This is a genomic window from Streptomyces sp. NPDC058000, assembly GCF_042886435.1.
Lineage (GTDB): Bacteria > Actinomycetota > Actinomycetes > Streptomycetales > Streptomycetaceae > Streptomyces.
This window is the reverse complement of sequence record NZ_JBHVQS010000004.1, coordinates 1-110,216: the sequence shown is the minus strand read 5'-3', so window position 1 is coordinate 110,216 and position 110,216 is coordinate 1. Positions and strand designations below refer to the sequence as shown.

Sequence of the window (110,216 nt, the reverse complement as noted above, 5' to 3'; positions counted from 1 at the left end):
CCGCATGACGCTCCCCACGGAGACTGCTCACCCTGAGCTTGAGGGACTGGGTAAGTACGAATATGGCTGGGCCGACTCCGACGTCGCCGGTGCCGCCGCCAAGCGCGGCCTGTCCGAGGCCGTCGTCCGCGACATCTCGGCGAAGAAGGACGAGCCGGAGTGGATGCTCAAGCTGCGGCTCAAGGGGCTGAAGCTGTTCGACAAGAAGCCCATGCCGACCTGGGGTTCCGACCTCTCGGGCATCGACTTCGACAACATCAAGTACTTCGTCCGCTCCACCGAGCAGCAGGCCGCCTCCTGGGAGGAGCTGCCCGAGGACATCAAGAACACCTACGACAAGCTGGGCATCCCCGAGGCGGAGAAGCAGCGCCTGGTCGCCGGTGTCGCCGCGCAGTACGAGTCCGAGGTCGTCTACCACCAGATCCGTGAGGACCTGGAGGAGCAGGGCGTCATCTTCCTGGACACCGACACCGCGCTCAAGGAGCACCCGGAGCTCTTCCAGGAGTACTTCGGCACGGTCATCCCGGTCGGTGACAACAAGTTCGCGTCGCTGAACACCGCGGTCTGGTCCGGTGGCTCGTTCATCTACGTGCCCAAGGGCGTCCGCGTGGACATCCCGCTCCAGGCCTACTTCCGGATCAACACCGAGAACATGGGCCAGTTCGAGCGGACGCTGATCATCGTCGACGAGGACGCCTACGTCCACTACGTCGAGGGCTGCACCGCGCCGATCTACAAGTCGGACTCGCTGCACTCCGCGGTCGTCGAGATCATCGTCAAGAAGGGCGGCCGCTGCCGCTACACGACCATCCAGAACTGGTCGAACAACGTCTACAACCTGGTCACCAAGCGCGCCGTCGCCTACGAGGGCGCGACCATGGAGTGGGTCGACGGCAACCTCGGCTCCAAGGTCACCATGAAGTACCCGGCGGTCTACCTCATGGGTGAGCACGCCAAGGGCGAGACCCTCTCGATCGCCTTCGCCGGCGAGGGCCAGCACCAGGACGCCGGTTCCAAGATGGTCCACATGGCGCCGAACACCTCCTCCAACATCGTCTCCAAGTCGGTGGCGCGCGGCGGCGGTCGGACCTCCTACCGCGGTCTGGTCGAGATCGGCGAGGGCGCCGCGGGCTCCAAGTCCAACGTGCTGTGCGACGCGCTGCTGGTGGACACCATCTCCCGCTCGGACACCTACCCCTACGTGGACGTCCGTGAGGACGACGTGTCCATGGGCCACGAGGCGACGGTCTCCAAGGTCAGCGAGGACCAGCTCTTCTACCTGATGGCCCGCGGCCTGACGGAGTTCGAGGCCATGGCGATGATCGTGCGCGGCTTCGTCGAGCCGATCGCCCGTGAGCTGCCGATGGAGTACGCGCTGGAGCTCAACCGGCTGATCGAGCTGCAGATGGAAGGCGCGGTCGGCTGACCCCGGCCCCACGCAGCGACTGACTCCCGCAAGAACGCAGAAAGCGAGCTAGACGACAGCCATGGCTGAGGCTCAGAACATCCCGTTGGGTTCCACGACCGCCGGTTCCGTCGCGGTGGCCGCGGAGTCCACCGTCGCCACCCGGATGAGCGCCCCGCCGTCCTACGACGTGGCGGACTTCCCGGTGCCGCACGGCCGCGAGGAGGAGTGGCGGTTCACGCCGCTCGCGCGGCTGCGCGGTCTGCACGACGGCAGCGCCGCGGCCGGCGGTCCCGACCTGAAGGTCGACATCACCGCGCCCGAGGGCGTCACCCACGAGCTCGTCGACCGCGCCGACCCGCGGGTCGGCAAGGCCGGCAAGCCGGTGGACCGGGTCGCCGCGCAGGCGTACAGCGTGTTCGAGAAGGCGTCGGTGGTCACCGTCCCCAAGGAGACGGTCCTCACCGAGCCGATCCGGATCCGGGTGCACGGTGAGGGCGGCACCGCCTTCGGTCACCAGGTCATCGAGCTGGGCGCGTTCGCCGAGGCGGTCGTGGTCATCGACCACACCGGTGACGGCGTGCTCGCCGCCAACGTCGACTACCTCCTCGGCGACGGCGCCAAGCTGACCGTGGTCTCCGTCCAGGACTGGGACGACACCGCCGTCCACTGCGGCCAGCACAACGCCCTGGTCGGCCGGGACGCCACCTTCAAGTCCGTGGTCGTCACCTTCGGCGGCGACCTCGTCCGCCTCCACCCGCGGATCACCTACGCGGCGCCGGGCGGCGAGGCCGAGCTCTACGGCCTGTACTTCACCGAGCAGGGCCAGCACCAGGAGCACCGCCTCTTCGTCGACCACGACGTGGCCAACTGCCGCTCCCAGGTGACCTACAAGGGCGCGTTGCAGGGTCAGGACGCGCACGCGGTCTGGATCGGCGACGTCCTCATCCAGGCGGCCGCCACCGGCACCGACACCTACGAGCTGAACCGCAACCTCGTCCTCACCGACGGCGCGCGGGTCGACTCGGTGCCCAACCTGGAGATCGAGACCGGCGAGATCGTCGGCGCCGGCCACGCCTCGGCGACCGGCCGGTTCGACGACGAGCAGCTCTTCTACCTGATGGCCCGCGGCATCCCCGCCGACGAGGCGCGCCGGTTGGTCGTCCGCGGCTTCTTCGCCGAACTGGTCCAGCAGATCGGACTCCCGGACGTCGAAGAGCGACTGATGAGCAAGATCGAGGCCGAGCTGGAAGCGTCGGCGGCATGACCTACGTACGCGCGGCCGCGCTGAGCGAGCTGGAGGAGGACACCCCCAAGAGGGTGGAGATCGACGGCACGCCGATCTCGCTGGTGCGCACCGAGGGCGAGGTGTTCGCGATCAACGACATCTGCTCGCACGCCAACGTCTCCCTCTCCGAAGGCGAGATCGAGGACTGCTCGATCGAGTGCTGGCTGCACGGCTCCAGCTTCGACCTGCGGACCGGCAAGCCGTCCGGCCTTCCCGCGACGCGCCCCGTCCCCGTATATCCCGTAAAGATCGAAGGGGACGACGTGCTCGTCTCCGTCACCCAGGAGTCCTGAGTTCCCCATGGCAACGCTTGAGATCCACGACCTGCGCGTCTCCGTCGAGGCCGAGAACGGCCAGCGCGAGATCCTGAAGGGCGTCGACCTGACCGTGAAGCAGGGCGAGACGCACGCCATCATGGGCCCCAACGGCTCCGGCAAGTCGACCCTCGCCTACTCCCTCGCAGGTCACCCCAAGTACACGATCACCGGTGGCACCGTCACCCTCGACGGCGAGGACGTCCTTGAGATGTCCGTCGACGAGCGCGCCCGGGCCGGCGTCTTCCTCGCCATGCAGTACCCGGTCGAGGTCCCCGGTGTCTCGGTCTCCAACTTCCTGCGCACCTCCGCCACCGCGATCCGCGGCGAGGCCCCCAAGCTCCGCACGTGGGTCAAGGAGGTCAAGGAGGCCATGGCGCGTCTCCAGATGGACCCGGCGTTCGCCGAGCGCAACGTGAACGAGGGCTTCTCCGGCGGTGAGAAGAAGCGCCACGAGATCCTCCAGCTGGAGCTGCTCAAGCCGGCCATCGCGATCCTCGACGAGACCGACTCCGGCCTCGACGTCGACGCGCTGCGGATCGTCTCCGAGGGCGTCAACCGCATCCGTGAGACCGGCCAGGTGGGCACCCTGCTCATCACCCACTACACGCGGATTCTCCGCTACATCAAGCCCGACCACGTCCACGTCTTCGCCAACGGGCGGATCGCCGAGTCCGGCGGCCCCGAGCTGGCGGACAAGCTGGAGGCCGAGGGCTACGAGGCATACGTGAAGGGTGGTACGACCGCGTGACACAGCTGCCGGGCCTCCTCGACACAGAGGCGATCCGTAAGGACTTCCCCCTCCTGGACCGCCTGGTCCACGACGGGAAGAAGATCGTGTACCTGGACAACGCGGCGACTTCGCAGAAGCCGCGCCAGGTCCTCGACGCCCTGAGTGCCTACTACGAACGTCACAACGCCAACGTCCACCGCGGCGTGCATGTGCTCGCCGAGGAGGCCACGGCGCTGTACGAAGGTGCCCGCGACAAGGTCGCCACCTTCATCAACGCGCCGAGCCGCAACGAGGTGATCTTCACCAAGAACGCCTCGGAGTCGCTCAACCTCGTGGCGAACATGCTCGGCTGGGCCGACGAGCCCTACCGCGTGGACCACGAGACCGAGATCGTCATCACGGAGATGGAGCACCACTCCAACATCGTCCCGTGGCAGCTGCTCTCGCAGCGCACCGGCGCGAAGCTGAAGTGGTTCGGCATCACCGACGACGGCCGCCTCGACCTGTCCAACATCGACGAGGTCATCACGGAGCAGACGAAGATCGTCTCCTTCACGCTGGTCTCCAACATCATGGGCACCGTCAACCCGGTCGAGACGATCGTCCGGCGCGCGCAGGAGGTCGGTGCGCTGGTGTGCATCGACGCCTCGCAGGCCGCGCCGCACATGGTCCTGGACGTCCAGGCGCTCCAGGCCGACTTCGTGGCCTTCACCGGCCACAAGATGTGCGGTCCGACCGGTATCGGCGTCCTGTGGGGCCGCCAGGAGCTGCTGGAGGACCTCCCGCCGTTCCTCGGTGGCGGCGAGATGATCGAGACGGTGTCCATGCACTCCTCGACCTACGCGCCCGCGCCGCACAAGTTCGAGGCCGGTACGCCCCCGATCGCGCAGGCCGTCGGCCTCGGCGCGGCCGTGGACTACCTCACCGCGATCGGCATGGACAAGATCGCCGCGCATGAGCACGCGATCACCGAGTACGCCGTCAAGCGGCTGCTGGAGGTCCCCGACCTGCGCATCATCGGCCCGAGCACGGCCGAGGACCGCGGGGCGACGATCTCCTTCACGCTCGGCGACATCCACCCGCACGACGTGGGTCAGGTTCTGGACGAGCAGGGCATCGCGGTCCGCGTGGGGCACCACTGCGCGCGCCCGGTCTGCCTGCGCTACGGAATTCCTGCGACCACGCGAGCGTCGTTCTATCTGTACTCCACCCCGGGTGAGGTCGACGCCTTGGTCGAGGGCCTGGAGCACGTCCGCAACTTCTTCGGTTAATGATCACCGCGGTTAATGAGCACGGCGGATGAGGACGAGGACTGACTGAGTCGTGAAGCTGGATTCCATGTACCAGGACGTCATCCTGGACCACTACAAGCACCCCCATGGGCGCGGTCTTCGGGACGGCGACGCCGAGGTGCACCACGTCAACCCCACGTGCGGCGACGAGATCACGCTCCGTGTGCGGCTCGACGGCACGACCATCGAGGACGTGTCGTACGAGGGGCAGGGCTGCTCCATCAGCCAGGCCAGTGCGTCGGTGCTCAACGACCTCCTGGTCGGCAAGGAGCTCGGTGAGGCGCAGCGGATCCAGGAGACCTTCCTGGAGCTGATGCAGTCCAAGGGCCAGGTGGAGCCGGATGACGCCATGGAGGAGGTGCTGGAGGACGCGGTGGCGTTCGCCGGTGTCTCCAAGTACCCGGCGCGTGTGAAGTGCGCCCTGCTCAGCTGGATGGCCTGGAAGGACGCCACGGCCAAGGCCCTTTCCCAGGAGGCGAAGACCGCATGACCGACACCCCGACCACCACCAAGCCGGCCTCGGAGGAAGAGGTCCGCGAGGCGCTGTACGACGTCGTCGACCCCGAGCTGGGCATCGACGTCGTCAACCTCGGGCTGATCTACGGCATCCACGTCGACGACGCCAACATCGCCACCATCGACATGACGCTGACCTCGGCGGCCTGCCCGCTGACCGACGTCATCGAGGACCAGGCGAGGTCCGCCACGGACGGCATCGTCAGCGAGTTGAAGATCAACTGGGTCTGGATGCCGCCGTGGGGCCCGGACAAGATCACCGACGATGGCCGCGAGCAGCTGCGTGCGCTGGGGTTCAACGTCTGAGTGCCGCTCCGCGGCACCACCGCACGGTCAAGCGGCCGTGCCCACCGGTTCCTCCGGTGGGCACGGCCGCTTTCGTCGTTCCGGGCGCCGAGCGCTGCGGTCGTCCCGCCCCCCCGTTGTGTACGGCCGTACGCAACGCTGTGTACGCTCGTACGCATGGCCTATCTGACGCTCGCCGGCGCGATCCTCTCCGAGGTCCTCGCGACGACCTCGATGAAGTACAGCCACGGCTTCAGCAGGCTGTGGCCCTCGCTCGGCACCGTCCTCGGGTACGTGCTCGCCTTCGCGCTGCTCGCCCAGACGCTCAAGTCGATGAGCGTCGGGACCGCGTACGCGATCTGGGCCGGGGCCGGTACCGCGGTGATCGCCGCGATCGGGATGGTGTTCCTGGGCGAGAGCGCCAGCGCGTTCAAGATCTTCGGGGTGCTGCTGGTGATCGCCGGGGTAGTGGTGCTCAACCTCGACGGGGCGCACTGATGGCCCGGCGGTATGACCCGGAGCGGCGGCAGCGGATCATCGACGCGGCGATCGCGGTGGTCGGGGAGCGGGGCATCGCCGGGCTCAGCCACCGCGCGGTGGCGGCCGCGGCGGACGTCCCGCTGGGCTCCACGACGTACCACTTCGCGACCCTCGACGACCTGCTGGTCGCCGCGCTGCGGCAGGCCAACGGCTGGTGGCTGGCGGACTTCGCGCGCTGGGTGGAGGGGATCGACCCGGCCGTGCCGCTCGCCGACGAGGTGGCCCGGCTGGTCGCGCAGACGCTCGCCGCGGACCGGGCGCGGGTGGAGCTGGAGTACGAGCTGTACCTGGCCGCGCTGCGGCACGAGGCGGTGCGGCCGATCGCGGCCGAGTGCCTGGACGAGATGGTGGCGCTGCTCGCCCGGCGGATCGGCGACCGGGCCACCGCCCGGGCGGTGGTGGCCTTCACCGACGGGCTGCTGCTCCAGCACCTGCTCACCGGTCAGCCGTTCCAGCCGGCCCTGGTACGCGAGGGGTTGGCCGGGGTGCTGGGAGCCGCCCGGTGACCGGCGGCCCGCGGGCCGGCGGCTGGTGCGACCCTACGAGCCGGACGGTGCGGGCGGGCGGTCCGGATCGTGTGACCGTACGGCCCGGGACCGATCGCTGAGACCGGTTCGCCTCCGCGGGCGGGCTCCGGTTAGGTTTCCCACATGACCGATGCTGCAACTTCCCGCACGACCGGCGCCGTCGCCGCCGGGCTCGCCACCGTCGCCTCCGACGGCACCGTTCTCGACACCTGGTTCCCCGCGCCCGAGCTGGTCGACGCCCCCGGCCCGGCCGGCACCGAGCAGCTGGCGGACGACCGCGCCGCCGAGCTGCTGGGCGCCGCCGTCCTCAAGGCCATCGGGCCCGACCCGGTCCGCGGCGTGGAGGTCGTGGCCGTTCGCACGGTCATCGCCTCCCTGGACGACAAGCCGCTGGACGCGCACGACGCCTACCTGCGCCTGCACCTGCTCAGCCACCGCCTGGTCAAGCCGCACGGCCAGAGCCTGGAGGGCGTCTTCGGCCTGCTGGCCAACGTCGCCTGGACCTCGCTCGGCCCGGTGCCGGTCGACCAGCTGGAGACGGCCCGGCTGAACGCCCGCGCCGAGGGCCTGCACCTCCAGGTCACCAGCGTCGACAAGTTCCCGCGGATGACCGACTACGTGGCGCCCGCCGGCGTCCGGATCGCCGACGCCGACCGGGTGCGACTGGGCGCCCACCTCGCGGCCGGCACCACCGTCATGCACGAGGGCTTCGTCAACTTCAACGCCGGCACGCTGGGCACCTCGATGATCGAGGGCCGGATCAGCGCCGGTGTGGTGATCGGCGACGGCACCGACATCGGCGGCGGCGCCTCCACCATGGGCACCCTCTCCGGCGGCGGCAAGCAGATCATCTCGATCGGCGAGCGCTGCCTGCTCGGCGCCGAGTCGGGCATCGGCATCGCGCTGGGCGACGAGTGCGTGGTCGAGGCCGGTCTGTACGTGACCGCGGGCACCCGCATCACGCTGCCCGACGGCCAGATCGTCAAGGCGCTGGAGCTGTCCGGCGCCGACAACATCCTCTTCCGCCGCAACTCCACCACCGGCACCGTCGAGGCCCGCCCGAACAAGGCGGTCTGGGGCGGCCTGAACGAGATCCTGCACAGCCACAACTGACCGGGCACCGTCCCGCAGTCCTCGCCCCGGGCCCGGCGGTCACACCGCCGGGCCCGGGGCGTGTGCGGGTCCGGACCCGGTCCCGCGCAGCGTTGTCCCGGACCGGTCAACTGCCCCGCCGCGCCGATAGGGTGGCCCCATGCGTGATCTTGTGGCGGGGGTGCGGTATCTGGGCCGGGGCGTGCGCTGGGTCGCCGGGCACGGCCGGTGGTGGGGGTTCGGGCTGATCCCCGCACTGGTGGCGCTGGTGCTGTACGCGGGGCTGCTCACCGTGCTGGCCCTGTGGTCCGGCGACCTCGCCGCCTGGGCGACGCCGTTCGCCGACGGCTGGGGTTCGCCGTGGCAGGGGCTGCTGCGCGGGCTGTTCGTGGCGCTGCTGCTGGCCGGCGGGCTGATGCTGTCGGTGCTGACGTTCACCGCCGTCACCCTGCTGATCGGCGACCCCTTCTACGAGTCGCTGTCGGAGCAGGTCGAGGAGAGCGAGGGCGGCTGCCCGCCCGGCTCGGGTCGCCCGCTGTGGCGGGAGATCGGCATCGCGCTGCGGGACATGGTCCATGTACTGCTGCGGGCCGCCGGGTTCGGGGTGCTGCTCTTCCTCCTGGGTTTCCTGCCGTTCGTGGGGCAGACCGTGGTTCCGGCCCTCGGGTTCTGCGTCTCCGGTTTCTTCCTCGCCGTCGAGCTGACCACGGTGGCGATGCAGCGCCGGGACATTCCGGTCCGCGAGCGGCTGCGGCTGCTGCGCGGTCGCAAGGCCCTGGCGGTGGGCTTCGGGACGCCGCTGGTGCTGCTGTTCCTGATTCCGTTCGTGGCGGTGCTGCTGATGCCGGGCGCGGTGGCCGGGGCCACCCTGCTGGTGCGGGAGCTGGCGCCCGTCGGGCCGGATGCCGGGCCGGCGGTGGCGGACGGGCCGGAGCCGGAGGAACGGGCGGTGCCCGCCGCCTGGTGACCGCGCCCGGGGACGCCCGGAACGACGGAGCGACCGCCGCACCCTGTGGTGCGGCGGCCGCTCGGGCGTACTGCCCTACCCGCGTCAGTCAGCCTTGCGCGACCGCGGCTTCAGGTCCTGGGTGCGCTCGGCGGCGGACTCCTCCGACTGCGGCCGGTGCTGCTCGGAGCGCCGCTCGGCGGCTCGGTCCTGCTTGCCCGACTTACGGTTCTGCGACTTCGGCATCATGACTCCCTTTGTCTCGCCGAAACGGTGTTTGCCCTCCCAGTACCGCACCCCGGGGCGCAGTCGGCCCCCGGAGGTGGGCCGATGGAGTGACGAGACGGTCACCCCGGGTGAGGCGAGGGGCAGGGATGTCGGGCGTCAGGGCTTGATCCGCAGCACCTGCGGGTCGTGGTCGCTGGTCTGGTCCGCGTACTCGGCGTTGATGTGCACCACGTCGTAGTCGGTGCGGGTCAGCGCCTTGCTGGTGAGCAGGTGGTCCAGCACCTGGGAGTTGCCCTGGTAGACGTAGCTGTAGCGCTCGGCGACCGGCAGCTTGGTGACCTGGTCGGTGAGTACGCCGCCGCTGGTGAGGGTCTTCAGCGCGGGCGAGAACTGGTAGTCGTTGAGGTCACCGGCCACCACCACGTCGGCCTTGGGGTCCTTGGCCAGCAGCTCCTTGACGAAGGTGTTGACCAGCTTCGCCTGTGCGGTGCGCTGGGTCTCCGAGGTCCGGGCCGGCGGCTGGAAGCGGCTGTCCAGGCCCTGGTCGCCGCCCTTGGAGTTGAAGTGGTTGGCGATCACGAAGACCCGGCGATCGGGCTTGCCGCGCAGCGCGAACTCGCCGGCCAGCGGCTTGCGGCTGGCCTTCCACGCCGCTTCGGTCGGCGCGATCCGGCCCGGCGACGCGGACAGTCCGGCCCGGCCGTGGTCGTCGACGACCTTGACCGGCGTGGTCGCATCGCCGCCCTTGACGTCCGTGAACGCCACCCGCTGCGGGTTGAAGAGGAACGCCACCCGGATGTTGCCGCCGGGCTGGCCGCCGTCCTGGTCGTTCTGCGGGTCGATCGCCCGCCACTCGTACGCCGGGCCGCCGGCCGCCTTGATGGCGTCGGTGAGCTTCTTGAGGGTGGTCCCCGCGGTGACCGTCCCGTCGTCCGTGGCGCCGCTGTCGTCCTGGACCTCCTCCAGGGCGACGACATCGGGGGCGGCGAGGTTGTGCACCAGGCCCTTGGCCAGCCGGTCGAACTTGGTCTGCGGGTTGTCCGGGGCGAGGTTCTCGACGTTGTAGGTGGCCACCGCGAGTTCGCCGGCCGTCTGCTTGCGGGTGACCTCGGGCGCCGGGGTGTGGGCGGCGAGTGTGCCCAGTTCGGTGGCCTGGAGGGTGTAGCCGCCGAAGTTGTCGTAGTCCAGCGGGCCGGCGGTGGTGCCGTTCAGCCGGTCGCCGACGTTGGCGACGGGGAACGGCCGCTGCGAGAAGGGGATGAGGGACTGGACCTTGACGCGGCCGCCGTTGGGGTCGGCGTACGACTCGTAGAGCGTGCCGCCGCGGGCGGTGCGGTGGTGGCCGGGGGTGGCGGTCACCCACAGCTCGTTGTGGGTGTTGGTGGGGCCGACGACCGGGGCGTCGACGACCGAGACCCGCATGCCCTCCAGCGACTCCAGGCGGTCGAGGGCGTACTTCGTGGGCTGGAGGGTGCGCGACTCGATGCTCCGGCCGCCCGCGTCGGGTGCGTAAGTCGCGGGAATCGAGGCGGCGTTGAGCTTGACCGGGGCCGGCAGCGGCTGGTTGCTCGCGGTGACCTTCCAGGTGGCACCGGTGATCTCGGTGACGGACTGGCCGCCGGCGTCCTTGCCGCCCGGGTAGTACTCGCTGACCGTGCCGCTGAAGGTGAGCGCGTCGCCGACCGCGACCTTCGGCGTTTCCTTGCCGGTGAAGACGAAGACCGCCTCGCTGGTCGCCGGGTCGTCGTCCGGGTGCGGGTCCTGCACCCAGAAGCCGCGGGACGAGCCGAACGCCCGGATCGCGGTCACGGTGCCGGGAACGTCGCCGACCTGCTTGCCGGCCAGCGGGGATATTCGGGTCCTGCCTTGGATGTCGTGGATCCGGGTGCCGGCCGCCGAGGCGGACTGCACGCTGAGCAGTCCGCCGGCGAGGGCGGCACAGGCGGCCACCGCACTGAGGGCGACCGGTCTGCGGAGCGTACGACGGGATGGCATCAATGCCTCCGGAGAAGGGGGGGTAGGAGATGTGGCGGAGCGGGACCGGCGCTCGCTACGCGCGTCAATCTCTTGTGTGCGCAAGGGAGTTGTCAAGGTTCTCCCGGTGGACGGGAGCGTACGAGCGGGTGAACCGCCCGAGATGGGGAGGATTCCGTCTACGCTTGGGCGGCGCACGAGCCGATGTCCGTCCGAGGAGCTGAGCCCAGATGTCCGCAGACCGCCCCACCATGCCGCCGGTGCGGCTGCATTCCGAAGCGGAACTGGCCCGCGCCGCACTGAGCGCCCCGCTGCTGGCCCGGGCCGCCCAGCTCGCCCGCTGGGCCGAGTCCGGCGTCCCGGTCAGCGTCGGCGGTGAGCTGGTCGAGAAGTCGCTGGTCGCGGCCACCGAGCACCTGGGCCTGGCCGACGACGAGGACGGCCCGGCCTACACCACCGAGGCGTGGCAGCTGGCGGTGGACACCGGGCTGGTCGAGATCACCGAGCACGAGGAGGGCGACGGGGCCGACGGGGTCGACGCCGCGAACCTCCCGGACGACGCCGCGGTCGGCACCGCCACCCCCGGCGAGGAGCTGGGCCTGCTCACCTCCGGCAGCCCGCAGGACGTCCTGGACATCTGGCTCGGCGGCATGGAGACCGTGCTCGCCGACGCGGTAGCCCCGGACCTCTCCGACATCGCCGAGCAGCTCGCCGAGGGCGACGAACTCGACCTGGACGCCCTGGACTGGAACCCGGAGGAGGAGGCCGAGCTGCTGGACGGCATCCTCGGCAACCTCTACCTCCTCAGCGCCCTGGGCGAGCTCCCCGACCAGGACGTCCCGCTGCCCGCGCTGGCCGCCTCCATGATCATCCCGGATGACATGGACGAGCCCACCGACGAGGTCCTCGAAGAGGTCTCCGACGCGATGATGCGGCTCGACGACCAGTTCCGGGTGCTGGAGCCGATCGGCCTGGTCGCCTACCGGCCGGTCGACGAGGCGCTGATCGAGGAGCTCGACGAGGACGGCGAGACGGTGAGTGCGGCCGAGCCGCTCGCGGACGAGGACGTCGCCCGCTACGGCCTGGTCCGGCTCACCCCGCTCGGCGTCTGGGCGGTCCGCGCCCGGATGCTGGACGCAGGGGTGGACGCCCCCGCCGTCGGCGACCTCGCCGACCAGGGCGCCGAGGTCCTGCTGACGGCGCTGCCCGACTACCCCGAGGCGATGGCCCAGGCGGAGTCCGAGCAGTGGCTCGCCGCCCGCACCCCGCTGGACGCCGCCCGGGAGCTGCTCGCGGCCGCCCGCGGCGACGACGAGCGCGGCCCGCTGCGCCGGCTCGCCGCCCAGCAGACCCTCTCCCTGATCGCCCCCGAGGCCGAGCCGGCGCTGCGCGAGGTGCTCGACGACCGGCACCTGGGCGGGCTGGCCCGGGTCTGGCTCGCCGAGCGCGGACTGCCCGACATCCCCGAGCCGTCCCAGGACCTGGTCTTCTGGCTGACGGTGGACACCATCGCGGCCCAGCTCGGCGACACCGACGACGAGGCGACCGCCGAACTGACGGAGCTGGTACGGGGGTTGAGCGTCCAGCACAGCGGGTTCTTCGACGCGGTCTGGCGGGTGGACCACCCGGCCACCGCCGACGTCCTGGAGGCCATGGGACGGCTCCACCCGGACAAGAAGGCCGCCAAGGAGGCGCGCAAGGCCGCCTTCAAGGCGCGGTCGCGACAGGCCGGCTGAGCCGGCCCGCACCGGGGGCCCCGGCTCAGCCGGCCGGGGCCGCCGCCGTGATCAGGTAGTAGTCCAGCAGTCCCGTCTGGTAGGCGGTCAGGTACTGGCGCGGCCACTTGTCGCGCAGCTCCGGCCGCTCCGCCATATAGCGGTCGTACGACTCCCAGACGCCGTCGCCGATCGGCGTCACCGCGACGTCGACCAGCCCGGCCCCGTCGAACGTGGCGGCCACGTCGTCCACCAGGTGCGCCACGTCCAGCCCGTTGGCGTACGGGGGCAGCAGCTCGGGCAGCACCCGGACCGCCTCCGGGACCCGGGCGAAGAACGTGGTCAGCGCGAACTGGCCGGCCGGCCGCAGCACCCGCACCGCCTCCCGGGCGAAGCCGGCCAGGTCGCGGAAGTGCTGGGCGGCCTCGACGGAGTAGACGAAGTCGGTGCAGGCGTCCGGCAACGGCATCCGCTGGGCCGGGCCGAGCACGAACTCCAGGCGGCGGGGGCCGGTGTCCTCGCGGAGCAGGCCGGCGTTGGCCTCCAGGGCGCGGGCGATCTGGTCCGGATGGGCGTCCAGGCCGATCACCGACCCGAAGTCGAACTCCCGCAGGGCCAGCGCACAGCCCAGGCCGCGGCCGCAGCCGACCTCCAGGGCGGTGCGGCCGCGCGGCCGGTCGAAGGTGTCCAGCACCAGCCGGTAGAGGTCCTGCTCGCTGCGGAGCCGGTCGTCCTCGGTCAGCGGCCGGTCCGCGGGCTCGGGCAGCCAGGCCCAGTAGCCGAAGTTGATGAAGCCGCCGGTGAACGCGGGGACGGTGCTGAGGTCCTCCTCGCCGTAGGTGGCGGCGACCTGCTCGGGGAGGTCCGGGCGGGCTGCGCCGTCCGGGTGGTCCGGGTGCGCGGACCGGCCGGATCCGCCGGTCGGGGGCGGCTGCTCGGTCATCGGACGCTCCTCGTCGTAAGCCGTGGGGGGAGGGGGCCGAGGGGGCGCGGGGACGGAATCCTGGGCGCGTGCGGATGTCGAAGGGGAGGTGAGCTCGACGATGCGGATGACACAATTCTCAATCCTGGACCGCTCCCGCACCAGGGAGGGACACCCGTCCGCGGCGGCGTTGCGGGACACCGCGGAGCCGGCTCGGCAGGCGTGGGGGCCCCATGGCGCGCTCGCCTCGCTCTTCCCGGACCGGATCGGCAGGGGGCTGGGCCGCTCGGTCGGCTTCACCGGCGGGATCCGTCGGGTGCCGGGCACGGAGAAGGACGCCGCCGAGGACTTCGAGGCGCAGCCCGTCGAACTGCTGGGCTACTTCACGGGTACCCGGACCGCCCATCCGCAGGTCCACGCCCGAGGGGCTGACGGTGCCGGCGTTCGTGCTGGCCACCGGGGCGGGGCGCGGGTGGCGGCACGGGCCGGGCCGGCCCTGGTGATCGGCGACTTCCGGGCCCCGGCGAAGCTGTCGGAGGCGATCGAGGAGTACCGCGCCACGTTCCGCCCGTCGGGGCTCTGGGCGCGGCCGTACGCGGTGATCTACGGGACGGTGGCGGTGGCCGGGACGGCGGAGGCTGCCCGGCGGCTGCTCGTACCGGAGGCGCGGGCGCTGGCGTACTCGCGGACGCACGGGGTGTTCCCGCCGTTGCGGCCGGCGGCCGCCGGGGAGGGAATGTCGGAGCGGGAGCGGGGCTTCTGCGCGGACGCGCTGCGGGGGCATGTGCACGGCACGGAGGAGCAGGTCGCACAGGAGCTCGGGACGCTGATCGAGCGGAGCGCGGCGGACGAGGTGCTGGTGACCACCAGCGGTTACGACCGGGCGGCGCTGCCGGAGTCCTTCGAGCGACCGGCGGGGCTGGCCGGCCGGGGCTGGCCGGCGCGGTGCCGGCCCCGGTGGACGCGGGCGCCGGCACCGCGTCCACCGGGGGGAACGGGCTACAGCGCGGCGGCCGCGGGCTTGACCATGCCGCGCACCGTGCGGGCGTCGGCGAACGAGCCCAGCGCGGTCATCTCCCACTCGCCGGAGAACTGCCGGATCAGCTTGGCCATGATCACGCCGGTCCGCGGTTCGGCGCCGGCCAGGTCGAAGCGGACCAGTTCCTCCCCGCTCTGCGCGTCGGTCAGTCGGCAGTACGCCTTGGCGACGTCGGAGAACTTCTGGCCGGAGAAGGAGTTGACGACGAAGACCAGGCCGGAGACCTCCGGGGGGATCCCGCCGAGGTGGACGGTGATCACCTCGTCGTCGCCGGCGCCGTCGCCGGTGAGGTTGTCGCCGGAGTGCTGGATCGCCGAGTCGAGGATCCGGAGCTTGCCGAAGTAGCAGCTGTCGATCTTGCTGCGGTCCGGGCCGTAGGCGATCACCGAGGCGTCCAGGTCGATGCTGCGGCCGCGGCGGGCGGGCTCCCAGCCCAGGCCCATCCGGACCGAGCTGAGCAGCGGCCGGCCGCCCTTGACCAGCGAGACGGTCTGGTTCTTCTGGAGGCTGACCCGGCCCTTGTCGAGGTTGACCTTGCCGGCGGCCGGCGGGGCCACCGGGGCGGGGGCCTGCGCCGGCGGGGCGATCGGGGCCGGGGCGCCGGCCGGCGGTGCCCACTGCTCCGGGGGGACGGGCGCCGGGGGTGCCTGCGGGGCAGGGGGCGCCGGCGGGGACTGCGGGACGGGCGGGGCGGGCGGAACGGTCGGGGCGGCCGGGGCGGGCGCCTGGGGTGCCGGCGCTGCGGCCGGCTCCTCCACGCTCACCCCGAAGTCGGTGGCGATGCCGGCGAGCCCGTTCGCGTACCCCTGGCCGACCGCGCGGACCTTCCAGCCGCCGCCGCGGCGGTAGATCTCCATGACCACCAGCGCCGTCTCCGGGCCGAGCTGCGGCGGGGTGAAGGTGGCCAGGACCCCGCCGCCGTCCGCGTCGCGGACCGTGCCGGTCGGCTCGGTGCCGGCGAAGGTCGCGCCGGGCGCGTCCGGGCTCGCGGTGATCACGACCTTGTCGATGTCCGCGGGCACCGCGGCGGTGTCCACCGTGATGGTGTCGCCGCCGGGCGTCGTACCGTGGCTCACCCCCGGCCCCGCGGGCTGGTTGTAGAACACGAAGTCGTCGTCGGAGCGCACCTTGCCGCCGGCGGTGAGCAGCAGACCCGACACGTCCAGCCGCACGGGGGCGGTGACGGTCACCGCCACCCGCGCGGCGGTGAGCGGGAGGTTCGAGCCAGGAGTCATTGCGGTCATGACAGCCCTAACGGTCCGGGGGTGTACGCGGTTCCCTGCGGGCGCCGCCCCGGGGTGGCCGGGGTGGGCGTCCGTGCTGGTCAGCGTCGGGCGCGGGAGTTGCCGAAGAGCAGCCGGTAGGCGATCAGCAGGACCAGGGCACCGGCCACCGCGGAGATCCACATGGCCGGGTCGTAGAAGTCCTTGGGGATCGGGCGGTGCAGGATGCGGGTGGAGAGCCAGCCGCCGATGAAGGAGCCGGCGATGCCGATCAGGGTGGTGCCGACGAGGCCGCCCGGGTCCCGTCCCGGCAGCAGGACCTTGGCGATGACGCCTGCGATCAGGCCCAGGAGGAGCCAGCTGACGATGCCCATGGTGTGTTACCTCGTTCTCGCGTCGTGTGCTCGCGCCCGCCGGCACCTGGTTGCGGTGCCGGCGGGCGTTGTGCCCTCAAGGACGCAGGGGGGCGGGGACGAGGTTCCGTACGAGGGCGGATCGCCCGGGAATCGCGGTCAATGCCGCCAAAGGGGCGGGTTCGTGCAGAAGGTTCCGCCGAGGTGGGTGTGTTCGGGGTTCTCGGGGTCGAGTTCTCCTTGGGCGGCGAGGAGTTGGGCGGCGTACGGCTCGGAGTCGTCCTGCGGGTCGTAGCCGAGGGCGTGGGCGGTGGACAGGTCCCACCACAGGCGGGTGTTGGCGGAGGAGGCGTAGGCGACGGTGTGGCCGACGTGGTCGGCGGTGAGCGCGGCGTGCAGCAGTCGGGCGCAGTCCGCCGGGCTCAGCCAGAGGGAGAGCATCCGCACCGTGGTCGGCTGCGGGAAGCACGAGCCGATGCGCAGGGAGACGGTCTCGATGCCGTGCCGGTCCCAGTAGAGGGCGGCGAGGTCCTCGCCGAAGCCCTTGGAGAGGCCGTAGAAGGTGTCCGGGCGGTGCGGGGTGTCGACCGGGATGGCGGCGGAGCCGTCCGGCGGGCGCGGGGTGAAGCCGACGGCGTGGTTGGAGGAGGCGAAGACCACCCGCCGCACGCCGGCCTCGCGGGCCGCCTCGTAGAGCCGGTAGGTGCCCTCGATGTTGGCCCGCAGGATCTCCTCGAACGACGACTCCAGGGAGATGCCGGCGAGGTGGACGATGGCGTCGACCCCGCGGACCGCCGCGCGCAGCGCCTCGGTGTCGGCCAACTCCGCGGTGACGGCGTCCGGTTCGCCGTCGATCGGGCGCTGGTCGAACAGGCGCAGCCGGTATCCGTAGGGCGGCAGCAGTGCACGCATCAGGGTGCCGACGCCGCCGGCGGCGCCGGTGAGCAGGACGGTGCGGGGTGCGGTCATGGGCGGTACTCCTCCGGCTGGGCGGCGTGGTCGTGTGCACGGACCAGATTCATATGGGTGGACGCGCCAGATGGAGGGACACGCTAGGGAGGTCGATCCTGGCCGGTCAAGACTCTTGACGGGACGGTCAAATCGGCTTGTACGGCACGGGTTTGGGACCCTTGACCCGCCCTGTCCGGCTGCAATACCGTGATGCCGTTCAGGGATATGGACATCGATCATAAACGTATACGAGATCGCGTCTGCGTACGTCAGGGAGAGCCCGTGACCGCACACCCTCGCCCCGCCGCCGGGAGGTCCCCCCACCTCGCCGACCGCCTCGACGGCCTGCTGTTCTTCCCCGTGACCGCGTACGCACCCGATGGCGCACTGGACCTGGACGCCTTCCGCGCGCACCTGCGCAGCGGCGTCGACGCCGGCGCGGGCGCCGTCTTCGCCTGCTGCGGCACCGGCGAGTTCCACGCCCTCACCCCCGACGAGTACGCCGCCTGCGTCGCCGCGGCCGTCGAGGAGACCGCCGGCCGGGTCCCGGTGCTGGCCGGCACCGGCTACGGCACCGCGCTCGCCAGCCACTTCGCCCGCCTCGCGCACACCGCCGGCGCCGACGGACTGCTCGCCATGCCGCCCTACCTCGTCCACGCCGACCAGCCCGGCCTGCTCCGCCACTACGCCGCGCTCGCCGCCGCCACCCCGCTCCCGGTCATCGTCTACCAGCGCGACAACGCCGTCTTCGCACCGGACACCGTCGCCGCCCTCGCCCGCACCCCCGGCATCATCGGCCTCAAGGACGGCCTGGGCGACCTGGACCTGCTCCAGCGCATCATCAGCGCGGTCCGCACCGACGCCCCCGGCCGCCCCTTCCGTTACTTCAACGGCCTGCCCACCGCCGAACTCACCGGCCCCGCCTACCGGGGCCTGGGCGTCCACCTCTACTCCTCCGCCGTCTTCGCCTTCGCCCCCGAGATCGCGCTCGCCTTCCACCGGGCGTTGAACGGCGGCGACGAGTCCACCGTCACCCGCCTGCTGGACGGCTTCTACCGGCCGCTGGTGGAACTCCGCAACGAGGGCAGCGGATACGCCGTTTCGCTGGTCAAGGCGGGCGTGGGACTGCGCGGCTGGCCGGCCGTCGGCGGGGTGCGGCCACCGCTGTCCGACCCCGGGCCCGAACACGTCGAGCGCCTCGCCCGGCTCCTCGACCACGGCCTGGCGCTGGCCGCGACCGTCCCCGGGGCCGGCGCCTGATGCGCGCCGCCGCCTTCCTCTACCCCTGGGACGTGGTCGGCGACCCGCGCGCCCCCGCCCACCTCGCCGAACTCGGCCTCCACCAGGTCACCCTGGCCGCCGCCTACCACTCCACCCGCGCCCTCACCCAACGCCACCCCCGCCACCGCATCGTCACCGCCCGGCACTCCGCCGTCCTCTACCCGCCCGACCCGGACCGCTGGGCGGGCCGCGCGCTGCGCCCGTACGCCCAGGACTGGGTCGCCGACCCGGACCCCTTCGACACCGCCGCGCGGGCGCTGACCGCCGCCGGCCTGGAGGTGCACAGCTGGGTCGTCCTCGCCCACAACTCCCGCCTGGGCGCCGACCATCCGACCTTGGTCGTCCGCAACGCCTACGGCGACCGCTACCCGTGGGCGCCCTGCATCGCCCGCCCCGAAGTGCGCGACTACCTCGTCCGCCTCGCCGCCGAGGCCGCCGTCCGGCCCGGTGCCCGGGGCGTGGAGCTGGAGTCCTGCGGCTGGTACGGGCTGGCCCACCTGCACGGCCACGACAAGCTCGCGGGGGTCGGGCTGGGCGGCGCCGCGGAGTACCTGATGTCCCTGTGCTGCTGCCCGGTGTGCCTTGCCGGATACGCCGAACTCGGCCTGGCCGAAGGTGAGGTGCCGGCGGCCGTGCGGCGCGCCCTGGAGCCGGTGTGGGCCGGCGCCGTGCCACCGGACGGCGGCGGCCGGGCGGGGGAGTGGGCCGCCGTCGAGGAACTGCTGGGTCCGGAGACGGCCGGTGCGGTGCGCGCCTGGCGGGACCGGGCGGCGGGCGCACTGCAACGCGCGGTGGTGCACGCCGTGCGGGACGCCGCGGCCCGGGCCGCGGTGGACGGCTTCCGGGTGCTGCTGCACGCCGACCCCGCCCCGCACCGGTGCGGGGCCAACGCCGGGGTGGACCCGGCGGCGGTCCTGGCGTGCGCGGACGGGGTGGTGGTGCCCTGCACCGGGGGCGCCGCGGCCCGGGCCGCCGCGCTCGGGCCGTTCGCACCACGCCCGGCGGGCACGACGGTGGCCGCCAACCTCACCGTGGTCGCGGGGATGGGCGGCAGCCCCGGCACGTTGGCCGCCGACGCCGCCCACGCCGCCGCGCTCGGCGCGAACGAACTGCGGCTCTACCACGCAGGGTTGGCCGGCGCGGCGGACCTGGCGGCGGTACGGGGAGCGCTGCGGGCGCTGAACCGGTCCGCCGGCGGCCGGGCCCAGGGCAGCGGCGCGGAGTCCGCTCCGCCGACCTGACTTCCCGTCAGATGGGCGAAGACCACGACATTGCCCAGGTACTCCTGCCGGGACCGACTGAAACCGCCGCCGCAGGTGATCAGGCGGAGTTCGGCGCGGCGCGCCTCGCCGTAGACCCTCTCGTCCGGGAAGTGCCGGCCGTCGTACACCTCCACCGCGTCGACGGTGAACACCGCGGTCCGCCCGTCCGCCCGCAGGATCCGCACGGTGTGCCCCCTCTTCAGGGAGCCCAGGCGGTAGAAGACCGCGGGGCCCGCGCGGGTGTCCACATGGCCGGCGATCAGGGCGGTGCCGGTGGCGCCCGGCGGGGTGCCCTCCGCGTACCAGCCGGCCAGGTTCCGGTTGCCCTCCGGCGGCGGTGCCAGGCTGCCGTCCGCGGCCAGCCCCAGCCGGGTCAACGGTGCGTCGATGCGCAGCGACGGCACCGCCACCCGGAGCGGCTCCGCGGCCGGCAGCGGCGGCACGGCCGGGCGCCCGGTCGCCGCCCCCGCGCCCGGTGGCCGGGCGGTGAACCCCTGCGCGCCGGACGGCTGGGGCGGCGCGGTGTCCCGGGTGCCGTTGACGATCAACCAGCCACCGGCACCGCACGCGGCGGCGGTGACGGCCACCGCCAGCGCACCGGACAGCCGCGCCCGGAGCCTGCCCCTGCGTCCACGGCCCGCCGGCCACGCTTCCCGTTCCCGGCCCACCCGCGTTTCCCGGCCCGCCCGGGCCTTTCGTTCCCGGCCCGCCCGGGCTTTTTGTTCCCGACCCACCCGCCCTGGGGCCCCGCCGTCACCGGGCGGTGGCTGCGGGGAACCGGGCCGTGGGGAGCCGTCGGACGGCATGGGCGGCCGGGAGCGGGGGCCGGGTCAGTACCGGCCGCCGGGCCGGCGCCGGCGGACCAGCCAGACCCCGGTGGCGGCCGCCACCAGCACCACACCGGCGCCCGCGGCGATCTCGGTGGTGCTGACACCGTCCTCGCTGGTGGAGCCCTCACCGGTCTTCATCTTGCCCTTGGGCGGCATGGTGGGGCCGGCGCCGCCCGGCGCGGGCATCGCGGAGTGCTCCTTGGCGGGCATGCTCGGCTTGGCGCTGCCGTGCCCCATCCCGGGGCTCATGCTCGGGCTCATACTCATCCCGGGGCTCATGCTCGGCCCGGCGGACGCGTCCTGCGTGCCGACCCGGACCGTACCGGTGAGCTCCTTGCCGTCGGCACACTTGCCGCCGATCCCGTAATTGCCGGGCTTGGTACCGGACTTGACCATCACCTTCCCCACCAGGGAGCCCTTGGCGGAGCCCGGGGCGAAGGTGACCGTGCCGCCGCCGAGGGCGGCGGCATCCACGCTCGCCGAGCGGCTGCTCCCACACCCCATGGTGGAGAGGGAGACCGTGGAGCCGGCCTCGGCCATGCCCGGCGAGACCTCGATGGTGCCGAAGTCGCCGGCGTACGCCGCGGTGGCGGCCAGACCCAGCGTGGCGGCGGACAGCACGGCACCGGTGAGCAGTCGGGTGGAACGCATGGGAACAACCTCCGCGAAGCGCGGTCGCGACACAGGTGTGCCACTGGGGAAGTCGGTGGAGTTCCGCGCCTCCTCCCACGAGATAAGCCCCCGCGGGCCCCGCGGTCCTGCTGGCCTACGGTGAACGGGTGAGCGGGCCCGCCCGACTGCGCCGTCCGGGGCCCGCGGTCACCCCGGCCGGACGAACCCGCACTCGTACGCGGCGATCACCGCCTGCGTCCGGTCCCGCACCCCGAGCTTGGCCGGCACCCCGGCGACATGCGTCTTCACGGTGGCCGGGCCGACGCCCAGCCGCTCGGCGATCTCGGCGTTGGTCAGCCCGGCGGTCATCAGCCGCAGCACCGCACCCTCCCGCTCCGACAGCCGGTCCCGCAGTGCCCGCGCCGCATCAGGGGACGCGGCGTCGGCGTGCCGGGCGGCCAGTGCCCGCACCGCGGCCGGGAACAGCAGCGAATCGCTGTGCGCCACCAGCCGCACCGCCTGGACCAGCTCGTCGGCGCGGGCCCGCTTGAGCAGGAACCCGCTGGCGCCGGCCCGCAGCGCGTCGTAGACGTAGGCGTCGTTCTCGAAGGTCCAACGTCAACTCCCCCTCTTCCACCCGAAGTCGCACGGTCACCGGAACCGGTCCGGCGTGCCGCAGGGCATTGCTCAGCCCCTCCTGGACGATCCGGTATGCCTCCCGCGAGACCATCGGCGGCACCCCCGCGCGGTCCCCGGACAGCTCCGCCGTGACCTGGACGCCCGCCGCGCGGGTCCGGTCGAGCAGCGTCTCCAGGGCGTCCAGGGTGGGCGCGGGCGCGGTCGGACCGACCGGAACGGTGTCGTCCTCGGCCCGCAACAGGCCCAGCACGGTGTCGAGTTCGGCGACCGCCTCGCGGGTGGTGTCCTCGATGGCGGCCAGCGCCTGCCGGGCGAACTCCGGGTCGGTGTCCAGCACCCGGCGGGCCGCCCCCGCCTGGAGGGTGACCGCGCTCAGCGCGTGGCCCACCGCGTCGTGCAGTTCGCGCGCCAGCCGGTTGCGGGCCGCGAGTTCGGCCGCCCGGCGTTCGGCGGCGGCCAGCCGGTCGGCGGTGGTGGGGCCCAACAGCGCCGGCGCGCAGCGGGCCAGCAGCGCCCCCGCGCCCCAGGCGGTGCCCAACAGCAGCGCCAACAGCGCCAGACCGGCCGGCGGCGCGGCCCACCCGTCGGCGTACCGCGGCCACCCCGGCCGCGGTACGTCGACGCCGAACGGCGCGGCCAGCAGCACCACCGCGGCCGGCGGCGCGGCCAGCGTCATGCCGCTGACGATCCCGCCGGCCAGCAGGTGCGCCGTGAACCACAGCGCGCTGCGCCGCCGGGCGGCCCAGGACCCGGCCGGTCCGTCGGCCAGTCGCTCCGCCGGCACCGCGCACAGCGCCCGGACGGCGGCCACCTCCAACGGCCGCAGCAGCGGGAAGAGCAGGGCGGCCAGCGCGGCCAGCGGCAGCGCACCGGCGAACGCGGCGAACTGCCAGCCGAGGTGGCGCAGCGGGTCCGCGCCGGCCACGAGGAGCGGCAGCGCCACCGACGCCAGCAGATAGAACGGCATCAACAGCGCCCCGCCCAGCACCAGATGGACCCAGCGCCGCGCCACCCGGCCCGCGGTCAGTCGCACCGGACGGCTCCGGGGGCGCGTCCGGCGGTGGCCGCGCCCGTCATGCCGCCGGTGGCGCCCGCGACCCGGTCCGTGCCGTCCGCCGCGCTTCCGCTGTCGGCCCCCCGGCGCCTCGGTCCCGCTGACGATCCGCCTCCGCCGTGTGGCGGAGCCGGGGGCCGCCTCCGGTACCAGGCGTCCCGGCCCTCAGAGCCGGCGGGTGGCCAGCGTCAGCCGGTCCCGGGCGTCGAACAGCGCATCCTTGATCGTCTGCTCGTGGCCGGAGGTCAACCGGGCCACCGGTACCGAGCAGCTGATCGCGTCCCGGGCCGGGGTGCGGTAGGGGATCGCCACGCCGAAGCAGCGCAGACCGAGGGTGTTCTCCTCGCGGTCCACCGCGAAGCCCTGTTCGCGGACCGTGTGCAGCTCCTCGATCAGCTGCTCGCGGTCGGTGAGGGTGTGTTCGGTCAGCGCGGCCAGAGTGGGCGGCAGCATCGCCCGCACCTGGTCGTCGGTGTGGGTGGCGAGCAGCGCCTTGCCCAGCGACGTGGAGTGCGCGGGCAGCCGGCGGCCGACCCGGGTGAACGGGCGCAGGTAGTGCTGCGACTGGCGGGTGGCGAGGTAGACGACGTTGACGCCGTCGAGCCGGGCGAGGTGGATGGTCTCGGCGGTGTCGTCGGAGAGCCGGTCCAGCGTCGGCCGGGCGGCGGCCACCACCTCGTCGCCGTCGATGTACGACGTGCCGACCAGCAGGGCGCGGACGCCGATGCCGTAACGGGTGCCGGTGGCGTCGGTCTCCACCCAGCCGAGGTCGACCAGGGTGCGCAGCAGCATGTAGAGGCTGGACTTGGGGTATCCGACGGCTTCCTGGACGGAGGCGAGGCTGTGCATACCGGGGCTGCCCGCGAAGTATTCGAGCAACTCCACCGTCCGCACCGCGGACTTGACCTGTGCTCCACCGGCCTCGGCAGCTGACATCGCCCTTGACCCCTCTGTTCGGACAGCCATAGAGTCCCAAGGATTCACCATCTGGGACAGCGTTCAGCATATAGAACGCTGTCAACGCTGTCCCGTGTGCGGCAAGGGTTCACGCGGCAACGACTTGGCCCGGGAGGGACGCACGGTGACAGCAGCGGGAGCAGCGCCGGTGGCAGCACCAGTCTGGAGCGTCGACCCCCGAACCGGGAAGCGTCGGGAGCGGGTTGCGGTGGAGGCCACAGCCCACGCGGTGGACACCGCGGTCCGCGCCGCCCACGCCGCCCGCGGCCCGCTCGCCGACCGCGGCCGACGGGCCGCCCTGCTGCGCCGCGCCGCCGCCCTCCTCGAAGCCGACGCCGACCGGGTCATCGCCGCCGCGGACGCCGAAACCGCCCTCGGTGTCGCCCGCCTGACCGGCGAACTCGCCCGCACCGCCTATCAGTTGCGGTCCTTCGCGGACCTGGTCGACGAGGGCGCCTTCCTCGACGTCCGGATCGACCACCCCGACCCCGGGCTTGCCCCGCCCCGCCCCGACCTGCGCCGCTACAGGATCCCGCTGGGCGTGGTCGCGGTCTACGCCGCCAGCAACTTCCCGCTCGCCTTCTCCGTGCCCGGCGGCGACACCGCCAGCGCCCTCGCGGCCGGCTGCCCGGTCGTCGTCAAGGCCCACCCCGACCACCCGGCCACCTCCGAGCGGTGCGCCGCCCTGCTGCGCCGCGCCGCCGCCGAGACCGGGCTGCCCGCCGACACCGTGGTCCTGGTGCACGGCTTCCAGGCCGGCCTCGACCTGGTCCGCCACCCGCTCATCGCCGCGGCCGGCTTCACCGGCTCGGTCCGCGGCGGCCGCGCGCTGTACGACGCCGCCGCGGCCCGCCCGCACCCCATCCCCTTCCACGGTGAACTGGGCAGCCTCAACCCCGTGGTGGTCACCGAGGCCGCGGCCGCCGAACGCGCCGAGGAGATCGGCACCGGCCTGGCCGGCTCGACGACCCTCGGCACCGGGCAGTTCTGCGTCAAGCCGGGACTGGTCCTGGTGCCCGACGGCGCGGCCGGCGACCGACTGCTGGCCGCGCTCACCACGGCCGCCGGCGCCACCGGGCCGGGCACCATGCTCGACCGCCGGATGCGCGACGCCTTCCTTGCCGGCGTCCACGAAAGGGCCCAACTCCCGGACGTCCAGGCCCCGTTGACCCCAGCCGCCGAGGATGGCGGACACACCGTCACCGCCGCCGTGCTCACCGTCCCCGCCGCCCGCCTCGTCACCAGTGGCCCGCACGACCTCCTGCTGGAGGAGTGCTTCGGCCCGGTCACCGTCCTCGCCCGCTGCACCGGCGACGACGAGGCCACCGCGGTCCTCGCCCGGATCCCCGGCACCCTCTCCGCCACCCTCCAGCTCTCCACTGCCGAGGGCACCGGCACCGACCCCGCGGGCCGCGGCGCCCGACTGCTCGCCGCGGTCACCCCGCTCGCCGGCCGGGTCGTGGTCAACGGCTGGCCCACCGGCGTCGCGGTCGCCCCCGCCCAGCACCACGGCGGCCCCTACCCGGCCACCACCTCCACCGCCACCTCCGTCGGCGCTACCGCCGTCGAGCGCTGGCTCCGCCCCGTCGCCTACCAGGACACCCCGCCGGCCCTCCTCCCGCCCGAGCTGCGCGACGCCAACCCGCTGGGGCTGCCGCGCCGCGTCGACGGCCGGGCCGAGGGGGCGTAGGTCGACGCATGACCCCCGCCGCCCCGCCGCACCCCGCCCCGCAGGTCCGCCCCGCCACCACCGCCGACCTGGAGCCGATCGCCGCCCTGCACACCGCCGCCCGCGCCGCCTACCTCCGCGGCCGGATACCGGACGCGCCCTTCGACGCCCCCGCCGAACACGCCCGCTGGCGGGACGCCTGGGACCGGGTGCTTCACCACGACGGGACCCCGACCCTCTGCGCCGTGCGCCACGGCACGGTCGTCGGCGCCGCCTCCTACCTCCCCCACGCCCCAACGGCGCGGGAGGACACCCGTCGCACCGCCCCCGCAGGCACCGTCACGCTCCACCAACTGCACGTCGACCCGACCCACTGGGGCACCGGCGTGGGCCGTGCCCTGCACGCCGCCTGTCTGCACGCCTGGCGCGCCGCCGGCTGCTCCCGGGCCGTCCTCGACGTGCTCTGGCACAACCACCGCGCCCGCACCTTCTACCACCGCCTCGGCTGGCGTCCCGATCCGGACCGCCGCCCGGCCCCCGACGCCACCCACCTCGCGCTCACCCTGCGCCTGACCCCTCCGGAGGGGCCGCCGGCTCCCGCCGCGCCATGATCTGAAGCCGCTCGGCGGTCCGGCCGTCCAGCGTCGGCACCGTCGCCCGGCACTCCCGCAGCCCCGTGAAGCCCGCCGCCCGCAGCAGCCCCCGCAGCCACTCCGGCGCGTGGTGCCGGAACACCCCGCCGTCCTCCGTCTCGAACACCCCGTACGTCCCGTACCGGGCCGCGAACCGCCCGTACCGCTCGCGGTTGAACGGGTCGTCCTGCAACGGCACGTCGCTCATGTACAGCATCCCGCCCGGCCGCACCAGCCGCGCCAGCTCCCCGACGATCGCCCGCTGTCCGGCGTCGTCCGGTACGCAGGTCAGCACCGCGAACAACAAGGCCGCGTCGAAACTCCGGTCCGCGAACGGCAGCGGGAACCCCGCCCACCGCAGCAGTGCCAGCCCCGGATGCTCGCGCCGCCCCCGTGCGATCAGCGCCGCCGACCGGTCCACCCCGCGCACCGCCCCGTACCCCAGCCCCGTCAGCTCGGCGGTGAGCCGCCCGTACCCGCATCCGTAGTCGAGCACCCGCGCGGACCGTGGCACGAACTCCGCCAGCAGCCCGGGATCGATCGGGTGGGTGAAGGTCTTGGCGGCCCCGGTCGTCTCCCAGAACCCGTCGGTCGCGTGCGGTGATGGCATGCCCATATCGGGACGGTACCGTCCGTAACCCCGCAAGATCCGGCATGTCGCCCGCCCCGGAATAACCCCCGCCCCCGCGCCGTTGGACCCCTCCGTACACCTGACCGGTCGCCGGCCGGTCCCCCCGAGGAAAGTCATCCCCATGCGCGTCGAAATCTGGTCGGACATCGCCTGCCCCTGGTGCTACATCGGCAAGGCCCGGTTCGAGGCCGGTCTGGCGGCCTTCGCCCACCGGGCGGACGTCGAGGTCGTCCACCGTTCCTTCGAACTGGACCGGGACGCCCCGCCCGCCACCGACCTGCCGATCCTCGACATGCTCGCGTCGAAGTACGGCGTCAGCCGGGCCCAGGCCGAGGAGATGGAGGCCCGGGTTGCCGAGGCGGCGGCCGGGGAGGGCCTGGGCTACCGCTCCGACCGCATCCACGGCAACACCTTCGACCTGCACCGCCTGCTCCACCTGGCCAAGACCCACGGGGTGCAGGACGCGCTGCTCACCGCCCTCTACCACGCCAACTTCGCCGAGGCCCGGCAGCTCGGCGACCCCGCCGTGCTGACCGGGATCGCGGTCGAGGCCGGCCTGCCCGCCGACGAGGCCGCCCGGGTCCTGGCCGACCCGGACGCCTACGCCGCCGACGTCCGCGCCGACGAGCACGCCGCCGCCGAACTGGGCGCCACCGGCGTCCCCTTCTTCGTCATCGACCGCCGCTACGGCATCTCCGGCGCCCAGCCGGTGGACGTCTTCCACCAGGCGCTCCAGCGGGCGCACGCCGACTCTGCCGTCCAGGTGCTGGCCGCCGGCGACGCGGACACCTGCGGAGACGGGGGCTGCGCCGTCCCGGAGGCGTGAGCCGACCGGTACCGGTCCGGCGTCCCGGGCGATGCCGTGGACGCCGGACCGGTTACCGACCAGAGTGGGGGCCATGCAGCGACACACGGCACTGGGCGGGGACGAGTTCGCGCCCGAGACGGTCTACCTGAACTCGGCGGCCAGCGGGCTGCTGCCCGCGCGGACCGCCGCCGCGCTACGGGACGCGCTGACGGAGTCGGCGTCGTACGGGACGATGGGGCGCGACTACCTCGGCACGGCGGAGCGGGCGCGCGGGGCGTTCGCGCGGCTGATGGGGGTGCCCGCGGAGCGGGTCGCGGTGGGCAGTTCGGTCGCGGTGCAGTCGGCGTTCGTCGCGGCCTCGCTACCGGCCGGCAGCGAAGTGCTGGTCGCCGAGGGGGACTTCAGCTCGTTGGTCAATCCGCTGGTGGCGCACGGCGGTTGCACGGTGCGGGCGGTGCCGCGGGAGACGCTCGCCGATGCGGTGCGGCCCGGGACGGCGCTGGTCGCGGTGAGCGCGGTGCACGCCATGGACGGCCGGATCGCCGACCTGGCCGCCATCCGGGACGCCGCCCGGGCGCACGGGGCGCTGACGTACATCGATGTCACGCAGGCCGCCGGGTGGCTGCCGGTGCCGGTCGCCGACTTCGACTACGTGGTGTGCGGGGCGTACAAGTGGCTGCTGTGCCCGAAGGGGACGACGTTCATGGTCTTCGGCGGGGAGCGGGCGGCACGCGGCGACGTGGGCGGCCCGGGGTGGCCGGTGCCGGTGCACGCGGGATGGGTCGCCGGCCAGGACCCGGGGGAGTCGAACTACGGCCCGATCGACCGGCCGGCGGCGACCACCCGCCGCTACGACGAGCCGCACGCCCACTTCTCCTACGTGGGCGCCGCACAGTCCCTCGGGCTGCTGGCGGAGATCGGCGTGGCGAGAGTCCACGCCCACAACGTGGCGCTGGCCGAGGAGTACCGGGCCGGGCTGGTGGCGGCCGGGTTCGCCCCGCGGCCCGCGCCCGGGTCCGCGATCGTCTCCACCCCGGGGCTGGCGGACGCCGAACCGCGGCTGGCCGGGGCCGGGGTGCGGGTGTCGGTCCGCGGCGGGCTGCTCCGGGCGGCGTTCCACCTCTACAACTCCTCCCGGGACGTGGCACGGGCGCTGGCGCTGCTGGTCCCGTGACGGCGCGATTGCCGTGCGTTGCCGCGGTGTTTCCGCAGGCCAGGGGGGATGCGGGGCGGGGCGTGATGGCTGATGTAATGGCCAAGGATTCAGCTCGACAGGCGAGTTGATGACCCGTGACCCACAGCTGAGAGGCCGTCAGTGACCACTGCCTTCGACCCCATAGACCTCGCCGGTGTCCCGCTCGCCAACCGCATCGTCATGGCGCCGATGACCCGCAACCGCGCCACCGAAGAGGGGGTGCCCACCCCGTCCATGGTCCGCTACTACACCCAGCGGGCCTCGGCCGGCCTCATCGTCACCGAGGCCACCCAGACCGAGGTGGTCGGCCGCGGGTACCCGCTCACGCCGGGCCTGCACACCGCCGAGCAGGTCGCCGGCTGGCGCCGGGTCACCGACTCCGTCCACGCGGCCGGCGGCCGGATCTTCGCCCAGCTGTGGCACGGCGGCCGGATCGGCCACCCGGTGCTGCTGCCCGACGGGCTGGAGCCGGTCGGCCCGTCCGCGGTGAAGGCGGCCGGCCAGGGCTTCACCCAGAACGGTCCGACGGACTTCGTGACCCCGCGCGAGCTGACCGACGAGGAGATCCGCGCGACCGTCGACGGGTTCGCGACCGCGGCCCGCAACGCCATCGAGGCCGGCTTCGACGGCGTCGAGATCCACGGCGCCAACGGCTACCTCGTCCACCAGTTCCTGGCCCCCAACGCCAACCTGCGCACCGACGAGTGGGGCGGCTCCGACGCGGCCCGCGCCCGGTTCGCGATCGAGGTGGTCACGGCGGTCGCCGGCGCGATCGGCGCGCACCGCACCGGTCTGCGGCTCTCGCCCGGCAACCCGTTCAACGACATCGCCGAGCCCGCACCGGAGGCCACCTACACCGCGCTGGTCGAGGCCATCGCCCCGCTGGGCCTGGCCTACCTGCACACCTGCGACGTCCGCGACCTGGAGCTGCTGGCCCGGCTGCGGAAGCGGTTCGGCGGCCCGTTCCTGCTCAACCCGGCGACCGACGGCCGGCCCACCGGCCCCGAGGAACTCCCGCTCGTCGAGCAGGGCGAGGCCGATCTGCTCGCGTACGGCGCGCTGTTCATCGCCAACCCCGACCTGCCCCGCCGGCTGGCGGCCGGTGGCCCGTTCAACACCCCGGACCGGGCCGGCTTCTACGGCGGCGACGACCACGGATACCTGGACTACCCTGCCCTGGAAGGTAACTGACGGTACGTCAGTCAGCGGAGCGCGGCGGCCGCCGCACAGCGCCACGGGGGTGCTGTGCGGCGGCCGTCTGTCATCCGGGCGCCCGCCGCCGCGCGGGCGCGCCGCGGATCCCTACCTGACCGGCACGAACGGGGCCCGTGCCCCGATGTACTCCGGGCGCCGGACCGGGGCCGCGAACGGCTCCACCGCGGTGTTCTCCATGCTGTTGAAGACGATGAAGACGTTGCTGCGCGGGTACGGCGTGATGTTGTCGCCGGAGCCGTGCATGGCGTTGCAGTCGAACCACGTCGCCGAGCCGGCCCTGCCGGTGAACAGGCGGATGCCGTGCCGGTCCGCCATGGTCGTCAGCGCCTCGTCCGACGGCGTGCCCGCATCCTGCATCTGGAGCGACTTCTTGTAGTTGTCCTTCGGGGTGGCGCCCTCGCACCCGACGAAGTGCCGGTGCGACCCGGGCATGATCATCAGGCCGCCGTTGGTGTCGAAGTTCTCGGTGAGCGCGATCGACACCGACACCGTGCGCATGCTCGGCAGCCCGTCCTCGGCGTGCCAGGTCTCGAAGTCCGAGTGCCAGTAGAAGCCGGAGGCACCGAACCCCGGCTTGACGTTGATCCGCGACTGGTGGACGTAGACGTCCGAGCCGAGGATCTGGCGGGCCCGGCCGACCACGCGCGGATCGGTGACCAGCTTCGCGAACACCTCGCTGATCCGGTGCACTTCGAAGACCGAGCGGACGTCCTGCGTCGTCGGTTCGACGATCGAGCGCGGGTCGCTGCGTGTCGCCGGGTCGTGGACCAACCGGTCCAACTCGGCGCGGTACACCGCGACCTCGTCCGCGGTGAGCAGCTCCGGGAGGGCGCAGAAGCCGTCCCGTTCGAAGTCGCCCAGCTCGGACGCGGCGAAGGGGCCCGCCGCTCCGGGCTGCGACCACACCACCGGGTCCTGCCGCGGGGTGATGACCTCGGAGGTCCCACGGGTCGGGTACAGGTCGGCGGTGCGCTCGGGTGCGGTGGTCATGGTGGTGCCTTCCTCTCCTCTCGTACGGAATCTCACTGCGTCACGGTGACGCCGGACGGTGGACGGTCCGGTGTCCGCGCTCAGCTCGCCCCGGGCTCGGGCTCGGTGAGCAGCGGGTAGACGCCGTTCTCATCGTGGTCCTCGCGGCCGGTGACCGGCGGGTTGAAGACGCACAGGCAGCGGAAGTCCTCTTTGATCCGCATGGTGTGCTTCTCGTGCCCGTCGAGCAGGTACATCACGCCGGGCGTGATGAGGTGCTTCTCACCGGTCTCGTCGTTGGTCAGCTCGGCCACGCCCTCGACGCAGACCACGGCCTCGATGTGGTTGGCGTACCACATCGACGTCTCGGTGCCTGCGTAGAGGACGGTCTCGTGGAGCGAGAAGCCGACCCGCTCCTTGGCGAGCACGATGCGCTTGCTCTCCCATGTGCCGGACTGGGCCTTGACGTGGCGGTCGGTGCCTTCGATGTCCTTGAACGAGCGGACGATCATGGTGCGTCGGGTGCCTTTCTGTTGAACGGTGAGGGGCGTCGTACGACGGGGAGCGGTCAGGCGCAGTCGCGCACCGCGCGGGCGAGGATCCGCAGGCCCTCGTCCAGCTCCTCGGGGGTGGTCGTCAGCGCGGGCAGCAGCTTGACGACCTCGCTCTGCGGGCCGGAGGTCTCGATGAGCAGCCCCAGCTCGAAGGCGCGCTTGGCGATCTTGTTGGCGAGCTCCTTGTCGGTGCACTCCAGGCCCCACACCAGACCGCGGCCGCGGTACTCGGCGAAGGTGCCCGGGTGCTCGGCGATGATGGCCTTCAGATGTCCCTCGACGATCTCGCCGCGGGCCAGCGTCTGCTTCTCCATCTGACCGTCGGCCCAGTACGTGTCCAGGGCGGCGGCCGCGGTGACGAAGGCCGGGTTGTTGCCGCGGAAGGTGCCGTTGTGCTCGCCGGGCTCCCAGATGTCCAGCTCCGGCTTGAACATCGTCAGGGCCAGCGGGAGTCCGTAGCCGCTGATCGACTTGGAGACGGTGACGATGTCCGGCACGATGCCCGCCTCCTCGAAGGAGAAGAAGGCACCGGTACGGCCGCAGCCCATCTGGATGTCGTCGACGATCAGCAGCATGTCCTGGCGCTTGCACAGCGCGGCCAGGGCGCGCAGCCACTCGGCGCGGGCGACGTTGATCCCGCCCTCGCCCTGCACGGTCTCGACGATCACCGCCGCGGGCTTGTTCAGGCCCGAACCCTGGTCCTCCAACAGCCGCTCGAACCACAGGAAGTCCGGCGTCTGCCCGTCCAGGTAGTTGTCGAACGGCATCGGGGTGCCGTGCACCAGCGGGATGCCGGCGCCGGCCCGCTTCATCGAGTTGCCGGTGACCGCCAGCGCACCCAGCGACATGCCGTGGAAGGCGTTGGTGAAGGAGACGATCGACTCCCGGCCCTTGACCTTCCGGGCCAGTTTGAGCGCGGCCTCGACCGCGTTGGCGCCCGTCGGGCCCGGGAACATGACCTTGTAGGGCAGGTCACGCGGCCGCAGGATGATGTTCTGCAACGACTCCAGGAACGCCCGCTTGGCCGTGGTGGACATGTCCAGGCCGTGGGTGATGCCGTCCCGCTCGATGTAGTCGATCAGGGCGCGTTTGAGGACCGGGTTGTTGTGCCCGTAGTTGAGCGACCCGGCGCCGGCGAAGAAGTCCAGGTAGGTGTGGCCGTCCTCGTCGGTCAGGCGGCTGCCCTGCGCGCGGTCGAAGACGGTCGGCCAGCCACGGCAGTAGCTGCGCACCTCCGACTCGACGGTTTCGAAGACGCTCAGATCGGGCTGGGTGATGGTCACAGCATGCTCCTGGGAGATGAGTGCGGGGGGAGAGAAGTCTGGGGGCGGCGCCGTGCGCGCGGCCCGGGTCAGCGGTTGCTGCCGGGCGGCGCTTCGAACGGGCCGATGAGGTGTCGGACTTCCGGCTCGTGGCCCTGCTCGGGGAAGAGCGCGGCGTCGAAGAGCACCTCTTGCGTGACCGGCACCGAGTGCCGCTCGGCGAACGACGCGAACAGTCGGTTGGACGCGTCGTTGTCGGGCGTGATGGTGGTCTCGACACGACGTATGCCCAGTTCGTCGATGGCGCGGGTGGTCAGCCCGTCCAGGAGGGCGGCGGCCAGGCCCCGTCCGCGGTGCGCCTCGTCGACGGCGATCTGCCAGACGACGAGGGTGTCCGGGCGGTCGGGGCGCACGTAGCCGGTGACGAACGCGGCCGGCTCGCCCGCCGCGTCGCGGGCGACGGCGGAGGTGGCGGCGAAGTCGCGGCACCACAGGAGGTAGCTGTAGGAGGAGTTGAGGTCCAGCGTCTTCGAGTCGCAGGCGATGCGCCAGATCGCTGCCCCGTCCTCAACCTGTGGGGTGTCGAGCTTGAAGCCCTCCGGGAATTCCTTGAAATCGCTTCGGGCACCGGCATGGTCTGCTTGTGCGGCGGTCATGCAATTGAATTTACCCAGGGGAAAAGTAAATTGCATCGCGGGTCCGGGTTACGTGGGAGACGTTTTTATGTTATCACGCGGGGGCGTGCGAGCGCGCGATCCGGCGGCAAGTTGTCATGGTTCGTCATGGAAGTTCGGGACGAAATGGACACTCTGTGTAGTCGGTCACAGCTCAGTAACGCTCGTGTGAAGTGCCTGAATAATGAGACTTGATGCTAGCGAAATCTTGGCGTTTGAGGTTCGGAAAAGCGGGCATACGAATACGGGAAGCTGGCTTCTGGGGAAGTGGGAATTCGCCGCCAGAAGGCGCCGCGGACGGTTCACCAAAATGTCCGCGAGAAGCTACCGGAGCGCGACTCCGACAAGATGCGGGAAGTGTCGCAAGGTGATAGAGCGCATAACCGCGGCGCGATTTCGGATATCCACGCGCGGGATGTGCGGTGCGGGCCGCGGGCGCACCGTGGTCGCCGGCCGCGGCCCCCGCATACAGTGCGTGCATGACGTCCATGAGTGAAGGTGCAGTGCTGCACCTCAAGGGGAGGGTGCTCGTCGGACCGGACGAGGTCCGCGACGAGCTGTGGGTCATCGACGGCCGGGTGACGTTCGAGCGACCGGCCATGGCACGGGATGCCAGGACCGTCGCCGGCTGGGTACTGCCCGGCCTGGTCGACGCCCACTGTCACGTCGGACTGGACGCGCACGGGCCGGTGGACGCCGCCACCAGCGAGAAGCAGGCGCTCACCGACCGTGACGCCGGCACCCTCCTGATCCGGGACGCCGGCTCGCCCTCGGACACCCGCTGGATCGACGACCGCCCCGACCTGCCGCGGATCATCCGCGCCGGCCGGCACATCGCCCGCACCAAGCGCTACATCCGCAACTACGCGCACGAGATCGAGCCGGCGGACCTGGTCGCCTACGTGGCCCAGGAGGCCCGGCGCGGCGACGGCTGGGTCAAGCTCGTCGGCGACTGGATCGACCGCTCCACCGGCGACCTGGCGGCCTGCTGGCCCGCCGGTGCCGTCGAGGCCGCCATCGCCGAGGCGCACCGGCTCGGCGCCCGGGTCACCGCCCACTGCTTCGCCGAGGAGTCCCTCGCCCCGCTGGTCGAGGCCGGGATCGACTGCATCGAACACGCCACCGGTCTGACCGAGGACACCATCCCGCTCTTCGCCGAGCGCCAGGTCGCCATCGTCCCCACCCTGGTCAACATCGCGACCTTCCCGCAGCTCGCGCTCGCCGGCGGGGCGAAGTTCCCCCGCTGGGCGGACCATATGCGCCGGCTGCACGACCGGCGCTACGACACCGTACGGGCCGCCTACGACGCCGGCGTGCCGATCTTCGCCGGTACCGACGCCGGCGGCTCGCTGCCGCACGGCCTGGTCGCCGACGAGGTCGCCGAACTGATGAAGGCCGGGCTGCCCGTCGAGGCCGCCCTCTCGGCGACGACCTGGGGCGCCCGGGAGTGGCTGGGCCGCCCCGGCCTGACCGAGGGCGCCCCGGCGGACCTGGTCGTCTTCGAGACCGACCCGCGGGCCGACGTCCGGGTGCTGGCGGCGCCGCGTCTGGTGGTGCTGCGCGGCCGGGTCGTCGGCTGAGCGCCCTCAGGTAGCGGCAGGACGGTCCTGGGGCCGAGCATCGTGCGGTGGTGCGTCCGCCGCCGTGCTCCGCTCCGCCGCGTCGGCCCGCAGCAGCGCCTCCACCAGGCCGGGGAAGCGCGCTTCGAGGTCGGCGCGGCGCAGTGAAACGTAGCGCTCGCGGCCGGCCCGGCGGGTGTGGGTCCAGCCCGCCGTCCGCAGGATCCGGAAGTGGTAGGAGCCGGTGGCCCGGCTGACCGGCAGTTCGATCTCCCCGCAGCCCACCTCGCCTTCCGTGGCGAGTCGATGCACGACCCGCCGCCGCAGCGGGTCGCTGAACGCCTGGAGCAGGTCGCCGAGCCGGATCCGCGCGGTCTCCGGCTGGTCGGGGTCGGCCGGTGCGGAGGTGGCGTCGGGGGTCCCGCCCACCCCCTGAGGGCTCGGGGGAGGGGCCGCGCCCGGGTCCGTACGAGACATTGTTCGAGAACTCTCTAAACGAGTGATACGGTCGGTGATCGTCAATGCATTGACGATCCTCTAATTATTCACCGACGGTGCCCGCGCCCGACGCCACCGGCGTCCCGCCCGCGCCCTCGGCACCGACCGCTCCCGCGAGGCTCCGCGATGACCACCGCCGACCCGGCACCCGCACCCGCACCCGTTCCCCCGGCCGCACCCGCCGGGGGTCCGACCTCCGGCGGGCCACTGCGCACGCTCTTCTGCATCGGAGTGACCCAGGACTTCTTCGCCGCCGACGACGCGCTGCGCGCCACCGTGGCCGCCGCGATCCCGCCCGCCTTCGACCGACTGGGTGAGCGCTTCGGCGTCACGGTGCTCGGCACCCTCGACGACGACCAGCTGATGGTCGGCGCCGCCCCCGCCTGGCCGTGGACCTCGTACCTCCTCGCCGACGTCCCCGACCTGGACACCGTCGCCATGGTGTGCGGCATCGTCCGCGACACCCCGGTCGGCGACGGGCGGCTGTGGCGCTATCTGCGCATCGAGGCCCGGGTCGGGCGTCCGCTCTTCTTCGGAACGGCCTGAAGGGGGCCCGCTGTGCTCGACACCGGACTCGACGGCCGGACCGTCCTGATCACCGGCAGCGCCCAGGGGCTCGGCGCCGCCCTGGTCCGCGCCTGTCACGCCGAGGGCGCCCACGTCGCCGCGCTGGACATCGACGAGGCGGCCAACCGCGCCCTCGTCGAGCGGCTCGACCCCGCCGGGGAACGGATCCGGCCGGTCCGGGTCGACCTGGGCGACCCGGACGCGCTCGCCGCCGCCTACGACGGGGTCCGCGCCTGGCGCCCGGTCGACGTGCTGATCAACAACGCCGCCCGGCCGCTCGCCCGGACGCTGTGGGAGATCACCGCCGAGGAGTGGGACGAGGTCTTCGCGGTCAACCTGCGCGCGGTCTTCCTGCTGACCCGCGCGGTCGCCGCCGACATGCGCGACCGCGGCTACGGGCGGATCGTCAACATGGCCTCCCTCGCCGGCCAGACACCCCGCCCCACCGGCGCCGCGTACGGCACCAGCAAGGCCGGCCTGATCGCCCTCACCCGGGTCTTCGCGGCCGAACTGGCCCCGTACGGCGTCACGGTGAACGCGGTCGCCCCGGCCATGATCGACACCCCGATGGTCCGCTCGATCGGCCCGGAGGCGCTCGCCGAGCTCACCGACCAGGTGCCGATGGGCCGGATCGCCACCCCGGAGGAGGTCGCCCGGGTCGCCCTCTTCCTCGCCTCCCAGGAGTCGTTCGTCACCGGCGCCACCTACGACGTCAACGGCGGCGCCCTGATGCGCTGACCACGCGGGCGTGCCGCCGGCCGTACCAGGCCACCGTGGCCCGGTACGGCTGTGGTGTGGGGTGTCCGCCGGGGCGGACGAGCCGGAAGGAATCGAATAAGGGCACGGAAACCACCCTTTGGGGTGAACTCACCTCGCGTGGCTGCCCGTTCACCCTCGGTGCGTACACGATGTGCGGGTCGAAGCCGTCGGCCCGCGTGATGTCCCCCATTGGCGCGGGCGGCGGCTCCATCTCTCCTGTGGGGGTTCCACACACGTGTCCACCAGTTCCGCCGGCACCACCGGCACGACCGGACGGATCGGCGCCGCCCTGGCCGCCGCCGTCCTGACGGCCGGTCCCGCCGTCGCCCTCGCCGCCGCCGCGCCCGCTGCCCACGCCAGTGACAACGACGGCCGCACCCACGGCACTTCGGGGGCGGTGGTGCTGCGCACCGCCCTGGACGTCGGCCTGCTCGACAAGACCCTGAACATCCCCGTCCGGGCCGTCCTCAACGACGTCCACGCCCCGGCCTCGGCCGACAAGACCGCGCTCACCGTCCGCCTCGACGGCATCGACGGGGGCCGGCCGGTCAGCCTGCTGCGCGCCGACGTCGCCACCGCCCGCGCCACCGCCGACGGGCGGACCGCCGAGGGCTACGCCAACCTCGTCCGGGCCAAGGTCCAACTGCCCGGCCTGCCGGCGCTGCCGCTGGCCCAGGTCCAGCAGGTCACCGCCCGCGCCGTCTGCCAGGCGGGACAGCGGCCGCGGGCCGAGGCCCAGGTGCTGGGCGACGTCGTGGTGTTGGGCAAGCGGGTCGCGCTCCGCGCCGGCGGGACCACCGAGGTCACGGTCCCCGGGGTCGGCGACGTCCGGCTCGACCTGTCACAGAAGAACACCACCTCGGCGAGCGCCGCCGCCACCGCACTCCGCCTCCGGGTCTCCGTCAACCCGCTCAAGCTCAACGTGGCGGAGGTGCACGGCGACGTCACCCTGGCCCAGGCCACCTGCACCACCCCGCACGGCACCCCCGGTGAGCCCGGCACCCCGCCGTCCCCCGGCCAGCCCCACGGCCCCGGCACCGGTACGCACCCCGGCGGCGGCACCCAGGTGAACTCCGGCAGCGGCGGCGTGCGCCCGGCCACCGCACAGCACCTCGCCGAGACCGGCGGCAGCTCCGCCACCCCGTATCTCGCCGGCGGCGCGGCCCTGTTGGTCGTCGGCGGCGCCGGGGCGCTGGGCTACACCCGCCGCCGCCGGAACGCCGCGTCGGACGGGCGCGGCTGACGAGTCCGTATCCGCACCGGTGCCGTGGGGGCGCCGGCGCGGATACGACCGGGTGCGTCGCGCGGGCCCGCGCGGCGCACCCACCCCTCGCCGGGGCCGCCGGGGCGTGGCCCGGTGGACCATCCCGGCGAGGGGACCACCCCCAGGGCGACCGCCCGCGCCCTCGTTACTGCGGCGGTCCGCCGAGCGTGTCCGCCAGCGCGGCCACGAACCGGTCGGTGGTCGCCCGGTCCCGGACGGCCAAGCGGAGCCACTCCGGGCCCAGGCCCGGGAAGGTGTCCCCGCGCCGCACCGCGAAACCGCGGGCCCGCAGCCCGGCGCGGACCGCCGCCGCACCGGGCAGCCGGACCAGCACGAACGGCCCCGCCGCCGGACCGGCCACCGCCACCGCGGGGAACTCGCCCAGCCGGGCCAGCAGATGGGCCCGGTCCACGGCGATCCGCTCGGCCGCCGCGGCCGCCTCCGCCAACGCCGCCGGCGCACAGCACGCCTCCGCGGCGGCCAGCGCCGGGCTGGAGACCGGCCACAGCGGCTGCGCCCGCTCCAACGCCGCCACCGTCCCCTCGTCCGCCAGCACGTAGCCGATCCGCAGCCCCGCCAGCCCCCACGTCTTGGTCAGACTGCGCAGCACCACCAGCCCCGGCAGGTCACCCACCCGCCCGGCCAGCGACTCCCGCTCCCCGGGCACCGCGTCCATGAACGCCTCGTCCACCACCAGGGTGCGGCCCGGCCGCGCCAACGAGGCCAGCACGGCCGCCGGATGCAGCACCGAGGTGGGGTTGGTGGGATTGCCGACCACCACCAGATCCGCATCGTCCGGCACCGCCGCCGGATCCAGCCGGAACCCGTCCCGCTCGGTCAGCAGCACCCGCCCGACCTCGTACCCGGCGTCCCGCAGCGCCGCCTCCGGCTCGGTGAACTGCGGATGCACCACCACCGGCCGACGGGCCCGCACCGCCCGCGCCAGCAGCACGAACGCCTCGGCGGCACCGGCCGTCAACAGCACCCGGTCCGCCGCCAGCCCGTGCCGCACGGCGACCGCCCGGCGGGCCGCCCGGCCGTCCGGGTACGCCGCCAACCCGTCCAGCGACGCGGCGATCCGGGCCTTCAGCCAAGCCGGGGGAGTGCCCGCCCGGACATTGACCGCCAGGTCCGTCAGATCCGCGCCGCGCACCTCCGCGTCACCGTGGTGCCGCAGGTCCACCTCCCCGGAGTCGGACCCGGTGCGCGCCGCGGACAGTGCCGGCCCGGTCACGCAGGGCCCCCGGCGGCCGTGGCGCTCATGGCGGTCCCCGGCAGCGCGCCGCCCGCCGGCCGGGCGTCCTCCGCCGCCGCCCGGCCGTCGAACGCCGCATCGTCCGCGACCGCCGCCCGGTAGCGCTCCATGACCACCTCGGCCAACTCCGGTGCCACACCGATCGGCTCCGCGCCCAGCACCTCGGCGCCCGGGTGCGCCGCCGCCCAGCCCTCGGTCTGCATCCGCAGCCGCTCCAGCAGGTCACCGGCGAAGAAGAAGTACGGCAGGACCACGGTCCGGCGCCGCCCCTGCGACGGCCACGGCCCCGGCGCCGCCGCGGCCAGCACCCGGCACCGGTCCAGCCCGGCCGGCACGTCCGGCGCCGCCAGCGTCACGAACGCGCTCTCCACGCCCGCGAAGCCCCGGCCCTCCCACAACAGCCGGGCAGCCCGGACCACTTCGGCATTGGCGTGCGGATCGGCCGCACCCCGCCCCACCAGCAGCACCGTCGTACGGGCCCGGTCCTCGGGCCGGCGCGCACCGCCGCCCAGCGCCTCGTCCAACCGCCGCTCCAGGGCCCCCAGCAGTCGGGGATCCGGCCCCAGTTCGGGACCGCAGACCGCGCGGACACCGGGGTGCGCGGCGACCGCCCGCGCCACCGCGTCCGGCAGGGTCTCCCGTAGGGCCCCGGTGGGCGCCATCAGCAGCGGTACCGCGACCAACCGGGTCGCGCCCCGCGCGACCAGCTCGTCGACCGCGCCGGACAGCGGCAGCGGCGACGCCGCGGCGCCGAAGAAACCCCCGGCGACCGGTACGTCGGGATGCCGTTGGGCGAGCGCGCGCACCAGCGCGCGCAGGGCGTCGGCCGCCCCTTCGTGACGGGTGCCGTGACCGGCGATGAGCAGTGCGGGACGGGTGGTCAAAACGTCTCCTTGGTGCCGGGAAGTTCCTGTTCGGGGTGGCAGCCGCCGACCTCCGCCGCCCGCCGGTCCGCGCCGGTCGTGGAGCGCGGCGTCAGCCGCTCCGGTGGAGCCGGTGCGTGCACCCGTGGGTTGGGGGAGGGGATGACGATAGCGGCAGCAGCCGGGGGAGTGTCGGCCGCGCCCGTCGTACCGGAGGTAATGGCCGGAGTGTCCCAAGTGTCCGGGGCGGCGGGGGCGGCCAGGGCGCAGGTCGCCGCCGCCGGCCGCCCTTCCGGCGCCGACACCCGCTTGCCGAGCACCAGATGGGCACCCGGCCCCGCGGCCAACAGCGCGGCCGCCTCGGCGACGCTCGGCGTACCGACCGCGGCCCGGGCCGCGGCGGACGGCGCCGGCACCCGCACCGCCGCCAGATCCGCCGCCGGGAACGACCACAAGGGAACCCCGAGCCGCCGCGCCGCACCCAGCACACCGGGCTCGGCCGCCTTGGCCTCGACGGTGGCCAACCCGACCAGCGCGGCCGGCGACCGACCGACCACCGCCAACGCGGCGCCGACCAGCTCCACCACTTCCTCCGCCGCCACTCCCCGACGGGCCCCCACCCCCGCGACGAGGACCGCGCCCGCCCGCTCCGGGACCGCGGCCGCCCGTGCGTCGCTCACGGGGCGACGGCTCCCCGCCCGAACGACACCGGGCCGTGCCGCCCCGCCAGGACGGCGGTCAGCTGCACCGGCCCCGTGGCGATCGGCGTACCCGGCCATCGGACGCCCAGCGCCGCCCACTCGGCCCGCGCCGCCGCCGGATCCGGGTGCGTCGCGGCCAGCGAGACCAACGGCACCACCGGGAGCCCGGCGCCCGACGGATGCGGGCTGCCGCCCCAGTCCAGCAGGAACGGCGTGAGCCCACCGCCCGCCCCCGGCGGCGTCAACTGCCAGGCCAGCTCGGTGCCGTCCGGCGTCCGACGGGACATCGCCACCGGGTCCCCCGGGTCGTAACCGGCCGCCCGGGCCCGCGCCACCCGCCCGGCGATCCCGGTGACCCGCACCGCCCACGCCACCAGCCGCGGCCCGTCCAGCGCGTCGATGCCGAACCACCGCGACCGCCCGGGCGCCGGCTGCGCCGGATCCGGCCCGATGATCTCGAAGTACCCGCCGCCGCCCAGCCCCAGCAGGTGGTTGAGGGTGCCGCGCCCGGGGTGGCTGCCGCCCCGCACCGGCCATACGCCGGTCAGCTCGGCGACCTCGGCGACGGTCCGGTCCAGGTCGGGCGTGGCGTAGACGAGGTGGTCGAGGACCGGCCCGGTGCCCGGATCGGCCGCGCCGTCCACGGCATTCACGGCATTCACGGCATTCACCGGGCGCCGGCGGCCGGCACCGCGCCCCGTGCCGCCCCCGCCACCAGCCGCCCGGCCAGCGCCGGTTCCGCCGCCCAGTGCACATGCAGGTACGAGGCGTGTACCCCGCCCGCCACGAAGCCCTCCACCGCGCGCCGGGGATGCGTCACGCCCCACGCCGGGGACGCGCCCGCGCCCGGCTCCAGCACCGTCCGGTGGAACTCGTGGCCCCGCACCCGGGTCCCGGCCACCGCCAGCGCGTTGTCGGTCAGCGCCACCGCCTCCCGGTAGCCGAGGGTCAGCCGCTCGGTCATCCGGCCGTCGGCGGGCAGCACCCCGCACATCGGCTTCCCGTCGAGCGACCGGGAGAGGTAGAGCAGCCCGGCGCACTCGGCGGAGACCGGCGCGCCGGACGCGGCCAGCTCCGCCACCGCCGCCCGCAGCGGCGCGTTCGCCGACAGTTCCGGCGCGTACACCTCCGGGAAGCCGCCACCGATCACCAACCCCCGGGTACCGGCCGGCAGATGCTCGTCCCGCAGCGGATCGAACGGCACCACCTCGGCGCCCGCCGCGGTCAGCAACTCGGCGTGTTCCGCGTACGAGAAGGTGAACGCGGGCCCGCCGGCCACCGCGACCACCGGCCGCCCGGCCCCCGCGGCCGGCTCCGCCACCGCCTCCGCCGGGTCCCACGGCCGGTCCGGCAGCTCCGGCACGTTGCGCGCCAGCGCCAGCAGCGCCTCCAGGTCGCAGCCCTCGCGCACCCGCGCGGCCAGCGCCCGTACCGAGTCCAACGCCTCGGCCCGCCGCTCGGCGACCGGCACCAGACCCAGGTGCCGGGACGGCGTGCGCGCCTGCTCGGTACGGTGCAGCGCCCCGAGCACCGGCACCCCCGAGGAACCCATGGCGTCCCGCAGCAACTCCTCGTGCCGGTCCGAACCGACCTTGTTGAGGATCACCCCGGCCAGCCGCACCTCCGGGTCCCACGACGCGAAGCCGTGCACCAGCGCCGCCACCGACCGGGACTGCGACGAGGCGTCCACCACCAGCACGACCGGCGCCCGCAGCACCTTCGCCACCTGCGCGGTCGAGGACAGCTCACCCATCCCGGACGCCCCGTCGAACAGGCCCATCACGCCCTCGACCAGCGCCAGGTCCGCGCCCGCCGCCCCGTGCAGGAACAGCGGCGCGATCCGCTCCGGGCCGCACAGATAGGCGTCCAGATTGCGGCCGGGCCGGCCGGTGGCCAGCGAGTGGTAGCCCGGATCGATGTAGTCGGGCCCCACCTTGTGCGGCGACACCACAAGACCCGCCTCGGCGAACGCCGCCATCAGACCGGTGGCCACCGTCGTCTTCCCGGCGCCCGACGACGGCGCGGCGATCACCAGCCGGGGGACGGCGCCGCCGCTCATGACGTGCTCACCATTCGATGCCCCGCTGGCCCTTCTGCCCCGCGTCCATCGGGTGCTTGACCTTCGTCATGTCCGTCACCAGGTCCGCGAAGTCCCGCAGCGCCTCGGGCGCGTCCCGCCCGGTGATGACGACGTGCTGCGTCCCGGGACGGTCCCGCAGCACCGCCACCACCTCCTCGACGTCCACCCACCCCCACTTCAGCGGGTAGGCGAACTCGTCCAGCACCAGCAGCTTGTAGGTCTCCGCGGCCAGGTCCCGCTTGATCTGCTCCCAGCCCTCCCGGGCCGCCTCCTCGTTGCTGAACTGGGAGTCGCGCTGCACCCAGGACCAGCCCTCGCCCATCTTGTGCCAGGCGACGGTGCCGCCCTCCCCGGTGGCGCCCAGCACCGTGAGCGCCCGCTCCTCGCCGACCTTCCACTTCGCCGACTTCACGAACTGGAACACCCCGACCGGCCAGCCCTGGTTCCAGGCCCGCAGCGCCAGCCCGAAGGCGGCGGTGGACTTGCCCTTGCCCTGGCCCGTGTGGACCAGGACCAGCGGGCGGTTGCGGCGCTGGCGGGTGGTGAGCCCGTCCTCCGGTACGACGGAGGGCTGTCCCTGTGGCATTACGCGACCTTCTCCCTGTTGACGTGATCGTGATCCCGGTCCGGGCCGGCACCGCCGCCGCCGCGACCGGGCCTGCCCTGCACGGTCCGTACGAGCGCGGAGACGCTGTCCGCGCGCAGTTCGTCGAGGGTGACGGCGGTACCGCCCAACTCCCGGGCCAGCTCCCCGGCCAGCCCCAGCCGGACCGGACCCGCCTCGCAGTCCACCACCACCGACGCGGTGCCCCCGGCGGCCAGCAACCGCGCCGCCCGGTGCGCCCGCCCCACCGGCTGCGAGCCGCCCGTGGCCCGGCCGTCGGTGACCACCACCAGCAGCGGCCGACGGGACGGGTCCCGCATCCGCTCCACCCGCAGCACCTCGTGGGCCCGCAGCAGCCCCTCCGCCAGCGGCGTCCGGCCACCCGTCGGCAGCTGCGCCAACCGCGCCGCGCCCGCCTCGACGGAGGACGTCGGCGGCAGCGCCAACTCGGCGCCGGAACCCCGGAAGGTGATCATCCCGATCTTGTCCCGCCGCTGGTACGCGTCGAGCAGCAGCGACAGCACCGCCCCCTTGACGGCGCCCATCCGCTTCCGGGCCGCCATCGACCCGGACGCGTCCACCACGAACAGCACGAGGTTGCCCTCGCGCCCCTCGCGCACCGCCTCCCGCAGGTCGTCCCGGCGCACCACCAGGCCCGGCCCGCACCGCCCGCGGGCCCACTGGTGCGGCGCCGCCGCCTGCACGGTCGCCGCCAGGTGCAGCTTGCCCAGGGCCCCTCGGGGGCGCCGCGCCCCGGTCGTCCGGCCGTGCGCGGTACGCGCCCGGGACCGGCGGCCGTCCGCGCCCTCGCCCAGCCCCGGCACGTCCAGCCGCCGCGTCCGGAACGGCTCGGTGGCGCCCACCGCGGCCTGCTCCCGGCCCGGCCCGGACGCCGCCGGCTCGCCCTCCGGCGCCCGCTCCGGGCTCTCGGACGGCGCCGGCCGCTCCGGCTCCTGCTGCCGCGGCACGTCCGGGTGCGGGGCGTCCGCCGGCTGCTCCCGGTCCCCGCCGTCCTGCGGCGGCAGCCCGCCGGGCCCCCCGTCCGGACCCCCGCCAGGGCCGTCCGGACCCCCGTCCGGCCCCTCCGGCTCCGGGTCGTCGTCGCCGTCCGTGCCGGCGGACTCCTCCAGCACCTGGTCGAGCTTGTCCTCGTCGAGCCCCGGCGCGTCGAACGGATTGCGCCGCCGCCGGTGCGGCAGCGCCAGCAGCGCCGCCTGCCGGACGTCCTCCGGCTGCACCTCGGTCCGCCCCGCCCACGCCGCCAGCGCGGTCGCCGTGCGGGCCATCACGATGTCCGCCCGCATCCCGTCCACCTCGAACGCCGCGCAGGTCGCCGCGATCTGCCGCAGCGCCGCGTCGCCGAGCCGCACCGACGGCAGCAACTCCCGCGCCAGCCCGATCCGTTCCCGCAGCTGCCGCTCCTCGTCCCCCCAGCGCGCCGCGAAGCCCGCCGGATCGTCGTCGTACGCCAGCCGGCGCCGGACCACCTCGACCCGCTGCTCCGGATCCCGGGACGCCGCGACCTCCACGGTCAGCCCGAACCGGTCCAGCAACTGCGGCCGCAGCTCGCCCTCTTCGGGGTTCATCGTCCCGACGAGCAGGAAACGGGCGGCGTGGCGCACGGAGACGCCCTCGCGCTCCACGTAGGAGGCGCCCATGGCGGCGGCGTCCAACAGGAGGTCCACCAGGTGGTCATGGAGCAGATTGACCTCGTCCACGTACAGGACGCCCCGGTGCGCATCGGCCAGCAGGCCCGGTTCGAACGCCTTCACGCCCTCGGACAGGGCCCGTTCGATGTCCAGCGCGCCGACCAGCCGGTCCTCGGACGCCCCCACCGGCAGTTCGACCATCCGCGTCGGCCGCTGCCCGGCGTCCACCGTGCCGTGCGGCCCGTCGGGACAGCCGGGGTCGGGCGCGGCCGGTGCACAGGAGAACCGGCAGCCGTCGACGACGTCCACGACCGGCATCAACTCCGCCAGTCCGCGCACCATCGTCGACTTCGCGGTGCCCTTCTCACCCCGGACGAGCACCCCGCCGATGGCGGGCGAGATCGCGTTCAGCAGGAGTCCCAGCCGCATGTCGGCCATGCCGACGACCGCCGTGAACGGGTACTGCCGGGTCGGGTTCTGAGTCGTTGTCATGCCCTGTCGTCCTTCACGTCGCCGGCCGGCTCCTGTCGTGTCCCCTGCATCCGCCCTCATGGCGCCCCCGGAGGAATGAACGGCAACCCCTCCGGCACCCCTTCCTCGATCAGTCGCAGCAGCGCCTTGGTGTCCGCGTGCTCCTCGATCAGATCGCCCAGCCGGTCCAACTGCTCCTCGCGCAGCGCCCCGAAGCGGGTGTCCGGCGCCGGTACGAAACGGCGACCGGCCGCCCGGGCCACCTCCCGCAGGAACGCCCGCCGGAAACCGTCGCTCTCCAGGGAGCCGTGCCAGTGCGTGCCCCACACGGCGCCGACCCGGCAGCCGTCCAGGCCGTTGCCCCGGTCATCGGAGAAGAACGTCTCGCCGCCGGCCACTTGGGCCACGCCGTGGTGGATCTCGTACCCCTCCACCGGCTCGCCCAGCGCCCGACCGGACGGCCGGGTGAGGGTCTTCTCCACCGCGAACCGGACCCGGACCGGCAGCAGTCCCAGCCCCTCGACCGCGCCCGCCCGCGACTCGACCTCGTCCTCGATGTGCTCGCCGAGCATCTGGAAGCCACCGCAGATGCCCAGCACCGGGCGGCCCTCCGCGGCCCGCCGGACCACCGCGTCCGCCAGTCCGCGCTCGCGCAGCCACGCCAGCGCGCGGACCGTGCCGCGGGTCCCCGGCAGCACCACCAGGTCCGCGTCGGCCAGCTCTTCGGGCCGGTCCACGAACCGCACCACCACGCCCGGTTCGGCCGCCAGCGCGTCCACGTCGGTGAAGTTGGACATCAGCGGCACCGCGCACACCGCGACCCGCAGCACGTCCTCGCCGGCCGGCGGCGCCACCACCGACTCGCGGACCGCCCCGCGCAGCGACACACTCAGCCCGTCCTCCTCGTCGATGCCCAGCCCGTGCGCGTACGGCAGGACACCGTAGGTGCGCCGCCCGGTGATCCCGCGCAGCATCTCCAACCCCGGCTCCAGCAGCGTCACATCGCCGCGGAACTTGTTGACGAGGTAGCCGGCGACCAGCGACTGGTCCTCCTCGGACAGCAGCGCGGTGGTCCCGAAGAACGAGGCGAAGACGCCGCCGCGGTCGATGTCGCCGACCACCACGACCGGGATCCGCGCGGCCCGGGCGATGCCCATGTTGACGATGTCGGTCCGCCGCAGGTTGATCTCGGCCGGGCTGCCGGCGCCCTCGCAGATCACCGCGTCGTGGGTGCGCCGCAGCTCCGCCAGGCAGTCGGTCACCGTGCCCAGCAACTGCTCCTGCCGGCCCGCGTGGTAGCCACGGGCACTCAGCTCGCCCACCGGCTTCCCCAGCAGCACCACCTGGCTGCTGCGGTCGCTGCCGGGCTTGAGCAGCACCGGGTTCATCAGCGCGGTCGGCTCCACCCGGGCCGCGGCCGCCTGCATCGCCTGCGCCCGGCCGATCTCCGCGCCCTCCCGGGTCACGAACGAATTCAGCGACATGTTCTGCGCCTTGAACGGCGCCACCGAGACGCCCTGCCGCACCAGCCAGCGACAGATGCCGGCGGTCACCACGCTCTTGCCCGCATCGGACGTCGTCCCGGCCACCAGCAGCCCGCCGCCCACGGCCCCGCCGGCCGTCTTCCTCCGCCCGTTCACCGGGTCACCCTTCCCTTGATGCGGCGCCGTACCGCGCCCGCCGCGAACCGACCCGCCACCGTGACGCCCAGCGCCAGCAGGCTCACCCGCCGGGACAGCCGTGCCGCCCGCTCGATGTCGGGCACCTCGGGCGGCCGCCCGCCGCCGTTGAGTACGGGCCGGTGTTCCACCCGCCCGCCGTACGCCAGGGTGCCGCCCAGGCGGATGCCCAGGGCACCCGCGAACGACGCCTCCACCGGGCCCGCGTTGGGGCTCGGGTGTGCCCCGCCGTCCGCTCGCCAGGCCCGCAGCGCGCCGCGCCGGTCCGGGCCCGCCAGTACGGTCAGTGCCGCGGTCAGTCGGGAGCCGGGCCAGCCGGCGACGTCGTCGAGGCGGGCCGCGGCCCAGCCGAACCGCCGGTAGCGCGGCGACTTGTGACCGACCATCGCGTCCAGGGTGTTCACCGCCCGGAACGCCACCAGACCGGGCACTCCGCCGACGGCGCCCCACACCAGGGCGCCGACCACCGCGTCCGAGGTGTTCTCGGCGACCGACTCGACCACCGCCCGGGCCATCTGCGGCCCGTCCAGCGCCTGCGGATCGCGCCCGCACAGGTGCGGCAGCCGCGCCCGGGCCGCGTCCAGGTCGCCCGCCGCCAGCGCACCGCCGACGGCCCGTGCCTCCCGGCCGAGCGACGTGCCGCCCAGCACCGCCCACACCGTCGCCGCGGTCAACGCGGCCCGGGCGCCCGGGTGGTGCCGTACGGCGCGCTCCAGCAGTGCGGCACCGGCGGCCGCACCGCCGGCGCACAGCACGGTGTGGGCCGCCCCGTGGCCGCGGTGGTCGCGCCACAGTCGGCGTTCGACGGCGGCTGCGGCCCGGCCGAACGCGGCCACCGGATGGCCGCGCCGTGGATCCGCCGCGATCAGGTCACCGAGGAAGCCGAGGGCCGCGCCGCACGCATATCCCGCGTGTTCGCCGCGCATCGGATCAGGCCGCCGTGCACCCTCGAAGGGGCCCTGCGGCAGCGGGCAGTGGAGCTCTCGACGGGCAGCCAGGCATGGTGGTTTGTCCTCACTCAGGGTCCTCGCCCTGGCTCGACGTGACGGCGACCAGAGTCTCCTGGCTCCCGGATCGGTGCCTCCCCCGGCCTTCCCGCCCGTACGGAGTGCGTACGGGCCGTGGCCCTCGCTGGAGGAGCACTCCCCGGTGACAGTGGCGGGACCGCGCCGGATTCGCACCGGACTTCCTCTGCTGTCGCCGATTGGCCCCGGCAGTCCACCACGCCCGCGAGGGTCCGTCAACTCGCCCTTGACCTGCGATGCAGCCCCGCCGCCGACCCTGTGGCCAACACCACAGGGCGCCCCGGCGCACGGACGCGAGGCCCCGAGAACGCGGACGGGGCGCCCGGGGGCCGCGGCTGCTGCCGCGCCCGCCGGACGCCCCACCCGTTGCCGGCCGGGCCGGCGTCGGTCTCAGGCGGCGACGATCAGGTAGATCCCGTACGCCACCGCGGCCGCGCAGAGTGCGAAGGCCGCCAGTGCCCCGGCGCGCGCCCCCGCGCCCGGTGCCGTCGTGGCCCCCGCGTCGCCGTCCACGGCCGGCTTGCGGGAGGTCCCCGCGATCCCGACGGTGAACAGGCCCACGATCCCCACCGTCACCACGAGGCTGACGCCGAAGACCTGGCCGAGAGCTGCCCAGTCGATGTGCATTGCGTAGTCCTTAGGTCAGGGCGGTCGGCGTCAGGAGGTGGCTGACGCGGGTTGGGCGGGGGCAACGGCTGGGATGGGTTGGGTGGGAACGACAGGTGCGTTGGGCTGGTTGGGAGCCGCCGCGGCGTCCGGCGCTTCGGTGGTTGCCGGGGCGGGGGTCGCCGGGGCGATCGGGCCCGCCGGGGGAGGGGAGACGGTCTTCAGCGCCGCGGTGACGACACCGGCCGGCTCCGCCGCCGGACCCTCGTTGACGTTGGTGTGGTCGATCGGCTTGCGCCGGGAGGCGGCCCAGATGCCGCCGCAGACGGCCAGTGCGAGGACGGCGACCGCGGTCACGCCCCAGGTGCCCTGGTCGGCGAGGAACGCGGCGCCCGCGGAGACCAGACCGGCGGCCGGCAGGGTGAGCCCCCAGGCCACGACCATCCGCCCGGCCGTGGACCAGCGCACCACGCCGCCCTTGCGGCCCAGTCCGGAGCCCATCACGGAGCCGGAGCAGACCTGGGTGGTGGAGAGCGCGAAGCCGAGGTGGGAGGAGGCCAGGATGGTGGCCGCGGCGCCGGTCTGGGCGGCGAAGCCCTGCGGCGGCCGGATGTCGGTGATGCCCTTGCCCATGGTGCGGATGATCCGCCAGCCGCCCAGGTAGGTGCCGAGCGCGATGGCCAGGCCCGCGGAGGCGATCACCCACATCGGCGGGTCGGAGTGCGGGGCGATGACCCCGCCGGTGATCAGCGCGAGGGTGATCACGCCCATCGTCTTCTGTGCGTCGTTGGTGCCGTGGGCCAGTGAGACCAGTGCCGCCGAGGCGATCTGCCCGGCGCGGTAGCCCTTGGCGGTGTCGGCCTCGGCGCGGCCGCGGGTCAGCCGGTAGGTGAGCCGGGTCGCCGCCATCGCGGCGAGCCCCGCGACGAACGGCGCGGCCACCGCCGGGATCAGGACCTTCATCACAACGGCCTGGCCGTGCACGCCGCCGGTGCCGACGGACACCAGCGTCGCGCCGATCAGACCACCGAAGAGGGCGTGCGAGGAGCTGGAGGGAAGGCCGGCGAGCCAGGTCAGGAGGTTCCAGATGATGGCGCCGACCAGACCGGCGAAGATCACTTCAGGTCTGATGCCGGCACTCTCGTCGATGATGCCGCCGGAGATGGTCTTGGCCACCTCGACGGAGAGGAACGCCCCGACGAGATTGAGTCCCGCCGACATCGCCACCGCGGCCTTGGGTCGCAGGGCGCCGGTGGAGATGGTGGTGGCCATTGCGTTGGCCGTGTCGTGGAAGCCGTTCGTAAAGTCGAACACCAAGGCCGTGACGATCACGATCCCGATGAGAAGCGTGATGTGTTCCATTCACCCAGGCAATCCGCTCGATGGTCAGTGTCGTGGGGACCGTACGGACGACGGGTGAACGGAAAGTGAACTCGGCCGGGCGCCGCGGTGACACCCCCGCAGTGTTCACGCGGAGGCGCCCCTGCTGTCACTTCCTCCTCATCCGTCGGCAAATTTCCTGAGCTGGGCCAGGGTCCCGTTCCAGCGGTCCTGATCTCCGGGCAGCGGCCCGTGCGAGGCGTACTGCCGAATGGTCGGGTACGACCAGCCGCCGGGCAGCCGCGCCGCGCCCGAGTAGTCCGCCAGCCATAGCGGATGGGTCGCGCCGAAGGCCCGGCTGCCGCCCGTGCAGCGGTCCCACCAGCGGGCGGTGGTGTAGATCACCGGCCGCCGGCCGGTACTGCGCCGCACCTCGTCGCTGAACGCCCGTATCCAATGGACCAGCGCCGTCCGATCCAGCCCGAAGCACGGCTGCCGGGCGTCGTACGGGCTGTGCTCGATGTCGAGGGCGGGCGGCAGCGTCCAGCCGTCCGCCTTCCAGTGGCCGCCGTGCCGGAGGAAGTACCGGGCCTGCCGGGTGCCCGACGACGCGCTGGGCACGGCGAAGTGGTAGGCGCCGTGCAGCAGTCCGGCCGCCCGGGAGCCGTTGTACTGCGCGGAGAAGTACGGATTGCGGTAGCTGTCCGACTGGGTGGCCTTGACGTAGACGAATCGCGCGCCCTTCGCGCGGGCCGCCCGCCAGTCGATCTGCTTCTGGTACGAGGAGACGTCGTGCCCGAGGGGTCGGCTGTCCGCGACGGCCCGGGAAGGGTGTTCGGCGAGTGCGGTGCCGGCCAGTGACGCCACCGCTATCGCGGTCGCCAGCCTGGTCCGGGGGGTGGAGCGGTCACAGGTCATGGGTCCCCCTGGGTGATGACATGTGAGGGGTGTAGTTCACTCGACGTTAATGGATGATCGGCGCAAGATGGTCGATCCCCGGCCAATCGCCCTGAGGCTGCCAGTTACCCCCATATGGCGGATACCGGACAGTTGGTATCAGGGCGTACAGTGCCCCGGCCTGCTCGTACGGTGTCGTGCAGCGCCCTCGTGTGTTTCCGCACGTCCCGCAGCGTCGCACCGGAGGACAGCATGAAGGACCACCCCGACCACCTCGCCGACGCCTGGAGTGAGCTCGTCGCCACCGCCCGCCGGACCGCCGCCGACGGCCTCGTCGTCGGCACCTCCGGCAACGTCTCGGTCCGCGTCAAGGACCTGATCCTCGTCACGCCCAGCGGCGTCCCCTACGACCGGCTCGGCCCCTCCGACCTCACCGGCGTCGACCTCGACGGCCGCGCGATCATCGGCAGACTCCGCCCGACCAGCGAACTCCCGCTCCACCTGGCCGTCTACCGCAACACCACCGCCACCGCGGTCGTGCACACCCACGCCCCGCACGCCACCGCGGTCTCCACCCTCGTCACCGAACTCCCGCCCATCCACTACATGGCCGCCGCGCTCGGCGGCCCCGTCAGGGTCGCCCCCTACGCCCTCTACGGCAGCGACGAACTCGCCGCCCACATGCTCCACGCGCTCCGCGACCGCACCGCCGCACTCCTCCAGAACCACGGCACCATCGCCTACGGCGCCGACCTCGCCCAGGCACTGGACCGCACCGCCCAACTGGAATGGATGTGCCGGGTCTGGCTCACCGCCGTCACCGTGCCCGGCCACACCCCCAGCCTGCTGTCGCCCGCCCAGCTCGACGCCGCGGGCAAGCGGTTGCGCGGCTACGGCCAGTCCGCCGACGACCCCGCGTAACCCTCGGCGGGACCCCCCACCGCACCCCGCACGGCCCTCTGCACCGCACAACACCGCTGGTCCGGCCGCCGGCACCGGGCGCCCGGTGGCCGGGACCGGCGGCGCTGCGCACACTGGAGAGGTGCGACTGGGGACCGTGGCGGCGGTGACCGCCACCAGCGTGACCGGTGCCGTGGTGGCCGCCGTGGCGGCCGGGCGGTACGCCGGCGATGTTGCCCTGAAACCGTCGCCCGGCCATCCCTTCCCCGGTGACTCCCGGCTTACCGTCCACTCCGCGGCCGGCGAGCACATCGCCCTCACCCGCAGCCTGGTCTCCCTCAGGCCCGGCACCTACGGTCTCTCCGGCGCCGGCTGCCACGCGGTGGTCGGACCCGTCGTCCACGGCACCCCGCACCCCGCCGACGCCGTGGTGCGCCGGCTGGAGCGGGTCACCCACGGCACCCTGCGGCCCGGCGCCCGGATGCGGCTGACCCCGCAGGTGCACGTCGGCAACCCCTACGACACCCTCGGCATCCCCTGCGCCGACGTCGACATCCCCGGCGAACTCGGCGCCCTGCCCGCGTGGTTCGTGCCCGGCGCCCGCGACACCTGGGTCATCACCGTCCACGGCATCGGCACCACCCGCGAACACCCCATGGTGGTACTGCCGTTCCTGCAACGCCACCACTTCCCCGTCCTCTCCCTCGCCTACCGCAACGACGCCGGCGCCCCGCGCACCACCGACGGCATCCACCACCTCGGCGACACCGAATGGCGCGACCTGGACGCCGCCATCCGCTACGCCGTCAGCTACGGTGCCCGCGCGGTCGTCCTCCACGGCTGGTCCACCGGCGCCACCATGGCGCTGCGCGCCGCCGTCAACTCCGGGCTGCGCCACCGCGTCTCCGGCCTCGTCCTGGACTCCCCGGTCCTCGACCGGCACGCCACCGTCCGCGCCCTGGCCACCGCTCGCCACATCCCGCGCGCCCTGCTGCCGCTGGCCGTCCGCGCTGCCGAAGGCCACACCGGGCTGCCCGTCGACCGTCCCGCCGACGCCGTCGACCCCGACGAACTCGACGCGCCCGTCCTCGTCTTCCACGGCCCCGAGGACACCCTCGCCCCCTGGGACGCCTCCCGCCGCTTCGCCGCCCGCCGTCCGGAACTGATCACCCTTCAGCCCGTCCCGCACGCCCCGCACGCCGCGATGTGGAACGCCGCCCCGGACCGCTACGAGGAGACCCTGCGCCGCTTCCTCACCCCGCTCATGTGACACCGCCGACCGACGGCCGGCACCGCCCCCGAAGGACTCAGGCCAGGCCCGGAGGTGTACGGGGGGACAACGGCCCCCCTCAGGAGTGGGGCGGCGCGGTGACGCGGGCCCGAAGAGCCGCAAACCGGGTTCCGATTGGGCTTTCGGGCCGTCAGCGGCAAGACTGCTCCTGTGACGTCCCGTACTCCGCGCGACTCCCGGCTCCGACTCGTCCCCCGACAACCGATTGCGGCCGCCCGCCGGGCGGTGAGCACCCGGGCCACCCGCCCGGCGCCCAGGCCCCCCGAGGGCACCCCGCCGCCCGCGGAACTGGCCCGTCAGGCGCGCGTCGTACTGGCCGGCGCGGCCCGGCTCGCACGCTGGGCCGACCGCGCGGGCAGCCTCCGCGCCGGCCCCGACGGATCGCTCCCGGAGACCGCGGTCGTCGACGCCGCCGACGCCCTGGGCCTGCCCGCCCGGCACGTCCGCGCCGACTGGGACCGGGCCCGGCTCGCCGGACTGGTCGAGCTCCACGACGGCCTCGCCCGCCCCGGCTGGCGACTGCGCGCCTGGGACCGCGACGACACCGCCGCGCTGCGCGGCTGGGTCGCGCTCTTCGACGCCTGGTCGCTGGCCCTGCCCACCCCGGCCGAGGCGGGCCCCGCCGCCGTGGCCGAGGTCGTCGAAGCCGTCCCGCAGTTGCTGTCCCTGCTGCACCTGTCCGCCGGGCCGGTACGGCTGCCGGTACTGCTCGACATGCTCGGCCAGCGCGTCGCCGAACTGCGCACCGAACGCTGCGAGGTCCCCTACGAGGCGGACCCGGCCGCGGACGGCACCGACGCCGGGGGGACGGTGAGCGACGCCGCGGGGGCGCCGCTCACCGACCTCCTGCGCTGGGCGCTGGACGCGCTGCTCGCGGTCGGCGCGCTGATGCCGCCGGACGGCGCCCCCGAAAACGCCGACCAGGGCGCAGACGAGGGCCGCCACTACGGCCAGGAGGCGCAGCTGACACCGCTCGGCAACTGGTCGGTGTGGGTCAAACTGGAGCAGATCTGCGTCGCCGCGCAGAGCCCGGCCGGCAACATCGAGCAGTCCGCGGAGGCGATGCTGCGCGGCTGCGCCCGGCTGACCCCGGGCCCGGCCCGCGCCGAATACCGCGCCTGGCTCGCCGCCCGCTCCGTCGGCGCGGCCGTCGAGGAACTCCTGGCCGCCGCCCGCGGTGAGGACGCGCTGCTGCGCGGGCTGGCCTTCGAGGCGCTGCGCGCGGTCGGCCCCCCCGCCGAACCCGCCGTGCGCGCCGTCGCCGAGGAACCGGTACTGCGGCCCTACGCCCTGCTGTGGCTCTTCGAGCACGAGGGCGGCGACCCGGAGACCGCGCCCGACGTCCTCACCCGCGAGGAGTCGACCTGGCTGTGGGTGGACACCGCGGCGGCCGTCGCCGACCACGGCGAGACCCAACTGCTGGTCCGGCACCTGGACTCGGCCGTCCAGGGCTCAGTGCCGCGGCTGCTGGAGGAGGTCCGCGCGATCGGCCATCCGCGCACCGTCCAGGTGTTGGTGGCGCTGGCCGCCGCCCATCCCGACCCGGCGCTCGCCAAGGCCGTCCGCCGGGCGGCCTTCCAGGTGCACACCGGCGGCGCCTGACCGCCCGGTCACCCCGGCCGGGCGCCGGCGGGTCATGGCCCCGTCCCGCCCGGCCGGTAGGTGCCCAAGCGCCGAACGGCGTCCTCGACGTCCCCCACCGCCCCGTCGAACGGGCCGCCGTGGCCCTTCGGACCGAGCATCATCTTCCCCTCCCCGTAGGCGAGTTCGGCGTGCGGTACCGCTCCGTCGGCACCGTCGTACCGCGCGGCGACGGTGCATCCGAACGCCTCCGTCAGCCGCCGGAGGGCGCCCGGGGCGGCCCCGAACGGCAGCGTCGGGAACACCGCCGGCCTGCCCGCCATGTTGATCACCGCCCCCCTCGCGTCACCGGACGGCCGTCCGCCGCCCGGACTCCTGTGTCCTGGCTCACAGTCTCGCAGTGGGGTCTGACATCGCCGGATAACGACTTGCACCGGCCCGTTAGACTGCCTCTATGGCAGTTCTCCTTTGGGTTCATTAGACGGCGTAGACCGCTCTCGGACCGTCCGTCCAACCCGCCGTCTTCCTGCCCTGGAGTTTTCCCGTGATCACCGCTTCCGGCCTTGAGCTGCGCGCCGGCGCCCGCGTCCTCATCGAATCCGCTTCCTTCCGCATCGCCAGGGGTGACCGCATCGGCCTGGTCGGCCGCAACGGCGCCGGCAAGACCACCCTCACCAAGGTCCTGGCCGGCCAGGGCATGCCGGCCAGCGGGTCGGTCACCCGCTCCGGCGAGGTCGGCTACCTCCCGCAGGACCCGCGCACCGGCGACCTGGACGTCCTGGCCCGCGACCGCATCCTCTCCGCCCGTGGCCTGGACGCCGTCCTGCGCAAGATGCGGGAGAACGAGGACCGGATGGCGAACGGCCAGGGCGCCACCCGCGAGAAGGCCATGAAGAAGTACGAGCGGCTGGAGACCGAGTTCCTCACCAAGGGCGGGTACGCCGCCGAGGCCGAGGCCGCGACCATCGCCGCCAGCCTGGGGCTGCCCGACCGCATCCTCGGCCAGCCCCTGCACACCCTCTCCGGCGGTCAGCGGCGCCGCGTCGAGCTGGCCCGGATCCTCTTCTCGGACTCCGACATCCTGCTGCTCGACGAGCCCACCAACCACCTCGACGCCGACTCCATCGTGTGGCTGCGCGACTACCTCAAGACCTACCGCGGCGGCTTCATCGTCATCTCGCACGACGTCGACCTGGTCGAGACCGTCGTGAACAAGGTGTTCTACCTGGACGCGAACCGCTCCCAGATCGACGTCTACAACATGGGCTGGAAGCTCTACCAGCAGCAGCGCGAGGCCGACGAGAAGCGCCGCAAGCGCGAGCGCGCCAACGCCGAGAAGAAGGCCGCGGCGCTCAACTCCCAGGCCGACAAGATGCGGGCCAAGGCCACCAAGACCGTCGCCGCCCAGAACATGGCCAAGCGCGCCGACAAGCTGCTGGCCGGCCTGGAGGCGGTGCGGGTCTCCGACAAGGTCGCCAAGCTGCGCTTCCCGGACCCCGCGCCGTGCGGCAAGACCCCGCTCACCGCCGAGGGCCTCTCCAAGTCCTACGGCTCCCTGGAGATCTTCACCGACGTCGACCTGGCCATCGACAAGGGCTCCCGGGTCGTCATCCTGGGCCTCAACGGCGCCGGCAAGACCACCCTGCTGCGGCTGCTGGCCGGCGTCGAGACGCCGGACACCGGTGCGGTCCTCCCCGGCCACGGCCTCAAGCTCGGCTACTACGCCCAGGAGCACGAGACCCTGGACGCGGACCGCACGGTCCTGGAGAACATGCGCTCCGCCGCGCCCGACATGGACCTCGTCGAGGTCCGCAAGGTGCTCGGCTCCTTCCTGTTCTCCGGCGACGACGCCAACAAGCCCGCCGGCGTGCTCTCCGGTGGTGAGAAGACCCGCCTCGCCCTGGCGACCCTGGTCGTTTCCTCCGCCAACGTCCTCCTCCTCGACGAGCCCACCAACAACCTCGACCCGGCCAGCCGCGAGGAGATCCTCGGCGCGCTGCGCACCTTCAGCGGCGCGGTCGTCCTGGTGACGCACGACGAGGGCGCGGTGGACGCGCTGGCACCGGAGCGGATCATCCTGCTGCCGGACGGTGTCGAGGACCTGTGGGGCCAGGACTACGCGGACCTGGTCGCACTGGCCTGATCACCGCCGTACCGGTGCCGCCGGATGGATCACGCCTGCTGGATCATTCGGCCCATGGGTGATCCATCATCTGAGTGAGAACGGCTCGTACACCGGCGAGCCTGCGGCGACCGGCCGGGCCTCTCGGGCCCGGCCGTTGCCTTTTCTGCGGCACACCACCTGACCTGGCACTTCCCGCATATCGGGGTGCGCGCGAGGGCCGCGGTGCGCACGGAAGCGGGAATTCCGAGCGCACCGGGCGCCGGCGGGACGGCAAAGGATGTCCCACAGACCTTGCGGAATGGGTGGCCAGGAAGCCGGGGAGGGGTGATCATGAGAGTCCAGAGCGCACTTCCCACGAGGAGGCACGGGTGGCCGAGACTCTGAAGAAGGGCAGCCGGGTGACCGGCGCCGCGCGCGAGAAGCTCGCGGCAGACCTGAAGAAGAAGTACGACTCCGGAGCGAGCATCCGGGCGCTGGCCGAGGAAACCGGCCGCTCCTATGGATTCGTGCACCGGATGCTCACGGAATCCGGCGTGGTCCTGCGCGGCCGCGGCGGAGCCACGCGAGGCAAGAAGGCCGTCTCAGTCTGAGTACCGCGGCTCCGGGTGCAGGCGGTGCCCCCCGGCCGGCCGATGGTTCGGCCGGGAGGTTACCGTTCAGTCACTTACGCACGCAGGTGCGGTGGCTGACTCGGAGGCGCCCTCATGACTCTGCTCGACAAGCACGGTGTGCGGCTCACCGTGGACGACGCGATCGCCACGGTGACCCTCGCCAACGCGGCCAAGCGCAATGCCCAGAGCCCCGCCATGTGGCGGGCACTGGTCGAGGCGGGTTCGCTGCTGCCGGGAAACGTACGGATCGTGGTGCTGCGCGGTGAGGGCAAGTCCTTCTCCGCGGGGCTGGACCGGCAGGCGTTCACGCCCGAAGGGTTCGACGGCGAGCCGTCGTTCCTCGACTTGGCGCGCGGTACGGATGACGCGCTGGACGCCACGATCGCCGAGTACCAGGACGCGTTCACCTGGTGGCGGCGGAACGACCTGGTGTCCATCGCCGCCGTCCAGGGCCACGCCATCGGCGCGGGCTTCCAGCTGGCTCTCGCCTGCGACCTGCGGGTCGTCGCCGAGGACGCGCAGTTCGCCATGCGCGAGACCAGCCTGGGCCTGGTCCCGGACCTGACCGGTACCCACCCCCTGGTCGGCCTGGTCGGCTACGCCCGGGCGCTGGAGATCTGCGCCACCGGACGCTTCGTGCACGCCGAAGAGGCCGGGCGGATCGGCCTCGCCAATCTCGTCGTGCCCGGTGACGAACTCGACGCCGCGGTGGCCGACCTGGCCGCCGCGCTCACCGCCGCGCCCCGGGACGCCGTCATCGAGACCAAGGCCCTGCTGGCCGGCGCCGCGGAGCGCACCTACGAGGAGCAGCGCCGGGCCGAGCGCGCCGCCCAGGCGCGGCGGCTGCGGGACCTGGCCGGGGTCGGCGACTGACCGCCCACCCCGCGCGCACCGGTCGTCAGGCGCCGGCCACCGCCGTGACCAGCACCGCGGCCGACGTCGGCGCCGGCGGCCGACCGGTGACCGCCCGGCGGACGGCGCGGGCCACGTCCAACGGGCGATGACCGGCGGCGGTCGCCAACTGGATCAGTACGTGGTCCCCGTCGCCGCTGCGGGCCACCGGGCGGGAGCGTCCCGCCAGCGCCGGGGCGAGCCCGGCCACCCCGGGGACGGCGAGCACCCGGGCGGCGAGGTCTTCCGGGTCCTCGGCGCCCGGGCCCGCGCCGGCCCGGTGAGCGTCCTCCGCCGCGTCCGGCGTCGCAGCCGTCGGCTCCGCCGCCTCGTCCAGCAGGTCGCCGATCCGGAGGTCCACCGCGCTCACCCGCAGGCCCAGGCCCTCCTCGGCCGCGGTCAGCAGGGCCGTCCGGAGCTGTTCGGTGAGCGCCGGCAGGGGGCGGCCGGGCGGTGCGGCGAAGTCCGCCGCGATGCGCAGCGGGCCCGGCGGCAGGGCGCTGGGCGGCGCCGGCACGGTCGGTGCCGGGGCGTCGTCGGGGGCGGCGAGGGAGAGTCGCAGGTCGCCCAGTCGGATGCCGGGCGGGGCGCCGGGGGCCCGCAGGAGCGCCGCGCGGGCCGCGCGTTCGGTGATCCATGCGCCGTCCGCCGGGCCGCCGAGCGGCAGGACCCGGCCGAGGCCGAGCTGTTCCCGCACGGCGCGTGCCACCGCGTTCGCGGCCACCGCGTCACCCCTTTCCCGGACCACCTCCCAGCCTGCCGCAGTCCGCCCGCCCCGGCTGCCCACGGCACTCCGCTGCCGCGTCCCCGGAGCGCACCCGCTCGCCCGCCCCTACTGTGGGGAACAGGGTGAATGGCGCGAACGATGTGAATTGGATCAATGGCGTGAAAGGCGCGAGTCGTTCGATGTGCGCCAGGTCCGTCACCACGGCAGGCCCGTGATCCGTCATGCGGCGGGTCCGTGATGCGGCGCAGAAGGGACGCACGGCGATGACCGAGAGCCAGCAGAGCGCGGACACCACGAAGCCGCCGGTGAAACGGGGCGGGGGCGACCCCGCCACCCGCGGCCGGACCACCATCGCCGACGGCGTCGTGGAGAAGATCGCCGGGCTCGCCGCCCGCGACGTGGTGGGCGTCCACACGATGGGCAGCGGCTTCGCCCGCACGCTGGGCGCGGTGCGCGACCGGGTGCCCGGCGGCGGACGGTCGGCCACCGCGACGCGCGGGGTGAAGGCCGAGGTCGGTGAGGTGCAGACCGCGCTGGACCTGGAGATCGTCGTCGACTACGGGGTCGCCATCGCGGAGGTGGCCCGGGCCGTCCGGGAGAACGTGATCTCCGCCGTGGAGCGGATGACCGGCCTGGAGGTCGTCGAGGTCAACATCGCGGTGAGCGACGTGAAGCTGCCCGACGAGGATGACGAGGAAGGCGACGAAGGCGGGGTCGAGGGAGCGGAGCCGCGGCTCCAGTGACCGGGCCCGGCCGGAGCGGTAGCGAAGGAGCGCACGATGAGCATGGCCGTGATCGGTCTCGTGGCGGGGATGGCGCTGGGCTTCGCCGGGTACTTCGGCGGGTTCGGGGCCTTCGTCCTGGTGGCGGCGCTGGGCGCCGTCGGGTTCGTGGCCGGCAGGTTCCTGGAGGGCGACCTGGAGGCCGGGGAGTTCTTCCGCACCCGGACCGGCGACCGCGACGACCGGCGGCGGTGAACCCGGATGGCGACGGTGTCCCCGTCGGCCGCTGCCGCCGACGTACCGGCCGGTGAGCGCGGCGCGACCAGGATCGCCGACCGGGTGGTCGCCAAGATCGCCGCGCGAGCGGCCCGGGAGGCGCTGCGCGAGGCGTCCCCCGGCGGCCCCACCGATGCCCACGCCACGGTGACGGTGACCCGCCGCGATGTCCACCCGCCGTTCGGCGAAGCCCGACTGCGGATCGCCGTGGAGCTGCCCTACCCCGTCCCCATCGGCGCGCGGTGCGGACTGGTGCGGCGTCAGGTGGCGGACCACGTACGGACGTTGGCGGGCATGACGGTCACCGAGGTGGCGGTGCAGGTCGAACGGCTGAACTCGCCGCTGTTGGTCGACCGGGAGCGGTTGCGATGACGGGGCCCGGGAGCGCAGGGGGAGCGGAGGCCCGCGAAGGGGCCGACGGGCGGTCCGGTGAACGGTCCGGTGAACGGCCGGGTGCCGCGGGCGGGTTGCCGGCGGCGGCACCGGACGCCACGGTCCCCGGACCGGTCGACGGCGGGCCGGCCGGGCGTTTCTGGTCGGCCCGCCGGGTGCCGGCGGCGCTGGTCGCGCTGGTGCTGCTGGGCGCCACGGGTCTGCTGCTCTACGACGTGGCCGCGGTGCGGGCCGGCCGCACCGCCATGGCCTGGCGCCGGCGGCTCGCGCACGAACTGGCCGTCCGGCACCTCGACGACCCCTGGGTCATGGGCGGCGCGGCGGCCGCGATGGCCCTCGGGGTCTGGCTGCTCGTGCTGGCCGCCACCCCGGGCCTGCGGGCGGTGCTGCCGATGCGGCGCACCGCCCCCGACATCCGGGCCGGACTGGACCGGCCGGCCGCCGCGCTGGTGCTGCGCGACCGGGCCATGGAGGTCTCCGGTGTGCAGTCGGTACGGATAACCGTCGGCCGGCGCCGGGCGCGGGCGCGGGCCGTGGTGCACTTCCGGGAACTGGACGAGGTCCGCGGCGACCTCGGCACGGTGCTCGACGACGGGCTGCGGCAACTGGACCTGACGCACCGGCTGCGCCTGAGCGTCGACGTCCAACGCCCCAAGGGGAGGTGAGCGGGCGATGCGCACCGCCCGCGCGACCGTCAACCGGGTGCTGCTCGGGTTGGTCGGCCTGCTGCTGCTCGGCACCGGCGGGCTGGCCCTCCTGGGCGGCCTGGACCTGCCCGCCCGGTGGCACCTCGACCTGCCCGCCGGCTGGCCCTGGGCCGGCCCGGACGACGTCCTGCTCCCCGCGGAGCAGCGCACCCGGTTCACGGACCGCGGCTGGTGGTGGCCGGTGGTCATCGCCGGGCTGGCCGCGCTGTTGTTGTTGCTGCTGTGGTGGCTGCTCGCCCAGCTCCGGCGGCGCCGGCTCGGCGCGGTGCTGGTCGACAGCGGCGACGGGGCGGGCGCGGTGGTGCGCGGGCGGGCGTTGGAGGCCGTTCTGGCGGCCGAGACGGTGGCGGTGGACGGCGTCGACCGGGCGGCCGTCGCACTGACCGGCCGCCGCACGGCCCCCCGGGTGCGTGCCTTCCTGGTCCTCGCCCCGCACGCCGACCCCGGGACCGTGGTGCGGCGGCTGTCCGACGGGGCGGTGGCGCACGCCCGCACGTCGGCGGGCCTGGATCGACTACCGACGGAGGTCCGCCTGCGGGCGCTGCGCCACCGGGCGGAACGGGTCAGCTAGGGCCTGTCCGGTGGATCAGGGTCGGACGGGCCCTGGGTCTCGGCGTCCAGGCCCTGTCGTCACACGTCCGTCGTCACACGTCCGTCGTCACAGGTTCGTCGTCCGCTCGGAGGGCGGGCCGGGGCCCGGCGGCTGTCCTGCCGGGCCCCGGAAGTCGCCCCCGGTCCTCAGAAGCCCCGTCGGGCCCCGCCGTCCACCGGGACCATCACGCCCGTCAGGTAGGACGCGGCGGGGGACAGGAGGAAGGCGGCGGTGCGGCCGAATTCCGCGGGATCGCCGTAGCGGCGCAGCGGGATGGTGGCGGAGTTGCGGGCGCGGGAGCCCTCGGGGTCGCCGGAGAGCGCGTCGAGTTGGGTCATCCGGTCGGTGGCGATCCGGCCGGGGAGGACGCCGACGACGCGGATGCCGCGCGGCCCCAACTCGTCGGCGAGGGACTTGGCGAAGCCGGCGAGGCCCGGGCGGAGGCCGTTCGAGATGGTGAGCCCGGCGATCGGCTCGTAGACGGAGCCGGAGAGGACGAAGCCGATGGCGCCGCCCTCGCCCAGTTCGGCGGCGGCGGTGCGGGCGAACCGCACCGCGCCCAGGAAGACCGTCTCGAAGGCCGTCTGCCACTGGTCGTCGGTGTTGTCGGCGGCGGTGCCGGGGGCCGGGCCGCCCACGCTGATGAGGATGCCGTCGAAGCGGCCGAAGCGCTCCCGGGCGGCCGCCACCAGGCGGGCCGGGGCCTCCGGGTCGGAATTGTCGGCCGCGACGCCCAGCGCCCGCTCGCCCAGGGCGGCGGCCGCCTTGGTCGCGGCCTCCTCCGAGCGCCCGGTGATCACCACATTGGCGCCGTCGGCGACCAGTTCGCGGGCGGTGGCGAAGCCCAGGCCCCGGGTGGCGCCGGTGACGAGGTACGTCCGGTCGGTGAGTCCAAGATCCATGGCCCTAGTCTGCCCCCCGGCCGTGGTGCAATGCGAAGGCGGTCCCCACCAGGCCGATGTGGCTGAACGCCTGCGGGAAGTTCCCCAACTGGCGCCCGGTGACCGGGTCGTACTCCTCGGAGAGCAGCCCCACGTCGTTCCGTAGCGCCAACAGCCGCTCGAACAGCTTCCGGGACTCCGCCCGGCGCCCGGTCAGCAGCAGCGCGTCCGCCAGCCAGAACGAGCAGACCAGGAACGCGCCCTCGCCGCCCGGCAGCCCGTCCACCGTCCGTCCCTCGGTGCTGTAACGGCGTACCAGACCGATGGGGGCACCCCCCGTGCCCTTGAGGCCATGGGGGAGAGACAGTTCGCGGCGCACGGTGTCGACGGTGGAGACCACCCGCGGGTCGTTCCCCGGGAGGAAGCCGACCCGCGGGATGAGCAGCGTCGCGGCGTCCAGTTCCGTCGAGCCGTAGGACTGGGTGAAGGTGCCCCGCTCGGCGTCGTAGCCGCGTGCGCAGACCTCCCGGTGCACCTCGTCGCGCATCGCCCGCCAACGGTCCACGTCCCCGCCGAGCTTCGGGTACCGCTCCAGCAACTGCACCGCGCGGTCGGCCGCGACCCAGGCCATGACCTTGGAGTGCACGAAGTGTCGGCGCGGGCCGCGGATCTCCCAGATGCCGTCGTCGGGGTCGCGCCAGGTCGACTCCAGGTAGTCCACCAGCGCCCGTTGGATGCCCCAGGCGTGCGCTTCGGCCGGCAGTCCCGCGGTGCGTGCGACGTGGAACGAGTCGATCACCTCGCCGTAGACGTCGAGCTGGTGCTGTGTGACGGCGGCGTTGCCGATCCGCACCGGTACCGATCCCTCGTACCCGGACAGCCAGGGCACCTCGGCCTCCGGCAGCCGCCGTTCCCCGGCCAGCCCGTACATGATCTGGAGGTCGTCGGGGACGCCGGCCACCGCGCGCAGCAGCCAGTCCCGCCAGGCCCCGGCCTCGTCCAGATACCCGGCGGAGATCAGGGAGTTCAGGGTCAGGCTGGCGTCGCGCAGCCAGCAGTAGCGGTAGTCCCAGTTGCGGACCCCGCCCGGCTCCTCGGGCAGCGAGGTGGTGGGGGCCGCCACGATCCCGCCGGTGGGCGCGTAGGTGAGGGCCTTGAGGGTGATCAGGGAGCGGATCACCGCGGCGCGGTACGGGCCCTCGTAGCGGCACCGGGCGGACCAGGCGTGCCAGTCGTCGGTGGTGTCCGCCAGCGCCTGGAACGGGTCGATCTGGACGGGCCGGGGCTCGTGCGAGGGGTGCCAGGTGAGTACGAACGAGGTGCGTTCGCCGGCCGCGACGGTGAAGTCCGAGCGGGTGCTGAAGTCCTTGCCGTAGGTGGTGCCCTGGGACGGGGTGCGCAGCCATACGGAGTCCGGGCCGGCGACCGCCACCCGGCAGCCCTCGGCGGCGCGCACCCAGGGCACCACCCGCCCGTAGTCGAACCGCAGCCGCAGCACGCTGTGCATCTCGACGCGGCCGCGCAGCCCCGTGACGACCCGGACGACGTCGGGCATGCGGTCGCGCTGGGGCATGAAGTCGGTGACCCGGACGCTGCCCTCGGGGGTCTCCCAGACGGTGTCGAGGATCAGCGAGTCCCCGCGGTACGCGCGTTCGGCGCGGGCTTCACCGGACTGCGGGGCCAGGGTCCAGTGGCCGTTGTCCCGGCCGCCGATGAGGGCCGCGAAGCAGGCGGGGGAGTCGAAGCGGGGCAGGCACAGCCAGTCGATGGAGCCGTCCCGGCCGACGAGCGCGGCGGTCTGGAGATCGCCGATGAGTGCGTAGTCCTCGATGCGTGGGTGCACTCCGCGGCCATTCCCGCGCGGCGGCCGCGTTACTCGGGGGCGACGGCCGTCCGGGCTACGGGCTCCCCGTCCGCGGCCTCGGCGCCGACGGGCTCGGTGCCGACGGGCTCGGTGCCGACGGGCCCGGCACCGGAGGGTTCGGGGGTGTCCCCGGTCGCCCCGGCGTCGGCGGCCTCGGCCGCGGCGGTCAGTCGGTCGCGGCGCTCCCGACGCACCAGGACGACCCAGCCGACCGGCACCGCCGCCGCGAACAGCCACCACTGGATCGCGTACGCCATGTGCGGGCCGATGGAGTCGTGGTCCGGTTCCGGCACCTGCTCGGGGGTGTCGCTCTTGGGCCCGGTCTGCTCGATGTAACCGCCGAGCGTCGGGCGGCCCACCCGCTTCGCCTGCTGCTTGCTGTTGATCAGCATGACCTGGCGGGGCGGCAGGCCCTTGGTGTCCTTGATCCCGCTCTCCGCGGTGGTCTCGTCGGCCATGATCCGACCGGTGACCGTGACCGTCCCCTTGGGGGCGGCCGGGATGTGCGGGAACTTGGTGAGGTCGTCGCCGGCCGGGATCCAGCCACGGTTGACCACGACGACGTCGCCGTTGCCGAGGACCAGCGGCGTCAGGACGTAGTAGCCGATGGTCTGCTCGTCGGCGGCGGTGCGCTGGCGGACGACGACCTCGTGCGCGGTGTCGTAGCTTCCGGTGGCGGTGACCCGGCGCCACATGTCGCCGTGCGGCAGCCCCCGGCCGACCGCGGCCAGCTCGGTCACCGGGACGGGGGTGGCGGCCAGGTTGTGCGCGATCTGCGCGTTCTGCGCCACCTTGTGCTGATGGCGGTGGAACTGCCAGAACCCCAGCTTGATCATGACGGGGATCAGGACGAGGCCCACGAGGGTGAGGATCACCCACTGCCGGGTCAACAGGAAGCGGTACACGGCTGCGACGGTACCCCGCGTCCCTGGACGCCCGGCCCGGGGGTCCCCCCGGAGGCGCCGGGAGGGGCCGCCGGGCACCGCTGTGGGCCGCGGCCTCGACCGGCGTCAGACCCGGTCGACGATGCCCACCCGCCCCGCCGAGCGGGCGCAGTGCGCACCGCAGTACCACTGCCCCTCGGCCTCCACGCCCTGCCCGATGATCTGCACCCGGCAGTGCTCGCAGATCGGCGCCATCCGATGGATCGCGCAGGCGAAGCAGTCGAAGACGTGTACCGCGCCCTGCGCGTGCACCTCGAACGTCATGCCGTAGTCGTTTCCGCAAACCTCACAACGTGCCATGCGCCACAGAGTGCGGGTGGGGCCGCTACCGGGCGAGGCGCAGGTGGGTGTGTTGGCCGGGCTTCACCCGGACGCCGGTGTCCCCGGTGCCGACGCCGCGGGCGCCACGTCGCGCAGCAGCTGCATGAACGCCGCCTCGTCGATGACGGCCGTGCCGAACGTGGCGGCCTTGACCGTCTTGGACGTCCGGCCGTCCGGGTCGTTGGTCACCAGCAGGCTGGTCAGCCGGGACACGCTCGTCGCCACGTGCAGCCCGGCCTCGATCGCCCGGTCCTCCAGCAGCTCGCGATCGACGGAGGTGTCACCCGAGAAGGCGACCCGCATCCCCTGGACGAGCCGGCCGCCGGGCTCGTAGCGCCCCGGGTTGGGGTACGGGCAGGCGGGGCGCTTGCGGGCCGGCCGCCAGGAGACGGGGCGGTACGACGAGACGCTGCTGTGCGAGCGGGGCGCGGGGGCGTCGGACCACTCCGTCAGCGGCTGGCAGGTCAGCAGCGGCAGCCGGACGTTCGCTTGCGCGGCCCGGCGCAGGCTGGGGCGGAACGTCTCGGCCAGCACCCGGGCGTCGTCCAGGGCGTGGTGGGCGCGTTCCTGTATGACGCCGAAGTGCGCGGCGAGGGATTCCAGCTTGTGGTTGGGCAGCGGCAGGCCCAGCTCCTTGGAGAGCGCGATGGTGCACAGCCGCTGGCGCACCGGGGCGACCGCCGCGGCGCGGGCGTACTCCCGGGCCAGCATCGACCAGTCGAACATGGCGTTGTGCGCGACCAGCACCCGGTCCGTCAGGCGCGCCGACAGCTCCGGCACGATCTCCGGGAAGAGCGGGGCGTCCGCCAGCACCTCGCTCGTCAGCCCGTGGATCCAGACCGGTCCGGGATCGCGCTGCGGGTTGACGAGGGTGTACCAGGAGTCCTGGAACTCGCCGTGGGCGTCGAGTTGGTACACGGCGGCGGAGATGATCCGGTCGTCGCGGGCCAGGCCGGTGGTCTCCACGTCGACCACCGCGTACCCCTGGGGATACCCGGCCGGCCAGTCAGCCGGCGTCTGCGGGCCCGGCTGCCGGCCGATCTTCGGCGCGATCGAGGGGGCGGCTGCGCTGCGGTCTTCGAGCATGGTCACTGAGGATACGGGCCGCCACCGACAGCCACCGCATCGCCGGGGGCGCATCCGGCCGGGACACCGCGCGCCGCCACGGCCGGGCGCCGGCCGGGCGGGCCCGCGCGGACGCCGGTACGGACGCGGCTCGGACGCGGTACGGACCCGGCTCGGACGCCGTACGGCCCCCCGCACCGCGGCCGCCCGCCGGCCCCCACGCCCGCCCCACACCCCACGCCCGCCCCGCGCCCTCAGGCGCGCTGCCGGTCCGGCCCGAGGAGTGCGGCCACCAGTGCCTCCAGGGACACCAGGAAGAGCCGTTCGGCGTCGGCCGGTGCGGCGAGCGCGCGGGCCAGCGCCGGATCCCGTCCGGCGGCGGGGGAGTCCCACAGCTCGCGTTCGCTGGGGTGCTGCGCGGGCGAGCGTGCGCGGTTGCGTTCCACCAGGACCGAGCCGACGACCAGGAACTGCACGGCGCGCACCGCCTCGGCGGCGAGTTCCCCGCGCAGCCCGGCCGCGTGCACCTCGTGGACCAGCGCCTGTTGAGCGGGCAGGAACATCCGCTCGGTCAGCCCGCGTTCGTGCACCATCGCGATCAGGTGCGGGCGTTCGCCCAACGCGGTGCGCAGCGCGCGGGCCACCGAGAGGACGCGCGCCCGGGGCGTACCGCCGGTCGGCCGGATCTCGCCCATCTCCTGGAGGGTGCGGGCCACCAGCGCGTCCAGCAGGGACTCGCGGTTGCCGACGTGCCAGTAGATGGAGGTGACGGCGGTGCCGAGTTCGGTGGCGAGCCGGCGCATGGTCAGGGCCGCCGGGCCGTGCGCCCGGACCAGCCGGGCGGCCGCCGCCAGGACCTCCTCACCGGTCAGTGCAGTACGTGTCATAGCACCCCACTATCACCCAACTCCCTTCGCCGCACGGCTCTTTACCCTTCATCGGAGGCGGTGTAACTGTGTTACAGACGCCTCGCACGACCCCCGCGCGTTACGGACGACGAAGGGTGGTACGCCATGGCACGCATACGCTACGGAGCCCGCACCGAGGCGGAGATCGCCGCGACCCGGGCCGCCGGCGCCCGGCTCCCCGACATCTGGTCCACCGGCGTGGTGGCCCTGTGGGAGACCGACCCGGAGGCCGTCGCGGCCGTCCTGCCGCCCCCGCTCACCCCCACCGGCCGCCCGCTGGTCCGGGCCACCGTCAGCACCGTCGACCTGCCCGGCTATCCGCTGGGCGCCGGTTCGGTCGCGGTCGCGGCGGCCCACGACGGCACCGAGGGCTGGTACCCGCTGGTCATGCCGATGACCCACGAACGGGCGCTGACCGGCGGCCGCGAGGTCTTCGGCGAACCCAAGAAGTTGGGCGAGGTCACCGTGGACCGCGACGGTCTGACCGTCCGCGCCGCCCTCACCCGGCACGGCATCGCCTTCGTGGAGGTGCGCGGCGCGGTCAGCGGCCCGCTGCCGCTGCCCGCACCGGACGTACGGACCGACTTCTACTTCAAGTTCCTGCCCGCCGTGGACGGTTCGGGCTTCGACGGCGACCCGGTCCTGGTGCACTGCCGGCGCACCGAGAGGGTCCGCAAGCTGGAACGGATCACCGGCGACGTGGTGCTGCGCGAGTCGATGTACGACCCGGTCGCCGACCTCCCGGTACACGCCCTCGTCGGGATCACCCTCGGCGAGAAGACCTCCGACCAGAGCGGCAAGGTCGTCGGGCGGGTCCGCGCCGAGGCCCTGCTGCCCTACATCCACCAGCGCTACGACGACCCGCGGCAGGTCCTCGACGCCCCGCCGGAAGGGAGCGTGTGATGGAGCTGCGGGCCGGTCAGGTCGCGGTGGTCACCGGTGCGGCGAGCGGTATCGGACGGGCGATGGCCCGCCGCTTCGCCGCCGAGGGCCTGAGGGTCGTCCTCGCCGACGTCGAGGAGGCCCCGCTGCGGGCCGCCGCCGACGAACTGATCGCGGACGGCGCCGAACTGCTGGTCCGTACCGTGGACGTCGGCGTGCGGGCCGAGGTCGAGGCGCTGGCCGGCGCCGCCTACGAGACCTTCGGCGCCGTCCACGTGCTGTGCAACAACGCCGGGGTGGGCTCCGGCGCCGAGGGCCGGATGTGGGAGCACGACCCCAACGACTGGCGGTGGGCGTTCGAGGTCAACGTCTGGGGCGTCTTCCACGGCGTCCAGTGCTTCCTGCCCCGGATGCTGGCCTCCGGGGAGCCCGGCCACGTCGTCAACACCTCGTCCACGGACGGCGGGATCGCGCCGCTGCCCACCGCCTCCGTCTACGCCGTCACCAAGGCCGCCGTGGTGACGCTGACCGAGTCGCTGTACGCGCACCTGACGGCCGAGGGCGCGCCCATCGGGGCGTCGGTGCTCTTCCCCGGCCCGCACATGCTCCGTACCGGCCTGTGGGAGTCGCACCGCAACCGGCCCGCGCGGCACGCCAAGTCCCGTCCCCGCCGGACGCCTTACCGCAGCCTCGCGGAGTGGGAGGCGGCCATGGCGGAGGGCGGGCGGGAGGTGGCGTTCACGCCCGTCGAGGACGTCGCCGAGCAGGTCGTCGACGGCATCCGGGCCGGCCGCTTCTGGATGCTGCCGCCCAGTGAGCACACCGACGCACAGATCCGGGCGCGGGCGCGGTCCCAACTCGACCGCACCGCACCCACGTACCTGGAGCACTTCATCCTCGACCACGAGTGAGGGACCGCCATGAGCGACCCGTACCAGGACACCACCGCAGCGCACCCCGCACCGCCGCACCCCGCACCGCACGACGGCCCACCGCCGGACCCCGGCCCCCAGGACCCGTACCTGGTCATCTCCTCCGACTGCCACGCCGGACTGCCCACCGAGGAGTACCGCCCCTATCTGGAGCGCCGCTTCCACCGCGCCTTCGACGACTTCCTGGCCGGCCGGGACGCCCGCCGCGCGGCCATGACCCGGCTCGGCGTCCGCAACGAGACCTTCGCCGCCCAGTGGTTCGAGGACCACGAGGAAGGGCTGCGCGGCGGCTGGGACCCGGCGCAGCGGGCGAAGGAACTCGACGGCGACGGGGTGGCCGCCGAGGTCGTCTTCCCGGACGCGGACGCCGTGGACAGCTCGACCGCCGCGCCCTTCGGCGTCGGCCTCGGCCTGACCGGCGACCAGGACCCGGAGTTGGGCATGGCCGGGGCCCGGGCCCACAACCGCTGGCTCGCGGAGTTCTGCGCCACCGACCCCGAACGCCACTGCGGCGTCGCCCTGTTACCCGTCACCGCCGACCCCGACACCGTCGTCGCCGAGATCCACCGCGCCCGCGCCGACGGCCTGGGCGCCCTGATGATCCCCGCCATGTGGGGCACCAACGCCCCCTACCACGACCGGTGTTACGACCAGGTGTGGTCCGCCGCGGCCGAGGCCGGGATGCCGGTCGTCACCCACTCCGGCACCGCACCGCGCGAGGAGTACGGCGACCACCTCGGCATCTTCGTCAGCGAGGTGACCTGGTGGCCGGCCCGCCCGCTGTGGTTCCTGCTCTGGTCCGGGGTCTTCGAACGCCACCCCGGCCTGCGGTTCGGCGTCGCCGAGTCCGGCTGCTGGTGGCTGCCGAACCTCCTGTGGTTCATGGACCGCCTCTACCTGGGCGCGCACGGCGGCAAGAAGCTCTCCCCGTTCGCCGGACTGCGGCGCCCGCCGCACGAGTACCTCGACCGCAACGTCTTCGTCTGCGCCACCAACACCAAACGCCGCGAACTGGCCCAGCGCTACGAGATCGGCGTCGACAACATCCTCTGGGGCAGCGACTTCCCGCACCCGGAGGGCACCTGGCCGCGCACCCGGGAGTGGCTGACGAACACCTTCCACGACATCCCGGTCGCCGAGACCCGCCGCATCCTCGGCACGTCCGCCGCCGAGGTCTTCGGCTTCGACCCGGCCCGGCTCGCCCCGCACGCCCGCCGCGTCGGCCCCACCCCGGCGGAACTGGGCCAGCCCGCCGACCAGAGCGCGGTCGAGGAGTCCTGGCGCCGCGCCCGCGAGACCGGCCGCCACTGGCTGACCGGACACGACTTCCCGTACGTGGGGGTGACCCGTGCCTGAGCCCACCGCCGTGCCGGGCGCGACCACCGACGCGCCCCGCTACACCGTCATCTCCGCCGACTGCCACGCCGGCGCCGACCTCCTCGACTACCGGCCCTACCTCCCCTCCCGGTACCACGAGGAGTTCGACGCCTGGGCCGCCACCTACGTCAACCCGCACGAGGACCTGCTCGCCGACACCGCCGACCGCAACTGGAACTCCGACCGGCGGCTGGCCGAACAGGAAGCCGACGGCATCGTCGCCGAGGTCGTCTTCCCCAACACCATCCCGCCGTTCTTCCCCAGCGCGTCCCTGATGGCACCGGCACCCACCGGCACCGATTTCGAGCTGCGCTGGGCCGGCCTGCGCGCCCACAACCGGTGGCTCGCGGACTTCTGCGCCGAGGCCCCCGGGCGCCGCGCGGGCGTCGCCCAGATCCTCCTCAACGACGTCGACGAGGCGGTCCGCGAGGTCCGCCGGGCCAAGGACGCCGGCCTCACCGGCGGCATCATGCTCCCCGGCACCCCACCCGGCTCCGGCCTCCCGGAACTCCACTCCCCGTTCTACGACCCCCTCTGGGCGGTCTGCGCAGACCTCGGCGTCCCGGTCAACCACCACGGCGGCTCGGCCTCCCCGCCGCTCGGCGACGAACCCGCCGCCCGGGCCGTCTTCATGGTGGAGACCACCTGGTTCTCCCACCGCGCCCTGTGGCACCTCATCTTCGGAGGCGTCTTCACCCGCCACCCGGAGCTGACCCTCGTCCTCACCGAACAGGGCTCCGGCTGGATCCCCGGCGTCCTGGACATGCTGGACTACTACCACGGCCGCCTGGTCGCCGCCGGGGCTCGCGCCAACACCGCGGAATCCCGCTTCGGCGCCGGCCTGGCGGCCTCCCTGGACCGCACCCCCACCGAGATCTGGCACGCCAACTGCTACGTCGGCGCCAGCTTCATGCGCCCCCACGAGGTCCCGCTGCGCGACCGGATCGGCCTCGACAAGATCATGTGGGGCAGCGACTACCCCCACGACGAGGGCACCCACCCCTACTCCCGGCACGCCCTGCGCGCCGCCTACGCCGGCCTCCCGCCCGCCGAGATCGCGGCCATGACCGGCGGCAACGCCGCCCGCGTCTACGGCTTCGACCTCACCGCCCTGGCCCCCGTGGCCGCCCGGGTCGGCCCCACCACCACCGAAATCACCGAACCCCTCACCACACCACCTCCCGACGCCACCAGCCCGGCCTTCGCGACGGGGGCTTCGGTGCGGGTGTGGTGAACACTCCACCGCCGGTGGACGTCCTCGGTCCGGGCGCCGGTACCCACCGCCGCCCGGACCCGGGGCTACCGTCGGTACGCCCGCGCCCCGAAGCTGACGCCGCGTCTTACATACTTCTGAGTAACAACCTCTAGCGGGACGCCCGTCGGCGCATTTATGGTGCGGGGCATGCCGCACCTGCCCGATGTCGTGTTGTGGTCCGTACCCGCCTTCGTCCTGCTCACCGTCGTGGAGATGGTGAGCTACCGCCTGCACCCCGACGACGACGCCGAGGGGTACGAGGCGAAGGACGCGGCCACCAGCGTCACCATGGGGCTGGGCAGCCTGGTCTTCGACGCGCTGTGGAAGATCCCGATCGTGGCGATCTACGCCGCGATCTACGAGCTGACCCCGCTGCGCATCCCCATCCTGTGGTGGACGCTGCCCCTGATGCTGCTCGCCCAGGACTTCTTCTACTACTGGTCGCACCGCGGCCACCACGTCATCCGGGTCCTGTGGGCCTGCCACGTGGTCCACCACTCCAGCAAGAAGTTCAACCTCACCACCGCACTGCGGCAGCCCTGGACGACCTGGACGGTCTGGCCGTTCTACGTGCCGATGATCGCGCTGGGCGTGCACCCGGCCGTGATCGCCTTCACCTCCGGTGCCAACCTCGTCTACCAGTTCTGGGTCCACACCGAGCGGATCGGCAAACTGCCCCGCCCCGTCGAGTTCGTGTTCAACACCCCCTCCCACCACCGCGTCCACCACGCCTCCCAGGGCGGCTACCTGGACCGCAACTTCGGCGGGATCCTGATCGTCTGGGACCGGATGTTCGGCTCGTTCGTCCCCGAGACCGAACGGCCCGTCTACGGCCTCACCAAGAACGTCGGCTCCTTCAACCCGCTGCGGGTCGCCACCCACGAGTACGCCGCCATCGCCCGCGACATCCGGGCCGCGGACGGCTGGGGCGAGCGCGCCGGACGGGTGTTCCGCGGCCCGGGCTGGCAGCCGGCCCGGGTCCGTGCCGCCGCCGCCGAGGCCGCCGCAGCCGACGCCGCCACGGCGGAGAAGGCCGGTGCGCCGGCCGGCAGCCGTTCGGCCACGGACCGGACCGGGGCCGCCGGGCCCGCCGTGGGGGAGTCCGCCGCGTGAGACCGCTCGCGCCCCGGCCCCGCGCCGCACGGGCCCTGCTCCTGGTCTTCGCCGTCCTGGCCGTCGGCCACCTCGCCGCCCTCGTGGCGCACGCCGGCGCCGCGCCCGGCAGCGGCCCCGCGTCCCTGGCGGACACCGCCGTCCGCCTCACCAAACCGGTACTGATGCCGCTGCTCGCCGCTCACGTCCTGCTCCGCGGCGGGCCGCCGCTCCTGGTCGTGGCGCTGCTGTTCGGCTGCGGCGGCGACACCTTCCTCCAGATCGGCGGCGGCACCGCGTTCCTCGTCGGCATGGGGTCGTTCGCCGCCGGACACGTCTGCTACCTGGTGCTGTTCGCCCGGCACGGCCGAAGGAGGCGCGGCCTCAGCCGCTCCAGCGGGGCCGGTGCTCGCACCGGAGAGCGCCGCTCGCGCACCGTCGGAGCCGCCGGACTGTACGCGGCCGCCCTGGTCGCCACCGTGCTGCTGCTGTGGCCCGACCTCCCCGCCGACCTGCGGATCCCCGTCGCCGGATACAGCCTGCTGCTCACCGTGATGGCGTTCGGCGCGCTCTGGACCGCCCCCTGGGCCGCGGTCGGCGGGCTGCTCTTCCTGCTCTCCGACTCCCTGATCGCCGGCGGCATCGCCCGGTGGCCGCAGCTCCCCGCCCCACAGTTCTGGATCATGCTCACCTACACATCGGCCCAATGGGCCCTCGCCATCGGGGTGTTGGCGGCCGCGACCGGCCCGGACGACCCGGCGTCCCCGGCGTCCGCGGTGCCCCGCCCGGCGGTCGCGTACCGTGCCCCTTGAGTCTCCCCCCGTGGGAGACCCGAAGGTGGGGGCATGTACGAGGACGGCACGGGACTGCTGTCGATCGGCGCGCTGTCGCGCCTGACCGGCGTCTCCGTCAAGACGATCCGGAACTGGTCGGACCAGGACCTGTTGCCGCCCGCCGCCCGCACCCCCGCGGGCTACCGCCGCTACGGACCGGACGCACCGGCCCGCCTGGAGATCGTGCGCAGCCTGCGCGACCTGGGCGTCGGTACCGCCGCGATCCGCGCCGTCCTGCACCGCGAGCGCACCCTCGCCGACACGGCGGAGCGCTCGGCGGACGCCCTGGACGCACAGATCGCCGCGCTGCGCTCGCAGCGCGCGGTCCTCCGCGCGGTGGCCGCACGGGGCAGCGCAGCAGAGGAACTGCCGCAGATGACCCGACTCGCCCGCCTGTCGACCGAGGAACGCCGCCGGATCGTCGCCGACTTCATCGACGACGCCCTGGACGGCGTGCCCGCCCCCGCCTACCGCAACGGCCTGCTGGCCGCCACCCCCGACCTCCCCGACGACCCCACCCCCGAACAACTCCACGCCTGGATCGAGCTGGCCGCCCTGGTCCGCGACCCCGAACTCCGCGCCGCCCTGCGCCGCCTGGCCGCCTACAGCGCCCGAACGGCTCCCCCTGCCGACCACACCGGCCACACAGACCACCCCGACCACGCGGGCCACGCCGCGACACCCGCCCTCGGCGCCACCGCGTCCGACACCGCGTCCGACACCGCGTCCGACACCGCGTCCGACACCGCGTCCGCGTCCGGCCTCGCAGCCGACGCCCGGCGCGTCGCCACCCTGATGCACACCCGCGCCGAGGCCGCCGTCGCCGACGGCATCGCACCGGACTCACCGGCCGCCGCCCCACTCGTCGCCGAACTGGTGGCCGCCTGGCTCCCCACCCAGTCGGGCACCCCCGATCCGCCCACCGAGGACGGCCCGGCCGCCCGGACCCGCCTGCTGGAACAGCTCCAGGCCGCCACCGAACCCCTCGTCGAGCACTACTGGCGGCTGCTGTGCACCGCCACCGGCCGCCCCGCACCGCCCCGTTGGGGCACCGCCGGCACCTGGACCGCCGCCGCCCTGCGCGCCCACCTGACCCCCCTCCAGGTGGACCGCACCGCGTTCGGCGCCACCGACCCGGAGCGGGTGCTGTACGCCTACGAGCGGGTCGGCCGGGCCGTCGGCGCGCTGGTCGCGGACCTGCGGCCGACGGACCTCGCCCGGCCCACACCGTGCGCCGGATGGACCGTACGGGAACTGCTCGACCACCTCGTGTGGGAGAGCCTGATGGTCACCTCGATCGCGAAGGGGGCACCGCGCACCGACCACGCCGCCGACCACCTGGGCCACGACCCCCGCACCGCCTTCGAGGACGCCACCCGCACCGCGCTCGCCACCTTCCGGAGCAGCGGCATGCTGACGCGCGCCTTCGGCCCCTACGAGGCACCCGGCGCATTGCTCGTCCAACAGGTGGTGGTCGAACTCCTCGCGCACGGCTGGGACTTGGCGCGTGCGCTCGGTGCCCAGACCGCCCTGGCCCCGGAGGTCGCCGAGGAGACCCTGGCGGCGGCGCACCGGATCTACGGGGCCGCGCCGCGCACCGAAGGCGGCTCGTTCGCCCCGGAGCGCCCCGCCCCACCCGGCGTCACGGCGGCGGACCGGCTCGCCGCCTACCTGGGGCGCACGGTGTGACCCGCGGGGCGGTGTGACGGACGCGGCGGCGTACCGCGCCGGGCGGGGCCACCGGCGGATGATCGACCATCCGCCCGCGCCCCGCCCGGCCCGCCGCGCCGCCGGCTACTTCACCGCGCTCAGCGCATCGACGATCCCGTAGCCGAAGTGGCTGTTGACGCGCGGGGTGCCGGTGCAGGTGGCGTCACCCGCCGGGCACCCGGGATTGTCGGCCTGCTCCTTGAGCAGCCACTGGATCTCCTGCGGGCTCGCCTTCGGGTGCGCGCTCTTCAGGAGCGCCGCCACGCCCGCGACGTGCGGGGAGGCCATGGACGTACCGGCGTAGAAGGCCCAGTCGCCTCCGGGGATCGTGGAGAGGATGTTGCCGTTCTTGGCCGGCAGTTCGGGCACCTGCTTGGAGTCGCCGCCCGGCGCGGCCACGTCGATCTGCCCCAGGCCGTAGTTGGAGTAGCCGGACTTCAGGCGGTGCGAACCGGTCGCCGCGACCGTCACCGTCCCGGGCAGTTGGGTCGGCACGTCCCAGCAGGTCTTGGGGCTGAGGGTGCGGCTGACCGGCGTGGAGTCGTTGGGGCTGCCGGTGTCGGTGAGCTTGTCGGCCGCGAGGTCGGCGTCGGCGTTGCCCGCCGCCGCGACGTTGACCACGCCCTTGTCCTGCGCGTACTTCGCCGCCCGGCCGACCGCGTCAACGATGGCCGCCTGGTCGGCGTCGTCCTTGCAGTTGAACATCCACGGGTCCACGAAATAGCTGTTGTTGGTGACCTGGACCCCGTGGTCGGCCGCGAAGACGAAGGCGCACACCACGCTCTCCGCGTAGAACAGGCTGGTCTTGGGCTCGCTCACCTTGATGGCGGAGACCTTCACGCCCGGCGCGACGCCGGTCACCCCGATGCCGTTCCGGGCCGCGGCGATGGTGCCCGCCACGTGCGTGCCGTGGGCGTCCTCGACCGGGTCGTAGGGCCGCCAGGCCCCCGGCGAGGTGTTCGGCACGCCGCCCACGCAGTTGGCGGACTGCCGGGCGGAGAAATTCGGTGCGAGGTCCGGGTGGGTGTCGTCCACACCGGTGTCGATGACCGCGACGGTCACCTTGCGGCTGCCCGGGTTCACCTTCGCCGCCTGGTCGGCCTTGATGGCGGGGATGTCCCACTGGAGCGGCTCCAGCGGCTCCTCGCCCTTGGCCTTCGCGGTCCGCTCCGCCGCCGCGAGCTGGGCCGCGGTGACCTTCTGCGGTTTGCCGACGTCGGCGGTGCCGGACAGCTTGAGCGGCGCGGTGCGGGTCGCGCCCGCCGACTGCACGCCCGGCACCGTCCGGATTGTGGCGGCGAACCGGGGGTTGGCCGCATGGACGACGATCACGCCTATCCGCTCATGGGCGGTGATCACCTTGCCGCCGGCCCGGTCGATCGCCCGCTCGACCTTGTCGACGGTGGCGTGACCGGGGACGGTGTTCACGACGTACGACAGCAGCGGGCCACTGTCCGGCGGCGCGGCGCCGGCCGCGGCCGGGAGGGATCCGAGGAACCCGGTCGTTGCCGTCAGTGCCAGCCCGAGCGGTACGGCCAGGGCCCGCATGCGTCTGTTCCGGCGATGTGCAAGGGGACGTGCCATGGGTACTCCACCTCATCCGTCGGACCGCCCGTACGCGGGGTGCGCACAGGCGGGTGCATGACAGGTGAAGCTATCGGCGATCACCGGCGCGCAGCAATGGAACGCGGAGAAAACCTCACAGGCACGGAAAATTGACGGCAAGTCAGGCGTCGTATCTGGTATGGGGGTTCGCGTGAGGTCGGGCCCGCGACGCCCTCAGTCCCGCCGCCCCGCTCCGTCGCGCCGCCGCAGCGTGCCCATGCTCAGCGGCGGCAGCGGGATCCGCGGACCGTACCAGCGCCGGGCGCCCACCCCGGGACGCGGCCGCGCGGGGGCGACGGAGACCGGCGCGGACAGCCGGACACTGCCGTACGGGCGCCGGCGCGGGGCGTACGGAGACGGGTCCTGCTGGGGCGGCGGAGTCATGACCGGCTCAACGAAGTGCCGCCCGGGCGGTGGCGGCCGGTGCACCCATTCCCCCGATTTCTTCGGGAATTCAACCATCCATCGTCTGTCGCATCGCGTCCGGCGGCCCTACGATGCGTGATCCACGTCACTTATCCGGGCCTTATCGTCAGCCCCGCACCAGCTCACCGAGCGTCAGGAGACCCGTGATCACCGCACCCAACGCCGACCCGGGACAGCACGACCCGCCCGACTACCCCCAGGTCCAGTCGAGCCCGGAGTTCGCCGAACTCCGCCGCGCACACCGCTCGTTCGCCTTCCCGCTCACCCTCGCCTTCGTCCTCTGGTACCTCGGCTACGTGCTGCTGTCGAGCTACGCCGGCGACTTCATGGCCATCAAGGTCGCGGGCCACCTCAACGTCGCCTTCGTGCTCGGCATCGCCCAGTTCGCCACCACGTTCCTGATCGCCTGGTGGTACTCCCGGCACGCCGCCGCCCGACTCGACCCCCGCGCCGAAGCCATCAAGGCCCGCCTGGAGGCCCCCGCCCCCGCCCAACAGACCACAGCCCGACAGGCCGCAGCCCCGGAAGACGGCCCCGAGCCGACCGGCGTACAGGAGGCCGGCGCATGAACCTCCCCCACCACCTCGCCGCCGGCGGCGCCGGCGACCACCGCACCCTGATCGTCACCCTCTTCGCGGTCTTCGTCGCCGCCACCCTCGGCCTCACCGTCTGGGCCGGCCGGCAGACCAAGGGCACGGACGACTTCTACGCCGCCGGACGGCAGTTCAGCGGCTTCCAGAACGGCCTGGCCATCTCCGGCGACTACATGTCCGCCGCGTCCTTCCTCGGCATCGCCGGCGCCATCGCCCTCTTCGGCTACGACGGCTTCCTCTACTCCATCGGCTTCCTCGTCGCCTGGCTCGTCGCGCTCCTCCTGGTGGCCGAACCCCTGCGCAACTCCGGCCGCTTCACGATGGGCGACGTCCTCGCCTACCGGATGCGCCAACGCCCGGTCCGGACCGCCGCCGGCACCTCCACCATCGTCGTTTCGATCTTCTACCTGCTCGCGCAGATGGCCGGCGCCGGCGCCCTGGTCACCCTGCTCCTGGGCATCACCAGCGAAGCGGGCAAGATCCTCGTCGTCGTCCTCGTCGGCATCGTGATGATCCTCTACGTCACCATCGGCGGCATGAAGGGCACCACCTGGGTCCAGATGGTCAAGGCCGTCCTCCTGATCGCCGGCACCCTGCTGATCACCTTCCTGGTGGCGTGGAGGTTCCACTTCAACCTCTCCGCGCTGCTCGGCGCCGCCGCCGAGAACAGCGGCAAGGGCTCCGCCTTCCTCGAACCCGGCCTCAAATACGGCGCCACCGCCACCTCGAAGATCGACTTCATCTCGCTCGGCCTCGCCCTCGTCCTGGGCACCGCCGGCCTGCCGCACATCCTCATCCGCTTCTACACGGTCCCCTCCGCCAAGGCCGCCCGGAAGTCGGTGAACTGGGCGATCGGCATCATCGGCGTCTTCTACCTGATGACCCTCGCCCTCGGCTTCGGCGCCGCCGCCCTCCTCAAGCCCGCCACCATCACCGCCTCCAACAAGGCCGGCAACACCGCCGCCCCCCTGCTCGCCCAGGAGATCGGCGGCGGCGCGGGCTCCACCGGCGGCGCCATCCTGCTCGCCGTCATCTCCGCCGTCGCCTTCGCCACCATCCTCGCCGTGGTCGCCGGCCTCACCCTCGCCTCGTCCTCCTCCTTCGCCCACGACCTCTACGTCAACGTCCTCCGCAAGGGGCGGGCCACCGAGAAGGAAGAGGTCGGTGCGGCCCGCTGGGCGACCGTCGGCATCGGCGCGGTCGCCATCGTCCTCGGCGTCTTCGCCCGCAGCCTGAACGTCGCCGGCCTGGTGGCGCTCGCCTTCGCGGTCGCCGCCTCCGCCAACCTCCCCACCCTCCTCTACAGCCTCTTCTGGAAGCGCTTCACCACCCAGGGCGCCCTCTGGTCCATCTACGGCGGCCTGCTCTCCTCCGTCCTCCTGGTCCTCTTCTCGCCCGTCGTCTCCGGCAAGGAGACCTCGATGTTCCCCGGCGCCGACTTCGCGGTGTTCCCCCTGGAGAACCCGGGCCTGATCTCCATCCCCCTGGGCTTCCTCCTCGGCTGGCTCGGCTCCCTCCTCTCCCGGGAAGCACCGGACGCCGCCAAGTACGCCGAACTGGAGGTCCGCTCCCTGACCGGCACCGGCGCACACTGAGCCGTCCCTACAGGACACGGGCGGGGTGACGTCGTAGAGACCTACGACGTCACCCCGCCCACCTCGTGCTTCTCACGCCTCCTCAGTGTCGGACCCATCGCGTAGTCTCGAAGACGTACTGATCGACGGACCGATCCACACTCTCGGGGAGGGGGCCCAGTGCTCATCGACACCTACGGCCGTGTGGCCACCGACCTGCGCGTCTCGCTCACCGACCGGTGCAACCTGCGTTGCACGTACTGCATGCCCGAAGAGGGCCTGCAATGGCTCGCCAAGCCCGATCTGCTGACCGACGACGAGATCGTCCGGCTGATCGACATCGCCGTGCGCGACCTCGGCATCGAGGAGGTCCGCTTCACCGGCGGCGAGCCACTGCTCCGCCCCGGCCTGGTCGGCATCGTCGAGCGGGTCGCCGCCCTCGCCCCCCGCCCCCGGATGTCGCTGACCACCAACGGCATCGGCCTGGCACGCACCGCCGCCGCCCTGCGCGACGCCGGCCTGGACCGTGTCAACGTCTCCCTCGACACCCTCCGGCCCGACGTCTTCCAGACCCTGACCCGCCGCAAGCGGCACGCCGACGTCCTCCACGGCCTCGAAGCCGCCCGCACCGCCGGCCTCACCCCCGTCAAGGTCAACACCGTCCTGATGCCCGGCCTCAACGACGACGAGGCCCCCGACCTCCTCGCCTGGGCCGTCGAGAACGACTACGAGCTGCGCTTCATCGAGCAGATGCCGCTGGACGCCCAACACGGCTGGAAGCGCGACGGAATGATCACCGCCGGTGACATCCTCACCTCGCTGCGCACCCGCTTCACCCTCACCCCCGAGGGCCAGGACGAGCGCGGCTCCGCCCCCGCCGAGCGCTGGATCGTCGATGGCGGCCCGCACCGCGTCGGCGTCATCGCCTCGGTGACCCGCCCGTTCTGCCTCGCCTGCGACCGCACCCGGCTCACCGCCGACGGTCAGGTTCGCACCTGCCTCTTCGCCACCGAGGAGACGGACCTGCGCGCCGCCCTGCGCTCCGGCGCCCCCGACGCCGAGATAGCCCGCCTCTGGAAGCTGGCCATGTGGGGCAAGAAGGCCGGATCCGGCCTCGACGACCCCACCTTCCTCCAGCCCGACCGCCCCATGTCAGCTATCGGAGGCTGACCGCAGCCGCTCCCATTCCGCCAGCGTCACCACGTCCTTGAGGAACCCGCGCACGGCGAGGAACTGCGACAGCTGCTCCCGGTGTTCGTCGCACGCCAGCCAGGTCTTCCGCCGGTCCGGCGTGTGCAACTTCGGGTTGTTCCAGGCCACCACCCACACCGCGTCGGCGCGGCAGCCCTTGGCCGAGCAGATGGTGATGTTCTGGGAATCGTTCGGGGAGTTCACGCCTCAACCCTACGTCCCGTCCCCGCGCCCGCTCCGGGGTCATCTCCCCTGCGGACATGACGACGCCGGGCAGCCACGGGGGGAGCCGCCCGGCGTCGGTCCGTCGCTCCGACGGGGGATGCGGAGCGCGTACGCAGTATGTCACGGGGAATGCTGCGCGGTGCAGCGGAACCGCATGATTGATCTGAGCTTTTCTTGAGCTTTGCTGAGCGATCGGCCCCAGCGAAGCTCAGCCGCGCTCCTCACGCGAGGGCGAAGACTCCTCCGCCGGGCGTTCCGCAACGGGTTCCGCGGGCCCCGACGGCAGCGCCTGCCGCACGGGTTTGACGAACGTCGACGGCAGCGAAGGGACGTTCTCCCGACCGGCGTTGGCGATGACCACCGCGATGTAGGGGAGCCCCACCCCGATCACGAGCGTTGCAATGGCAACCGGTCGCTCGATGTTCCACAGCACGGCCGTGAGCACCACGGCCACGGTCCGCACCGCCATCGAGATCACGTACCGCCGCTGGCGTCCCCGTACGTCCTCGGTCAGTCCCTGGCGCGCTCCCGTGATCCGGAAGGCTTCGACTCCACCGCTCTGCTTCCGCATCTCGTTCCACCACCCGCTCCGTCGCGCCGGATTCTCCCCGCATTCCGGTCAGATCCCACGGTACGCCGCCCTTCCCGGCGCTACGAGACCGGGTCACGTCGTTGGCGTACGGACCGGTACCCCGAACGTCGTAGCCGTGCGGTGGCCTCCCGCGGCGCGGGCGCTTCCGGTGACAGGGGGTTCTGGGGCCGCCCGGCTGGCCCCCCGCCCACAGGAGAGTGGACGGGGGAACGTCAGCCATTACGGCGGCACAGGCGCGGGACGAGCCCTAACGGCCGGTGATCTGGGCCAGTTTGCGACCGGCCTTCAGGTACGCGACGCCCTCCGTACCGGACAGCTTCTCCGACAGGACCTCGGAGAGCGGGCGCACCGCGTCGGCCTCGGCGAGCACCACCGTCGACTGGCCGGACTCGCCCTCGATCACCAGCCGCAGCGCGTTCTGCTTCGCCAGCCGCCGCGCCGCCGAGGCGCTCGGGGTGAACTCCAGCACCGTCGTCAGCACCGCCGCGACCGGCAGGTCCCCGTGCTCCCCGGCGTCCACGACCGGCAGCGACTCCACGTCCGCGAACGACTTCTTGGAGAACTGGGCCACGAAACCGGCCCGGGCCGCCATCGCCGCGTCCAGCCCGTAGAGCGCCGCCACGACCTCGCCCGCGAGGATCTTCTTGAGGTCCATCGGGTGCACCGACCGCTCGGCGACCCGGCCCAGGGCGAGTGCGATCTCGTCGTCGGTCCACTCGGTCCACGCCTTGAGGTACGGCTCCATCAGCCGGTCCGGCACCGACATGATCTTGCCGAAGACGTCGTCGGCGGGCGCGCCCAGCCCGACGTAATTGCCCTTGGACTTGGACATCTTGGCGCCGCTGCCGTCCGTGCCCTCGATCAGCGGCATGGTCACCACCAGCTGCGGCCGCTGCCCGCGCAGCTCCATCAGCTTGCGACCCATCTGGAGGTTGAGCAGCTGGTCGGAGCCGCCGAGCTCGACGTCGCACTCCAGCGCCACCGAGTCCAGGCCCTGCGCGATCGGGTACAGCAGCTCGGTCATGGTCAGGCCGGAACCGGCCGCCAGCCGGTTGCGGAAGTCCTCGCGCTGGAGCAGCTGCGACGCCGGCACCTGGGCGAGCAGTCCCAGCAGCTCCGGGAAGGTGTACGGCGCCAGCCACTCGCTGTTCTGCCGGAAGCTGACCTTCTCGAAGTCGAAGAACGGGCGCACCTGCTCGCGGTAGGTGGCGAGGTTGTGCGCGATGTCGTCGTCGGTCAGCGGCGGCCGCTCGGCCGTACGGCCCGACGGGTCGCCGATCTTGGCGGTGAAGTCGCCGATGATGAGCGTGACGTCGTGGCCGAGGCGCTGGAACCGGCTCAGGATGATCAGCGGCACCGCGTGCCCGAGGTGCACATCGGTCGCCGTCGGGTCGATGCCCAGCTTGATGTGCAGGCCCTTGCCGGCCGTCCGCCGCTCGTCGATGCGCTCGGCCAGCTTGGCAACGCCCGGCAGCACCTCGACCGTGCGGGACGCGATCAGCTCGGCCTGCTCCTTGGGCGACAGGTCCGTCAGGTCGAGATAGCGCCGCTCACCGGTCTCCTGGAGCAGCTCCCGGACGGTGTCGTCCGAGGAGAGGTCGGTGGAGAGCAGTGCGCTGGCGCGGGCGACGGATTCGCCGAGGCGTGTCATGGCGTCCCTGATCGATCGTGGTTCCCCGAGGGGAGGACAGGGGACAGTCTATTCGGCCGGGATGGGCCGCTCACCGCGATATCCGCGGGCCCGGCCGCCGTGCCCGCGGGCCCGGCCGCCGCTCCGGCCGCGGGTGGGGGCGCCGCCCGGAGGCCGGGCGGCGCCCCCACTCACACGCCCCGGCTGACCGAGCTCATGTTGAAGTCCGGCACCCGCAGCGGCGGCATCGCGGTCCGCGGGAAGTAGTCGCCCCACTCCCGCGACAGCGTCCGCTCGGTGCGGCCGGCCTCCGTGGCCCGGCCCAGCAGGTCCACCGGCGACTCGTTGAACCGGAAGTTGTTGACCTCGCCGGTGACCTCGCCGTTCTCGACCAGGTAGACACCATCCCGGGTGAGCCCGGTCAGCAGCAGCGTCGCCGGATCCACCTCGCGGATGTACCAGAGGGACGTCAGCAGCAGCGCCGGGCCGTCGTGGCCCGCGGCCGCCACCATGTCGTCGAGGGTGCGCGAACCGCCGCCCTCCAGCAGGAGGTTGTCGACCGCCGGCGCCACCGGCAGCCCGGTGAGCGCGGCGCCGTGCCGGGTGGCCACCAGCCGGTTGAGCACCCCGTCGCGCACCCAGTCGGTGGCGGTCAACGGCAGCCCGTTGTCGAAGACCGAGGCGTCCGCGCCGGAGGTGTGGGCGAGGACGAACGGGGCGCACTCCAGCCCGGGGGCCGTCGGGTCGCTGCGCAGGGTCAGCGGCAGGTCGGAGAGCCGTTCGCCGACCCGGGTCCGGGCGGCGCCCTCCCCGTTGCCGGCCCGGGAGAAGACCGTACGGCCCTCGGCGGCGTCCCGGGCGGTGGCCGACCACTGCTGGTAGACCAGCAGGTCCGCGACGGCGCTGGGCGGCAGCAGCGTGTCGTAGCGGCCGGCGGGCAGGTCGACCCGGCGCTCGGCCCAGCCCAGCCGCCGGGCGAGTGCGGCGTCCAGTGCGCGCGGGTCGGTGTCGGTGAAGTCCCGGGTGGCCCGGCCGGCCCAGGCCGAGCGGGTGCGGTCGGGGGACTTGGCGTTCAGCTCCAGCGTCCCGGAGGGCTGGTCGTGGCGCAGCCGTAGGCCGGTGGAGGTGCCCAGGTACGACGAGACGACGGTGTGCTGGGCGAAGCCGTACAGTTCGCGGCCGCCGGCCCGGGCCTGCCGGAAGGACTCGCCGAGGGCCGGGGCGAACGCGGCGAAGACGTCCGCGGAGGTCTCGGCGGGGGCGTCGGTGAAGCCGGCGGTCGGCGTGCCGTCGGTGACCAGTGGCTGGGCGTCCTCGGCCGGGCCGGCGTCCCGGGCGGCCGCCTCCGCGGCCCGGACCAGCGGCTCCAGCTCGTGCGCGGTGACCGCCGACCGCGAGACCACTCCGGAGGCGGTGCCCTGGGCGCCGTCCACGGTCGCGACGACGGTGAGCGTCCGGCCGCGGGTGGTGCCGTTGGTGGTGAGGGCGTTGCCGGCCCAGCGCAGATTGGCGCTGGAGTGCTCCTCGGCGATGACCGCACAGCCGTCGGCGCGGGACAGTTCCAGGGCCCGCTCGACGATCTCGTACGGCCGGTTGCTGCGCGTACCGCGCGGGCTCATCGCCCCGCCTCCTGTGTCGTGTTGAGACTGTGCCGGCCCGGGGGACGCCCCCCGGAACCCCGGCCGGATCGGTGCTGTGCGTTCAATGCCCGGCCTCCTTCGTCGTGTTGAGGATGTTCACGCCTTCGAAGACGGCGGAGGGGCAGCCGTGCGAGACCGCCGCGATCTGGCCCGGTTGGGCCTTGCCGCAGTTGAAGGCGCCGCCCAGGACGTAGGTCTGCGGGCCGCCGACCGCGGTCATCGATCCCCAGAAGTCGGTGGTGGTGGCCTGGTAGGCGACGTCGCGCAGCTGCCCGGCCAGCCGTCCGTTCCGGATGAGGAAGGCCCGTTGCTGGGTGAACTGGAAGTTGTAGCGCTGCATGTCGATGGACCACGAGCGGTCGCCGACGAGGTAGATACCGCGTTCCACTCCGGAGATCAGCTCTTCCGTCGACGGGCCGTCCGGCGCCGGGCGGAGCGAGACGTTGGCCATCCGTTGGACCGGCACGTGGCCGGGGGAGTCCGCGTACGCGCATCCGTTGGAGCGCGGGAAGCCGGTCAGCTTCGCGATCCTGCGGTCGAGTTGGTAGCCGGTGAGGATCCCGTCTTTGACGAGGTCCCAGGACTGGGCGGCGACGCCCTCGTCGTCGTAGCCGATGGTCGCGAGTCCGTGCTCGGCGGTCCGGTCGCCGGTGACGTGCATCAGCGGTGAGCCGTAGCCGAGCGTGCCGAGCTGGTCGAAGGTGGCGAAGGAGGTGCCGGCGTAGGCGGCCTCGTAGCCCAGGGCCCGGTCCAGTTCGGTGGCGTGTCCGATCGACTCGTGGATGGTCAGCCAGAGGTTGGACGGGTCGATCACCAGGTCGTAGGTGCCGGGCTCGACGCTCGGGGCGCGGAGTTTCCCGGCGAGGTGCTCGGGGATCCGGGCCAGTTCGCCGTCCCAGTCGTAGCCGCCGGTGAGGTACTCCCAGCCGCGGCCGACCGGTGGTGCGAGGGTGCGCATCGATTCGAAGTCGCCGGTGGCGGGGTCCACCGCGACCGCGGTGAGCTCCGGGTGGAGTCGGATCCGCTGCTGGGTGGTGCTGGTGCCCGCGGTGTCCGCGTAGAACTTGTTCTCCTGGGTGGCCAGCAGGTGCGCGTCGACGTGTGCCACGCCCGGTGCGGCCAGCAGCCGGGCGCTCCATTCGGCCAGCAGGCCGGTCTTCTCCGCGTCCGGGACGTCGAAGGGGTTGATGTCGTAGGAGGAGACCCAGGTGCGGTCCGGGTGTACGGGCTCCTCGGCCAGTTCCACCCGTTCCCCGGTGCCGGCGGTCTCGGCCACTTTGGCGGACAGCTTCGCCATCGCCACGGCCTGGCCGGCCACCCGTGCGGCGGCGTCCATGGTCAGGTCGACGCCGGAGGCGAAGCCCCAGGCGCCGTTGTGCACCACGCGTACCGCGTAGCCCAGGTCGGTGGTGTCGGAGGTGGCCGAGGTGCGGGCGTCGCGCAGGCGCCACATCGCGCTGCGCACCCGTTCCAGGCGGAAGTCGGCGTGTTCCGCGCCCAGTGCGCGGGCCCGCGCCAGTGCGGCGTCGGCCAGGGCGCGCAGGGGGAGCGCGAGGAAGGTCTCGTCAAGGTCATGGGGTGCGGCTGGCACGGCATCCTCCCGTAGTCGGCGGATGCATCATGCCGTGCTTCTGTGGAGACCCGACAGTGAACGGGGGCGCGCCCCTGTGTGAGCTCGATTCCTCGTACGGGCTCCCCGACCGATAGTTTCGTACCGAACGCAAGACGGACAGAAAACGGAAAGGGTGATCTCTTGAGCCGCTCGGTTCTGGTCACCGGAGGCAACCGCGGCATTGGCTTGGCCATTGCCCGTGCCTTCGCCGAGGCAGGCGACAAGGTCGCCATCACCTACCGCTCGGGCGAGCCTCCGGCGGGATTTTTGGCCGTGAAGTGCGACATCACGGACGCCGAGCAGGTCGAGCGGGCGTACAAGGAGATCGAGGAGAAGCAGGGTCCGGTCGAGGTGCTGGTGGCCAACGCCGGCATCACGCGGGACCAGCTGCTGATGCGGATGTCCGAGGAGGACTTCAGCACGGTCCTCGACACCAACCTCACCGGCACGTTCCGGGTGGTCAAGCGCGCCAACCGGGCGATGTTGCGGGCCCGCAAGGGCCGGATCGTCCTGATCTCGTCGGTGGTCGGCCTGATGGGCGCGCCGGGGCAGTCGAACTACGCCGCCTCCAAGGCCGCACTGGTCGGCTTCTCCCGCTCGCTCGCCCGCGAGCTGGGCAGCCGTAACATCACCGTGAACGTCGTCGCCCCCGGTTTCGTCGACACCGACATGACCCGGGCGCTCAGCGACGAGCAGCGGGAGAACATCGTGAAGCAGGTGCCGCTGGCGCGTTACGCGCAGCCCGAGGAGGTCGCCGCCTCGGTCCGCTTCCTGGCCTCCGACGAGGCCGCGTACATCACCGGAGCCGTCATTCCTGTCGACGGCGGATTGGGCATGGGGCACTGATCAGCATGAGTGGAATCCTCGCAGGCAAGCGCATTCTGGTCACCGGTGTGCTGACCGAGTCGTCGATCGCGTTCCAGGCGGCCAAGGTCGCCCAGAACGAGGGTGCCGACGTCATCCTCACCGGTTTCGGCCGGCTCTCCCTGGTGGAGCGGATCGCCAAGCGGCTGCCCAAGCCAGCCCCGGTCATCGAGTTGGACGTGACCAACCAGGAGCACCTGGACGGTTTGGCCGAAAAGGTCCGTGAGCACCAGGGCGAGGACGCCCGCCTCGACGGCATCGTGCACTCCATCGCGTTCGGTCCGCAGGGCGCCTTCAACTTCCTGGAGGCCGGCTGGGAGGACGTCTCGACGGCCGTGCAGGTTTCGGCGTACTCCTACAAGTCGCTGGCGATGGCCTGCCTGCCGTTGATGGAGCACGGCGGCTCGATCGTCGGCCTCACCTTCGACGCGCAGATCGCCTGGCCGAAGTACGACTGGATGGGCGTGGCCAAGGCGGCGCTGGAGAGCACCAACCGCTACCTGGCGCGCGACCTGGGCCCCAAGGGCGTCCGCTGCAACCTGGTGTCGGCCGGCCCGATCAAGTCGATGGCCGCCAAGTCCATCCCCGGCTTCGAGGAGCTGGCGGACGTGTGGAACCACCGCGCCCCGATCGGCTGGGACCTGGCCGACCCGGAGCCGGCCGGCCGCGGTGTCGTCGGCATGCTGTCCGACTTCTTCCCGCGGACGACGGGCGAGATCGTGCACGTCGACGGTGGTGTGCACATGATGGGCGCCTGACGCCCACCGCGCTCGACGCTGCCCGTCCCGGTCCGCCGGGGCGGGCAGTTGCGCGTTCGCGCCCGGGGAACGGGGGAACGCCCGCCGTCCCGGCCGGGAATACCCCTCACCTCCGCCCCGTTGCGGCCCGTAGGGGGCCTCCGCACCCCCTACGGGTTCCGTTCGACCGCCCCTAGAGCCCCTAGGGCTCCGTCCCCGGTCGGCATCCGAAGGGGTGGGCGCCGGCTTCGGCGGCGGCTCGTTCGCCGTCCCCGGCGCGGATCGCCTCGACCAGGCGGGAGTGGTCCATGTGGGCCTCGGGGCGCAGCACGGTGCCGACGTCGGCCCGTAGGAAGTTGCGCAGGACGCCACCGAGGTCGGCGTAGAGCGCGGCCAGTACGTCGTTGTGGGAGGCCGCCACCACGGCCATGTGCAGGGTCGCGTCGGCCTCCACGAACGCCTCCGCGGCGCCGGATCCCCAGGCCCGCTCGCGGCGCTCCAGCAGGGCGTCGAGCTGGCGCAGGTCCTGGGCGGTGCGGCGGTGTGCGGCGAGCCGGGCGGCCTCGGCCTCCAGGGCGGAGCGGAGTTCGGCGACGTGGCGGGGGTCGGCGTCGGCGAACCGGCGGTTCATCACCCCGGCCAGTTCGCTGGTCGCGATCACGTAGGTGCCCGAACCCTGGCGGATGTCGAGCAGGCCGTTGTGGGCCAGTGCCCGTACGGCCTCGCGGACGGTGTTGCGGGCCACTCCGAGCTGTTCGACGAGTTCCGGTTCGGTCGGGATGCGGGACCCCACCGGCCAGTCGCCGGACGTGATCTGGGCGCGCAGCTGCGCGATCACCTGGTCGGCCAGCGCGGACCGGCGGGGCGAGGTCAGGGGCATGGCTGGGCTCCGGGGTGCGGGGGTCGGTGGGCCGGGCGGGCGGTAGCGGCGTGGACGGCGGCGGGCCGTGGGAGTCCGTGGCGCCGTGGGGGCGAGCTGAGGCTACCGACATCGGCTGGACAAGTATTCATCCCATGATTCTATGATGTCCCTTATGGCAGACGAAGACCTCGCGACCCTCGGCTCGGCCGCCGAGCCCCTGACCCCCACCGCCCCGCCCGCCGACCCCGGTGCGGCGCGGTCCGCCGCCGCACCCGAGCGGGTCCCGGACCAAGGGCCCGCCGCCCGCTGGCTGTCGGGGATCGTGATCGCCGGTCTCGTCCTCGCCGCGCTCAACCTCCGGCCGGCGATCACCAGCCTCGGCGCGCTCCTGAAGGAGGTCCGCGACGGGCTCGGCATGAGCGGTACCGTCGCCGGCCTGCTGACCTCCGTGCCGGCCCTGTGCTTCGCCGTCTTCGGCTTCGCCGCGCCCCGGCTGGCCCGGCGCTGGGGGCCCGGCGCGATCGTCTGCGCCGGGATGGTCGCGATCGCGGTGGGCGTCGTGGTGCGCCCGTACGCCGGTGGTACGCCCGGCTTCCTGGCCGGCAGCGCGCTGGCGTTGGCCGGTATCGCGGTCAGCAACGTGCTGCTGCCGGTGGTCATCAAGACCTGGTTCCCCGACCGGGTCGGGTCGATGACCGGGCTCTACTCGATGGCGCTGGCCCTGGGGACCTCGCTGGCGGCGGCGCTCACCGTCCCCATGACGGCTGCGCTGGGCGGCAGTTGGCGCACCGGGCTGGCCGTGTGGGCGCTGCTCGCCGTGCTCGCGGTGCTGCCGTGGCTGGTGGTGCTGCTGCGGCGGCCGGCCGCGACGGCACCGGCACCGGCCGGCGGTACGTCCGGCTCCGGGGAAACCCCCATACGGATCACCTCGTCGCCGACCGCCTGGGCGCTGGCCGTCTTCTTCGGCCTCCAGGGGACCGCCGCCTACATCACCATGGGGTGGATGCCGCAGATCTTCCGCGACGCCGGGGTCTCGGCGGGCACCGCGGGGGTGCTGCTGGCCACCACCATGGCCGTCGGCGTGCCGCTCTCCTTCGTCCTGCCGCGGCTGGCGGCCCGGATGCGGCACCAGGGGCCGCTGGTGGTGGTCCTGGGCAGCTGCGGGCTGGCCGGCTACACCGGTCTGTGGTTGGCGCCGGCCGCCGGGTCCTGGGTCTGGGCGCTGCTGATGGGCGTCTCCAACTGCGCCTTCCCGCTTGCCCTGACGATGATCGGGATGCGCGCCACCAGCCCGGCCGGGGTGGTCAAGCTCTCCGCGTTCGCGCAGAGCGTCGGCTATCTGATCTCCATCCCCGGGCCGCTGCTGGTCGGCACGCTCTACCAGCGCAGCGGTGGCTGGGGGCTGCCGATCGCGCTGATGGTCGGGCTGATGGTGCCGCAGATCGCGGTGGGCGTGCTGGCGGGGCGGAACCGCCGCATCGAGGACGAGCGGTGACGGCGGCGGCCGCGGGCTGAGCGACCGCCCGCCGCCTGGGACGCGGTTCCGCGGACGGCGTTGCGCGCCGCTCGTACCCGGTCGCGGGCCCTGGCCGGAGCGGCGCGGCGGGCGGGTGCGACACTGGGCGCATGCCAGTGCTCGAACCGAATCCGCAGGGCAGCCAGAAGAAGCTGCTGCTCGTCCTGGGCCTGATGCTCGGGGTGACCGTCGTCGTCGCGATCATCGCGAGCATCGCCGCGCCATGATCCGGCCGCGGGCGGGCGGGCGCTCGGCCCGGCCGCCGTGGTCCGGTCGCCGTGGCCCGGGGTGGGGTTGTCCCCCGATCCCCTAGGGGGCCGGTCTCAGGGATCAATGGGTGGCTTCCCGGATAGGAACGGCCGCCGGAGATCCGTAGCGTCAGCGTCACACCGCGGAACCGCGGTGGGCACGCCGCCGTTCGCGGTCGCGCCGTTCCCGCGCCACCTCCTGGAGCCCGCCATGTCCGCCGCGTTCAGCCGCCCGTCCGCAGTGCAGGCACCGCGCCTGCGGAAGGCCCTGCCGTGGTGGGGATTGGCGCTGCCGGTGGTCTCCTTCATAGTCCTGCTGTTGCTGGTGGCGAGTCCCGGCGCGGCGAGTGCGGCCGGTGCGGCGCGGGCCCCGGAGAGCCTGGCGCCGCTGCTGGAGTTCCTCGCCGGGGTGCTCCGGCTCGGGGGGTGAACGGGGCCCGTGCGGGGGTGCCTCCAGGCGGTGGCCGGGGGCGGGTCACCCGGCCGAGCGGAGCGCTTCAACACCCCGCGCCGGGCGGCGGGTTTCATGCGAAGCTGGGACGCATGAGCGTCGATACACCCCGCCGGATTGTCCTGCTCCGACACGCCAAGGCCGAATGGTCGGACGAGAGCGACCATGAGCGTCCGCTCACCGATCGCGGCCGCAGGGATGCCCCGGTCGCCGGCCGCTGGCTGGCCGGTGCCGGGATCGCCCCCGACCTGACCCTCTGCTCGACCGCCGTCCGTACCCGCGAGACCTGGAAGCTGGTCGTCTCCGAGCTCCCGCATCGACCCAAGACCGTCTACGAGGAGCGGCTGTACGAGGCTTCCCTCGGCGAGCTCATCGCGATCTTGAACGAGACCTCCGACGAAGTGAGCGACGTGATGGTCGTCGGGCACAACCCCGGGGTGCACGCCCTCGCCGACGCCCTGGCGGGAGAGGCCGAGGGGGACCTGCTGGCGCGGATGAACCGCAGCGGCTTCCCGACGTCGGCGATGGCCGTGCTGACCTTCAACGGCAGCTGGAAGTCGGTCGAGCACGGCGTCGGCCGGCTCGTCGCCTTCTGGTCTCCGCACGCCTGAGGCCGCTGCGGCGCCCCGCGGGACGGCGCCCGGTCCGGTCCGGCCGGGCACCGGCCGCCGCGGCGCCCGTCCCGGACGGTGAGCGGCCCGCGGCGGCGGGTGACCGACGAAGAGGCCCCGGTGCGCGGTGTGCGCACCGGGGCCTTCCGGCTGTCCGGACCGGGACCGGAGGCGATGGCCCCTCGGGCCGCCGCGGCCCCGCGGGGCCGCGGGCGGGCGGCCCCGCGGCTCACTCCACGTGGGTGTCGGCCGCCTCGACCTCTTCGCGGGTGACCCCCAGCAGATAGAGCACGGTGTCCAGGAAGGGCACGTTGACCGCGGTGTGCGCGGCCTCGCGGACCACCGGCTTGGCGTTGAAGGCGACGCCCAGCCCGGCCGCGTTGAGCATGTCCAGGTCATTGGCGCCGTCGCCGATCGCGACGGTCTGCACCAGCGGCACCCCGGCCTCGTGGGCGAACCGTCGCAGCAGCCGGGCCTTGCCGGCCCGGTCCACGATGTCGCCGGTGACCCGCCCGGTGAGCTTGCCGTCGACGATCTCCAGGGTGTTGGCGGAGGCGAAGTCCAGCCCCAGCTCCTCCTGGAGCGCGTCGGTGACCTGGGTGAAACCGCCCGAGACCACGCCGACTTGGTACCCGAGCAGCTTGAGGGTCCGGACCAGGGTGCGGGCCCCCGGCGTGAGCCGCACCTCCTTGCGGACCAGGTCCACCACGGATGCGTCCAGCCCGCGGAGCAGCTCGACCCGGGCGTGCAGCGACTGCTCGAAGTCCAGCTCACCGCGCATCGCGGCGGCGGTCACCTCGGCGACCTCGGCCTCGCAGCCGGCGTGCGCCGCGAACAGCTCGATGACCTCGTCCTGGATGAGCGTGGAGTCGACGTCCATCACCACCAGCCGCTGCGCCCGGCGCTGCAGCCCGGCCGCGACCACCGCGACGTCCACCCCGAGCTTCGCGGCCTCCGGGGCCAGCACGGTGCGCAGCGCCTCGGTCTCGGCGCCGGAGACCGCGAACTCGACGGCCGTGACGGGATACTTGGCGAGCCGGAAGATACGGTCGATGTTGCCCCCCGTGGCCGTTATGGCCGCGGCGATCGCGGCCGTCGACTCCGCGGTGAGCGGGTGCCCCAGCACGGTGACGTGGGACCGGCCGACACCGCGGGGACGGTTGTCGCCGCGGCCGGAGATGATCTCGGCCTGGAGGTTCAGCGACTCGGCCCAGCTGTGCACGGTGGCCCGGAGGTCGCCTTCGGAGGACCCGGTGGTGCCCTGACCGGGGGAGGGGGCGGTGACCAGCACGCACAGGGTGATGCGGCCTCGGGTCACCACCTGCTCGATGTCCACGACATCGACGGCGTAGGCGGCGAGGGTGTCGAACAGGCCCGCGGTGATGCCGGGCCGGTCCTTTCCGAAGATCTTGACGAGGAGTGTCGGTTCGTCTTCGCCTGGTGCGGCGGCGGCAGGCGGGATCTGCGATGCGCTCATGGTGCCTTTACGGTAACCGGCGGGCGGCGGCGACCGTACGGGTGTCCGGGGTTCGGACCCCGCCGCCCCGGGGTCCGGGCCGCCACCGGGCCGGTCGTACGCCCGGGTCCCGGGGTCGGGCGTGATCGTTATGGACTCGTATCCGCGTCCGCCCGGTTGCACCGGTCCGGGGGACCCGGCTGGCACTCCAACTCCCCTTTTGGTATGGCGTTTTCGATCTCAGGGGTGGCGATCGGCGCCGCCTCGGTGTACCGAATGGCCTGAATTTCTGGCATTTCCGGCAGAACGGGCCCTTCCGGCTCTCCGGGAGGGTTCGCCGGATGCCGGCAGGAGCGTCCCGTACCCCGGTCCCGTCCCGGTTTCCGGTCCGTGGGCCGAGCCTGAAATAGTTCCTCACGATGTTTCGCCATCCCTAGACTTCCCACACAGGGCGTCACTCGGGGGACTATGTAAATGGGGCATGGAGTGCCTGAACTCGTACTGGAACTGAACGGAAGGACCTGGACGCTCGATCCGTCCAGGTCCTACAGCGTGGGGCGTGATCCGCAGGGCGACATGGCGCTCGACGACGCCAGGGTTTCCTGGCGGCACGCCACCCTCCGGTGGTCCGGCCGCAGCTGGCTCATCGAAGACCACGGCAGCACCAACGGCACCTACGTCCAGGGCCAGCGCATCCAGCAGCTGGAGATCGGCCCTGGTACCGCCGTCCATCTGGGCAACGCCACCGACGGCCCCCGGCTGAGCCTGTCCGCCGCCGCGGCGCCCGCCGACGCCTTCAGCGCGCAGCCCGCCGCGGCCGCGCCGCACCAGGGTTGGCAGGCGCCGCCCGCGCAGCAGCAGCCGCCGGCCCAGCAGGACTGGCAGGCCCCGCCGCAGGGCCAGCAGCCGTACGTCCCGCCCCAGCAGGCCCAACAGCCGCAGCAGCGCGCGCCCCAGCAGGCCGTCCCGCCGCAGCAGTCCGCGCAGCCCCAGCAGCAGCACCCGGCCCCGCAGGCCCAGGGCGGCGACCGCAGCCCGACCACCTTCCACCGCCTGGACATGGACCGGGTGATGCGGATCGGTCGTGCGCTCGACAACGAGCTGGTCGTCTCCGACCTCCAGGTCTCCCGCCACCACGCGGAGTTCCGCGCGACCCCCGACGGCCGCTTCGAGATCTGCGACCTGGGCAGCCACAACGGCACCTACGTCAACGGCCAGCCGGTCCCCAAGTCCGGGAGCGCGCCGGTCGGTCCGAACGACATCGTCGGCGTCGGTCACTCCACCTTCCGGCTGGTCGGCGACCGCCTGGAGGAGTTCGTCGACACCGGCGAGGTCTCCTTCTCGGCCCGCCACCTCACCGTCACCGTCGACGGTGGCAAGCAGATCCTCAAGGACGTCTCGTTCGGCGTCCCCGAGAAGTCGCTGATCGCCGTCATCGGCCCCTCCGGTTCCGGCAAGTCGACGCTGCTCAAGGCGCTGACCGGCTACCGCCCCGCCAACCAGGGCGACGTCCTCTACGACAACCGGAACCTCTACAAGCACTTCGCCGAGCTGCGTCAGCGCATCGGCCTGGTCCCGCAGGACGACATCCTCCACAAGGAGTTGACCGTCCTCAAGGCGCTCCGCTACGCCGCCAAGCTCCGCTTCCCCGGCGACACCGCGGAGTCCGAGCGCGAGGCCCGGATCAACGAGGTGCTGCGCGAGCTCAAGCTCGACGTCCACAAGGACAAGAGGGTCACCTCGCTCTCCGGCGGCCAGCGCAAGCGCGTCTCGGTCGCCCTGGAGCTGCTGACCAAGCCGTCGCTGATCTTCCTGGACGAGCCGACCTCGGGCCTCGACCCGGGCATGGACCGCGACGTCATGCAGTTGCTGCGCGGCCTCGCCGACGACGGCCGCACGGTCCTGGTCGTCACCCACTCGGTGGCCGAACTCGCCCTGTGCGACCGGCTGTTGGTGATGGCCCCGGGCGGTTCGGTGGCCTACTTCGGCCCGCCCGAGGAGGCGCTGAACTTCTTCCAGTACGAGACCTGGGCCGATGTCTTCTCCGCCTTCGAGAACTACCGCGACTACGACTGGGCGGGCCGCTGGCGCGGATCCCCGCACTACCAGATGTACGCCGCGGACCTCGACGCCGCCCCGCCGCAGTCGGTCAACGTCCAGGCCCCGCCGGCCCGCATACAGAAGTCCCAGAGCTGGGGCTCCCAACTGTGGACCCTGATGCGGCGCTACGTCTCGGTGCTCGCCTCCGACCGGGGCTTCCTCGCCCTGATGGTGATCCTGCCGGCCGTCCTCGGCGTGGTCTCGCTGCTGATCCCCAGCGACTACGGCCTCGGGTACGGCCCGGTCGCCAAGCACCAGACCAACCGCGACGCGAGCACCATCTCGCTGATCCTCGCGGTCGGCATGTGCTTCTCCGGCGCCGCCAACTCGGTCCGCGAACTGATCAAGGAGCGGGTCATCTACGAGCGCGAACGGGCCACCGGCCTGTCGCGGTCGGCGTACCTGATGTCCAAGATCATCGTGCTCGGCGTGGCCACCGCCCTCCAGGGCGTGATCATCGCGGCCATCGGCTTCTCCACCCGGCCGATGCCGTCCCAGGGCCTGCTCGTCGCCAAGGCCCCGGCCGTCGAGATGACGATCGCGATCATCGCCCTCGGCTTCACCTCGATGATGGTCGGCCTGATCATCTCGTCGCTGGTCAAGACCGCCGAGAAGACCATGCCGCTGCTGGTGATGTTCGCCATCGTCCAGGTCGTCTTCACCGGCGTCCTCTTCCAGCTCTTCAACACCGTCGGCGTCTCCCAGGTCTCCTGGCTGATGCCGTCCCGCTGGGCGGTCGCCGCACTCGGCGCCACCGAGGACATGAACACCCTGCTGCCGTGGGAGCCCGGCACCCCGGACCCGCTGTGGAAGCACCAGACCGGCGTCTACGTGATGGACGTGGTCATCCTGGTCACCCTGGGCGTGGCGCTCGCCTTCATCGTCGCGCGGCTGCTGCGCCGCCACGAGCCGGAGGTCATGCGCAAGTAGCGCGCGGCCACCGCTACGGCACGCCTGAGGGGCGGCACCCGGTTTCGGGTGCCGCCCCTCGGCGGTGTGTGCGGTGCCGCGTCCGCGGCGAACGTCCGGCTCAGTAGGCCGAGTTGACGTTGTCCATCGAGCCGTACTTGGCGGCCGCGTAGTTGCAGGCGGCGGTGATGTTGGCGACCGGGTCGTAGATGTTCCAGACGGTACCGGGGACGTGGTACTGGCGGAACGTCGGGTCGATGACCTGGAGCAGGCCCTTGGACGGGATGCCCGCCTGGGCGTTGGAGTCCCAGAGGTTGATCGCCATGGGGTTGCCGGACGACTCGCGCATCAGGTTGCGGTAGATGCCGTTGTAGCTGCCCGGGATCTTGTGCTCGGCCATGACGTGCAGCGACTCGCGGATCCAGCCGTCCAGGTTGTTCGGGTAGACCTTCGCCGGCTTCTGGACCGCGGCGGGGATGGCCTGGCGGACGGCGGCGCGGCTCACGGCCTGCTTGACCTGGCGCTCCTTCTCGACCTTCGCCTTGGTGGCGGCCGCGGCCTTCTGCTTGGCGGCCGCGGCCTCGGCCTTGCCCTGGGCGGCGGAGGCGTCGGCCTGCTGGGCGATGGTGGCCTGCTGGGCGCGGGCGGCGGTGTCGACGGCGCTGAAGGCGACCGGCTTGACGTTCAGGCTGGCGGAGGCGGCTTCGGCCTTGCCCTGGCTGGCGTCAGCACCCGGGACGGCGGTGAAGACCAGTGCGGCGGCACCCGCAGCGGCGATGCCGGCGGCGGTGAGCTTGTGGACACGGGTCAGGTTCAGACCGGAGACGGGGTACTTGGACATGGCGGCTCGACCTTCCAATGGGGGACGTCACACGGGCCATGAGCGGCGGCAGAACGCCGAGTTCTCATCACGGCGCCGAGCGACGGGAGCCATTCTTAGCGGCCGGAAATTCGCCGGGCAATGATGTGACGTACGACCCCGGTTAGTGGAACCGGGCTTGCCGGGATTGCGTCCAGGACGGAATATTCCCAGTTCAAGGCCGATTTGTTGATCCACTAACCAGGGTCGTAAGTGACCTGCGCCCTATGCGCGGGGTCACATCGGGCAGGGGTTTATCTCGCCGGTAGTAGTTGCAGTCGCACACGCTGTACGCATGCTGTGGGCGAGCTGTGCGCCGTCAGACCTCGACGAGCACCTGGTCAAGGGTCTTCCGTACCAGATCGGGCACCTGACAGTCCGCTGCGGGGTACCCGACGGGAATCACCGCGAACGCCTTCTCGTTGGCCGGCCGCCCCAGCACCTCCTGGAGGAACCGCATCGGACTGGGCGTGTGCACCAGCGCCGCCAGCCCCGACAGGTGCAGCGCGGACAGCAGCATTCCGACCGCGATCCCCACCGACTCGTCCACGTAGTAGTGCTTGCGCTTGGTGCCGTCCGGTCCCAGCCAGTGCCGCTGCTGGAAGACCACGATCAGGTACGGGGCGTCGGTCAGGTGCGGCTTGACCTCGTCCGTACCCAGCGGCCGCAGCGCCGCCAGCCACTCCTCGCCCAGTCGCCCCTCGTAGGAGCGCTGCTCCTCGGCCTCCGCCGCCGCCCTGATCCGGCGACGCACCTCGGGGTCCTTGACCAGGACGAACGTCCACGGCTGCTGGTGCGCCCCGGACGGTGCGGTGGCCGCGCAGGCGATCGCGTCCCGGACCGCCTGCTCGGGCACCGGGTCGGCGGCGAACTGCCGGACCGTCCGCCGCCGGTCCATCCGCTCCCGCAGCTCGGCGGCGCGGGCCAGCGACTCGGCCGCGGGTGTCCGCTCGGGCCGGTACGGCACCGGCCGGTACGGCTCTCCGTGGGTCGGCGTCCAGTGCTTCGTCGGGGTGGTCGGCGCGGAGCGCGCCTGAGATGAAGAGGACATGCCCCGAGTCTGGGGTCGCACCGACGCCATGAGACCCAGACCACCGCAGGTGTGCCGATACCGCCCGCCTCCCCGGCGAGAACGACGCGAAGCCGCCCGCCGAGCCCATCCACCCTGTCCCTATATAAGGGGACAAACCCGGACTCCTGCGTTCCCCGCCCGTCCCGCCCCCTCGGACACCTCGCCGGACCCCATATGGGATGCCCCTATATATAGGGGTCTCTACATGCATAAGCCGCACCTCTATACATAGAGAGCAAATAAGGAACATAACTACGCAAAGATGGAGGAGAGGGGTCGCGGTGGAGTGCCCGCGTACGGCCGGGTCGGGGCGTTCGGCCTAGGCCTGCTGGCCTAGGCACGGAGCGTCGGCGGACCGATACGGACCGCTCGGCGCGCCGGTACGGTGAACGCATGAGCAACGGACCGGGAGCTGGGATCCCCGCGGTGAGCACCGCGATCCTGGCCATGAGCAGGCATCTGGAGGTGCGCGACGTCCTCAAGACGATCGTCGCCTCGGCCCGCGAGCTGCTGGACGCCGAGTACGCCGCACTCGGTGTGCCGGACGATCACGGGGGCTTCGCCCAGTTCGTCGTGGACGGCGTCAGCGCCGAGCAGTGGAAGGCCATCGGCCCGCTGCCCCGCCAGCACGGCATCCTCGCCGCGATGCTGCACAACGCCACCCCCGAGCGGCTCGCCGACGTCCGCGAGGACCCCCGCTTCGGCGGCTGGCCCGCCACCCACCCGGACATGTCCGACTTCCTCGGCCTGCCGGTCGCCGACGGCGACGAGATCCTCGGCGCCCTCTTCCTGGCCAATAAGCGCTGCCCCAAGCCCACCGGCGGCTGCGGCTTCACCGAAGAGGACGAGCGGCTCCTCGGGATACTCGCCCAGCACGCCGCCATCGCCCTCACCAACGCCCGCCTCTACGAGCGCAGCCGCGAACTGACCATCGCCGGCGAGCGCGCCCGGCTCGCCCACGAGCTGCACGACGCCGTCTCCCAGAAGCTCTTCTCGCTCCGGCTCACCGCCCAGGCCGCGACCGCCCTGGTCGACCGCGACCCGGCCCGCGCCAAGGACGAGCTCCACCAGGTCGCCGCGCTGGCCGCGGAGGCCGCCGACGAGCTCCGCGCCGCCGTCGTCGAGCTCCGCCCCGCGGCCCTCGACGAGGACGGACTGGTGGCCACCCTGCGTTCCCAGGCCCAGGTCCTCGACCGGGCCCACTCCGCCCGCGTCACCTTCGCCGCCCAGGGCGTACGGGCCCTGCCCAGCGCCCAGGAGGAAGCGATGCTCCGGGTCGCCCAGGAGGCGCTGCACAACGCGCTGCGGCACTCCGGCGCCGAGCGCGTCGAGGTCAGCCTCACCCGGTACGGCCAGGGCGCCCTGCTGCGGATCGCCGACGACGGGCGGGGCTTCGACACCCGCGCGGTCCGCCGGGCCGGCCGGCACCTGGGACTGGTGTCGATGCGTGACCGCGCCGGCGGCGTCGGTGGCAAGCTCACCGTGGAATCGGAGCCCGGCACGGGCACCACTGTCGAGATGGAGGTGCCCGGTGGCTGACAGCACGCAAGGCGGTACGGAACGGGCCACGGGCGAGGGGCGCGCGATCCGCGTCCTGCTCGTCGACGACCACCAGGTCGTACGCCGCGGCCTACGGACGTTCCTGGAGGTCCAGGACGACATCGAGGTGGTGGGAGAGGCGTCGGACGGCGCCGAGGGCATCGCCGCCACCGAGCAACTGCGCCCGGACGTCGTCCTCATGGACATCAAGATGCCCGGCATGGACGGCATCGAGGCCCTCCGCCAGCTCCGTACGCTCGACAACCCGGCCAAGGTGCTGGTCGTCACCAGCTTCACCGAACAGCGCACCGTCGTCCCGGCCCTGCGCGCAGGTGCGGCCGGCTACGTCTACAAGGACATCGACCCGGAAGCCCTGGCCGGCGCCATCCGCTCGGTGCACGCCGGACACGTGCTGCTCCAGCCCGAGGTGGCCGGCGCGCTGCTCTCCCAGGAAGACGGCAACGGCGGCCAGGGGCGCGGGAGTTCCCTCACCGACCGGGAGCGCGAGGTGCTGAGCCTGATCGCGGACGGCCGGTCCAATCGCGAGATCGCCCGCGCGTTGGTGCTCTCGGAGAAGACTGTCAAGACCCACGTCTCCAACATCCTGATGAAACTCGACCTCGCCGACCGCACCCAGGCCGCGCTGTGGGCCGTGCGGCACGGCATCGGTGCCTGAATACCGGGGGAGACGAGCATCCTGACGGTCCCTCAAAGCTATGAACCGACCGTCGCCTCGCGGATCCTAGATTCATACTGTCGTGTATACGTAGCCCGTTTGGCGTATCCCAGCTCCGTGCCGGGCCGTTTCCCAGTGCAGTCGTGGCGGCTGGCCACGGCATCGGCAACGAGGAGCAAGAGAAGTGAAGAACATCAAGCGGGTTGCGGCCATCACGATGGCGGGCGCCGGTCTCGTCCTGGCGGGCGCCGGTGTCGCCTCGGCGCACGACGGCCCGCAGGCCCAGGGTGCCGCGGTGCAGTCCCCGGGTGTCGTCTCGGGCAACGTCACCCAGGCGCCGATCCACGTCCCCGTGAACGTCTGCGGCAACACCGTCTCCGTGATCGGCCTGCTCAACCCGGTCTTCGGCAACACCTGCGTCAACAAGTGAGCCCAGGAGCTTCCGCTCCGACCGGCTGACCCCTGCGCCGGGCCGTGCACCGGCCCGCGCGGGTCACTCCGGACCGGCCCCGCCCAGCCCTGGCCATGCGGCCGGTCCGTCCTCCACATACACCGTCATTCCGGCCCTGTGCCACCACGTGAGGAACACGCCACCATGAACAGCGTCAAAAAGGCCGCCCTTGTCCTTGCCACCACCGGTCTCGCCGTCGGTGCCGCCGCCGGTTCGGCGTTCGCCCACGACGGCGGGCACGCCGAGGGCAAGGCCGTGAACTCCCCGGGCGTCGTTTCGGGCAACCTCGTCCAGGCCCCGGTGCACATCCCCGCGAACATCTCCGGGAACAGCACCAACGTCGTGGGCGTGCTCAACTCCGCCTTCGGCAACCCGGCCGTCAACAACTGACGCCGCCGGCCCGGGGTGCAACTCCCCGGGCCGCCCGGGGCAGTTCAGCCCCAGCTCTCCTGACAGGTCCCGTCGGCCGCGCCATGGCCGGCGGGACCTGCTGCCGTTCACCCCCGGCGCCGCTCCTGCTCCTCCACCGCGGAGTTGTACGCCGCCACCTGCGCCCGCCGGGCGGTGCGCTCCACCGGCCGCAGTGCCTCGGCGCGGGCCGCGATCTCCGACGAGCTGACCGCGGCGCCGTGCTCCCGGCCGTCCCCGCCCGCGCCCTGGGCGATGCCGATCAGGGTGCCGACCCGCTGGGCCAGCTCCAGCACCCGTACGGCCCGCGGTGGGTAGCCCGGCGCCAGCACCTGCCGGCCGGCTTCCGCCCGGGCCCGGTACGCCGCCAGCGCCGCGTCCGCCACCGGGCCGGATCCGGCCACGTCCAGCCGCGAGAGCACCTCCGTCGCCTCCCGCAGCGCCTCCGCCAGCTCCCGCTCGGCCTCGCCCAGCGACGGTACGTCGGCCGGCGGCGCCTCCCGCGCCGGCAGGCAGTGCCAGACCACCTCGACGTGCACATCGGGGCCGGCGGCGCCCTCGGGACCCGCCTCGAACACCTCCGGGACCAGCCCGAGCCCGGCGCCCTGGGCGAGCACCGCCTCGCCGGCCTCCAGCGCCCGCGCATTGAACTCCGGCGGGCCGCTCAACCCCAGCGGGTGCCCCGGCACCGGCAGCGCCACCCGCAGGCCGAGCGCGCCGAGCGTCCGCAGCCGCCCCAGGGCGAGTGTCAGGCCGACCGGGGCGTCCTCCCCGGGCAGGCCCGAGACGCGGTGCACCGCGTCGTCGTCCGCGATGCGGTGCGCGGCATCATCAGGTGAGACAAGTCCGGCCAAAAGGGCATTTCCCCATGCTGCCAGCCGTCCGGAACGAGGTTCATCGAGCATGGTCCCCAGCCTAGGGAACGGCACTGACAACGAGTGGCGTAGGTTTGCAGGGGGGCTGCGCCTACAGGCGCACACGACGACCGAGAAGCAATGGGAGACAGTGCGCTCATGAGCGATGTGCTGGAGCTGGTGGACGTATCCGTGGTCCGCGAAGGACGGGCTCTGGTGGACCAGGTCTCGTGGTCGGTGAAGGAGGGGGAACGCTGGGTGATCCTCGGCCCCAACGGCGCCGGCAAGACCACTCTGCTGAACGTCGCCTCCAGCTACCTCTTCCCGAGCGCCGGCACCGCCCGGATCCTCGGCGAGCAGCTGGGCCGCGTCGACGTCTTCGACCTGCGCCCGCGCATCGGCATCGCCGGCATCGCGCTCGCCGACAAGCTGCCGCGCAGCCAGAGCGTGCTGCAGACCGTCCTCACCGCCGCCTACGGCATGACCGCCAGCTGGCGGGAGGACTACGACGACATCGACGAGCAGCGCGCCCGGGCCTTCCTCGACCGCCTCGGCATGAACGCCTACCTCGACCGGAAGTTCGGCACCCTCTCCGAGGGCGAGCGCAAGCGCACCCTGATCGCCCGCGCGATGATGACCGACCCCGAGCTGCTCCTCCTCGACGAGCCCGCCGCCGGCCTCGACCTCGGTGGCCGCGAGGACCTGGTGCGCCGCCTCGGCCGGCTCGCCCGTGACCCCTACGCCCCCTCGATGATCATGGTCACCCACCACGTCGAGGAGATCCCGCCGGGCTTCACCCACGTCCTGATGATCCGTCAGGGCAAGGTTCTGGCCGCCGGCCCGCTCGAACTGGAACTGACCTCCAGCAACCTCTCGCACTGCTTCGGCCTCCCGCTCATCGTCGACCACAACGGCAGCGACCGCTGGACCGCCCAGGGCCTGCCCCTCAAGTAATGGCCCGTCACTGACCGATCGCGCCCTGTCCCCAAGCCACCCGGCGGATCTACCATGAGGCCGTGGATCCATGGGTGTGGTGGCTGATCGCCGCCGTAGGGCTGGGTATTCCGCTCGTCATGACCGCGATGCCCGAATTCGGGATGTTCGCGGTCGGCGCCGTCGCCGGTGCCGTCACCGCAGCGCTCGGTGGCGGCACCGTTCCGCAATTCCTGGTGTTCGTAGCGGTGTCGGTCGCGCTGATCGCCGTCGTCCGGCCGATCGCCAACCGCCACCGCGGCCAGGGCCCACGGCTCGCCTCCGGCATCGACGCCCTGAAGGGCAAGACCGCCACCGTCCTGGAGCGGGTCGACGCCGGGGCCGGCGGCCGCATCAAACTCGCCGGGGAAGTCTGGTCCGCCCGCGCCCTCGACGGCGATCGGGTCTACGAACCGGGCCAGCAGGTCGACGTCGTGGAGATCGAGGGCGCCACCGCCCTCGTCATCTGACCGAACCCGGTGCGCTACGCCCCGCACCTCTGAAAGACTGATCAACAACAAGCCGGCCGCGGCCGGATGGACCAGCAACGAAGGGCACGGGAGCCGCTGTGGAACCGATCATCATCGTCCTGATCATCCTGGTGGTGCTCGTGTTCATCGCACTCATCAAAACGATCCAGGTCATCCCCCAGGCCAGCGCCGCCATCGTCGAGCGCTTCGGCCGCTACACCCGCACCCTCAACGCCGGCCTGAACATCGTCGTCCCGTTCATCGATACCATCCGCAACCGCATCGACCTCCGCGAGCAGGTCGTGCCGTTCCCGCCGCAGCCGGTGATCACGCAGGACAACCTCGTCGTGAACATCGACACCGTCATCTACTACCAGGTGACCGACGCCCGGGCCGCCACCTACGAAGTCGCCAGCTACATCCAGGCGATCGAGCAGCTCACCGTCACCACCCTCCGCAACATCATCGGCGGCATGGACCTCGAACGCACCCTGACCTCCCGCGAGGAGATCAACGCGGCCCTGCGCGGCGTCCTCGACGAGGCCACCGGCAAGTGGGGCATCCGCGTCAACCGCGTCGAGCTCAAGGCGATCGAGCCGCCGACCTCCATCCAGGACTCGATGGAGAAGCAGATGCGCGCCGACCGTGACAAGCGCGCCGCCATCCTCCAGGCCGAAGGTGTCCGGCAGTCCGAAATCCTCACCGCCGAGGGTCAGAAGCAGTCCGCGATCCTTCGCGCCGAAGGTGAGGCCAAGGCCGCGGCTCTGCGCGCCGAGGGTGAGGCCCAGGCGATCCGGGTGGTCTTCGAGTCCATCCACGCCGGTGACCCGGACCAGAAGCTGCTCTCGTACCAGTACCTCCAGATGCTCCCGAAGATCGCCGAGGGCGACGCGAACAAGCTCTGGATCGTCCCCAGCGAGATCGGCGACGCCCTCAAGGGCCTCGGCGGCGCCCTCGGCAACTTCAACCCCATGGGCGGCGGCAACATCCCCAAGCCCAGCAGCCCCGAGCGCCAGGCACCCCCCATCGACTGACGGCGCCAGAGTCTCGTGCATGATCAGGGTTGCCCCTCGACCTCCACGGCGGGGAGGCAACCCTGATCATGTAAGGAGAACGACGTGTCCCTCTGGGAAGCAGTCGCAGTCTTCGCCGCCGGCCTCGGCGCCGGCACCATCAACACCATCGTCGGTTCCGGCACCCTGATCACCTTCCCCGTCCTGCTCGCCGTCGGCCTCCCGCCGGTGACCGCCAACGTCTCCAACTCCCTTGGCCTGGTGCCCGGTTCGATCAGCGGCGCCATAGGGTACCGTCGCGAACTGCGCGACCAGTGGCGCCGCGTGCTGCGCTTCGGAGTCGGCGCCCTCATCGGCGGTCTGGCCGGCGCGATCCTGCTGCTGGCCCTGCCGTCCAGCGCTTTCAAGGCGGTCGTCCCCGGCCTGATCGCCGTCGCGCTGGTACTCGTCGTCGCGCAGCCCCGGCTGGCCGCCATGGTCCGCGCGCACCGCGACCGCAACGGCACCACCGCCCACCGCGACGGCGGAATCGCCCTGTTCACCGGCTTGCTGCTCGCCAGTGTCTACGGTGGCTACTTCGGCGCGGCCCAGGGCATCATCTACCTCTCCCTGATGGGCGTTCTGCTCAGCGACGACTTCCAGCGCCTCAACGCCCTCAAGAACGTCCTCGCCGCCCTCGTCAACGGCGTCGCGGCGATCTTCTTCCTCTTCGTCGCCCACTTCGACTGGACCGCGGTCATCCTGATCGCGGTCGGCTCCGCCCTCGGCGGCCAGATCGGGGCCAAGATCGGCCGCCGTCTGCCGCCTGCCGCCATGCGTGCCGTGATCGTCGCGGTCGGGCTGGTGGCCATCGCCCAACTCCTCTTGAAGTAGAGGTAGTTGGGCGAACGCCACCCGCCTTCTGCGGGGTTATGCCGGGAGTGCCCGCAGCCAGTCCGGCAGCTCGTCCCGCACGGACACCCCCAGGGCCGACACCAGCGCATCCGCCGGCGTCGGCTCGAAGGGCCGCCGGAGCAGCCGCATCCCCGCCTGCTCCGGCGTCCGGTCCGCCTTGCGGTGGTTGTCCTCCGCGCACGAAGCGACGGTGTTCAGCCAGGTGTCCCCACCGCCGTGCGACCGCGGCAGCACGTGGTCCACGGTCGTCGCCCGCCTCCCGCAGTACGCGCATCGGTGCTGGTCACGGGCGAGCACCCCGCGCCGCGACCACGGCGCCTGTCTTCGGAACGGCACCCGGACGTACCTGCTGAGCCTGATCACCCGTGGCACCGGTACGTCCATCGAAGCCGCCCGGATCCGCATCCCCGGGTGGGCGTGCTCGACGACCGCCTTGTCCTGCATCACCAGCACCACCGCACGCCGCAGCGACACCGTCGCCAGCGGCTCGAAGCTCGCATTCAGCACCAGCGTCTCGCGCATCCCGTCCACCTCCCGGACCCTGATCGCCGCCGTGGCGAAGTGGCTCCACTGTGCAGGGGCAGGTATTTCCCGGACAACGCAATTTCCGTATGCCACAAGGGAAATGGCGGGTGAGCGCAGCATGAAGAAGAGGTGTGCCACAGCCGAGGCGGAGCCGCCGTGAGGGGCACCCGAAGAGAGTGCGCTCCGGGTCCCGGCCCCCGTGCATACCCGGAACCCGGAGCGAACGGCAGCCGGCGCGGACGCCCCTGTGCGTGGGACTCCGGCGAACAAGGGGCGAACACACCTACGCCCCGACGCTCCCGCCACTGCGGTACCAGCTGCCCGCCGCCTCATGGAGGCGGCGGTACGCGTACCACTGTGGGTGGCGGAAGCGCCGGGGCGCAACGCATTTCTCCCGGGCCCGACGGCCCGGCCCGTCTCAGCCGGCGGGCACCTCGTACTCGCCGATCAGCTGGGCCCGCCCGATCGCGTGGAACCGCAGGTTGAAGCCCACCACCGCGGGCGAGACGTCCGCGTCCGGCCCCAGCTTCTCCTGGTCCACCGCGTAGACGGTGAACACGTAGCGGTGCGGCCCGTCGCCGGGCGGCGGCGCCGCGCCCCCGAAGTCCCGCGTCCCATAGTCGTTGCGGACGTGCACGGCCCCCTGGGGGAGACCCTTCATGTCACCGCTGCCCGCCCCGGCCGGCAGCTCCGTCATCGACGCCGGAACGTCGAACAGCACCCAGTGCCAGAACCCGCTACCGGTCGGCGCGTCCGGGTCGTAACAGGTGACGGCGTAGCTCTTGGTCCCCGCGGGGGCGCCCTCCCACCGCAGCTGCGGCGAACGGTTCCCCCCGGCGTGGACCTGCTCCGGCCGCAGCGTCCCGCCCGGCTCCACCTCTTCGCTCACCACGGTGAACTCCGCCACCGGCGGGTGGAAATCGTGCGGGAGCGGCCGCCGCTTCAGCTCGGACACCTCGGACCTCCTGGTCGCTTGCTGACACTCTGTCCGGCCAGGTTAGAGCCAGTTGCGCCGCCCGCCGACCTCGGCCAACCAGCGGTTGAGATATCCCGCCCAGTCGGTCCCCCCGAAGTCGTGCAGCCCCACCGTGAACGACCGGTAGGTGTCCGACCCCTCGCTGAACAGGCCCGGCTTCTTGTCCATCTCCAGCACCACGTCCATCTCCTGGTCGTCCGCCACGAAGGACAGCTCGACCTCACTCAGCCCGCGGTACTGCGGCGGCGCCGAGAACTCGATCTCCTGGAAGAACGGCAGCTGCTGCCGCGTCCCGTGGATCTGCCCCTGCTCCAGATCGGCGGTCTTGAACCGGAACCCGAGCCGCTCGAAGGCGTCCAGGATGGCCTGCTGCGCCGGCAGCGGATGCACCTGCACCGGGTCGAGATCACTGGAGTCCACCGCCCGCGCGATCGCCAGCTCCGTCGCCACCCCCACACCCATCCCGTGCAGCGGATGTCCCAGGAACGTGGTGATCGGCGTCTCCCACGGGATCTCCAGCCCGAACGGCACCGTGTGCACGGCCCCGGCCTGCACCTCGAACGCCCCGCCCAACCGCACCCGGTGGAACTCGACGTCCCGCCGCACCTCCTCGTCCCCGTGCTCGACCTCGACCCGCGCCTGCAACCCGACGGACAACCCCTGAATGGCCTGCGGCACCGACCCGCCCTGGATCCGAACCTCCCCCTGCACCACCCCACCGGGCACGACGTTCTCCTCGAAGAGCACCGTCTCCACGGACGCGCCCCCGGCCCCCAGACTCGCCAGCAGCTTCCTGAACCCCATGCTCGTCCTCCCCTGACACAACGCGTCCCGCATAGCCGGCCGATCGTGGGCCGATCCTTACGCACCGCCCTCCGATCAGCCCAATTCCGTTTCCACACCCGCCCAAACCGGCCCCGACACCCGCCCGCCCCCCTCCACTACGCTCGGAACCCATGACCGACGTACCGGACCGCACGCCCCTCCCGCGCGACTTCTTCAACCGCCCCGTCCTGGACGTCGCCCCGGACCTGCTCGGCCGCACCCTGGTACGCCACAGCCCCGACGGCCCGATCGAACTCCGCCTCACGGAGGTCGAGGCGTACGACGGCGAGAGCGACCCGGGCTCCCACGCCTACCGGGGCCGCACCCCCCGCAACGCCACGATGTACGGCCCGCCCGGTCACGCGTACGTCTACTTCATCTACGGCATGTGGTTCAGCATCAACCTGGTCTGCGGCCCCGAGGGCCAGGCCAGCGCGGTCCTGCTGCGCGCCGGCGAGATCCTCACCGGTACGGACCTGGCCACCGGCCGCCGCCCCAAGGCCCGCAACACCAACGAGCTCGCCAAGGGCCCGGCCCGCCTGGCCACCGCCCTCGACATCGACCGCTCCCTCGACGGCACCGACGTCTGCGCCCCCGCCGACTCCCCGATCACGATCCTCTCCGGCACCCCGGCCCCACGCGCCCGGGTACGTAACGGTCCCCGCACCGGAGTCGGCGGCGACGGCGCCGACCACCCCTGGCGCTACTGGATCGACGGCGACCCCACCGTCAGTCCCTACCGCCCCCACGCCCCCAGGCGGCGCACCACCACGGCTACTTGACTCTGTCCCGCCAAACGCCTAACGTGGCCCGAGCCGCTGGACACGGGCAGCGCTATCTGCGTAACCCGGAGGCGGCAGAAACCACTACTTTGAACCACTCCCTGGCGGGTCTTTTTCGGCGTTGCCGAAATTCGACCCGAGCGGCCCGATTATGAGCCGTCAGGAAAAGTCGCTAAAGTAGTGACCACGCCGAAAGGCAAACCCCTCCGACGGGAAATCGGAACCGAATTCGAACCGGTAGCGCCTCACTGAGAAGCGAACCGGAAGCGAAAAAGGATCTGATAAAGTCGGAAAGGCCGAAAAGCGAAAGCGAAGCGGCCGGACCCCGCTCCAGCAGGGGGCCAGAGACGGAAACGGATCTGGTAAGGTTGGAATCGCGAAGAAGCCGAAAGGCCGAATCGCACCGGCGAAAATCAGGGCCGAAAGGATCTGATAGAGTCGGAAACGCAAGACCGAAGGGAAGCGCCCGGAGAGCCTGGTGAAACAGGCACAAAGGAAGCGTCCGTTCCTTGAGAACTCAACAGCGTGCCAAAAGTCAACGCCAGATATGTTGATACCCCGTCTCCATCATGGAGATGAGGTTCCTTTGAAAGCCCTCCCAAGTTTTTGGGAGGCACACAGCGAGGACGCTGTGAACCGTGAGGATTATTCCTCCTCGTGGTTCCGCTCAACGCGAGTGTCACACCGGATTACCGGTACACATTCACGGAGAGTTTGATCCTGGCTCAGGACGAACGCTGGCGGCGTGCTTAACACATGCAAGTCGAACGATGAACCTCTTTCGGGAGGGGATT

General features: G+C 73.0%; 112 protein-coding genes, 1 rRNA gene, 2 pseudogenes and 1 riboswitch (1 of these 116 running past the window's edge). Of the genes and pseudogenes, 62 read left to right on the top strand and 53 right to left on the bottom strand.

Annotated features, from left to right (window positions below):
* The 12 genes from ACFVT2_RS06660 to ACFVT2_RS06605 all read left to right on the top strand — a co-directional run.
* Positions 1–8, top strand: the 3' portion of a protein-coding gene (locus ACFVT2_RS06660) for a helix-turn-helix transcriptional regulator (RefSeq protein ID WP_390012946.1). 811 nt of this gene lie to the left of the window's left edge; only the last 8 of its 819 coding nucleotides appear in the window; its start codon lies off the left edge, out of view; the stop codon is at positions 6–8.
* The gene (gene sufB / locus ACFVT2_RS06655) at positions 5–1,426 is read left to right on the top strand and encodes a Fe-S cluster assembly protein SufB (RefSeq protein WP_390012944.1); all 1,422 of its coding nucleotides are present in this window, start codon (positions 5–7) and stop codon (positions 1,424–1,426) included. Before ACFVT2_RS06660 ends, sufB begins: the two co-directional genes overlap by 4 nt.
* 61 nt (positions 1,427–1,487) lie before the next feature.
* Positions 1,488–2,672: a Fe-S cluster assembly protein SufD gene (gene sufD / locus ACFVT2_RS06650; RefSeq protein ID WP_390012942.1), complete on the top strand. Its 1,185-nt coding sequence runs from the start codon at positions 1,488–1,490 to the stop codon at positions 2,670–2,672.
* The gene (locus tag ACFVT2_RS06645) at positions 2,669–2,986 is read left to right on the top strand and encodes a non-heme iron oxygenase ferredoxin subunit (RefSeq protein ID WP_390012940.1); all 318 of its coding nucleotides are present in this window, start codon (positions 2,669–2,671) and stop codon (positions 2,984–2,986) included. The genes sufD and ACFVT2_RS06645 overlap by 4 nt, the downstream gene beginning before the upstream one ends.
* Positions 2,987–2,993: 7 nt before the next feature.
* Complete coding sequence (sufC, locus tag ACFVT2_RS06640; RefSeq protein ID WP_390012938.1) at positions 2,994–3,758, top strand: Fe-S cluster assembly ATPase SufC; 765 nt, start codon at positions 2,994–2,996, stop codon at positions 3,756–3,758.
* A complete protein-coding gene (locus ACFVT2_RS06635) occupies positions 3,755–5,011 on the top strand; it encodes a cysteine desulfurase (RefSeq protein ID WP_390012936.1) in 1,257 nt (418 codons plus the stop codon). The genes sufC and ACFVT2_RS06635 overlap by 4 nt, the downstream gene beginning before the upstream one ends.
* Before the next feature lie 52 nt (positions 5,012–5,063).
* Positions 5,064–5,522: a Fe-S cluster assembly sulfur transfer protein SufU gene (sufU, locus tag ACFVT2_RS06630; protein WP_016578640.1), complete on the top strand. Its 459-nt coding sequence runs from the start codon at positions 5,064–5,066 to the stop codon at positions 5,520–5,522.
* Positions 5,519–5,854 (top strand): metal-sulfur cluster assembly factor, encoded by a 336-nt coding sequence (locus ACFVT2_RS06625; protein ID WP_390012934.1) that lies wholly within the window; start codon positions 5,519–5,521, stop codon positions 5,852–5,854. Before sufU ends, ACFVT2_RS06625 begins: the two co-directional genes overlap by 4 nt.
* 156 nt (positions 5,855–6,010) lie before the next feature.
* Complete coding sequence (locus ACFVT2_RS06620) at positions 6,011–6,331, top strand: DMT family transporter (RefSeq protein ID WP_390012932.1); 321 nt, start codon at positions 6,011–6,013, stop codon at positions 6,329–6,331.
* A complete protein-coding gene (locus ACFVT2_RS06615) occupies positions 6,331–6,879 on the top strand; it encodes a TetR/AcrR family transcriptional regulator (RefSeq protein ID WP_390012930.1) in 549 nt (182 codons plus the stop codon). Before ACFVT2_RS06620 ends, ACFVT2_RS06615 begins: the two co-directional genes overlap by 1 nt.
* A 144-nt stretch (positions 6,880–7,023) precedes the next feature.
* A complete protein-coding gene (gene dapD / locus ACFVT2_RS06610; protein ID WP_390012928.1) occupies positions 7,024–8,013 on the top strand; it encodes a 2,3,4,5-tetrahydropyridine-2,6-dicarboxylate N-succinyltransferase in 990 nt (329 codons plus the stop codon).
* Between the two features lie 139 nt (positions 8,014–8,152).
* Entirely contained in the window at positions 8,153–8,959 is an 807-nt protein-coding gene (locus ACFVT2_RS06605) for an EI24 domain-containing protein (protein WP_390012926.1), read from the top strand.
* 84 nt (positions 8,960–9,043) lie between these two features.
* Here ACFVT2_RS06605 and ACFVT2_RS06600 read toward each other — a convergent pair whose 3' ends face one another.
* Complete coding sequence (locus ACFVT2_RS06600; RefSeq protein WP_376569770.1) at positions 9,044–9,187, bottom strand: hypothetical protein; 144 nt, start codon at positions 9,185–9,187, stop codon at positions 9,044–9,046.
* A gap of 135 nt (positions 9,188–9,322) precedes the next feature.
* On the bottom strand, positions 9,323–11,161 hold the full coding sequence (locus ACFVT2_RS06595) for an endonuclease/exonuclease/phosphatase family protein (RefSeq protein WP_390012924.1): 1,839 nt from the start codon (positions 11,159–11,161) through the stop codon (positions 9,323–9,325).
* A 209-nt stretch (positions 11,162–11,370) separates the two neighbouring features.
* Here ACFVT2_RS06595 and ACFVT2_RS06590 point away from each other — a divergent pair, with 209 nt between their 5' ends.
* Complete coding sequence (locus ACFVT2_RS06590; RefSeq protein WP_390012922.1) at positions 11,371–12,876, top strand: hypothetical protein; 1,506 nt, start codon at positions 11,371–11,373, stop codon at positions 12,874–12,876.
* A gap of 25 nt (positions 12,877–12,901) precedes the next feature.
* On the opposite strand, the gene ACFVT2_RS06585 is transcribed toward ACFVT2_RS06590, so the two are convergent.
* From ACFVT2_RS06585 to ACFVT2_RS06565, 5 genes are all read right to left on the bottom strand, one after another.
* Complete coding sequence (locus ACFVT2_RS06585; protein ID WP_390012920.1) at positions 12,902–13,798, bottom strand: class I SAM-dependent methyltransferase; 897 nt, start codon at positions 13,796–13,798, stop codon at positions 12,902–12,904.
* Between the two features lie 582 nt (positions 13,799–14,380).
* Positions 14,381–14,644, bottom strand: a complete 264-nt coding sequence (locus ACFVT2_RS06580; protein ID WP_390012918.1) for a hypothetical protein — start codon at positions 14,642–14,644, stop codon at positions 14,381–14,383.
* Between the two features lie 132 nt (positions 14,645–14,776).
* Complete coding sequence (locus tag ACFVT2_RS06575) at positions 14,777–16,051, bottom strand: TerD family protein (protein ID WP_390013211.1); 1,275 nt, start codon at positions 16,049–16,051, stop codon at positions 14,777–14,779.
* An 89-nt stretch (positions 16,052–16,140) separates the two neighbouring features.
* Positions 16,141–16,413: a GlsB/YeaQ/YmgE family stress response membrane protein gene (locus ACFVT2_RS06570; RefSeq protein ID WP_390012916.1), complete on the bottom strand. Its 273-nt coding sequence runs from the start codon at positions 16,411–16,413 to the stop codon at positions 16,141–16,143.
* A 138-nt stretch (positions 16,414–16,551) separates the two neighbouring features.
* Positions 16,552–17,361 carry an NAD-dependent epimerase/dehydratase family protein gene (locus ACFVT2_RS06565; RefSeq protein ID WP_390012914.1) on the bottom strand — a complete coding sequence of 270 codons (810 nt, stop codon included), beginning with the start codon at positions 17,359–17,361 and terminating at the stop codon, positions 16,552–16,554.
* A 264-nt stretch (positions 17,362–17,625) separates the two neighbouring features.
* On the opposite strand from ACFVT2_RS06565, the gene ACFVT2_RS06560 reads away from it, so the two are divergent.
* A complete protein-coding gene (locus ACFVT2_RS06560) occupies positions 17,626–18,603 on the top strand; it encodes a 5-dehydro-4-deoxyglucarate dehydratase (RefSeq protein WP_390012912.1) in 978 nt (325 codons plus the stop codon).
* Positions 18,603–19,865: a hypothetical protein gene (locus ACFVT2_RS06555; RefSeq protein ID WP_390012910.1), complete on the top strand. Its 1,263-nt coding sequence runs from the start codon at positions 18,603–18,605 to the stop codon at positions 19,863–19,865. Before ACFVT2_RS06560 ends, ACFVT2_RS06555 begins: the two co-directional genes overlap by 1 nt.
* A 17-nt stretch (positions 19,866–19,882) precedes the next feature.
* Here ACFVT2_RS06555 and ACFVT2_RS06550 read toward each other — a convergent pair.
* The 5 genes and pseudogenes from ACFVT2_RS06550 to ACFVT2_RS06530 form a co-directional block, all read right to left on the bottom strand.
* Positions 19,883–20,692, bottom strand: a pseudogene (locus ACFVT2_RS06550) (class F sortase); the annotation flags it as partial.
* A gap of 24 nt (positions 20,693–20,716) precedes the next feature.
* Complete coding sequence (locus ACFVT2_RS06545; protein ID WP_390012908.1) at positions 20,717–21,367, bottom strand: hypothetical protein; 651 nt, start codon at positions 21,365–21,367, stop codon at positions 20,717–20,719.
* A 168-nt stretch (positions 21,368–21,535) separates the two neighbouring features.
* Positions 21,536–21,835: a response regulator transcription factor gene (locus ACFVT2_RS06540; protein ID WP_390012906.1), complete on the bottom strand. Its 300-nt coding sequence runs from the start codon at positions 21,833–21,835 to the stop codon at positions 21,536–21,538.
* On the bottom strand, positions 21,756–22,994 hold the full coding sequence (locus ACFVT2_RS06535; protein ID WP_390013209.1) for a sensor histidine kinase: 1,239 nt from the start codon (positions 22,992–22,994) through the stop codon (positions 21,756–21,758). The genes ACFVT2_RS06540 and ACFVT2_RS06535 overlap by 80 nt, the downstream gene beginning before the upstream one ends.
* A 192-nt stretch (positions 22,995–23,186) precedes the next feature.
* The gene (locus ACFVT2_RS06530; protein WP_390012904.1) at positions 23,187–23,957 is read right to left on the bottom strand and encodes an IclR family transcriptional regulator; all 771 of its coding nucleotides are present in this window, start codon (positions 23,955–23,957) and stop codon (positions 23,187–23,189) included.
* A 169-nt stretch (positions 23,958–24,126) separates the two neighbouring features.
* On the opposite strand from ACFVT2_RS06530, the gene ACFVT2_RS06525 reads away from it, so the two are divergent.
* On the top strand, positions 24,127–25,668 hold the full coding sequence (locus ACFVT2_RS06525) for an aldehyde dehydrogenase family protein (RefSeq protein ID WP_390012902.1): 1,542 nt from the start codon (positions 24,127–24,129) through the stop codon (positions 25,666–25,668).
* Between the two features lie 8 nt (positions 25,669–25,676).
* The gene (locus tag ACFVT2_RS06520; protein ID WP_390012900.1) at positions 25,677–26,258 is read left to right on the top strand and encodes a GNAT family N-acetyltransferase; all 582 of its coding nucleotides are present in this window, start codon (positions 25,677–25,679) and stop codon (positions 26,256–26,258) included.
* Here ACFVT2_RS06520 and ACFVT2_RS06515 read toward each other — a convergent pair.
* On the bottom strand, positions 26,206–26,895 hold the full coding sequence (locus tag ACFVT2_RS06515; protein ID WP_390012898.1) for a class I SAM-dependent methyltransferase: 690 nt from the start codon (positions 26,893–26,895) through the stop codon (positions 26,206–26,208). The two genes, ACFVT2_RS06520 and ACFVT2_RS06515, sit on opposite strands and share 53 nt — an antisense overlap.
* 136 nt (positions 26,896–27,031) lie before the next feature.
* Here ACFVT2_RS06515 and ACFVT2_RS06510 point away from each other — a divergent pair, with 136 nt between their 5' ends.
* The 3 genes from ACFVT2_RS06510 (at position 27,032) to ACFVT2_RS06500 (ending at position 30,104) form a co-directional block, all read left to right on the top strand.
* On the top strand, positions 27,032–27,736 hold the full coding sequence (locus ACFVT2_RS06510; RefSeq protein ID WP_390012896.1) for a DsbA family oxidoreductase: 705 nt from the start codon (positions 27,032–27,034) through the stop codon (positions 27,734–27,736).
* 73 nt (positions 27,737–27,809) lie between these two features.
* Positions 27,810–28,892, top strand: coding sequence for an aminotransferase class V-fold PLP-dependent enzyme (locus tag ACFVT2_RS06505; RefSeq protein WP_390012894.1), 1,083 nt, complete (start codon positions 27,810–27,812; stop codon positions 28,890–28,892).
* 141 nt (positions 28,893–29,033) lie between these two features.
* Entirely contained in the window at positions 29,034–30,104 is a 1,071-nt protein-coding gene (locus ACFVT2_RS06500; RefSeq protein ID WP_390012892.1) for an alkene reductase, read from the top strand.
* A gap of 111 nt (positions 30,105–30,215) precedes the next feature.
* On the opposite strand, the gene thpD is transcribed toward ACFVT2_RS06500, so the two are convergent.
* The 4 genes from thpD to ectA form a co-directional block, all read right to left on the bottom strand.
* Positions 30,216–31,118 (bottom strand): ectoine hydroxylase, encoded by a 903-nt coding sequence (gene thpD / locus ACFVT2_RS06495; protein WP_390012890.1) that lies wholly within the window; start codon positions 31,116–31,118, stop codon positions 30,216–30,218.
* Positions 31,119–31,198: 80 nt separating this feature from the next.
* Complete coding sequence (locus ACFVT2_RS06490) at positions 31,199–31,609, bottom strand: ectoine synthase (RefSeq protein ID WP_390012888.1); 411 nt, start codon at positions 31,607–31,609, stop codon at positions 31,199–31,201.
* A 56-nt stretch (positions 31,610–31,665) separates the two neighbouring features.
* Complete coding sequence (ectB, locus tag ACFVT2_RS06485; protein WP_390012886.1) at positions 31,666–32,934, bottom strand: diaminobutyrate--2-oxoglutarate transaminase; 1,269 nt, start codon at positions 32,932–32,934, stop codon at positions 31,666–31,668.
* A gap of 68 nt (positions 32,935–33,002) precedes the next feature.
* A complete protein-coding gene (gene ectA / locus ACFVT2_RS06480) occupies positions 33,003–33,569 on the bottom strand; it encodes a diaminobutyrate acetyltransferase (protein WP_390012884.1) in 567 nt (188 codons plus the stop codon).
* A gap of 506 nt (positions 33,570–34,075) precedes the next feature.
* Between ectA and ACFVT2_RS06475 the strand changes: the two genes are divergently transcribed.
* Positions 34,076–35,167, top strand: a complete 1,092-nt coding sequence (locus tag ACFVT2_RS06475; protein ID WP_390013207.1) for an amidohydrolase family protein — start codon at positions 34,076–34,078, stop codon at positions 35,165–35,167.
* A gap of 6 nt (positions 35,168–35,173) precedes the next feature.
* Here ACFVT2_RS06475 and ACFVT2_RS06470 read toward each other — a convergent pair whose 3' ends face one another.
* Entirely contained in the window at positions 35,174–35,575 is a 402-nt protein-coding gene (locus ACFVT2_RS06470) for an ArsR/SmtB family transcription factor (RefSeq protein ID WP_390012882.1), read from the bottom strand.
* Positions 35,576–35,770: 195 nt separating this feature from the next.
* On the opposite strand from ACFVT2_RS06470, the gene ACFVT2_RS06465 reads away from it, so the two are divergent.
* The 3 genes from ACFVT2_RS06465 (at position 35,771) to ACFVT2_RS06455 (ending at position 38,213) form a co-directional block, all read left to right on the top strand.
* Positions 35,771–36,190 carry a hypothetical protein gene (locus ACFVT2_RS06465; protein WP_390012880.1) on the top strand — a complete coding sequence of 140 codons (420 nt, stop codon included), beginning with the start codon at positions 35,771–35,773 and terminating at the stop codon, positions 36,188–36,190.
* Positions 36,191–36,202: 12 nt separating this feature from the next.
* Positions 36,203–36,949, top strand: a complete 747-nt coding sequence (locus ACFVT2_RS06460; RefSeq protein WP_390012878.1) for an SDR family NAD(P)-dependent oxidoreductase — start codon at positions 36,203–36,205, stop codon at positions 36,947–36,949.
* A gap of 256 nt (positions 36,950–37,205) precedes the next feature.
* Positions 37,206–38,213 carry an SCO1860 family LAETG-anchored protein gene (locus ACFVT2_RS06455; protein WP_390012876.1) on the top strand — a complete coding sequence of 336 codons (1,008 nt, stop codon included), beginning with the start codon at positions 37,206–37,208 and terminating at the stop codon, positions 38,211–38,213.
* Positions 38,214–38,379: 166 nt separating this feature from the next.
* Here the strand turns inward: ACFVT2_RS06455 and cobC are convergent, their stop codons facing one another.
* From cobC to ACFVT2_RS06395, 12 genes are all read right to left on the bottom strand, one after another.
* The gene (gene cobC / locus ACFVT2_RS06450; RefSeq protein WP_390012874.1) at positions 38,380–39,468 is read right to left on the bottom strand and encodes an Rv2231c family pyridoxal phosphate-dependent protein CobC; all 1,089 of its coding nucleotides are present in this window, start codon (positions 39,466–39,468) and stop codon (positions 38,380–38,382) included.
* Positions 39,465–40,373, bottom strand: a complete 909-nt coding sequence (locus ACFVT2_RS06445) for a sirohydrochlorin chelatase (protein ID WP_390012872.1) — start codon at positions 40,371–40,373, stop codon at positions 39,465–39,467. The genes cobC and ACFVT2_RS06445 overlap by 4 nt, the downstream gene beginning before the upstream one ends.
* The gene (locus tag ACFVT2_RS06440) at positions 40,370–41,032 is read right to left on the bottom strand and encodes a cobalamin biosynthesis protein (RefSeq protein ID WP_390012870.1); all 663 of its coding nucleotides are present in this window, start codon (positions 41,030–41,032) and stop codon (positions 40,370–40,372) included. The genes ACFVT2_RS06445 and ACFVT2_RS06440 overlap by 4 nt, the downstream gene beginning before the upstream one ends.
* Positions 41,029–41,715, bottom strand: a complete 687-nt coding sequence (locus ACFVT2_RS06435; protein ID WP_390012868.1) for a VOC family protein — start codon at positions 41,713–41,715, stop codon at positions 41,029–41,031. The genes ACFVT2_RS06440 and ACFVT2_RS06435 overlap by 4 nt, the downstream gene beginning before the upstream one ends.
* Before the next feature lie 5 nt (positions 41,716–41,720).
* Positions 41,721–43,112, bottom strand: coding sequence for a cobyrinate a,c-diamide synthase (locus ACFVT2_RS06430; RefSeq protein WP_390012866.1), 1,392 nt, complete (start codon positions 43,110–43,112; stop codon positions 41,721–41,723).
* Positions 43,113–43,119: 7 nt separating this feature from the next.
* Positions 43,120–43,719 carry a cob(I)yrinic acid a,c-diamide adenosyltransferase gene (gene cobO / locus ACFVT2_RS06425; protein ID WP_100600993.1) on the bottom strand — a complete coding sequence of 200 codons (600 nt, stop codon included), beginning with the start codon at positions 43,717–43,719 and terminating at the stop codon, positions 43,120–43,122.
* Positions 43,719–45,878 (bottom strand): putative cobaltochelatase, encoded by a 2,160-nt coding sequence (locus ACFVT2_RS06420; protein ID WP_390012864.1) that lies wholly within the window; start codon positions 45,876–45,878, stop codon positions 43,719–43,721. Before ACFVT2_RS06420 ends, cobO begins: the two co-directional genes overlap by 1 nt.
* A 56-nt stretch (positions 45,879–45,934) precedes the next feature.
* Positions 45,935–47,497, bottom strand: coding sequence for a cobyric acid synthase (locus ACFVT2_RS06415; protein WP_390012862.1), 1,563 nt, complete (start codon positions 47,495–47,497; stop codon positions 45,935–45,937).
* Positions 47,494–48,462 (bottom strand): cobalamin biosynthesis protein, encoded by a 969-nt coding sequence (locus ACFVT2_RS06410; RefSeq protein ID WP_390012860.1) that lies wholly within the window; start codon positions 48,460–48,462, stop codon positions 47,494–47,496. The genes ACFVT2_RS06415 and ACFVT2_RS06410 overlap by 4 nt, the downstream gene beginning before the upstream one ends.
* A gap of 129 nt (positions 48,463–48,591) precedes the next feature.
* A riboswitch (cobalamin riboswitch) is annotated at positions 48,592–48,729 on the bottom strand.
* Between the two features lie 222 nt (positions 48,730–48,951).
* The gene (locus tag ACFVT2_RS06405) at positions 48,952–49,188 is read right to left on the bottom strand and encodes a hypothetical protein (protein ID WP_390012858.1); all 237 of its coding nucleotides are present in this window, start codon (positions 49,186–49,188) and stop codon (positions 48,952–48,954) included.
* A 30-nt stretch (positions 49,189–49,218) separates the two neighbouring features.
* Complete coding sequence (locus ACFVT2_RS06400) at positions 49,219–50,529, bottom strand: anion permease (protein ID WP_390012856.1); 1,311 nt, start codon at positions 50,527–50,529, stop codon at positions 49,219–49,221.
* A gap of 138 nt (positions 50,530–50,667) precedes the next feature.
* A complete protein-coding gene (locus tag ACFVT2_RS06395; protein ID WP_390012854.1) occupies positions 50,668–51,405 on the bottom strand; it encodes a GH25 family lysozyme in 738 nt (245 codons plus the stop codon).
* A 231-nt stretch (positions 51,406–51,636) separates the two neighbouring features.
* On the opposite strand from ACFVT2_RS06395, the gene ACFVT2_RS06390 reads away from it, so the two are divergent.
* From ACFVT2_RS06390 to ACFVT2_RS06380, 3 genes are all read left to right on the top strand, one after another.
* Entirely contained in the window at positions 51,637–52,305 is a 669-nt protein-coding gene (locus ACFVT2_RS06390) for a class II aldolase/adducin family protein (RefSeq protein ID WP_390012852.1), read from the top strand.
* A gap of 121 nt (positions 52,306–52,426) precedes the next feature.
* Positions 52,427–53,554 (top strand): alpha/beta hydrolase, encoded by a 1,128-nt coding sequence (locus ACFVT2_RS06385; protein ID WP_390012850.1) that lies wholly within the window; start codon positions 52,427–52,429, stop codon positions 53,552–53,554.
* Positions 53,555–53,725: 171 nt separating this feature from the next.
* The gene (locus ACFVT2_RS06380) at positions 53,726–55,177 is read left to right on the top strand and encodes a hypothetical protein (protein WP_390012848.1); all 1,452 of its coding nucleotides are present in this window, start codon (positions 53,726–53,728) and stop codon (positions 55,175–55,177) included.
* Positions 55,178–55,209: 32 nt separating this feature from the next.
* Here ACFVT2_RS06380 and ACFVT2_RS06375 read toward each other — a convergent pair whose 3' ends face one another.
* On the bottom strand, positions 55,210–55,479 hold the full coding sequence (locus ACFVT2_RS06375; RefSeq protein ID WP_390012846.1) for a hypothetical protein: 270 nt from the start codon (positions 55,477–55,479) through the stop codon (positions 55,210–55,212).
* A 221-nt stretch (positions 55,480–55,700) separates the two neighbouring features.
* Here ACFVT2_RS06375 and ACFVT2_RS06370 point away from each other — a divergent pair, with 221 nt between their 5' ends.
* From ACFVT2_RS06370 to ACFVT2_RS06360, 3 genes are all read left to right on the top strand, one after another.
* Positions 55,701–57,299: an ABC-F family ATP-binding cassette domain-containing protein gene (locus tag ACFVT2_RS06370; RefSeq protein WP_390012844.1), complete on the top strand. Its 1,599-nt coding sequence runs from the start codon at positions 55,701–55,703 to the stop codon at positions 57,297–57,299.
* 350 nt (positions 57,300–57,649) lie between these two features.
* On the top strand, positions 57,650–57,871 hold the full coding sequence (locus ACFVT2_RS06365) for a helix-turn-helix domain-containing protein (RefSeq protein ID WP_390012842.1): 222 nt from the start codon (positions 57,650–57,652) through the stop codon (positions 57,869–57,871).
* A gap of 114 nt (positions 57,872–57,985) precedes the next feature.
* Positions 57,986–58,765: an enoyl-CoA hydratase/isomerase family protein gene (locus ACFVT2_RS06360; protein WP_390012840.1), complete on the top strand. Its 780-nt coding sequence runs from the start codon at positions 57,986–57,988 to the stop codon at positions 58,763–58,765.
* A 25-nt stretch (positions 58,766–58,790) separates the two neighbouring features.
* Here ACFVT2_RS06360 and ACFVT2_RS06355 read toward each other — a convergent pair whose 3' ends face one another.
* Positions 58,791–59,507 carry a hypothetical protein gene (locus ACFVT2_RS06355; protein WP_390012838.1) on the bottom strand — a complete coding sequence of 239 codons (717 nt, stop codon included), beginning with the start codon at positions 59,505–59,507 and terminating at the stop codon, positions 58,791–58,793.
* A gap of 266 nt (positions 59,508–59,773) precedes the next feature.
* Between ACFVT2_RS06355 and ACFVT2_RS06350 the strand changes: the two genes are divergently transcribed.
* Genes ACFVT2_RS06350 through amaP form a run of 5 tightly spaced genes read left to right on the top strand, consistent with a single transcriptional unit; the run spans position 59,774 to position 62,179 of the window.
* Positions 59,774–60,253 carry an Asp23/Gls24 family envelope stress response protein gene (locus ACFVT2_RS06350; protein ID WP_390012836.1) on the top strand — a complete coding sequence of 160 codons (480 nt, stop codon included), beginning with the start codon at positions 59,774–59,776 and terminating at the stop codon, positions 60,251–60,253.
* Between the two features lie 36 nt (positions 60,254–60,289).
* On the top strand, positions 60,290–60,487 hold the full coding sequence (locus tag ACFVT2_RS06345; RefSeq protein WP_016573898.1) for a hypothetical protein: 198 nt from the start codon (positions 60,290–60,292) through the stop codon (positions 60,485–60,487).
* 6 nt (positions 60,488–60,493) lie between these two features.
* Complete coding sequence (locus ACFVT2_RS06340) at positions 60,494–60,880, top strand: hypothetical protein (protein WP_390012834.1); 387 nt, start codon at positions 60,494–60,496, stop codon at positions 60,878–60,880.
* Entirely contained in the window at positions 60,877–61,566 is a 690-nt protein-coding gene (locus tag ACFVT2_RS06335; RefSeq protein ID WP_390012832.1) for a DUF6286 domain-containing protein, read from the top strand. Before ACFVT2_RS06340 ends, ACFVT2_RS06335 begins: the two co-directional genes overlap by 4 nt.
* A 7-nt stretch (positions 61,567–61,573) precedes the next feature.
* Positions 61,574–62,179, top strand: coding sequence for an alkaline shock response membrane anchor protein AmaP (gene amaP, locus ACFVT2_RS06330; protein WP_390012831.1), 606 nt, complete (start codon positions 61,574–61,576; stop codon positions 62,177–62,179).
* 167 nt (positions 62,180–62,346) lie between these two features.
* On the opposite strand, the gene ACFVT2_RS06325 is transcribed toward amaP, so the two are convergent.
* The 6 genes from ACFVT2_RS06325 to ACFVT2_RS06300 form a co-directional block, all read right to left on the bottom strand.
* A complete protein-coding gene (locus tag ACFVT2_RS06325; protein WP_390012829.1) occupies positions 62,347–63,102 on the bottom strand; it encodes an SDR family oxidoreductase in 756 nt (251 codons plus the stop codon).
* Between the two features lie 4 nt (positions 63,103–63,106).
* Positions 63,107–64,924: a glycoside hydrolase family 15 protein gene (locus ACFVT2_RS06320; RefSeq protein WP_390012827.1), complete on the bottom strand. Its 1,818-nt coding sequence runs from the start codon at positions 64,922–64,924 to the stop codon at positions 63,107–63,109.
* 29 nt (positions 64,925–64,953) lie between these two features.
* Complete coding sequence (locus ACFVT2_RS06315) at positions 64,954–65,850, bottom strand: SURF1 family protein (protein ID WP_390012825.1); 897 nt, start codon at positions 65,848–65,850, stop codon at positions 64,954–64,956.
* A 105-nt stretch (positions 65,851–65,955) separates the two neighbouring features.
* Positions 65,956–66,189: a hypothetical protein gene (locus ACFVT2_RS06310; RefSeq protein ID WP_039637610.1), complete on the bottom strand. Its 234-nt coding sequence runs from the start codon at positions 66,187–66,189 to the stop codon at positions 65,956–65,958.
* Positions 66,190–66,252: 63 nt separating this feature from the next.
* Complete coding sequence (locus ACFVT2_RS06305; protein WP_390012823.1) at positions 66,253–67,296, bottom strand: DEDDh family exonuclease; 1,044 nt, start codon at positions 67,294–67,296, stop codon at positions 66,253–66,255.
* Positions 67,297–67,529: 233 nt separating this feature from the next.
* The gene (locus ACFVT2_RS06300) at positions 67,530–68,162 is read right to left on the bottom strand and encodes a TetR/AcrR family transcriptional regulator (protein ID WP_390012821.1); all 633 of its coding nucleotides are present in this window, start codon (positions 68,160–68,162) and stop codon (positions 67,530–67,532) included.
* Between the two features lie 126 nt (positions 68,163–68,288).
* Here ACFVT2_RS06300 and ACFVT2_RS06295 point away from each other — a divergent pair, with 126 nt between their 5' ends.
* The 7 genes from ACFVT2_RS06295 (at position 68,289) to ACFVT2_RS06265 (ending at position 76,243) form a co-directional block, all read left to right on the top strand.
* Positions 68,289–69,086 (top strand): acetoacetate decarboxylase family protein, encoded by a 798-nt coding sequence (locus ACFVT2_RS06295; RefSeq protein WP_390012819.1) that lies wholly within the window; start codon positions 68,289–68,291, stop codon positions 69,084–69,086.
* Positions 69,086–69,976, top strand: a complete 891-nt coding sequence (locus tag ACFVT2_RS06290) for an SDR family NAD(P)-dependent oxidoreductase (RefSeq protein WP_390012817.1) — start codon at positions 69,086–69,088, stop codon at positions 69,974–69,976. The genes ACFVT2_RS06295 and ACFVT2_RS06290 overlap by 1 nt, the downstream gene beginning before the upstream one ends.
* Positions 69,977–69,985: 9 nt before the next feature.
* On the top strand, positions 69,986–71,353 hold the full coding sequence (locus ACFVT2_RS06285) for an amidohydrolase family protein (protein ID WP_390012815.1): 1,368 nt from the start codon (positions 69,986–69,988) through the stop codon (positions 71,351–71,353).
* Entirely contained in the window at positions 71,346–72,608 is a 1,263-nt protein-coding gene (locus tag ACFVT2_RS06280; protein ID WP_390012813.1) for an amidohydrolase family protein, read from the top strand. Before ACFVT2_RS06285 ends, ACFVT2_RS06280 begins: the two co-directional genes overlap by 8 nt.
* 168 nt (positions 72,609–72,776) lie before the next feature.
* A complete protein-coding gene (locus ACFVT2_RS06275) occupies positions 72,777–73,742 on the top strand; it encodes a sterol desaturase family protein (RefSeq protein ID WP_390012811.1) in 966 nt (321 codons plus the stop codon).
* Positions 73,739–74,533, top strand: a complete 795-nt coding sequence (locus ACFVT2_RS06270) for a lysoplasmalogenase (protein WP_390012809.1) — start codon at positions 73,739–73,741, stop codon at positions 74,531–74,533. The genes ACFVT2_RS06275 and ACFVT2_RS06270 overlap by 4 nt, the downstream gene beginning before the upstream one ends.
* Before the next feature lie 33 nt (positions 74,534–74,566).
* Entirely contained in the window at positions 74,567–76,243 is a 1,677-nt protein-coding gene (locus ACFVT2_RS06265) for a TIGR03086 family metal-binding protein (protein WP_390012807.1), read from the top strand.
* A 105-nt stretch (positions 76,244–76,348) separates the two neighbouring features.
* On the opposite strand, the gene ACFVT2_RS06260 is transcribed toward ACFVT2_RS06265, so the two are convergent.
* Together ACFVT2_RS06260 and ACFVT2_RS06255 are read right to left on the bottom strand one after the other, a co-directional pair.
* Positions 76,349–77,848, bottom strand: coding sequence for a S8 family serine peptidase (locus ACFVT2_RS06260; RefSeq protein WP_390012805.1), 1,500 nt, complete (start codon positions 77,846–77,848; stop codon positions 76,349–76,351).
* A 195-nt stretch (positions 77,849–78,043) separates the two neighbouring features.
* Positions 78,044–78,253 (bottom strand): hypothetical protein, encoded by a 210-nt coding sequence (locus tag ACFVT2_RS06255; RefSeq protein ID WP_390012803.1) that lies wholly within the window; start codon positions 78,251–78,253, stop codon positions 78,044–78,046.
* Between the two features lie 185 nt (positions 78,254–78,438).
* On the opposite strand from ACFVT2_RS06255, the pseudogene ACFVT2_RS06250 reads away from it, so the two are divergent.
* From ACFVT2_RS06250 to moaA, 3 genes and pseudogenes are all read left to right on the top strand, one after another.
* A pseudogene (locus tag ACFVT2_RS06250) lies at positions 78,439–78,780 on the top strand (DUF485 domain-containing protein); the annotation flags it as partial.
* An 80-nt stretch (positions 78,781–78,860) separates the two neighbouring features.
* A complete protein-coding gene (locus ACFVT2_RS06245; protein ID WP_390012801.1) occupies positions 78,861–80,483 on the top strand; it encodes a cation acetate symporter in 1,623 nt (540 codons plus the stop codon).
* A 159-nt stretch (positions 80,484–80,642) separates the two neighbouring features.
* The gene (moaA, locus tag ACFVT2_RS06240) at positions 80,643–81,632 is read left to right on the top strand and encodes a GTP 3',8-cyclase MoaA (RefSeq protein ID WP_390012799.1); all 990 of its coding nucleotides are present in this window, start codon (positions 80,643–80,645) and stop codon (positions 81,630–81,632) included.
* On the opposite strand, the gene ACFVT2_RS06235 is transcribed toward moaA, so the two are convergent.
* From ACFVT2_RS06235 to ACFVT2_RS06215, 5 genes are all read right to left on the bottom strand, one after another.
* Positions 81,615–81,857, bottom strand: a complete 243-nt coding sequence (locus ACFVT2_RS06235; protein ID WP_390012797.1) for a hypothetical protein — start codon at positions 81,855–81,857, stop codon at positions 81,615–81,617. The genes moaA and ACFVT2_RS06235 overlap by 18 nt on opposite strands.
* A 229-nt stretch (positions 81,858–82,086) precedes the next feature.
* Positions 82,087–82,449, bottom strand: coding sequence for a DUF3099 domain-containing protein (locus ACFVT2_RS06230; RefSeq protein WP_390012795.1), 363 nt, complete (start codon positions 82,447–82,449; stop codon positions 82,087–82,089).
* Between the two features lie 268 nt (positions 82,450–82,717).
* Positions 82,718–84,121, bottom strand: a complete 1,404-nt coding sequence (tyrS, locus tag ACFVT2_RS06225; RefSeq protein WP_390012793.1) for a tyrosine--tRNA ligase — start codon at positions 84,119–84,121, stop codon at positions 82,718–82,720.
* Positions 84,122–84,291: 170 nt separating this feature from the next.
* Positions 84,292–85,719: a metallopeptidase TldD-related protein gene (locus tag ACFVT2_RS06220; protein ID WP_390012791.1), complete on the bottom strand. Its 1,428-nt coding sequence runs from the start codon at positions 85,717–85,719 to the stop codon at positions 84,292–84,294.
* Between the two features lie 82 nt (positions 85,720–85,801).
* A complete protein-coding gene (locus tag ACFVT2_RS06215) occupies positions 85,802–87,331 on the bottom strand; it encodes a TldD/PmbA family protein (RefSeq protein WP_390012789.1) in 1,530 nt (509 codons plus the stop codon).
* A 162-nt stretch (positions 87,332–87,493) separates the two neighbouring features.
* On the opposite strand from ACFVT2_RS06215, the gene fabG reads away from it, so the two are divergent.
* Both fabG and fabI read left to right on the top strand, forming a co-directional pair.
* Positions 87,494–88,198, top strand: a complete 705-nt coding sequence (gene fabG / locus ACFVT2_RS06210) for a 3-oxoacyl-[acyl-carrier-protein] reductase (protein ID WP_390012787.1) — start codon at positions 87,494–87,496, stop codon at positions 88,196–88,198.
* A 5-nt stretch (positions 88,199–88,203) separates the two neighbouring features.
* Positions 88,204–88,974: an enoyl-ACP reductase FabI gene (gene fabI / locus ACFVT2_RS06205; protein ID WP_390012785.1), complete on the top strand. Its 771-nt coding sequence runs from the start codon at positions 88,204–88,206 to the stop codon at positions 88,972–88,974.
* 181 nt (positions 88,975–89,155) lie between these two features.
* On the opposite strand, the gene ACFVT2_RS06200 is transcribed toward fabI, so the two are convergent.
* Complete coding sequence (locus ACFVT2_RS06200) at positions 89,156–89,833, bottom strand: FadR/GntR family transcriptional regulator (protein WP_390012783.1); 678 nt, start codon at positions 89,831–89,833, stop codon at positions 89,156–89,158.
* Positions 89,834–89,987: 154 nt separating this feature from the next.
* Between ACFVT2_RS06200 and ACFVT2_RS06195 the strand changes: the two genes are divergently transcribed.
* The 4 genes from ACFVT2_RS06195 to ACFVT2_RS06180 all read left to right on the top strand — a co-directional run bounded on the left by ACFVT2_RS06195 (position 89,988) and on the right by ACFVT2_RS06180 (position 92,641).
* Positions 89,988–91,310 (top strand): CynX/NimT family MFS transporter, encoded by a 1,323-nt coding sequence (locus ACFVT2_RS06195; protein ID WP_390012781.1) that lies wholly within the window; start codon positions 89,988–89,990, stop codon positions 91,308–91,310.
* A gap of 131 nt (positions 91,311–91,441) precedes the next feature.
* Positions 91,442–91,558 (top strand): SGM_5486 family transporter-associated protein, encoded by a 117-nt coding sequence (locus tag ACFVT2_RS06190; protein ID WP_390012779.1) that lies wholly within the window; start codon positions 91,442–91,444, stop codon positions 91,556–91,558.
* A 175-nt stretch (positions 91,559–91,733) separates the two neighbouring features.
* A complete protein-coding gene (locus ACFVT2_RS06185) occupies positions 91,734–92,009 on the top strand; it encodes a hypothetical protein (RefSeq protein WP_390012777.1) in 276 nt (91 codons plus the stop codon).
* A 113-nt stretch (positions 92,010–92,122) separates the two neighbouring features.
* Positions 92,123–92,641 (top strand): SixA phosphatase family protein, encoded by a 519-nt coding sequence (locus ACFVT2_RS06180; RefSeq protein WP_390012775.1) that lies wholly within the window; start codon positions 92,123–92,125, stop codon positions 92,639–92,641.
* Positions 92,642–92,870: 229 nt separating this feature from the next.
* On the opposite strand, the gene serB is transcribed toward ACFVT2_RS06180, so the two are convergent.
* Positions 92,871–94,118 carry a phosphoserine phosphatase SerB gene (gene serB, locus ACFVT2_RS06175; protein ID WP_390012773.1) on the bottom strand — a complete coding sequence of 416 codons (1,248 nt, stop codon included), beginning with the start codon at positions 94,116–94,118 and terminating at the stop codon, positions 92,871–92,873.
* 453 nt (positions 94,119–94,571) lie between these two features.
* Between serB and ACFVT2_RS06170 the strand changes: the two genes are divergently transcribed.
* A complete protein-coding gene (locus ACFVT2_RS06170) occupies positions 94,572–97,127 on the top strand; it encodes an FHA domain-containing protein (protein WP_390012771.1) in 2,556 nt (851 codons plus the stop codon).
* 100 nt (positions 97,128–97,227) lie between these two features.
* Here ACFVT2_RS06170 and ACFVT2_RS06165 read toward each other — a convergent pair whose 3' ends face one another.
* Complete coding sequence (locus tag ACFVT2_RS06165) at positions 97,228–97,947, bottom strand: transglycosylase SLT domain-containing protein (RefSeq protein ID WP_390012769.1); 720 nt, start codon at positions 97,945–97,947, stop codon at positions 97,228–97,230.
* 337 nt (positions 97,948–98,284) lie between these two features.
* Entirely contained in the window at positions 98,285–98,932 is a 648-nt protein-coding gene (locus tag ACFVT2_RS06160) for a nitroreductase family protein (protein ID WP_390013205.1), read from the bottom strand.
* A 498-nt stretch (positions 98,933–99,430) separates the two neighbouring features.
* Between ACFVT2_RS06160 and ACFVT2_RS06155 the strand changes: the two genes are divergently transcribed.
* The 4 genes from ACFVT2_RS06155 (at position 99,431) to ACFVT2_RS06140 (ending at position 102,093) form a co-directional block, all read left to right on the top strand.
* Complete coding sequence (locus ACFVT2_RS06155; protein ID WP_390012767.1) at positions 99,431–100,576, top strand: GAF domain-containing sensor histidine kinase; 1,146 nt, start codon at positions 99,431–99,433, stop codon at positions 100,574–100,576.
* Complete coding sequence (locus ACFVT2_RS06150) at positions 100,569–101,252, top strand: response regulator (protein WP_390012765.1); 684 nt, start codon at positions 100,569–100,571, stop codon at positions 101,250–101,252. The genes ACFVT2_RS06155 and ACFVT2_RS06150 overlap by 8 nt, the downstream gene beginning before the upstream one ends.
* Positions 101,253–101,469: 217 nt before the next feature.
* A complete protein-coding gene (locus tag ACFVT2_RS06145; protein ID WP_390013203.1) occupies positions 101,470–101,682 on the top strand; it encodes a chaplin in 213 nt (70 codons plus the stop codon).
* Positions 101,683–101,847: 165 nt separating this feature from the next.
* A complete protein-coding gene (locus ACFVT2_RS06140) occupies positions 101,848–102,093 on the top strand; it encodes a chaplin (protein ID WP_390012763.1) in 246 nt (81 codons plus the stop codon).
* Between the two features lie 107 nt (positions 102,094–102,200).
* Here the strand turns inward: ACFVT2_RS06140 and ACFVT2_RS06135 are convergent, their stop codons facing one another.
* Positions 102,201–103,016 carry a hypothetical protein gene (locus ACFVT2_RS06135; protein WP_390012761.1) on the bottom strand — a complete coding sequence of 272 codons (816 nt, stop codon included), beginning with the start codon at positions 103,014–103,016 and terminating at the stop codon, positions 102,201–102,203.
* 90 nt (positions 103,017–103,106) lie between these two features.
* On the opposite strand from ACFVT2_RS06135, the gene ACFVT2_RS06130 reads away from it, so the two are divergent.
* The 4 genes from ACFVT2_RS06130 to ACFVT2_RS06115 all read left to right on the top strand — a co-directional run bounded on the left by ACFVT2_RS06130 (position 103,107) and on the right by ACFVT2_RS06115 (position 106,293).
* Positions 103,107–103,919: an ABC transporter ATP-binding protein gene (locus ACFVT2_RS06130; protein ID WP_390012759.1), complete on the top strand. Its 813-nt coding sequence runs from the start codon at positions 103,107–103,109 to the stop codon at positions 103,917–103,919.
* Between the two features lie 74 nt (positions 103,920–103,993).
* The gene (locus ACFVT2_RS06125; RefSeq protein WP_390013201.1) at positions 103,994–104,407 is read left to right on the top strand and encodes an NfeD family protein; all 414 of its coding nucleotides are present in this window, start codon (positions 103,994–103,996) and stop codon (positions 104,405–104,407) included.
* A gap of 98 nt (positions 104,408–104,505) precedes the next feature.
* On the top strand, positions 104,506–105,441 hold the full coding sequence (locus tag ACFVT2_RS06120; RefSeq protein WP_390012757.1) for an SPFH domain-containing protein: 936 nt from the start codon (positions 104,506–104,508) through the stop codon (positions 105,439–105,441).
* 84 nt (positions 105,442–105,525) lie between these two features.
* The gene (locus ACFVT2_RS06115; protein ID WP_390012755.1) at positions 105,526–106,293 is read left to right on the top strand and encodes a sulfite exporter TauE/SafE family protein; all 768 of its coding nucleotides are present in this window, start codon (positions 105,526–105,528) and stop codon (positions 106,291–106,293) included.
* 36 nt (positions 106,294–106,329) lie between these two features.
* On the opposite strand, the gene ACFVT2_RS06110 is transcribed toward ACFVT2_RS06115, so the two are convergent.
* The 3 genes from ACFVT2_RS06110 to ACFVT2_RS06100 form a co-directional block, all read right to left on the bottom strand.
* Positions 106,330–106,836, bottom strand: coding sequence for an HNH endonuclease (locus tag ACFVT2_RS06110; protein ID WP_390012753.1), 507 nt, complete (start codon positions 106,834–106,836; stop codon positions 106,330–106,332).
* A gap of 421 nt (positions 106,837–107,257) precedes the next feature.
* Positions 107,258–107,794: a YbhB/YbcL family Raf kinase inhibitor-like protein gene (locus ACFVT2_RS06105; protein ID WP_390012751.1), complete on the bottom strand. Its 537-nt coding sequence runs from the start codon at positions 107,792–107,794 to the stop codon at positions 107,258–107,260.
* 42 nt (positions 107,795–107,836) lie between these two features.
* A complete protein-coding gene (locus ACFVT2_RS06100; protein WP_390012749.1) occupies positions 107,837–108,619 on the bottom strand; it encodes a sporulation protein in 783 nt (260 codons plus the stop codon).
* Positions 108,620–108,771: 152 nt separating this feature from the next.
* Here ACFVT2_RS06100 and ACFVT2_RS06095 point away from each other — a divergent pair, with 152 nt between their 5' ends.
* Positions 108,772–109,422: a DNA-3-methyladenine glycosylase gene (locus ACFVT2_RS06095; protein ID WP_390012747.1), complete on the top strand. Its 651-nt coding sequence runs from the start codon at positions 108,772–108,774 to the stop codon at positions 109,420–109,422.
* Positions 109,423–110,124: 702 nt separating this feature from the next.
* Positions 110,125–110,216: ribosomal RNA gene (locus ACFVT2_RS06090) — 16S ribosomal RNA — on the top strand; the annotation flags it as partial.

What these genes read in the sequence shown, in the direction of transcription:
- ACFVT2_RS06145 (WP_390013203.1), top strand. Translation starts at nt 101,470, where the DNA reads ATGGCGGGCGCCGGTCTCGTCCTGGCGGGCGCCGGTGTCGCCTCGGCG.
- tyrS (WP_390012793.1), bottom strand. Translation starts at nt 84,121, where the DNA reads ATGACACGCCTCGGCGAATCCGTCGCCCGCGCCAGCGCACTGCTCTCC.
- ACFVT2_RS06095 (WP_390012747.1), top strand. Translation starts at nt 108,772, where the DNA reads ATGACCGACGTACCGGACCGCACGCCCCTCCCGCGCGACTTCTTCAAC.
- ectA (WP_390012884.1), bottom strand. Translation starts at nt 33,569, where the DNA reads ATGACCGCCGCACAAGCAGACCATGCCGGTGCCCGAAGCGATTTCAAG.
- ACFVT2_RS06405 (WP_390012858.1), bottom strand. Translation starts at nt 49,188, where the DNA reads ATGCACATCGACTGGGCAGCTCTCGGCCAGGTCTTCGGCGTCAGCCTC.
- cobO (WP_100600993.1), bottom strand. Translation starts at nt 43,719, where the DNA reads ATGCCACAGGGACAGCCCTCCGTCGTACCGGAGGACGGGCTCACCACC.
- ACFVT2_RS06110 (WP_390012753.1), bottom strand. Translation starts at nt 106,836, where the DNA reads ATGCGCGAGACGCTGGTGCTGAATGCGAGCTTCGAGCCGCTGGCGACG.
- ACFVT2_RS06520 (WP_390012900.1), top strand. Translation starts at nt 25,677, where the DNA reads ATGACCCCCGCCGCCCCGCCGCACCCCGCCCCGCAGGTCCGCCCCGCC.
- ACFVT2_RS06220 (WP_390012791.1), bottom strand. Translation starts at nt 85,719, where the DNA reads ATGAGCCCGCGCGGTACGCGCAGCAACCGGCCGTACGAGATCGTCGAG.
- ACFVT2_RS06180 (WP_390012775.1), top strand. Translation starts at nt 92,123, where the DNA reads ATGAGCGTCGATACACCCCGCCGGATTGTCCTGCTCCGACACGCCAAG.
- ACFVT2_RS06170 (WP_390012771.1), top strand. Translation starts at nt 94,572, where the DNA reads ATGGGGCATGGAGTGCCTGAACTCGTACTGGAACTGAACGGAAGGACC.
- ACFVT2_RS06430 (WP_390012866.1), bottom strand. Translation starts at nt 43,112, where the DNA reads ATGAGCGGCGGCGCCGTCCCCCGGCTGGTGATCGCCGCGCCGTCGTCG.
- ACFVT2_RS06595 (WP_390012924.1), bottom strand. Translation starts at nt 11,161, where the DNA reads ATGCCATCCCGTCGTACGCTCCGCAGACCGGTCGCCCTCAGTGCGGTG.
- ACFVT2_RS06130 (WP_390012759.1), top strand. Translation starts at nt 103,107, where the DNA reads ATGGGAGACAGTGCGCTCATGAGCGATGTGCTGGAGCTGGTGGACGTA.
- ACFVT2_RS06620 (WP_390012932.1), top strand. Translation starts at nt 6,011, where the DNA reads ATGGCCTATCTGACGCTCGCCGGCGCGATCCTCTCCGAGGTCCTCGCG.
- ACFVT2_RS06400 (WP_390012856.1), bottom strand. Translation starts at nt 50,529, where the DNA reads ATGGAACACATCACGCTTCTCATCGGGATCGTGATCGTCACGGCCTTG.
- ACFVT2_RS06490 (WP_390012888.1), bottom strand. Translation starts at nt 31,609, where the DNA reads ATGATCGTCCGCTCGTTCAAGGACATCGAAGGCACCGACCGCCACGTC.
- ACFVT2_RS06290 (WP_390012817.1), top strand. Translation starts at nt 69,086, where the DNA reads ATGGAGCTGCGGGCCGGTCAGGTCGCGGTGGTCACCGGTGCGGCGAGC.
- ACFVT2_RS06345 (WP_016573898.1), top strand. Translation starts at nt 60,290, where the DNA reads ATGAGCATGGCCGTGATCGGTCTCGTGGCGGGGATGGCGCTGGGCTTC.
- ACFVT2_RS06305 (WP_390012823.1), bottom strand. Translation starts at nt 67,296, where the DNA reads ATGCTCGAAGACCGCAGCGCAGCCGCCCCCTCGATCGCGCCGAAGATC.
- ACFVT2_RS06545 (WP_390012908.1), bottom strand. Translation starts at nt 21,367, where the DNA reads ATGCGTTCCACCCGACTGCTCACCGGTGCCGTGCTGTCCGCCGCCACG.
- ACFVT2_RS06420 (WP_390012864.1), bottom strand. Translation starts at nt 45,878, where the DNA reads ATGACAACGACTCAGAACCCGACCCGGCAGTACCCGTTCACGGCGGTC.
- ACFVT2_RS06465 (WP_390012880.1), top strand. Translation starts at nt 35,771, where the DNA reads ATGACCACCGCCGACCCGGCACCCGCACCCGCACCCGTTCCCCCGGCC.
- ACFVT2_RS06565 (WP_390012914.1), bottom strand. Translation starts at nt 17,361, where the DNA reads ATGACCGCACCCCGCACCGTCCTGCTCACCGGCGCCGCCGGCGGCGTC.
- ACFVT2_RS06645 (WP_390012940.1), top strand. Translation starts at nt 2,669, where the DNA reads ATGACCTACGTACGCGCGGCCGCGCTGAGCGAGCTGGAGGAGGACACC.
- sufC (WP_390012938.1), top strand. Translation starts at nt 2,994, where the DNA reads ATGGCAACGCTTGAGATCCACGACCTGCGCGTCTCCGTCGAGGCCGAG.
- ACFVT2_RS06260 (WP_390012805.1), bottom strand. Translation starts at nt 77,848, where the DNA reads ATGGCACGTCCCCTTGCACATCGCCGGAACAGACGCATGCGGGCCCTG.
- ACFVT2_RS06300 (WP_390012821.1), bottom strand. Translation starts at nt 68,162, where the DNA reads ATGACACGTACTGCACTGACCGGTGAGGAGGTCCTGGCGGCGGCCGCC.
- ACFVT2_RS06340 (WP_390012834.1), top strand. Translation starts at nt 60,494, where the DNA reads ATGGCGACGGTGTCCCCGTCGGCCGCTGCCGCCGACGTACCGGCCGGT.
- thpD (WP_390012890.1), bottom strand. Translation starts at nt 31,118, where the DNA reads ATGACCACCGCACCCGAGCGCACCGCCGACCTGTACCCGACCCGTGGG.
- ACFVT2_RS06190 (WP_390012779.1), top strand. Translation starts at nt 91,442, where the DNA reads ATGCCAGTGCTCGAACCGAATCCGCAGGGCAGCCAGAAGAAGCTGCTG.
- ACFVT2_RS06140 (WP_390012763.1), top strand. Translation starts at nt 101,848, where the DNA reads ATGAACAGCGTCAAAAAGGCCGCCCTTGTCCTTGCCACCACCGGTCTC.
- ACFVT2_RS06410 (WP_390012860.1), bottom strand. Translation starts at nt 48,462, where the DNA reads ATGCGCGGCGAACACGCGGGATATGCGTGCGGCGCGGCCCTCGGCTTC.
- ACFVT2_RS06325 (WP_390012829.1), bottom strand. Translation starts at nt 63,102, where the DNA reads ATGGATCTTGGACTCACCGACCGGACGTACCTCGTCACCGGCGCCACC.
- ACFVT2_RS06255 (WP_390012803.1), bottom strand. Translation starts at nt 78,253, where the DNA reads ATGACTCCGCCGCCCCAGCAGGACCCGTCTCCGTACGCCCCGCGCCGG.
- ACFVT2_RS06100 (WP_390012749.1), bottom strand. Translation starts at nt 108,619, where the DNA reads ATGGGGTTCAGGAAGCTGCTGGCGAGTCTGGGGGCCGGGGGCGCGTCC.
- ACFVT2_RS06515 (WP_390012898.1), bottom strand. Translation starts at nt 26,895, where the DNA reads ATGGGCATGCCATCACCGCACGCGACCGACGGGTTCTGGGAGACGACC.
- ACFVT2_RS06135 (WP_390012761.1), bottom strand. Translation starts at nt 103,016, where the DNA reads ATGCTCGATGAACCTCGTTCCGGACGGCTGGCAGCATGGGGAAATGCC.
- fabI (WP_390012785.1), top strand. Translation starts at nt 88,204, where the DNA reads ATGAGTGGAATCCTCGCAGGCAAGCGCATTCTGGTCACCGGTGTGCTG.
- ACFVT2_RS06200 (WP_390012783.1), bottom strand. Translation starts at nt 89,833, where the DNA reads ATGCCCCTGACCTCGCCCCGCCGGTCCGCGCTGGCCGACCAGGTGATC.
- ACFVT2_RS06245 (WP_390012801.1), top strand. Translation starts at nt 78,861, where the DNA reads ATGAACCTCCCCCACCACCTCGCCGCCGGCGGCGCCGGCGACCACCGC.
- ACFVT2_RS06310 (WP_039637610.1), bottom strand. Translation starts at nt 66,189, where the DNA reads ATGGCACGTTGTGAGGTTTGCGGAAACGACTACGGCATGACGTTCGAG.
- ACFVT2_RS06605 (WP_390012926.1), top strand. Translation starts at nt 8,153, where the DNA reads ATGCGTGATCTTGTGGCGGGGGTGCGGTATCTGGGCCGGGGCGTGCGC.
- ACFVT2_RS06155 (WP_390012767.1), top strand. Translation starts at nt 99,431, where the DNA reads ATGAGCAACGGACCGGGAGCTGGGATCCCCGCGGTGAGCACCGCGATC.
- ACFVT2_RS06505 (WP_390012894.1), top strand. Translation starts at nt 27,810, where the DNA reads ATGCAGCGACACACGGCACTGGGCGGGGACGAGTTCGCGCCCGAGACG.
- amaP (WP_390012831.1), top strand. Translation starts at nt 61,574, where the DNA reads ATGCGCACCGCCCGCGCGACCGTCAACCGGGTGCTGCTCGGGTTGGTC.
- ACFVT2_RS06590 (WP_390012922.1), top strand. Translation starts at nt 11,371, where the DNA reads ATGTCCGCAGACCGCCCCACCATGCCGCCGGTGCGGCTGCATTCCGAA.
- ACFVT2_RS06530 (WP_390012904.1), bottom strand. Translation starts at nt 23,957, where the DNA reads ATGTCAGCTGCCGAGGCCGGTGGAGCACAGGTCAAGTCCGCGGTGCGG.
- sufB (WP_390012944.1), top strand. Translation starts at nt 5, where the DNA reads ATGACGCTCCCCACGGAGACTGCTCACCCTGAGCTTGAGGGACTGGGT.
- ACFVT2_RS06585 (WP_390012920.1), bottom strand. Translation starts at nt 13,798, where the DNA reads ATGACCGAGCAGCCGCCCCCGACCGGCGGATCCGGCCGGTCCGCGCAC.
- ACFVT2_RS06335 (WP_390012832.1), top strand. Translation starts at nt 60,877, where the DNA reads ATGACGGGGCCCGGGAGCGCAGGGGGAGCGGAGGCCCGCGAAGGGGCC.
- ACFVT2_RS06295 (WP_390012819.1), top strand. Translation starts at nt 68,289, where the DNA reads ATGGCACGCATACGCTACGGAGCCCGCACCGAGGCGGAGATCGCCGCG.
- ACFVT2_RS06350 (WP_390012836.1), top strand. Translation starts at nt 59,774, where the DNA reads ATGACCGAGAGCCAGCAGAGCGCGGACACCACGAAGCCGCCGGTGAAA.
- ACFVT2_RS06275 (WP_390012811.1), top strand. Translation starts at nt 72,777, where the DNA reads ATGCCGCACCTGCCCGATGTCGTGTTGTGGTCCGTACCCGCCTTCGTC.
- ACFVT2_RS06615 (WP_390012930.1), top strand. Translation starts at nt 6,331, where the DNA reads ATGGCCCGGCGGTATGACCCGGAGCGGCGGCAGCGGATCATCGACGCG.
- ACFVT2_RS06625 (WP_390012934.1), top strand. Translation starts at nt 5,519, where the DNA reads ATGACCGACACCCCGACCACCACCAAGCCGGCCTCGGAGGAAGAGGTC.
- ACFVT2_RS06195 (WP_390012781.1), top strand. Translation starts at nt 89,988, where the DNA reads ATGGCAGACGAAGACCTCGCGACCCTCGGCTCGGCCGCCGAGCCCCTG.
- ACFVT2_RS06360 (WP_390012840.1), top strand. Translation starts at nt 57,986, where the DNA reads ATGACTCTGCTCGACAAGCACGGTGTGCGGCTCACCGTGGACGACGCG.
- sufD (WP_390012942.1), top strand. Translation starts at nt 1,488, where the DNA reads ATGGCTGAGGCTCAGAACATCCCGTTGGGTTCCACGACCGCCGGTTCC.
- dapD (WP_390012928.1), top strand. Translation starts at nt 7,024, where the DNA reads ATGACCGATGCTGCAACTTCCCGCACGACCGGCGCCGTCGCCGCCGGG.
- ACFVT2_RS06395 (WP_390012854.1), bottom strand. Translation starts at nt 51,405, where the DNA reads ATGACCTGTGACCGCTCCACCCCCCGGACCAGGCTGGCGACCGCGATA.
- ACFVT2_RS06555 (WP_390012910.1), top strand. Translation starts at nt 18,603, where the DNA reads ATGCGCGCCGCCGCCTTCCTCTACCCCTGGGACGTGGTCGGCGACCCG.
- ACFVT2_RS06390 (WP_390012852.1), top strand. Translation starts at nt 51,637, where the DNA reads ATGAAGGACCACCCCGACCACCTCGCCGACGCCTGGAGTGAGCTCGTC.
- ACFVT2_RS06375 (WP_390012846.1), bottom strand. Translation starts at nt 55,479, where the DNA reads ATGGCGGGCAGGCCGGCGGTGTTCCCGACGCTGCCGTTCGGGGCCGCC.
- ACFVT2_RS06600 (WP_376569770.1), bottom strand. Translation starts at nt 9,187, where the DNA reads ATGATGCCGAAGTCGCAGAACCGTAAGTCGGGCAAGCAGGACCGAGCC.
- serB (WP_390012773.1), bottom strand. Translation starts at nt 94,118, where the DNA reads ATGAGCGCATCGCAGATCCCGCCTGCCGCCGCCGCACCAGGCGAAGAC.
- ACFVT2_RS06265 (WP_390012807.1), top strand. Translation starts at nt 74,567, where the DNA reads ATGTACGAGGACGGCACGGGACTGCTGTCGATCGGCGCGCTGTCGCGC.
- ACFVT2_RS06285 (WP_390012815.1), top strand. Translation starts at nt 69,986, where the DNA reads ATGAGCGACCCGTACCAGGACACCACCGCAGCGCACCCCGCACCGCCG.
- ACFVT2_RS06510 (WP_390012896.1), top strand. Translation starts at nt 27,032, where the DNA reads ATGCGCGTCGAAATCTGGTCGGACATCGCCTGCCCCTGGTGCTACATC.
- ACFVT2_RS06475 (WP_390013207.1), top strand. Translation starts at nt 34,076, where the DNA reads ATGAGTGAAGGTGCAGTGCTGCACCTCAAGGGGAGGGTGCTCGTCGGA.
- ACFVT2_RS06570 (WP_390012916.1), bottom strand. Translation starts at nt 16,413, where the DNA reads ATGGGCATCGTCAGCTGGCTCCTCCTGGGCCTGATCGCAGGCGTCATC.
- ACFVT2_RS06575 (WP_390013211.1), bottom strand. Translation starts at nt 16,051, where the DNA reads ATGACTCCTGGCTCGAACCTCCCGCTCACCGCCGCGCGGGTGGCGGTG.
- ACFVT2_RS06165 (WP_390012769.1), bottom strand. Translation starts at nt 97,947, where the DNA reads ATGTCCAAGTACCCCGTCTCCGGTCTGAACCTGACCCGTGTCCACAAG.
- ACFVT2_RS06230 (WP_390012795.1), bottom strand. Translation starts at nt 82,449, where the DNA reads ATGCGGAAGCAGAGCGGTGGAGTCGAAGCCTTCCGGATCACGGGAGCG.